This is a genomic window from Pseudomonas boreofloridensis (assembly GCF_030580795.1).
Lineage (GTDB): Bacteria > Pseudomonadota > Gammaproteobacteria > Pseudomonadales > Pseudomonadaceae > Aquipseudomonas > Aquipseudomonas boreofloridensis.
Window position 1 is genome coordinate 55,396 of the sequence record NZ_JAUQOQ010000013.1, and the last position, 89,902, is coordinate 145,297.

Consider the following 89,902-nt stretch of genomic DNA (forward strand, 5'->3'; position numbering starts at 1 on the left):
CGCTTTCACCGTCCCGCTGTGCGGCGCGCGAATGCTGTGCTCCATCTTCATCGCTTCGAGCAACACCAGTGCGGCGCCGGCTTCGACCTGATCGCCCGGGGCCACTAGCACCTGTACAACGCTGCCATTCATGGGCGCGCTCAGGCCGCCGGGGTGAGCGTGGCTGGCGCAGGCCGCGATAGGGTCGAAGCGGGTGACGGCGTGCAGCTCTCCCGCCCATTTCAGATACAGCGTGTCGCCCTGGCGAACGGCGGGGAGACGTTCACTCGGCTGGCCAGCCACCCGCAACTGCTCGCCCTGCAAGCGGTTCTGGCCATGGGCGCGCACGCGGCGCTCCACGCCCTGGCAGCTCAGGTGCAGTTCGATCTCGGCGCCGCCGCCGGACCGCCAGCCGGAGGTCGCCGTCCACGGTGAGTAGGCATCGTCGGCGCGGCTGCGCAGCGGCTCGCTCTGGATGAAGGCATCGGCGGCGCAGTGCCAGAAGGCGTCTGGCAGGGCTACGGGCGCAGGCAAGAGCTGCGCCTGATGCCTGGGGATGAACCCGGTGTCGAGCTCGGCACGGGCGAATGCGGGATGACTGAGCACGCGCCTGAGGAACGCCAGGTTGGTCTTCACGCCGCCGACCAGGGTTTCATCGAGGATTGCCAGCAAGCGCAAGCGCGCCTCTTCACGGTTCTCGCCCCAGGCGATCAGTTTGCCCAGCATCGGGTCGTAGAACGGCGACACGCCGTCGCCCTGGACCACGCCGCTGTCGATGCGCCGGCCCGGCCCCTCGGCGGCCTCGCGGTACAGCGAAAGGGTGCCGGTGGCTGGCAGGAAATCGTGATCGGGGTCTTCGGCATACAGCCGCACCTCGATGGCATGGCCGCGCAGTGGCACCTGCGCCTGCTGCAAGGGCAGCGGCTCGCCACGGGCCACACGAATCTGCCAGGCCACCAGGTCGAGGCCGGTGATCAGTTCGGTGACCGGATGCTCGACCTGCAGACGGGTATTCATCTCCATAAAGAAAAAATCGCCGCGTTCGTCGAGCAGAAATTCCACCGTGCCCGCACCCACATAGCCGATGGCCTGCGCGGCCTTGACCGCCGCTTCGCCCATGGCGCGGCGCAGCTCGGCGGACAAGCCCGGTGCCGGGGCTTCTTCGACCACCTTCTGATGGCGGCGCTGGATCGAGCAATCGCGCTCGTTGAGGTACAGGCAGTGGCCGTGGCGGTCGGCGAACACCTGGATTTCCACATGGCGCGGTTTGAGGACGTATTTCTCCACCAGCATGCGCGCGTCGCCGAACGACGATTGCGCCTCGCGCTGCGCGCTGGCCAAAGCGTCGGCCAGTTCGGCTTCGCGCTCGACCACTTTCATGCCCTTGCCGCCGCCGCCGGCCGCAGCCTTGAGCAGCACCGGATAGCCGATGCGGTGGGCCGCGGCGCGGAAGGTTTCCAGGTCTTGGGCCTCGCCGTGATAGCCCGGCACCAAGGGCACGCCGGCGCGCTCCATCAGCGCTTTGGCGGCCGATTTGCTGCCCATGGCTTCGATGGCCGAGGCGGGCGGGCCGAGGAAGAGCAGCCCGGCGTGTTCGATGGCGCGGGCAAAGCCTGCGTTTTCCGAGAGAAAGCCGTAACCGGGATGGATCGCCTGTGCGCCGCTGGCCTTGGCCGCGTCGATGATCCTGTCGATCAACAGGTAGCTCTCGGCCGGCTTGGCGCCGCCCAGGTCCACCGCCAGATCGGCTTCACGCACATGCCGCGCGTCACGGTCGATGGCGCTGTGGACCGCCACGGTACGGATGCCCATGGCTTTGGCGGTGCGCATCACCCGGCAGGCGATTTCGCCTCGGTTGGCGATCAACAGCGTGTCGAGAATGTTCATGGATGCGATTCCTGCCAGCTCGGTTGACGTTTTTCCAGGAAGGCATTCAAGCCCTCCTGACCTTCGGCACTGACCCGCAGTCCGGCGATGTCCGCTTCGGTGCGGGCGCGCAGATCGGCACTCAGGGCGCCGCTGCCGACGTCACGCAGCAGGCGCTTGCTGACACGCATGGCCTGGGGGCTGTTCTGCAACAGTTGGGCGATCCAGCGATGGCACTGCGCGTCCAGCTCGTCGGCAGCACAGGTGGCGGCGAGCAGGCCGAGTTCGCGCGCGCACGGGCCATCGAAACGTTCGGCGGTCAGGGCGTAACGCCGCGTGGCGCGCTCGCCCAGCGCCTGCACGACGAAGGGGCTGATGACCGCCGGCGCCAGGCCGATACGCACTTCCGACAGGGCGAACAGGCTGTCGTGGGTGCCGATGGCCATGTCGCAGCAACTGACCAGGCCGACCGCGCCGCCGAAGGCCGCGCCTTGCACCACTGCCAGGGTCGGCATCGGCAACTCGGCGAGCCTGTACATCAGCTCGGCCAATTGGTGGGCATCGCGCAGATTGGCGTCATAGTCGAGCCCGGCTGCCTGCTGCATCCACGCAAGGTCCGCGCCCGCGCAAAAGTGCTTGCCGCGCCCGCGCAGCAGCAGGAAGCGCAGCGAGGCGTCGGCTGCGATCAGGTCCAGCGCTTGGATCAGTTCGCCAATCATTTCGGCGTTGAACGCGTTGTGTTTGTCCGGGCGGTTCAGCCACAAGGTGGCGAATCCGCGTGGGTCGTGCTCCAGGTGCAGGGTGGTGAAGTCGGTCATGGTCAGGCCTGTCACGTGACGAAAGGAGGGCGCCCGAGGCGCATCACATACGGAAGACGCCAAAGCGGGTCGGCTCGATCGGCGCATTGAGGCTGGCCGAGAGTGCCAGGGCGAGCACCTCGCGGGTCTGTGCCGGGTCGATCACGCCGTCATCCCAGAGCCGGGCGCTGGAATAGAAGGCATGCGCCTGCTGCTCGTACTGCTCGACGATGGGTTGCTTGAGGCGCTGCTCGTCCTCGGCCGAGTAGTGCTCGCCGCTGCGCTCGGCCTGCTCGCGTTTGACCTGCACCAACACCCCGGCCGCCTGCTGGGCGCCCATCACACCGATCTTGGCGTTGGGCCACATCCACAGGAAACGCGGGTCGTAGGCGCGTCCGCACATGCCGTAGTTCCCGGCGCCGAAGCTGCCGCCGATGATCACCGTGAACTTCGGCACCTGGGCGCAGGCCACCGCGGTGACCAGCTTGGCGCCGTGCTTGGCGATGCCGCCTTCTTCGTATTTCTTGCCGACCATGAAGCCGGTGATGTTCTGCAGGAACAGCAGCGGGATGCCACGCTGGCAGGCCAGTTCGACGAAATGGGCGCCTTTCTGCGCCGCCTCGGCGAAGAGGATGCCGTTATTGGCCAGTATCGCCACCGGGTATCCCGCCAGCCGGGCGAAGCCGCACACCAGGGTGGTGCCGAACAGGGCCTTGAATTCATCGAACTGCGAGTCGTCGACCAGGCGCGCGATCACCTCGCGCACGTCGAAGGGCTGCCTGGGGTCTTTGGGAATCACCCCGTACAGCTCGTCGGCGGCATGGCGCGGTGCGATGGGGGCGTGCACATCGAGCTGGCCGAGCTTGCGCCAGTTCAGGTTGGCGACACAGCGTCGGGCCAGGGCCAGGGCGTGCTCGTCATTTTCGGCATAGTGGTCGGCTACGCCGCTGGTCTTGCAGTGCACGTCGGCACCGCCCAGTTCCTCGGCGCTGACCACTTCCCCCGTGGCGGCTTTGACCAGCGGCGGGCCGGCGAGAAAGATAGTCGCCTGCTGGCGCACCATGATGGTCTCGTCGCTCATGGCCGGCACATAGGCGCCGCCAGCAGTGCACGAGCCCATGACCACGGCGATCTGTGCGATGCCCAGGGCACTGAGGTGGGCCTGATTGAAGAAGATCCGCCCGAAATGCTCGCGGTCGGGGAACACCTCGTCCTGGCGCGGCAGGTTGGCGCCGCCGGAGTCCACCAGGTAGATACACGGCAAACGGTTCTCGCGGGCGATGGCCTGGGCGCGCAGGTGTTTTTTCACGGTCAGTGGGTAGTAGCTGCCGCCTTTCACCGTGGCGTCGTTGGCGACGATCATGCACTCCACGCCTTCGACGCGGCCGATGCCGGTGATCACCCCGGCAGCAGCCACCTCTTCGCCGTAGACCTCATGGGCGGCGAGCGGGCCGATCTCGAGGAACGGTGAGCCGGGATCGAGCAAGCGATTGATCCGCTCCCTGGGCAGCAGCTTGCTACGCGATGTATGCCGCGCCTGGGCTTTCTCGCCACCGCCCTGGTGGATGCGGGCGAGCAGTCGATGCAGCTCGTCCAGTTGATCGAGCATGGCCGCGCGGTTGGCGGCGAAGTCGGGACTGCGAACGTTGATCTGGGACGTCAGGATAGCCATGTGAGCCTCGATAGCGGTGCGCCAGTGATGCTTGAGCGTGCGGCGATTTCAACGGGTCTCGTTGAACAGCTCGCGACCGATCAGCATGCGGCGGATTTCGCTGGTGCCGGCACCGATCTCGTAGAGCTTGGCATCGCGCAGCAGGCGCCCGGTGGGGAACTCGTTGATGTAGCCATTGCCGCCGAGGATCTGGATCGCTTCCAGGGCGATCTGCGTGGCGCGCTCGGCGGTGTAGAGGATCACCCCGGCGGCATCCTTGCGCGTGGTCTCGCCACGGTCGCAGGCCTGGGCGACGGCGTAGAGGTAGGCGCGGCTGGCATTGAGCTGGGTGTACATGTCGGCGATCTTGCCCTGGATGAGCTGGAACTCGCCGATGCTCTGGCCGAACTGCTTGCGGTCGTGGATGTACGGCACCACCACGTCCATCGCGGCCTGCATGATGCCGACCGGCCCACCGGAGAGCACCACGCGTTCGTAGTCCAGACCGCTCATCAGCACGCGCACGCCGCCATTCTCCTGGCCGAGGATGTTTTCCTCGGGCACCTCGACGTCGTCGAAGAACAGTTCGCAGGTGTTGGAACCGCGCATGCCCAACTTGTCGAACTTCTGGCTGCGGGTGAAGCCTTTCCAGTCGCGCTCGACGATGAACGCGGTGATGCCATGGGCGCCCTTGTCCAGGTCGGTCTTGGCGTAGATCACGTAGGTGTTGGCATCCGGCCCGTTGGTGATCCAGGTCTTGGAGCCATTGAGCACATAGCGCTCACCGCGCTTTTCGGCGCGCAGTTTCATGCTGACCACATCGGAACCGGCATTCGGCTCGCTCATGGCCAGGGCGCCGACGTGCTCGCCGCTGACCAGCTTGGGCAGGTAGCGGGCTTTCTGGTCGGCATTGCCGTTGCGCTTGATCTGGTTGACGCACAGGTTGGAGTGGGCGCCGTAGGACAAGGCCACCGAAGCCGAGCCGCGGCTGATTTCTTCCATGGCGATGACGTGCGCCAGGTAGCCCATGCCGGAGCCGCCGTATTGCTCGTCGACGGTGATGCCGAGCAGCCCCATGTCACCGAACTTGCGCCACAGGTCCGCAGGGAACTGGTTTTCAGCATCGATGGCGCTGGCGCGTGGCGCCAGCTCGGCGACGACGAAGCTTTGTACTTGCTCGCGGAGCATGTCGAGGGTTTCGCCCAGGGCGAAGTTCAGGCTGGGGTAGGTCATGGCTCACCTTGATTATTGTTCGGATGAGGGAAGGATAGACATCGCTGGAGTATCACCTTTACGTTAACGTAAACTTGCTGCTGGAAGGTGTCAACACGCCGCTGTGTTTGCGAGCTCTCTGCAATTCAGGGGGGCGTGGTGACAGGCACATCCTGCGTTGACGTTAACGTAATCAGTTGTTAGCGTCGGTCCACCGCTTTTGCGAGCCCGGCCACTGTGCCAGCGGCTCGCGCGCTTTCGTAAAAGGACTCAATGTGGCCGCCAAGACCTACAGCATTTCCGAGCTGGCACGCGAGCTGGACGTGACCACCCGGACCATTCGTTTCTACGAAGAGCAGGGCATGCTGGCGCCGAGTCGGCGTGGCCAGGAGCGTATTTACACCCCTAAGGACCGCGTCACCCTCAAGCTGATCATGCGCGGTAAGCGCATCGGCTTTTCTCTTGCCGAATGCAAGGCGCTGATCGAGCTGTACGACCCGCAAGGCGACAACAGCAACCAGCTCACCAACATGCTGGGCAAGATCACCGAGCGGCGGATGCAACTCGATCAGCAGCTGTTGGACATTCAACAGATGCAGTTGGAGCTGGATATCGCCGAGGAGCGGTGTCGGGCTGCGTTGCAGGGCAAAAGCACGGTGCAGGAAGAAGAAGGTTCGGTGTGAATCAGCGCCTTCAAAGAAAACCCCCTGTCAGGCGTCAGCCCGACAGGGGGTGGTTATGCGATCGGTCAGGACTTTTCTGCAGGTAGATCAAGCACTCCCCCAGCAGAATCAACGATTCCAGCTCTCCTCACTCGTCTGCAAGGCATTGGCAATGGTCTGGACTTTGTCGTCCGCCAGTTCCCCAGGCAGTGGATCGGCGCCGGAGCTCACGAATACCTGGGAATAGGCATTGCGCATTTCGGCATAGGACAGATCGCGCTTGAGCTGGGTCTGCAGGTTGTTCAGCTCGCCCTGGATCAGCTCCAACTCACCAATGTTGTTGGTCTTGAAGCGATTGCGCAGTTGCTCGGCGATCTGCCCGTCGAGGCTGGCCATCTGTTCGCTGGTCTCGAACTGGCGGCTGGCTTCCTCGAAGTTGGCGCGGGCCACGTACAACTGAGCCATGACCGCCACGGAGATCGCCTGGCGGCGTGCATCGGCAACGCGTTCACCCGCCTTGGCAACATCGATCGCCGCTGGCGCGGAGATCACGTTGAACAGGTTCCAGGTGACCTTCAGGCCATAATCGACCCAGCTCTGGTTGGTCAGGAAGGAGTTGCTGTCGTAATGACCTCCGGCCGAGAACTCCAGGCCCGGTAGCATGCGCAGCATCGCCTTGCGGGTTTCGGTGGCGCTGATGCGCGATTGGTAGTCCTGCTCGCGCAGCTCCGGACGGCTGGCCAGGGCCTGCTGCTCCAGCTTGGCGAAGTCGACGTGCAGCTTCGGTACGGTGTAGTTGCTGTCCAGCGCCAGGGTATAGGGCTTGTCCATCGGCTGGTTGATCAGCGCAGCCAGTTCGGTCTTGGCCAGCGTCAGTGCCCGGCGTTGCTCTTCCAGCTGGCGGGTGGCCTCGATCAGGGCACGCTGGTAACTCAGGGCCTGGACCGGGTCACCGATACGCTGGGCGCTCATCAACTGACTGTTGATGCGCGCCTGGCTGATGCGTCCCATCAAGGTGTCGATCTGCGTCAGCAGGCGCTCTGCCGCCACCGCGCGCCAGTAGGCCGAACGCACGTCCTGGGTGATGGTGTGGATGACCTTGCGCTTGCGTTCCTGGAGAATGTAGCGCTGGTCGGACTGCTGCTTTGCGCCCAGGTAGCTGACACCGAAGTCCAGCACGTTCCAGACCATGGTCAGGTCGGCCACCTCGCGGTCGCGGTCCTGGGAGGTCGAAGGCTCGAGGGACTGGGTACCGGTCCGAATGCTCTGGCTGCTGGAGGCGCTCTGGTTGTTGCGCCCGGCATAGCCTGCGGACAACGCCATGCGCGGCAACATGTCGAATTGGGCAAGGTCCAGCTGACGCTGGCCCAGGGCCTCTTCCATCACCTTCAGGCGCGCTTCGAGGTTGTACTTGACCGCACGGGCCATGGCCTGATGCAGTGTCAGGGGCCCGCTGAGCGGTTCCTGGTCCTTGTAGATCTGTGCCAGGTCGGCACGGGCACGTTCTTCGCTGGCACTGCGCTCGATCGGGTCGGTCTTGACGGCACAACCGCCGATGGCCAATGCCAACAGACTGGCGGCAAACAGTTTGTGTTTCTTGTTCATCCTTGGGCCGCCCCCTGGTACGGCTTGATTCTCAAATGTTGTGCTGCTTTTCATGCCCGTTGTCCGATCTCTGCCGGTTTCGCCAGGGCTTTGGCCAACTCGCGCACTTGGCGCTGGTCGGCTTCATTGATTCGTTGCAGTTGTTGGCCGAAGGTCGGTACGCCGAACACCCCGCGCAGCCCCTGGTTGAGGTCGCTCTGTTTCCACTGGTTGCCACTGAACACATTCATCTCGGTGACACCAGGCACCTCGCGAGCGAAGAGGGTGGCCAAGGTGCTGCCGCCGCCGAGACCGAGCAAGCCCTGGCCATCACGGGCACCCAGGCCGGTGTCGCTGCTGCCGAAGACCTGGGCGATGAAGCTCGGCGCACTGCTGGCCTGGCCGAGGAAGATGGTGCCCAGCGGCCGCAGATCGCCGCCCACGCTGCGCACCTCGAACAGCGAGCCCGGGGCCAGCGGCGAGAGGCTCTGGTTGATGACGAGGCCGGGCACCTGCGGCTGGATCACGGAAGGTTGCGGCAGATTCGAAGTGACCGGCGGGTTGATGCGATACTCCGGATCGCCCACGTCCTGGGTCTGCCGGGTTTGGCCGGCGCTGACCAGGGATTGCACCAGCAGGTTGCCAGCGCTGTCCTGAATCCCGCTGTTCGGCGCATTGAGGCTCAAGGACAACGTGCCCTGCCCGCGCAGGTCTGCGACCACGATGCGGTAAGTCTGCGCGTCGATGCGTTGCACCGACTGCACCGCGCCGCTGGCACTGGCAGTGCCCAGCACGCTGAAATCAGTGGCGTCGACCCCACTGACCGCCTCGTCGAAGGTCAGGGTGAAGTTCAGGCTGCGATCGGTCGGCAGGACCGGCCCCTCCACGACGATGCTGCTTGGCCGTGGCGCCCGCGCATCGACCAGGATGCCGCGGGTGCTGCCGACATTGTTCAACCCGGTATTGGCGTCGTTGCCGCGGGCATCGCGCAGGGTGCCGCCGTTGGTGTCGATGCTCGACGCCACTGCAAAGCTGCTGTTACCGGCCATGCCGCTGGTCACGGTCAGGCGGAAGGTCAACGCCGTGCTGCCGGAACCGGACAGGTAGTCGGCGTAGACCACCCGGCCATTGTCCAGGGTGATGGCCAAGCGCGGGTTGCCGTCGCCGCTGTCCACCAGCACCGCTTCGTCGGTGTTGAGGGTGAAGTCGAGCGTCTGGCCGGCGGTGTAGGTGCCGCGGGCCGGTAAGGTGACGCTGGTCACTGTCGGTGCCACGCGGTCGATGAGGTAGGTGCTGCCGTCCAGGCCGCCGCTGATCGGATTGCCCGCGACATCGACGATGCCGGTGTCGCTGGCATTCAGATCGAGGCGCACGTCGCCGGCGCCGGCCAGGTTGTCCACCAGCACCTGGTACGTGCGCCCGTCGATACGGGTGACCGAGGCAATGCGGCCGCTGGCGGTGCCGGTCACGGCCAGGGTGAAGTCGGCGCTGTCCACACCGCTCACCGACTCGTCGAAGGTCACCGTGTAGCGCAGGCTGCTGGCGTTGGTCGGGGTGATGTCGACACGGACGATATCGCTGACCTGCGGCGCCACGGTATCCACCACCACACCGCTGGCGGTGCCTGGGGTGTTGAGTTGCAGGTTCATATCGTTGCCGGCGGCATCGCGCAGGGTCGAACCGTTCAGATCGATGCTGCCCGGCAGGCCAATCCCGGCGGCAGCGTTGTTGCCCGCCTGGATGGTGTACTGGAACACCAGCGCCGAGCTGGACGAACCCGAGACATAGGTGGCGTAACGGGTAACGCCGCCGATGTTCAGGGCCAGGCGCGGCGTGCCGGTGCGGGTATCGACGTTGATGGTCTCGCTGGCATTCACGGTGAAGCTCAGCACGTCGCCGGTGTGGTAGGCGCCGCTTGGCGGCAGGGTGACCTCGGAGACCACTGGCGCGACAGCATCGACGTTGATTTGCGAGGTATCGCCGACGTTGATCAATGCCAGGTTGGCGTCATTGCCGAGCGCATCGCGCAGGGTCGCGCCGTTGAGCTGCAGAGCGGTACCGAGCTGGATACCGTCACTGTCCAGTTGCCCGGTCGCCACGGTCATGCGCAAGACCAGGGCGTTGCTGCCGGCCCCGGACAGGTAGGTCGCGTAAGCCTTCTCGCCGTTGGCCAGGGTCACTTCCAGACGGGGCGAACCGCCGCGGGTGTCCAGTTGTACGGCCTCGTCGAGATGCACGGTGAAATCGAGGTTCTGCCCCGCCACATAGGTGCCGCCGTTGGGCACATCCACGCCGGTCACACTCGGCGCGACGCGATCGATGCTGTAGCTGGCGCCGTTCAGGCCTGCGCTCAGGGCGTTGCCCGCCGCATCGACGATGCCGGTGCCAGTGGCATTGAGGTTGAGCTGTACAGTGCCGGTACCGGCCAGGTTGTCGACCAGCACGGTGTAGGTGCGGCCGTCGACGCGGGTGACGCTGGCGATATTGCCGCCAGCCGAGCCCGCGAGGGCCAGGGTGAACGCGTTGACATCGACCCCGCTCACGTCCTCGCTGAAGGTCACGGTGAAGCTGGCCGAGCTGCTGTTGGTCGGGCTGGTGCCGTCCCGCACGATAGTGCTCGCGGTCGGTACGGTAGTGTCCACCCGCACGGCCGGCAGGATGCCGCTGCCCAGCGTCGGATCGATAGGGTTTCCGGCCAGGTCGGTCAGTGGCTCGCCGCGCAGGTCGAGGCTGTTGACCGCGATACCGTCGCTGTCGTTGTCGCCGGCCTGCACGATGTACTGGAACACCAGCCCGGCGCTGCCGCTGCCCGACACATAGTTGGCGTAGCGGGTCACGCCACCGACATCGAGCACCAGGCGCGGTGGCAGTGCCCCGGTCTGCAATGCTTCGCTGGCGTTGACGGTGAAGCTCAGCACGTCGCCGGCCTTGTAACTGCCCTCCAGCGGCGTGCTGACGCTGACCACCGTCGGCACCACGCCATCAACGTTGACGTTGGCAGTGCTGGCCACGGCGTTCAGGATCACTACCGTATCGTTGCCGGCGCTATCGCGGATCGCCCCCCCGTTGAGCTGTACTGCACTGCCCAGGGTCACGCCATTGCTGTCCAACTGGCCGCTGGCGACGGTCAGGCGGAAAATCAGGGCGCTGCCACCGGAGCCGGAGACGTACTCGGCATACGCCGTACCACCGGTGTCCAAGGTTACAGCGATGCGCGGTACGCCGCCGGTACTGTCGACGACCACGTTCTCGCTGAAATTGACGGTGAAGTCGAGGTTCTGGCCAATGATGTAGGTGCCATCGGTCGGCGCCTGGACGTTCGTCACCACCGGCACCACGCCATCGACCACGATGTTGCTGCGCCCGCCGAGGGAGTCGGCGCCGCCCGCGGTCGGCAGGGTCAGCAGCGCCAGGTCGCTGGTGGTGTTGCTGATCAGTGCACCATTCATCCGCAGTGCGGCGGTGCTCTGGAAGTCCAGGTCGGCACTGGCGTCACCGGCTTGCACGGTGTATTTGAAGACCAGGGTATTGCTGCCCGAACCGCTGACATAGACCGCCTCGCGGTCGAGCAGGCCGGTTTCCAGCAGCAGGGTAGGGCTGCCGTTGCTGAGATCGACGTTGACCAACTGGTCCCAAGCCATGTTGATCAGCACTTCGTCACCGAGCTTCACGCTGCGGTCCAGGCCCTGTGCCCAGACGTGGGTGACCTTTGGGTTCACCGGGATCACGTTGATCGAAATGGTGTCGACATCGGTCTTCGCCCCGCCGCTGCCGGAGTTACCGTTGTCATTGGTCTCGATGGTCAGGCTGGCGGCGCCGAGGAAGGTGCTGCCGGACTTGAAGCTCAACGTCTGCAACGCGGCATTGATGTTGGCCCGGTTGCCCTCGAAGATCATGCTCGCGTCGTTGCTGCCGGTGCCCAGCAGCATGGTGATGCCGCTCAGGCTGCCCAGGCTGAGCGTGCCGTTGGTCGCAGTCAGGGTCACCGTCATCAAGCCATTGCCGGCGTCCACGTCGGTGATGGAGATGGCGTTGCCGTTGGCCGTATTGAAGCCCAGGGCGATGTTCTGCGAGACGGTCTGCGCGCCCGGCACGTTGTTGACCGGAGCATCGTTGACCGCGGTGACGTTGAGGGTGACGGTCTTGGTGTCGGTCTTCTCGCCGCCGCTACCGCTGAAGCCCCTGTCGTTGAGGGTCACGGTCAGGGTCACGCTGGCAGTGGCGTCCTGGGCGGTCTTGAAGGTCAGGCCGTTCGCCGCGACGAAGAAGTTGATATCGACCAGGCTGCCGGACAGGGTCAGCACGCCGGTATCGGCGCCAGTGACGGTGACTCCCAGGCCAGTGGTCGCGCTCAGGGTACCGCTCGGCACCGAAAAGGTCGCGGTGACGGTGTTGATACCCGCATCGACGTCGGTGAAGCTGAAGCCGCTGATCACGCTCGCCACATCCTCGGTCACCGTGATGGATGCCGGCGCGGTAATCACTGGGGCGTCGTTCACCGCAGCGACCTGCAGGGTCACGGTGGTGGTGGCGTCGGACACGCTGGTGGTGTTGACGTTGATGGTCAAGGTCACATCGCCGCTGGTATTGGTCGCCGGGGTGTAGAGCAGGCGGTTGGCGGCGATGAAGTTGTTGATGTTGGCCAGGGTGCCGCTCAGGGTCAGGGCCGTCGCAGTGCCGCCCACGGTCACGCCGCCGGTGCCGATGGCATTGAGGGTGCCGCTACCCACCGAGAAAGTCACGACGCCGAGCGTGGAGTCGACGTCGCTGAAGCTGATCTGACCGAGCGCCGTCGGCGTGTCCTCGGTGATCGGCAGCGAGGCCACGGCACTGATGGTTGGCGAATCGTTGACCGCGGTGATGGTGACGTCACGGGTCACGGCGTTCGACGCGGCGTTGCTGCCATCGGTGACGATGAACTGCACGGTGCGCGTGGTGGTATTCGGGCTGTTCGAGGCATTGTTGTAGGTAATCGCCCGCAGCGCGGCCTCGAACTGGCCCACGGTCGCCTGATTGCCGGCAGAGGTCAGGGTCAGGGTGCCGTTGCCGACGGTCCAGGTGCCGATGATGTTGCCCATGGTCAGGCCGTCGTTGACGAAGCTCAGGGTGTCCTGGGCGCTGTAGTAGGTGAGCATGCGCACCGTGGCGCTGGTCGGGTTCGGACCGTCCGCATCGACCAAGCTCAGGCCCGAGTCCACCGCGACCGGGGTGGAGGCGACGTTGTTGCCCTCGATCCAGGATGCTGCTCCGCCGCTCACGGTAACCACCGGAGCGTCGTTGATCGCCGTGACCACCACACTGGCGGTGTCGGTACCCGTGGAGTAGGCCGAAGTACCGCCGGAAATGCTGGTGTCGCGCTTGGTGCCTTCGAGGCCAGCGGTGCCGCCGGTCTGGTCCCAGGCCTTGTAGATGAGGGTCGCGGTTTCGCCGTGGACGCCATCCGGAACGAAGCGCACCTTGTTGTTCACATTCAGGATCAGCGCCGTGGCAGTCGAGACCCCGCCGACATCGCTCCAACTGCTGCCGTTATCGAGGCTGTATTGCCATTTGCCATAGGTGCCGGTCAGTCCGGTGATGGCTATCCCCTTTACCGCACCAGTATCGACATCGGTAATGCCGCCGATCAGCGAACTGACCGAGTTGCCCGCGTTGTTGATCGAGGTGTCGGTGATCCCGGTCAGGATCGGCAATACGCCGGTCATGACCGGCGCGTCGTTGACCGAGGTCACCGGCTGGTTGGCCAGCGCAGTGGCGGTGGAGAACGCCGTGGTGCCGCCGTTACTGCTGGTGTCCGCGGTGCCGCGGATGCCGTTGACCGAGGCGCTGCCGATAGTCTGGTCCCAGGCACGGAAGGTCAGGCTGGCCGTCTCGCCGTTGGCGCCATCAGGGACGTAGCGAACATAGGTGGTGGAACCCAGCAGCAACGCGCTGGTGCTGGATACGGCACCGAAGTCGGTCCAGTTGACGTTGTCGGTGGAGTACTGCCAGAGGCCGTTGCCGGACTTGGTGATCACCGCGATGCCGCGCAGGGCACCAACATCGGGGTCGACCAGGGTGTAGTTGGTCAGCAGGGTCGAGATCCGCATGCCGCTGCTGGTGGTGTCCTCGTTGATGCTGGGCAGGCTGTACGGCCCGCCGGCGAGGACCGGCGCATCGTTGATACCGACCACGGTCACGGTGCTGGAGATGCCGATGGCTGCGGTAGGCAGGCCGCCATTCGCCGAGCCGCCGTCATCACTCACGGTATTGAGGGTCACCACCCGGTTGGCGGTGTTCGGGCTCTCGCTGTCGTTGCGATAGGCCATGCTGTTGAGAATGGTCTGCGCCGTCGCCACGTCCAGGCCTGCGCCGCTGCTGAGGGTGACGCTGGCGGTGCCGCTGGTCACCGAGACCGTGACCACCGTGCCGTTGTTGCTGGTCACCACGCTGGTGCCGTTGACCAGGGTAATGTCGCTGCCGTCGATCACCAGCTTCTCGGCAGCGCCGTTGTACAGGGTGCTGACGGTGAAGGTCATTTGGCTGACTTTTTGCCCGGACTCGACCGTGTTGATCGTCGCGCCGCTGAACAACTGTACCGCCGAGGTGTTCTCGGTGTAGGTCGGGTTGGTAGCGCTGGCGTTGACCACCGGGGTGTCGTTGACCGGCAGCACACCGAGGGTGACCACGGACACCGCGCTGTTGCCGCCGGCGCCATCATCCATGCTGATCGATACGCTGCGCGCGGTGGTCGACGGCTCGGTGGTGTTGGAGTTGCGGTAGGCCAGGTTATGCACCAGGGCGCCGACCGTGGTCGGGTTGGCATTGCTGGTGAAGGTGATCACCAGCGGGTTGCCGTTGCTGCCGCCGGTGAAGGTACCGATCACCAGGCCGTTGTACATGATCGAAGCGCCGGAAAGGATGATCTTGTTGGCCCCGGCGACTTCGTCGCGGATGAACAGCACGTCCTGGGCAGCGGTACCGCCGGCCGTGATCTGCACGGTCATCTTGCCGCCGCTGAAGTTGACCGAGTCGGCGTCGCTGACTGTCGCGTTGCCACCGGAGTCGAGCAGCACGTAGGCGCTGTCCTCGACGTAGCTGACGGAGTCGCCATTGAGGTTGCCGATCACCGGCGCGGCCACTGCGGCGACGGTGAAGTTCAGCGAGGTGTTGTCGCGGATGCCCTTGTACACCTGGCCGTTGGCATTGGCGAAGGTCTTGTTGTCGATGCGTACGGCATAGGCCACCCCGGCGACCATGTCGGCTGGTGGGTCGATGGTCCAGGTGGTGCCGCTGCCGGTGACGCTGGCGGTGGTCACGTCGATGGTCTGGATGACCTGGTTGTCGCTGGTGCGCACGATGTAGATGTTGCCCGTGCCCTTGGTCACCGACTGGTCGAAGGTCAGGGTGATGTTGGCGTTTGGGCTGACGGTCAGGCTGTCGTCGGCCGGGGTTGAACTGACCAGTTTGGGCAGGCCGCCGCTCTGGTAAAAGATCTTGGTGCTGTTGGCCGTGGCCGAGGTGGATATCAGGTCGAGGTCGCCATCGCCGTCGAAGTCGCCGACACGGAACTGCTGCGCAGAGATGTCGGGCAGGACCACGTTGGCGAACGGCGAGCTGCTCTGGTCCACATCGACGAAGGTACCGTTGTCATTGCGCACGTAGCGGAACAGCGAACCGTTGTTACCGGTCTGGTAAAGGATGTCAGCATCGCCATCGCCATCGAAGTCGGCCACGATCGCCCGGGTCACGGCCACGGTCGGCAGGCCGGCAGAGCTGGTCATGTCGACGAAGGTGCCATGGTTGTTGCGCAAATACTTCATCTGCGCGCCGGCCGCGACGTAAAGGAGGTCGGTATAACCGTCGCCGTCCACGTCTGCCGCCTTGTAGTTATAGGCGTTGAAGTCCGGCAGCGTGATGCCGCCGAAGGGCCAGGCGCTATCGGCACTGGTCAGGGTGGTGAAGGTGGGTGTGCTGCCGCCATTGTTCATCGCCACCGCCCAACTCGAGCCGGTCCCGCTGGTCTGGTAGAGAATATCGAGGGCGCCGTCGCCGTTGTAATCGCCCACCAGGGTCCGAACGCCAAAGGCAGGCCCGGTCACATCCTGGCTGGTGAAACCGCTGCCGTTGTTGAGATAGAGCTTCATCGTCGGGCCGCTCAGCGGCGCAGCCAGCAGGTCGATGCGACCGTCGCCGTTGAAGTCCGCGGCATGGAAGTTGATCCCGCCAGTGGACGCATCACCCAGGGCCAGACCGTTGAACATCGAGTTGCTTTGGTCGTAGGTGGTGAACGTACCGTTCGCGTTGCTCTCGGCGTAGTACCAGAGGCCGTTGGCACCGCTGGCCTGATAGAGAATATCGGCGCGGCCATCACCGTTGAAGTCGCCGACCACGTACTTCATCAGGTTGCCGGAAGCACCCAGTACCGGCGCGCTGGCCACCGTGCCGCCCGAGTAACTTGAAACCATCAGGCTGTCGTAGCCGCTGACGTTCAGCGCAGCGGTCTCGATGGCGCCGCTGCTGCGTTCGAGGGTCCAGTTGCCGCCTAGCGCCGCAGACCCGGTGTCATCCGCCGAGGCAGCAACGTCGGCACCGGTAATCGCGCCCAACTGGTCGATGAAGGCCTGGCCTTTGTCGCCCTGGCCCACATCGCAGCCGTAGATCATCAGGTCGCCGTCGGCCTTGAGCGCGGCACCGATGCTCTCCAGTGCCGCACGATGTTCGGCGAGGTTGTTGCTGGCCAGCCAGACATTGCCCAGTTGGACGGTACCGTCGGCGCCATGAGACAACAGGTGGATGGCATCGAGGTTCTCGCGGCCCTTGAGGTAGTCGGCCATCTGCTGCAGGCCGTCCTTGTCCGGATCGAGGACCACCACTTCGGCGGTGGCCGGCAAGCCTTCGAGCAGTTGCCCGATATTGTTGACCTGACCATCGACGAACACCACTTCATGGCGCTGGGTGCCCTGCTGCTGGCTCGCGGTTTCGCCGGAAGCGGCCGGAGCCTGGCTGGTTTCAGTGCTGGAGGTGCTGTCCTTGGCCGCGTCGGCAGTGGTCTGCGCCGCAGCATCCTGGGCGACCACGCCCACGGACGCATCGAACATGATCCGCGGTTCAAGGGCCATCAGCAGCGGAGCCTGTGCGGGATCAACGGGCTGGGGCTGCTGGGCGGACTTGCGCGAGAACCGTTCGATGAATTTCATGGTGCACCTCTTGGTGGTTACCGCATCGCCCGCTGGGGCCATGCGATCGAAAAAGTGGCGGTACCCAGGGGCACCGCCGGATGTTGCCGTTAATTGCGAGTCGGGAAAATGCCCTGCATCGCAATGATGAAGTTCACTGTGATAAAGGGACTGAGTATCGAAGACGGCATGTTGCCGCCGGCAACTGTCGCAGTACCGGTTACCGACACGCCACCGGTCAGGGCCACCGGCTGTGGCGCCAGGTTGACGCGAGGCAGTGGATTGCCACTGTTGTCGTTACCGCTGTGGAACAACTGGTAGGTGGTGCCAGCGCCATCGTTGGGGATGCCCAGGCAGCCGCCGGGAATGGGCGCGACGCTGGTGGCATCGGCATTCACCACCTGGGCGGTCGAGGTTGCCGCGAGCGTGCTGTTGGTGACCATGTTCAGCACGTGTGTGTGGGCCGGCATATTGCTCGACAACTGGGTCACCGACTCGCTGCCGCCTTTCTCGCCCATTTGGTAGTTCGACAGGCCTGGGCCCTGGCCCTGGCCCACCGGCGCGCGGCTACGCAGATCCGGGAGCGCGAAGGTAGTAGCGCCGTTGCCCCCGAACTGGGTACCCAGCAGAGCGAACAATGCATTGTTCTGACTCACCGGTACCACCTGGCCTGCGCACAGCGACCAGCCGTACGGGGCGAAATCGAACCCTGCCATCCTGATTTCACCGAGATAGGGATCAGCCATCGGACTCTTCCTTATGTTGACTTGCGTGGTTGGTTGAACTGCGAATCAAGGCGCATCGGCAACCGCAACGCGGTCGCGATGGATAACCGCTTCAAGCACATGGCGGCCGTCGGCTTCAGGGCGCATCGGGCTCATCAGCAAGGCCCAGGGCTGCGCACGGCCAGGGCCGTACAGGTTGAACACCGCTTGCGGCAGCACGACCCCGTGAGGCAAGGCCAGCACCAGCGAATAACACTCGTAGTGCTCGTTCATGGCGATACCCTCGCGCACCTCCAGCAGGCTGACCCGCAGGCCATGATCGTGGGCGATCTGCAGCACGAAGCCTTCGGGATCGGCGTCGAGCAGTTCCTGACGGCTGGGTATGGCGTCGTGCACGGGCGCGTTCATGAGACTTTCCTTGTATCGGTGCGGGCGTCGCGGCGCAGTTTCAGATACACGCCGGAATCGCCACAGACATGAAAGCCCAGCCGGCCATACAGCCGCTGTGCCGGATTGAAGTATTCGACGAACAGTTCGACCTTGAGCCCCTGTTCATCCGCCCGGCGCAATTGCGCTTCGATCAGGGTGGAGCCGATACCCCGCCCCTGGAATTCGGGCAGCAGGGTTATATCGATCAGATTGAGAGTGGTCGGCCCCCAGAACATATAGAGACGGCCAATAGCCTGGCCATAAAGTTCTATGATCAATAATTCCCCATCGGAATAATGGGCCTGATAGTAAGTATGCTGAGCATTGAATTGTTGACTGAGAAAAGCCGCGATCTGCTCAGCGGGCCAGCCGGTGTGGGACATCTCCTCGGCACGCGACCCGGCAAACAAACGTTCGATAAAAGCCCTGTCGCCTGGATGCAGGGCACGGAGGGTCACGGCGTCCTTTATCATCAATGCGAACATCCCTGTTGAATACGCCAATTAATAACTTAGCAAACTAACTTTTCATGCTGCGTCGCATGACGCCAACTTGCATGGCGCATTGACATTAGATTACCGCAGCTGTCTTGCAACCGCACGACTAAAATCCACTTTCTCTAACGCCGATCGCTGCCATACGTCGCCACGCTGCGCACAGCAGCGATTCGCGCTTGCCGTCAAGGACGACCAGGCCGCGTATCGGGTGCGAAATGGGTTTTTGCGCACTGTTTCCGAGCGTGAACTGCGCGCCATAGTGCGCCTGCAACGGCTTCGCCCGCTTCTCATCGTCACGACGGATCGCAATTGGGCCGTGATGGTCGGAAATCAGCGCTTCCTGATCGATAGAGGCCGCGCCAGTGGCGTCCAGTGAATCCAGGGTCACCGGTAAGGAATCGCGCAATACGTCATCGGCGACGAAATGCCCGACGGTGCCCGGTGCCACTCGCCACAGATCGGCTTCGGCCACGTATCCGCGCAGGCGCAGGCCCGCGTCGGCGATTTGCGCCAGCGGCAGTTCGGCACTGACCCAGCGCCCGGGCGCCAGGTTGTCCGCCAGGTCGCGGACGGTGCCGGCATGGGGCGCGCGCAACACCAGGCGCTCGCGTTGGGCCGCCAAGCCGCGGTACTCCGCCAGGGCTTCAGCCAGGCGCTGTTCGAGAATGCCGCTGTCGGCGGCGGTTTCGCTGCGTCCGGACTGGCGGCGCAACTGCAACTGGAGAATCTCGATCTCGCGCCGGCCAATGCCTATGCGCGCCTCGAGGTCGGGTGATTCCAGGGTCATCAGCACCTGATTGGTCTCGACCCGTTCACCGTCCTTGACCAGCACCTCGCGAATCCGCGCCGCCGCCGGCGCATGCAAGGCGCTGAAACGGGACGCTTCGAGCATTGCTGGTACTTCCACGCCGCTGCGCCATGGCACTACCAGCAGGGCCACCAGTAGGACCAGGCCGAGGCCGACGAACAGCACTTTGCGTGGCTGGGCCTTGTCCCGGTGCTGCCACCAGTGCTGCCATTCGCGCCAGATCGGCAGGCCGATGAACCAGACCAGCTCGACCATCATCAGGGAAATGCCGAGCACCTTGAAGAACAGGTGATAAACCGCCAGGGCGATGCCGAAGAACAGCACCGCACGCCAGATCCACGAGGCGTAGCTCCAGCACAGCAGGCGCCGGCGCAACTTCGGCGACCAGCGCTCGGGCATCGGTTCGCCGTAGCCGAAGAGTTTTTCGCGCAAGTGCCAGCGGCCCAGGGCAAAGCCGCGCCCCTGCAGATTGTCGACGCCCCACAGGTCGCTGAGCAGGAAGTAGCCATCGAAACGCATCAGCGGATTGACGTTGATCGCCAGGGTGGTAATCCAGGTCGCGCTGGCGAGCATGAAGGCGGCCGTGCGCCCAGCCCCGTCCGGCAGCAACGACCAGGCCAGCAAGGCGATACAGGCCAGGATCAATTCAGCGAGCACACCACCGGCACCGATCAGCACGCGGGTACGGCGGTCCTGCACGCGCCAGGCGTCGCTGACGTCGGTGTAGAGCATCGGCAGCAGGACCATGAACGCCACGCCCATGCTCGGCACCCGACAGCCGGCGCGCTTGGCCATGTAGGCATGGCCGAACTCGTGACACAGCTTGGCAAAGCCCAAGGCGATAGCGAACGCAGCCATGCCGCCCAGGCTAAGCAGATGGGGGAAGGTCGCCAGGAAGTGCTCCCAGTCGCGCATCACCAGGAACAGACCGAGCAGCAGCACGCTCGGTAGGCCGTAGCGCAACAGGTTGCCGCCGTGGCGTTCGAGCCAGGGCCAGGTGCGATTGAGGAAAGCGTCCGGACGCCACAGGGGGATGCGGAAGAACAGGTACTTGTGCAGGACCTGGGTCCAGAGCCCCTGCCGCTGGGCAGCCGCCTTGGCGGTGTAACTGGCGCGCTGCTCTTCATCCACGGCACTGACCAGATCATTGCCACGCAGAAAACGCAGCAACTCCTCCACCGCCGCCCCGGTCAGGGGTGCACCCGGCTCGGCGTTGGCGGCGTTCAGCACCCGCTGCGGATCGCCCAGCGCCCAATGGCGCAGCAAGCGCATGGCAGGCGTGCCGAGCTTGAAAAAGCGCCCGCGCAGGGGATCGGCGAGGGTCCAGCTGGGGGAGCCGTCGAGCTCCGGCGCACCTGCCGAAAGCTGCAGGTCGGGACGCAGCGCCGGCAGCCTCACAGGCCCACCGCCTGGCGCAAGGCCGCCAAGGGCCGGCGCAACAGGTACAGGGCCAGCGGGGCACGGTCACCGAAGACTTTGGCGGTGCCACGCAGGCCGATCCGCGGCGGTGCGTTTTCGAAGCGGGCGTCGAGCCGATAGGCCAATTGCCCGGCCGGGGTGTTCTGCGCCTGGTAGGCCGCGCGCTCAAGCACTGCGTTGTGTCGGTTCAACGGATCGCTGTCGAGAAACAGCGCCACTTCGGCGCCCCTCTCCAGGCCGATGGCATCGGCTACCGGCAGTTCGATGCGCAATTCGGCCTGGGCCGGAGCGGCAATTTCCATCAGGCGCTCGCCCGTGCGCATCGGTTTGCCGACAAAGCGCTGAGCATCGGCGAACACGGCAATGCCATCGCGCTCGGCGCGCACCTCGCTGCGCGCCAGCAGGTTACGGGCGTAATCACGCTCGGCGCGTTTCTGTTCGACCCGGGCCGCCAACAGATCGAGACGGGCACTGGAGTCGGCATCGGAAAAGGCGCGCTGGGTATTGGCCTTGAGCTCGGCCTCGGCGACGCCAAGGGTGCGCTGGGCGACATCGGCCTGAGCCTTGAGGGTGGTGGCGTCGAAACGCACCAGCACCTCACCGGCCTTGACTGACTGGTTGGGCTTGACCAGGACCTCGGCCACCACACCGTCCAGCGGCGCGGCGATCACCTGGCCGTTGCGCGGCGCAACCTCGGCCGGAGCCAGCACCGACTGGCGCACGGGCACCAGCAGTACCAGCAGCAGCGCAGCGGCCAGTGCCCAGCGGGTCCGCGCCGGCCAGCGCAGGCGCCACGGCTTGCCTGGCTGCAGCGCACGCCAGGCGTGGCTGTAGCAGTCGCCGAGTTGCGCCAGCAGGGCCTGCTCGGCATCGTTCCACGGCATGTCGCGGGCCAGCCAGAGGCCACCGAATACTTCGCCCTGGCGGTCCTTCAACGGCAGCCAGAAGGCATGGGGCGCCGACAGCGCCTGCCAGTCATCACGGCAGGCCTGATCCAGGTCCTGCGGGGGCACCACGCCCGGCAGTGCAAAGCGTTGGCTGGCGGCCAATACCTTGGCGGCGCGCTCGATGAACACCACGAATGGCGCATTCGGCTCAACCGCACTGACGCCGGTCAGGGCGCGAACCTTGCCGGTGATCAACAGCGCGCCATGGCGATAGCCGAACAGCGCCTGGCTGTCGTTGACCATGCTGAACGCCAGCTCTTGCACTGAGGGCGCAGATCGAGCCTGGCGCTCCAGCTTCAGGTACTGGGCCAGCAGTTGCTCGAGTGCGCCGGGAACGGGAGCGTTCATTTGCTCTGCGCAAAGTGCGCAGTCCCGCTCATGCCGGACAGCAGGCCAGGGGTATTGGCTGGAACACTGGCGATCAGCAGCAGGGTCTGGCTGCCTTCGTCGATGCGTGCCCCCAGGCGCTTGACCACTGCATCGATCGGCTTGCCGGTTTCATCGGGGACGAAGCTGAAGGTCTGATCCGGCTTGAGCTTGCCCAACCAGCTCGACGGCACCAGCAGATGGATTTCCAGGGAGCGATTGTCGACGATCTCCAGCAGCGGCGCGCCACTGGCCACGCTCTCGTGGGCCTGGACCCGACGCTGCACCACCTGGCCGTCATAAGGCGCCTTGACCTGGCAACGCTGCACCTGCACCTGATAGACCTGAGCCTCGGCCTGAGCCTGGGCTTGGCGCGCTTCGGCCAGGGATACCTCGAACTTGCCGACCGAATTCAGCGCGGCCAGTTGCTGCTTGTTGCGTAGCTCTTCACGGGCAGCGCGCACAGCGGCGCCTGAAGCGTTAGCCTGGGCCTGGTAGGCACTGCAGTCGAAGCGCACCAGCATATCGCCCTTGCGGAACGACTGGCCTTCGCTATAGGGAATCTCGGTGACCCGACCGGACAACTCGCTGGCCAGCACGGCCTGGGAACGGGCGCGCAGCACACCGCGGACTTCGCTGCCGCTGTTGGAGGCGGCGCTCTCGAGCAACGGGTCGCCTTCGGTTGCGGCCTGTGCACCACCTGACATCAAAGCCAACGCCGCCCACCACATTGCCTGCTTCATTGCGGTACATCCCTGTCAAAGGTCTGGATTGGTTCAACTGGAGTATCGGCCACTGTTCACAGAACGTGAATGCCACTTATCACTGTCGGTAGTTAGTGTTCGAGGCGCCGCAGCAAGGGAAAGAAGTTGCGGCCGGATTCTGAGCGATCCGCACAAATCCAATCAAGTGCCTGAGCGTGCAGGTGCACCTCTTCACGCAGCAGAAGCGCCATGCTCACGCGCACTGGGTGTGAGAAATCGCAGCACCGCTCAACTTCAGGGGGCAGTTGCAGGCGTGGGTAAAGGGCGGGGTGAGGGGGGTGGAGGAGGGGGGTGGACTTCAGGTGAGCCCTGTAAGCCTTCTGGAAAGCGCCACCCGAGATGAGCCCGGGCTAGCACTTTACGAATTGACGACCCACCATCGTGTCTAGAGGTCGGCGCACGATGGTGGGTTGTCAATGAGCGATCATTATACGTTGAAGCGGAAGTGCATCACGTCGCCATCTTTGACGATGTAGTCCTTGCCTTCCAGGCGCCATTTACCGGCTTCCTTGGCACCGGCTTCACCCTTGAACTGGATGAAGTCGTCATAGGCAACCACTTCGGCGCGGATGAAGCCTTTCTCGAAGTCGGTGTGGATCACGCCGGCAGCCTGCGGGGCGGTAGCGCCGACGCGCACGGTCCAGGCGCGAACTTCCTGCACGCCAGCGGTGAAGTAGGTCTGCAGGTTGAGCAGCTCGTAGCCCGCGCGGATCACCCGGTTCAGGCCGGGCTCTTCCAGGCCCAAGGCTTCGAGGAACATGTCCTTCTCTTCGCCGTCGTCGAGCTCGGCGATCTCGGCTTCGATCTTGTTGCACACCGGCACCACCACCGCGCCTTCTTCCTCGGCGATGGCCTTGACCACATCCAGATGCGGGTTGTTGTCGAAGCCGTCTTCGGCCACGTTGGCGATGTACATCACCGGCTTGCTGGTCAGCAGGTGGAAGCCACGCACCACGGCCTTTTCATCGGCGCTCATGTGCTTCATCAGGCTGCGCGCGGGCTTGCCTTCGGTGAAGTGCGGGATCAATTGCTCGAGGATGGCTTTCTGCGCCAGGGCTTCCTTGTCGCCGCCCTTGGCGTTGCGCGCGACTTTCTGCAACTGTTTCTCGCAGCTGTCGAGGTCGGCGAAGATCAGTTCCAGGTCGATGATCTCGATGTCGCGCTTGGGGTCGACGCTGTTGGAAACGTGAATCACGTTCTCGTCTTCGAAGCAGCGCACCACGTGAGCGATGGCGTCGGTCTCGCGGATGTTGGCCAGGAACTTGTTGCCCAGGCCTTCACCCTTCGAGGCCCCGGCGACCAGGCCGGCGATGTCGACGAACTCCATGGTGGTCGGCAGGATGCGGTTGGGCTTGACGATCTCGGCCAGCGCCGCCAGGCGGGCGTCGGGCATGGGCACGATGCCGCTGTTCGGCTCGATGGTGCAGAAAGGGAAGTTCTCCGCCGCGATACCGGATTTGGTCAGGGCGTTGAACAGGGTGGACTTGCCGACGTTGGGCAGGCCGACGATGCCGCAATTGAAACCCATGGGAATTCCCCTTTCTAGAGAGTCAGGCCTTCTGGCTGTGCAGCTCGCGCATGGCCTTGGCGAAGTCGCCGGCCAGGACGTCCGGCAGCACGCCGAGGGCAAAATCGATGCTGGTGTCGAGCTTGTCCTGCTCGGCGCGCGGCGCGCGGCCCAGGACGAAGTTGGAAACCAGTTTTGCATCGCCCGGGTGGCCGATGCCAAGCCGCAGGCGGTGGAAGTCGTTCTGGTTGCCGAGCTGCGCGATGATGTCGCGCAGGCCGTTATGCCCGCCGTGGCCACCGCCGCGCTTGAGCTTGGCGACGCCTGGGGGCAGGTCGAGTTCGTCATGCGCCACCAGGATCGCTTCCGGCTTGATGCGGAAGAAATTCGCCAGAGCCGCCACGGACTGGCCGCTGCGATTCATGTAGGTGGTGGGGATGAGCAGGCGAACGTCTTGGCCTTGATGGCTGAACTTAGCCGTCAGGCCGAAATATTTCTTGTCGACGGTCAGCGACACGCGCTGGGCGCTGGCAAGGCGTTCAACGAAAAGAGCCCCTGCGTTATGCCGGGTCTGTTCGTATTCGGGGCCGGGGTTACCCAGGCCGACGATCAACTGGATGGCGGTCACGTCAGGGACTCTTCCTTGGAGTGGCGGGGTTACAGGGCGCGCGGCACTGTAACCCGACCGACACCGGCGCGCGAGTGGATTACTCGGCAGCGCCTTCTTCTTCGGCTTCAGCGGACACGCGTGGTGCGTGAACGTTGGCGATAGCCTTGTCATCACCGTGGGCCAGTGCGACGAATTCAACGCCTTTCGGCGCTTTCAGGTCGGACAGGTGGATGATGGTGCCGATTTCAGCGTTGGCCAGGTCGACTTCGATGAACTCAGGCAGGTCTTTCGCTTCGCAGGAAACTTCGATTTCGTTTTCTACGTGGGAGACTTCACCGCCTTTCTTGACCGGCGCTTCTTCGCCGATGAAGTGAACCGGGACCTTGGCAGTCAGCTTCTGGCCAGCCACGACGCGGACGAAGTCGGCGTGCATGATGAAGCCTTTGGCTGGGTGACGCTGCAGTGCCTTGACCAGGACGTTCTGCTTCTTGCCGTCGACGTTCAGTTCCAGAACGTGGCTGAAGGCAGCCTCGTTTTCGAACAGCTTGGTAATTTCCTTGGTCAGGATGGTCAGGGACTCGGCGTCCTTGTTACCACCGTAGACAACGGCAGGGATGCTCAGCGAGTGACGCAGGCGGCGGCTCGCACCTTTCCCCAGGTCAGTACGCGCTTGGGCGTTCAGGGTGAATTCGTTCATTGTGTTTCTCCAAAATAGCCCCCCGAGGACGTTTGCGACCAGCGTCAACGGGGATGGCAAAAAAGCCCCGCCCCAACAACGGGTGTTGGGGCGGGGCGCTTTTCGTCAGCGTGCGTTCCGCTTAGCGGAACATCGCGCTGATCGATTCTTCGTTGCTGATGCGGCGGACCGCTTCAGCGACGACCGGTGCGATATCCAATTGGCGGATACGGTCACAGGCCTGAGCAGCGGCAGACAGCGGGATGGTGTTGGTCACCACCAGCTCGTCGAGTACCGACTTCTCGATGTTCTCGATCGCACGACCCGACAGTACCGGGTGAGTGCAATAGGCGTAGACCTTGGCAGCGCCGTGGTCTTTCAGGGCCTTGGCCGCGTGGCACAGGGTGCCGGCGGTGTCGACCATGTCGTCTACCAGGATGCAGGTGCGTCCTTCGACGTCGCCGATGATATGCATCACCTCGGAGTGGTTCGCTTTCTCGCGGCGTTTATCGATGATCCCCAGATCGACGCCCAGCGACTTGGCCACGGCGCGCGCACGCACAACGCCACCGATGTCGGGGGAAACGATCATGAGGTTATCGAAACGCTGGTCTTCGATGTCGTCGACCAGTACGGGCGAGCCGTAGATGTTGTCGACGGGGATATCGAAGAACCCCTGGATCTGGTCTGCGTGCAGGTCGACGGTGAGTACACGGTCGATACCCACGACAGTGAGCATGTCAGCGACCACTTTGGCGCTGATGGCTACACGTGCCGAACGCGGACGACGGTCCTGGCGGGCGTATCCGAAGTAGGGAATCACGGCGGTGATTCGCGAAGCTGAGGAGCGGCGGAAGGCGTCGGCCATCACTACCAGTTCCATCAGATTATCGTTGGTCGGGGCGCAGGTCGGCTGAATGATAAACACGTCCTTACCGCGGACGTTCTCATTAATCTCAGTGCTGATTTCGCCGTCGGAGAACTTGCCGACAGAAACATCACCCAGTGGGATATGCAGCTGACGTACGACACGCCGAGCCAGATCGGGGTTGGCATTCCCCGTGAAGACCATCATCTTGGACACGCGCAGTACCTGAAGGCTGAGGGTAACCTGGATGAGTATAAGGAAAATGGCAGGGGCGGCTGGATTCGAACCAACGCATGGCAGGATCAAAACCTGCTGCCTTACCGCTTGGCGACGCCCCTGTATCTGTTGCTGCGAACGCTTATGCGCTCGACTTCTTGATCAGACTCTGCAGCTTGCGATGCAACATCGAAACGTTGCTTCCCTTTGCCACAAACCCTGCTTGGGTCGCTGAAAGAAGGGCCAGAACTCTACCAGCTTCGGCTTTGCTTGGGAAGGCCCCAAACACACAACTTCCAGTGCCGGTCATTCGAGCTTCGGTGAATTTACCCAGTGAATTCAGCGCATTGCGAACTTCAGGATACCGTTGCTCTACCACCGGTTGGCAGTCATTTCGACTGTTTCCCTCGGGAACGGGGCGCATCTTAAGGGGGAGGGAATCACGTGTCAACTCTGGATGCGAAAAAATTTCCGCTGTGCTGACAGACACTTGCGGCACCAACACCACATACCAAGGCTCGGGTGGATCGACCGGCGTGAGCTGCTCGCCCACGCCCTGGGCGAAGGCCGCGTGCCCACGGACGAACACCGGCACATCGGCGCCCAGGGTCAGGCCGAGGGCAGCCAGACGATCGACGCTCCAGTCGAGCTGCCAGAGATGGTGCAGGGCTAGAAGGGTAGTGGCGGCATCGGAACTGCCGCCACCGATGCCGCCGCCCATGGGCAGAACCTTGTCCAGCCAGATATCGGCGCCCAGGCCGCAGCCGGACTGCGCTTGCAGCGCGCGGGCGGCGCGCACAATCAGGTTGCTGTCGTGGGGCACGTGGTCGATGGCGGTGTGCAGGCGGATCTGGCCGTCGTCACGCCGCTCGAAGGTCAATTCGTCGGCGCGGTCGAGGAACTGGAACACGGTTTCCAGTTCGTGGTAACCATCGGCGCGACGCCCGGTGATGTGCAGCCACAGGTTGAGCTTGGCCGGGGCGGGCAGGGTGAGTCGGGACATCGGTTCAGTGCCCCAGCTGACGCGGCTGCCAGTCTTTGATCACCAAGGTCACGTCGATGTTCTCGCCGTGCAGCTTGAGGCGCTCGGGCAGCCAGTAGCCGTTCTGCTCGCTGTAGCTCAGGTACTCCACCTCCCAGCCATCCTGGGTCAGACGCGCCAGGCGGCTGTCGCCATCGAGGGTGAGCTGGCTCTTGCTATCGGGGGCCGGCAGGCCACGTACCCACCACACCAGGTGCGACACCGGCAGGCGCCAGCCGAGTTGTTCTTCGAGCAGGGCCTCGGGGCTGGTGGCCTCGTAGCGGCCCTGGTTGGCCACTTCCAGCACCACGCCGCCGGGTCGCCCGGTCAGGCGCGCGGCACCGCGGCCCAGCGGGCCGGCCAGGCGAATGTCGTAGTAGTCCTGGCGCTGCAGCCAGAACAGCGTGCCGCTGCCAGAGTCGCGCGGGGCGCGGATGCCGACCTTGCCGTTGATCTGCCAGCCGTCGAGGCTGCTCAACTGCTGCTTGTGCTCGCGCCACAGTTGCGGGCTGCCCTTGCCCTGGACGGCTTCACGGGAGCCCATGCCGGCACAGCCGGCCAGCAGGGCGATGAGGGCGAAGGTAAGAAGATGACGCACAGGCATGGTTCAGAGGGTCTCGGATCCGGTCAGGCGCAGGACGGTCTTGCGCAGAATGGGGTTGTCGGGCTGCTCGGCGAAGGCCTTGGCCCACACCTGGCGGGCCTCGCGGCGCTTGCCATTGGCCCACAGCACTTCGCCCAGGTGGGCGGCCACTTCGGGATCGGGCAGGCGCTCGAGGGCCTGGCGCAGCAGGCGCTCGGCCTCGTCCAGGTGGCCCAGGCGATAATTGACCCAGCCCAAGCTGTCGAGCACGGCGGGGTCATCGGGGGTGATCTGGCTGGCCTTCTCGATCAGCGCCTTGGCTTCGCCGTAACGGGTGGTGCGGTCGGCGAGGGTGTAGCCCAGGGCATTGAGGGCCATGGCGTTTTCCGGCTCGCGGGTGATGATGGCGCGCAAGTCCTGCTCCATCTGCACGATGTCGTCGCGCTTTTCCGCCAGCATGGCGCGGGTGTAGAGCAGGTTGAGGTCATCGGGGTAACGCTTGATCGCCTGCTGCAGCACCTGGTCGGCCTGGTCTTCCTGGCCATTGTTGCCCAGGGTCTCGGCTTCGATCAGGTACAACTGGATCGCGTAGTCGGGCTGTGCTTCACGGGCTTCGGCCAGGTGACGCGAGGCCTCGGCGCTGCGGCCGTTGGCGATGAGGATGTCGGCCTGGCGCAGTTGCGCGGGCAGGTAATCCGGGCCAGGACCTACCAGCGCATATTCGCGCAGGGCGGCTGCCGGCAGGTTGCGTTCTTCGCGGATGCGTCCCAGGTTCAGGTGCGCGGCGTCGACGTTGCTGTCGCGCTCGACCATTTCCTGCAGGTAGCCTTCGGCTTCATCCCAGTCTTTGTTCTCCATGCTCACCAGTGCCAGCGAATAACGCAGTTCGTCGTCATCGGGGTACTGCTGCAGCAGGTTCTCGAACTCGGCCTTGGCTTCGCTGATGTGGTTCTGCTCGACCAGCGTGCGCGCGTAGGTGATGCGCAGGCGCTTGTCCTCGGGGTTGTCGCGGATCGCCGTGCGCAGCAGCGGCAGCGCTTCGTCGCCGCGCTCGAGGGTTTGCAGCAGGCGTGCGCGCAGCAGGATCGGCGCGATTTCGCCGTTGCGCGGCGGGTGCTGTTCCAGCAGGTCGAGCGCCTGTTCGGTCTTGTCGTCCTGGTTGAGCAGCAAGGCCTTGCCGAACACCAGTTGACCGTTGTCCGGGTACTTCACCAGCAGACGATCGAAGCTCTTGAGCAGACCGTCGCGGGTCGCCTGGTCGGTTTCGGCGGCCGAGAGCGCGAGGAAATCGAAATGGGTGTCGCCCTGGCCCTGAAGTACCTTCTCCATGTAGGCCATGGAGTCGTCATAGCGTCCGGCGCGGGCCAGTTGGATGGCCGCGGCGCGCTGCGCGTCGAGGTTCTGTGGGTCGTTGCGTGCCCAGATCAGTGCGGTGTCCAGGGCCGGCTCGTCGGCGCCGAGGTACTCGGCGATGCGGTAGGCACGTTCGGAAACACCGGGGTCCTGGGTCTTCTGCGCCTGGTCGACATAGTTGGCCAGGGCGATGTCGAAGCGGTTGCGCTGGCCAGCGAGCTCGGCCACCAACAGGCTGTAGAGGGTGTCGGGCTTGAACGATCCATAGACCACCGGCGGTTTGGCTTCGGGCTTGTCGGCCTCGGCAACGGCCGGCTGTTCCTCGCTCTTGTGCGGGACCAGGCTCTGGCAGCCCTGGAGCAGGGCGAAGGCAAGCAGCAATGCGTAGGATCTGTTCATAGGGGCTTTGGAGGACTAACCGGCGGTCGGAGCATGATGACACAAGCGTGGGGGCAAACCCACCTGCGTAGTGTGTGACCGTGCCGGGCCCGGGACGTTCGGCGACCGGTCTCGTACGCGGCTGTCATCGGGTGCGCTGTCTATAGACGATGGTCATGGTCGCGATAGCGAACGGTGGTTGTCCTGAATCCTGCGAAGTAGGACAATTATCGGCTTCCCGTCCCCACCAGCGATCTTGCATGGCCTTTCTTGCCCTCGGTATCAACCATAAGACTGCCTCGGTCGACGTACGCGAGCGCGTGGCGTTTACGCCCGAGCAGCTGGTCGACGCCCTGCAGCAGCTCTGCCGAATGACCGCCAGCCGCGAGGCGGCGATCCTCTCCACCTGCAACCGCAGCGAACTCTATATAGAACAGGATCAGCTCAGCGCCGACGACGTGTTGCAGTGGCTGGCCCACTACCATCGCTTAAGCCTGGACGAACTGCGCGCCAGCGCCTACATCCACGAGGAGCACGACGCGGTTCGGCACATGATGCGTGTGGCGTCCGGGCTCGACTCGTTGGTGCTGGGCGAGCCGCAGATTCTCGGCCAGATGAAGTCGGCCTATGCCGTGGCGCGTGAGGCCGGCACCATCGGTCCGCTGCTGGGGCGTTTGTTCCAGGCTACCTTCAGCGCCGCCAAACAGGTGCGCACCGACACCGCCATTGGCGAAAACCCGGTGTCGGTGGCCTTCGCGGCGGTCAGCCTGGCCAAGCAGATCTTCGCCGACCTCGGACGCAGCCAGGCGCTGCTGATCGGCGCCGGCGAGACCATCACCCTGGTCGCCCGTCACCTGCACGAGCAGGGGGTCAAGCGCATCGTGGTGGCCAACCGCACCCTGGAGCGCGCCAGCCTGCTGGCCGAACAGTTCGGCGCCCATGCGGTGCTGCTGGCCGACATTCCACAGGAGTTGGCCCACAGCGACATCGTCATCAGTTCCACGGCCAGCCAGTTGCCGATCCTCGGCAAAGGCGCGGTGGAAAGTGCGCTCAAGCAGCGCCGCCACAAGCCGATCTTCATGGTCGACATCGCCGTGCCGCGCGACATCGAGGCGCAGGTGGGCGATCTGGACGACGTCTATCTGTACACCGTCGACGACTTGCACGAAGTGGTCGCGGAAAACCTCAAAAGTCGCCAGGGCGCGGCCCAGGCTGCCGAAGAGCTGGTGAGCGTCGGCGCCGAGGATTTCATGGGGCGCCTGCGCGAGCTGGCGGCGGTGGACGTGCTCAAGGCCTACCGCCAGCAGAGCGAGCGCCTGCGTGACGAAGAACTGTACAAGGCCCAGCGCCTGCTGGCCAACGGCGGCAACCCCGAAGAGGTGCTCGCCCAGTTGGCTCGCGGTCTGACCAACAAGCTTCTGCACGCCCCCAGCGTGCAACTGAAGAAGCTCTCCGCCGAAGGCCGCGTCGATGCGCTGGCCATGGCCCAGGAACTCTTTGCCCTTCACGAAGGCGCCACGGACAAGACCCCGCAATGAAAGCGTCGCTGCTGAAAAAACTGGAGATTCTCCAGGACCGCTTCGAAGAACTCACCGCCCTGCTGGGCGATGCCGAGGTCATTTCCGACCAGACTCGCTTTCGCGCCTATTCCCGTGAGTACGCCGAAGTCGAGCCGGTGTTCGTCGCCTACAGCGCCTGGCGCAAGGTGCAGGACGACCTGGAGGGCGCCCAGGCGCTGCTCAAGGACAGCGACCCTGACCTGCGCGAAATGGCCGTGGAGGAAGTGCGCGAGGCCAAGGAACAACTGCTTGCCCTGGAGGCGCAACTGCAGCGCATGCTGCTGCCCAAAGACCCCAATGACGGGCGCAACGTGTTTCTGGAAATCCGCGCCGGGACCGGCGGTGACGAGGCCGCCATCTTCTCCGGCGACCTGTTCCGCATGTACTCGCGTTACGCCGAAAAGCGCGGCTGGCGCCTGGAAATCCTGTCGGAGAACGAAGGCGAGCACGGCGGTTACAAGGAGATCATCGCCCGCGTCGAGGGCGACAACGTCTACGCCAAGCTCAAGTTCGAGTCCGGCGCGCACCGCGTGCAACGTGTGCCGGAAACCGAGTCGCAGGGCCGTATCCACACCTCGGCATGCACCGTGGCGGTACTCGCCGAGCCCGACGAGCAGGCGGCGATCGAGATCAACCCGGCCGACCTGCGCGTGGATACCTACCGTGCCTCGGGCGCGGGCGGTCAGCACGTCAACAAGACCGACTCGGCCATCCGCATCACCCACCTGCCGACCGGCATCGTGGTCGAGTGCCAGGAAGAGCGATCCCAGCACAAGAACCGTGCCCGTGCCCTGTCCTGGCTGTCGGCCAAGCTCAATGACCTGCAGACCAGCGCCGCGCAGAACGCCATCGCCAGCGAGCGCAAGTTGCTGGTCGGCTCGGGCGATCGTTCCGAGCGTATCCGCACCTACAATTATCCACAGGGCCGGGTGACCGACCACCGCATCAACCTGACGCTGTATTCGCTGGACGATGTGCTCGCCGGCGGCGTCGATGCCGTGATCGAGCCCTTGCTCGCCGAATACCAGGCCGATCAACTGGCCGCCCTGGGGGACTGATGACCATCATCGCCAGCCTGCTGCGCAACGCACAGTTGCCCGACTCCTCCAGCGCGCGTCTGGACGCCGAACTGCTGTTGTCTGCGGCCCTGGGCAAGTCGCGCAGCTACCTGCACACCTGGCCCGAGCGCATCGTCAGCAGCGAGGCGGCCGATACCTACGCTGCCTGGCTGGAGCGTCGCCGCGCCGGCGAGCCGGTGGCCTACATTCTGGGGCACCAGGGTTTCTGGAAACTCGATCTGGAAGTGGCGCCCCACACCCTGATTCCTAGGCCTGACACCGAGCTGCTGGTGGAGGCAGCGCTGGAGTTGCTGCCGGCAAGCGCTGCGCAGGTACTGGACCTGGGCACCGGCACCGGGGCCATCGCCTTGGCCCTGGCCAGCGAATGTCCGGCCTGGCAGGTGACGGCCGTGGACCGTGTCGAGGAGGCCGTGGCCTTGGCCGAGCGTAACCGCCAGCGTCTGCACCTGGCCAACGTGCAGGTGCGCGCCAGCCATTGGTTCGAGGCGCTCGGCGGTGAGCGCTTCGACCTGATCATCAGCAACCCGCCCTACATCGCCAGCGAAGACCCGCACCTGAGTGCCGGTGACGTGCGTTTCGAGCCGAGCAGCGCACTGGTGGCTGGCGCCGATGGCCTGGACGACCTGCGCCTGATCATTGCCCGGGCGCCCCAGCACCTGATGGCCGGTGGCTGGCTGCTGCTCGAACACGGCTACGACCAGGCCAGCGCAGTGCGCGAATTGCTCACGGCCAGCGGCTTCAGCGATGTCGGCAGTCGCCGCGATCTCGGCGGTCATGAGCGCATCAGTCTGGGCCGCCTGCCGTGCTGAGCGACGACGAGCTGCTGCGCTACAGCCGCCAGATCCTGCTGGCGCAGGTGGATATCGACGGTCAGTCGCGGCTCAAGCAGAGCAGGGCGTTGGTGGTCGGACTGGGTGGTCTGGGCTCGCCTGTGGCGCTGTACTTGGCGGCCGCAGGCGTGGGCGAGCTGCATCTGGCCGATTTCGACACGGTCGAGCTGACCAACCTGCAGCGCCAGGTACTGCATGACACCGACAGCCTCGGGCTGAGCAAGGTCGACTCGGCGCTGCGGCGTTTACAGGCGATCAATCCGCAGATCCGCCTGGTCGCCCATCGCCAGGCCCTGGATGAGGATTCCCTCGCGGCGGCAGTGGCCAACGTGGACCTGGTGCTGGACTGCTGCGACAACTTCGCCACCCGCGAGGCGGTCAACGCGGCGTGCGTGGCAGCCGGCAAACCGTTGGTCAGCGGTGCGGCGATTCGCCTGGAAGGGCAGTTATCGGTGTTCGATCCGCGGCAGGCGCACAGCCCCTGTTACCACTGCCTGTATGGCCATGGCAGCGAAGCCGAATTGACCTGCAGCGAAGCCGGGGTGATCGGCCCGCTGGTGGGCCTGGTCGGCAGCCTGCAAGCGCTGGAGGCGCTCAAATTGTTGGCCGGTTTCGGCGAACCGCTGGTGGGACGCCTGTTGCTCATCGATGCCCTGGGTACACGCTTTCGCGAGCTGCGGGTCAAGCGCGACCCAGAGTGCGCCGTGTGCGGCAGCCGCCATGGCTGATCGCTCGGCGCCGGTCGGCGTCATGGATTCGGGGGTGGGCGGTCTGTCGGTGCTGGCCGATATCCACCGCCTGTTGCCGGCCGAGTCGCTGCTCTACGTGGCTGACTGCGGCCATGTGCCCTACGGCGAGAAGTCGCCGGACTACATCCGCGAGCGCTGCCGGCGCATTGCCGCGTTTTTCCAGGCGCGGGGCGCCAAGGCCATGGTGCTGGCCTGCAATACGGCGACGGTGGCGGCGGTAGCCGACCTTCGTCAGCGTTACCCCGAATGGCCATTGGTTGGCATGGAGCCTGCGGTCAAGCCGGCGGCGGCGGCGACCCGCTCTGGCGTGGTCGGCGTGCTGGCGACCACTGGCACCTTGCAGAGCGCCAAATTCGCGGCCTTGCTCGATCGGTTCGCAGGCGATGTGCGCGTCGTCACTCAGCCGTGTCCGGGATTGGTGGAATTGATCGAACGGGGCGACTTGAGCAGCCCGCCACTGCGTGTCTTGCTGGAGGGCTATGTCCAGCCATTGCTGGTGGCCGGCTGCGACACGCTGATCCTGGGCTGCACGCATTACCCTTTCCTGCGCCCGCTGCTGGCGCAGATGGTGCCCGAAGACGTAGCGATCATCGATACCGGCGCAGCCGTGGCCAGGCAGTTGCAGCGTCTGCTGCAGGGCCGGAATCTGCTCGCCGATGGCCCGGCGCGCGACGCCGAATTCTTCAGCAGTGCCGAGCCGCAGCGGCTGCGCGAGGTGTTACCTGCGTTGTGGGCTGCGCCTGTGGCGCAGGTCATGGCGTTCAGCGGCTGAGGCGCAGCCTGCGTTGCGCTCAGTCTTCGCTGGGCAGCGGCCATAGCAAGGTCGGATCCAGCACTTCCAGCACCAGTTCGCGGTGCTCGCCGTCCAGTTTGCTCAGCAATTCCTGCGCCGCGCTGTCGGCCGTCCACTGCTCCGGCAACGCCAGGGCATTGCTTACGGGCGATTTGGTCGACTGCGGTGCGGCTACCATCAGCTTCACGCCCAGGTCGCCCAATGCGTTGCGTTGTTCGCGCACCCAGTGCGGCAGACTGTTATGCCCGGCAGGGCTTTGCGCTGGAGAGTAGCGCTGCAAGGCCGAGTAGCGGCTGAAAATCGCCATCACGCGGGGATTTTCGCCCCGTGCCAGCAAGGGTAGGGCGCTGGCCAACGCCTGTTCGGTGGCGTGCCAGTTGCTTTGCAGGATCTGCTCGAAGATCTCTGCTGCAGGGAGGTTCGGGGCCAGGTAGTCACAGGTACCTGCATTGATGATCAAGACATCCAGCGTGCCCCACTGCGATTGCAGGCGTTGACCGGCCGATTGGGCGTCGGCGAGTTCGTGCAGGTTGCCTGGAAGGTGCAGCAGGCGTGGACCGTAAAGCTCGATCAGGGCTTCGAGTTCGTGAGTGTGCCGGCCACTGACCGCGACTCGATGCCCGTCGGCGAGCAGCTGCTCTGCCATTGCCATTCCGAGCCCACGGGTGGCTCCGGTAATCCAGAAACTGCGAGTACTACTCAATTCTGCGTCCTTAACTGGAGGCGGCGGACAGCCCCTTGAACGCCGCGAGTGCTCTTTGTCGACTTTTCCCTAGGTCAACGATCGGGCTGACGTAGCAACTTGTATCAAATAAATCAGAGGATTTCACTGGCAAATGAATGGTCTTGTTGTCCAGTTGCGTGAGTTCGGGTAACCAGTGGCGAATGAATCGCCCGTCTGGGTCGAACCGCTGCGACTGGGTTACAGGGTTGAAGATCCGGAAATAGGGCACTGAATCGGTTCCAGTCGAAGCGCTCCATTGCCAGCCACCGTTATTGGCAGCAAGGTCGCCGTCGATCAGGTGACGCATGAAATGTTGCTCGCCTTTGCGCCAATCGATCAAGAGGTTCTTGCTCAGGAACATGGCCACCACCATTCGAAGCCGGTTATGCATCCAGCCGGTGTGCAGCAACTGGCGCATGGCCGCATCGATCAGGGGAATGCCGGTGCGACCCTGTTGCCAGGCTTCGAAGTCGTCCGGCGCAGTGCGCCAGGGCAGTGCTTCGGTATGGGCACGAAATGCCTTGTGCCGCGACACCTGTGGATAACCCACCAGGATGTGTTTGTAGAACTCGCGCCACAGCAACTCTTCGATCCAAGTGCGTGCACCCTGACTGCCACTGTCCAGCTCACCCCGATTGCTGGTCAGGGCGGCATGCAGGCATTGCCGAGGCGAGATCACGCCAGCGGCCAGGTAGGCCGACAGTTGACTGGTGCCGGGCGTGGCCGGCAGATCGCGCGCTACGTGGTAATCGTCGATCAGCTCATCGACGAAGCGGCCGAGCCGGGCCTGTGCTTCCTGCTCGCCCGCCGGCCAGTGGTCGCGAATGCTCTGCGCGGGCTTGTCGAAACCGGCTATATGCTGCGGGATCGGGTCGTGGGCGATGGACAGTGGCGCCTGGGCTTTCACGCGGTGGGCCTGAGCGGGCAGGCTGCGGTGCAAGTGCTCGAGACAGGCCTTGCGGAACTGGCCGAACACCTGGAAGTAGTTGCCGGCCTTGGTCAGCAGGGTGCCGGGCTTGAAGAACAGTTGATCGAGGTGCGTTTTCACGGCAATGCCGGCGTGTTCCAGGCATTCGCGCGTCTGCTGATCGCGCTGCGCTTCGTTGAGGCCGTATTCGTCGTTCCAATGGACGGTCTGCACCTTGTGCTTCTGACAGACCGCTAGGACTGTTTGCGGCACCTGTTGCCAGGTGTCCGTGTGGCCGATGAGCAGCGGAATGTTCAAGGCGTCCAGTGCATGGCGCAGGTCACGCAGGTTGCGCAGCCAGAAATCGACCTTGGCCGGTGCGTCGTCGTGCGCTTGCCATTGCTCGGGGCTGGCGATCCACAAGGCAATGGTCGGCCCCTGCTGGGTGGCAGCGCTCAGTGCGGTGTTGTCGTCGATGCGCAGATCGCTGCGCAGCCAGATCAATTGCATGTCAGGGTCTCGCACTGGAGCTTGAGGTCGACTGCTGGAGCAGACGCAAGGCTTGCTGGGGTGTGTCGAACAGTTGCGAGGCGGGAAGGCCCAACGCGCGCAGCCGCTCTTCATGTATGGGAGCGCTGGCACCCCCCAGGAGTTTCACCAGCGTGACAGTGGCCAGTGGCATCAATGACGGAACGTCCAGTCGTGCGCCCAAGTGCAGCACCAACGCCCTGGGTTGCAAGCGATCGATGGCATGCAGTAGCTGTTTGCCGGTCACCGGCTGTTCGAGAATCTCCACCGCCATGCCACTGCTGCTCAGCAGCCAAGCGGTGAGCCACAGGCGCTCGTTGAACGGTTGCTCGGCGGTGGTGGCCAGCAGCACCGGCGGGCCGTCGAGCGAATGATTGTCGTGATAGACCCGCGCTCCCAGCTTGCTGCGCAGCCAGGTGTGGAAGAAGGCCTGTTCCAGCCGTGCGTCGAAGTGATGGCGCCAGCGTTGCTCCAGTTGCTCGAGCAAGGGCAGCAGCAGTTGGTCACACAGGGTCGAGGCCGGGTACAGCGCCATGGCCTGGTTCAACTGTTGGTCCAGCGAGCGCTGGGCGAGGTTGGCGATGGCATCGATGAGCTTCTCGCAACGCGCTTGCCAGTCGCTGTTGAGCACAGGCGTCGCGCTGCCGCTGTTCTCCAGCAGGTCGCGCACCTGGCTGACCGAGGCGCCACGTTCCAGCCATTGCAGGATCTCTTGCACCTTCTGTACATGCGCTTCGCGATACAGGCGATGTCCTTTGGGCGTGCGGTCGGGCACCAGCAGGCCGTAGCGGCGCTCCCAGGCGCGCAGGGTCACTGGGTTGACGCCGGTACGCCGGGCCAGCTCGCCGATGGGCAGGTCGTCTTCAGAGTGCATTGCGCAGCCCCATGTTTTCCGGATGCGGTTGCAGGTAGGCCTGCTGCAGCAGATAGGGATCGGGATGATTGCGCAGGTGATGCTTGAGCAGGGTCAGCGGTACCACGAGCGGGACGATGCCCTCCTGGTACTGGCCGATCAGATGCTGTAGCTCAGCCTTGTCGCTGCCGTCCAGGGCATCGCGCAGGTAGCCGCACAGGTGCTGCAGCACATTGCTGTGGGTGCCGCGGCTGGCACACCGGCGCAGGGCCTGCATCAACCGCGTGAAGTAACGCGGACCGAGCTCGTCGGGATCGTCGTTGCGGGTCATGCTGCCGAGCAGGTGGCCCAGTTGCCGATAGGCCTGGGGATTGTGGGCCATCAACAGGTACTTGTAGCGGGCATGGAAACCCTGCAAGGCCGCGCGGCTCAGGCCCTGCGACAGCAGATTCTGCCAGTCGGCGTAGGCATAGACGCGGCTGATGAAGTTCTCGCGCAGCACCGGGTCGTGCAGGCGGCCTTCTTCCTCCACCGGCAGATCCGGGCGCCGTTCGCAGAACGCTTGGGCATAGGCACCGCGGCCGCCTTGCAGCGATGGGCGGCCGTTGTCTTGATAGACCTTGACCCGTTCCAGGCCGCAGGACGGCGATTTCTGCATGAACACATAACCGCAGATATCGTCGAGCGCCTCGGCCATCTGCTGGCCATAGGCACGCAGCGGCGGCGCCAGGTCGGTGCCGGGATTGCGCGGATTGATCACTTCCGGCGACTGAGGGTCGCCCACCAGGCGAATCGCCTCGCGGGGAATGCCCAGGCCAATGGCTACTTCAGGGCACAACGGCACCCAGTCGAAGTGCTCGTCGAGCGACTGACACAAGTCCGAGGCCTTGTGACCGCCGTTGTAACGCACGTCCTGGCCGGCGAGGCAGGCGCTGATGGCGATGCGGGGTTTACCTGTCGAGTGCTGGGGGTCCATGCTGCCGCTCCCTAAACTTGTACAAGGTTGATTTCCTGTACAGGTCTATTCCAGCACATCGAAAAACTTATGCAAGAAGAATTTCTTGTACAACGCTATTCGAGGTGCTCCAGCAGACGGCGCGCCGCCTCCTGGCCGCTCAGCCAGGCGCCTTCGACCCGCCCGGACAGGCACCAGTCGCCACACGCGTAGAGCCCCTGGTCGGCATCGGCGAGCGCGCCCCACTCATGGCTGCCGGCGGGCCGGGCGTAGAGCCAGCGGTGGGCCAAGGCAAAGGTCGGTGCGGGCACGACGCACCCGACCAGTTCGGCGAACTCACCGTGCAGCGTGTCGATCACCTCGTCCTTGGGCAGGTCGATGTGCTGCCGGCTCCAGTCAGAAGTCGCATGCAGCACCCACGTATCGAGGTGCTCGTCACGGCCGGGCTTGCTGCGGTTGCGCGCCAGCCAGTCGAGGGGACTATCCTGCACGAAGCAGCCTTGCATCGGGGTGTTCAAGGCCGCGTTGAAGCCCAGCGCGACCGCCCAGGTGGGTTCCATCTGCACGCTCGCGGCAACCGCCGCCAGCTTGGGTGTGGCTGCCAGCAGCGGCGTGGCCTGCGGTGCCGGCACGGCGATCACCACGCGGCTATAGGGGCCGTGGCTGCAGCCTTCGGTGTCCTGCAGGTGCCAGAACTGCTTGCCGCGAAACACTTCGGCGATGCGGCAGCCGAAGTGCACGGTGACGTCTTCGAGCAGGCCTCGGGTGATGGCGCTCATGCGCGGTACACCGACCCAGCGGGTCTGCTCGTCGGGGGAGGGGGTGAGTTGGCCGTCGCGGTAGTTGTAGAGCTGCGGCTTCCATTGCGCCGCCCAACCGGCGGCGACCCAGCTCTGCACGTGTTCGACGAAGCGTCGATCACGGGCGGTGAAGTACTGTGCGCCCAGATCGAGGGCGCCCGCCTCGCTGCGCTTGCTGGCCATGCGCCCGCCACTGCCATGGCCCTTGTCGAACACATGCACGGTCTGCCCGGCCTTCTGCAGGGCCTGGGCGGCGGACAGGCCGGCGATGCCGGCCCCGATGATCGCGATAGGTACTGTCATGATGGCCTCTTCGAACCGTGCTGGAAGCAGACTACGCTGTCAGACAAACCTGTACAATGCAGAAGTTTTGTATAAGGTTATTCCACCCGGTGGAACAGGTTGGCCTATGTTTATCCGAGAGCGTCGGGTTGAAAAAGTGCCTTGAAGTTAAAAATAGACCATAGCCACAGCATGCGAGGACACAGCCATGCACATCGTGCTGACAGGGGGTACAGGCTTGATCGGACGGCATCTGTGCCGACGCTGGTTGAGCCAGGGACATCGCTTGACCGTCTGGAGTCGCGATCCCGCTCAGGTGCCTCGGCGCTGCGGTGAAGGCGTGCGCGGCATCGCCCGGCTGGAGGATATTGCGCCGAGCGATCAGGTCGATGCGGTGGTCAACCTGGCCGGTGCACCCATTGCCGACCGACCGTGGACCGCTTCGCGCCGTCACCTGCTGTGGGCCAGCCGTATCACCCTGACCGAGCAACTGCTGGCGTGGCTCGAAACGCGTGAGCAGCGCCCCGAGGTGCTGGTGTCCGGCTCGGCAGTGGGCTGGTATGGCGATGGCGGCGAGCGTGAGTTGACCGAGGCGTCGCCGCCGATCAAGGAGGATTTCGCCAGCCAGTTGTGCATCGCCTGGGAAGAAACCGCCCAACGCGCCCAAGCGCTGGGACTGCGAGTCGTACTGGTGCGAACCGGGCTGGTGCTGGCTGGCGACGGCGGCTTTTTGTCGCGCCTGCGGCTGCCGTTCAAACTCGGCCTGGGCGGGCCGCTGGGCGATGGACGGCAATGGATGCCGTGGGTTCATATCGAGGATCACATCGCCCTGATTGATTTTCTCTTGCAGCGCACCGACGCCAGCGGTCCCTATAATGCCTGCGCGCCGGAGCCGGTGCGCAACCGGGCGTTCGCCAAGGCACTGGGTTGCGCGCTGCATCGACCGGCCGTACTGCCGGTGCCCGCCCTGCTGCTCAAGGCGGGGTTGGGCGAGCTGTCCACCTTGTTGCTGGGTGGACAGCGGGCCCGCCCGGCACGGTTGCTGGAAGAAGGCTTCACGTTCCGCTTCGACGATCTGCAATCGGCGTTGGACGATCTGTCCGAACGCCTCTGACATAGGACGCTGCATGACCGATCACGCCCTGCTGCTGGTCAACCTGGGTTCGCCGGCTTCCACTTCGGTTGCCGACGTGCGCCGTTACCTCAACCAGTTCCTCATGGACCCCTACGTCATCGACCTGCCCTGGCCGGTGCGTCGGCTGCTGGTGTCGCTGATCCTGATCAAGCGCCCGGAACAGTCGGCCCACGCCTACGCGTCGATCTGGTGGGACGAGGGCTCGCCGCTGGTGGTGCTGACCCGCCGTCTGCAAGCGGCCATCACCCCGCACTGGCCCCACGGTCCGGTGGAGGTCGCCATGCGCTACGGCCAGCCGGCGCTGCCCCAGGTCCTGGAGCGGCTCGCGGCGCAAGGTGTACGCAAGGTGACCCTGGCGCCGTTGTACCCACAGTTCGCCGACAGCACCGTGACCACCGTGGTGGAGCAGGCGCGCAAGACCCTGGCCGAGCAGAAACTGGCGATGGAGTTGCGAGTGCTGCAGCCCTTCTACGACGAACCCGACTATATCGACGCGCTGGTGGCCAGTGCTCAGCCTTATCTGCAGCAGGAGTACGACCACCTGCTGCTGAGCTTCCACGGTTTGCCGGAGCGCCATCTGAAGAAGCTCGATCCGACCGGTTCGCATTGCCTGCAGAGCGCCAATTGCTGTGAAACCGCCTGCCCCCAAGTGCGCAAGGTCTGCTATCGCTCGCAGTGCCTGGCCAGTGCGGCGGCCTTTGCCAAGGCGGCAGGCATTCCCGACGGCAAATGGTCGGCCTCGTTCCAGTCGCGCCTGGGGCGAGCCAAATGGATCGAGCCCTACACCGAGACGCGCCTGGACGAGCTGGCGGCGGCCGGGGTGAAGAAGCTGTTGGTGATGTGCCCGGCGTTCGTCGCTGATTGCATCGAGACGTTGGAAGAGATCGGTGATCGCGGCAAGGAGCAGTTCATCGAGGCCGGCGGCGAAGCGTTGGTGCTGGTGCCGTGCCTGAACGATCACCCGCAGTGGGCGCAGGTGCTGGCGGGGATGTGCGAGAAGGCGTGAAAACAGCAGGGGCTGCAGTGCAGCCCCCGTGAGTTCAACGCAGGCTCAAGGCAACTGATCGTCCAGCGTCTTGTTTTTCCAGCCATCGTTGCCCGGCAGAATCAAGTTCAGGGCGATGGCCACTACCGCGCACAGCGCGATGCCCTTCAGGCCCCAATCGTCGGGGCCGTCGCCGCTGCCGATCAATACGCCGCCGATACCGAACACCAGGGTCACCGAAACGATCACCAGGTTGCGCGCTTCGGCCAGGTCGATCTTGTGGCGGATCAGGGTGTTCATGCCCACCGCCGCGATCGAGCCGAACAACAGGCACAGAATGCCGCCCATCACCGGCACCGGGATGCTTTGCAGCAGCGCGCCGAACTTGCCGATGAAGGCCAGGGTGATGGCGAACACCGCCGCCCAGGTCATGATCTTCGGGTTGTAGTTCTTGGTCAGCATCACCGCGCCGGTCACTTCGGCATAGGTGGTGTTGGGCGGGCCGCCGAACAGGCCGGCCGCGGTGGTGGCCAGGCCGTCACCGAGCAGCGTGCGGTGCAAACCGGGCTTTCTCAGGTAGTCGCGCCCGGTCACGCTGCCCACGGCGATCACCCCACCGATATGCTCGATGGCCGGGGCCAGGGCCACTGGCACGATGAACAGGATCGCCTGCCAGTTGAACTCAGGCGCGGTGAAGTTGGGCAGTTCCAACCATGGCGCGGCGGCGATCTTCGCCGTGTCCACCACACCGAAGGCGAAGGACAAGGCGAAGCCGACCAGCACGCCGGCGATGATCGGCACGAGGCGGAAAATGCCTTTGCCGAACACCGCGACGATCAAGGTGGTCAGCAGCGCCGGCATGGAGATCAGCATAGCGGTCTGGTAGGGCATCAACGCGCTGCCGTCGCCGCCCTTGCCCATGGCCATGTTGGCGGCGATCGGCGCCATGGCCAGGCCAATGGAGATGATCACCGGGCCGATGACGACCGGCGGCAGCATGCGGTCGATGAAACCGGTGCCTTTGATCTTCACCATCAGGCCCATGAAGGTGTAGACGAAGCCGGCGGCCATTACCCCGCCCATGGTCGCAGCAAGGCCGAACTGGCCCTTGGCGAGGATGATCGGGGTGATGAACGCGAAGCTGGAGGCCAGGAACACCGGCACCTGGCGCCCCGTGACCAATTGGAACAACAGCGTGCCCAGGCCCGCGGTGAACAGCGCCACGTTGGGGTCCAGGCCGGTGATCAGCGGCATGAGCACCAGCGCACCGAATGCCACGAAGAGCATCTGTGCGCCCGAAACGACCTGACGCCAGAGCGGGTCGTTGTAGCCGTCCTGCATGGTCAGGCGTCCTTCTGCTTGGTGCCGAAGATCTTGTCGCCGGCATCGCCCAGGCCCGGCACGATGTAGCCGTGCTCGTTCAGGCGCTGGTCGATCGAGGCGGTGTAGATCTGCACATCCGGGTGCGCCTTGTTGACCACCTCGATGCCTTCGGGCGCGGCCACCAGCACCATGGCGCGGATTTCCTTGCAGCCGGCTTTCTTCAGCAGGTCGATGGTGGCGACCATCGAGTTGCCGGTGGCCAGCATCGGGTCGATGATCAGCGCCAGGCGCTGGTTGATGTCCGGCGCGAGCTTCTCCAGGTAGGTGTGCGCTTCGAGGGTTTCCTCGTTGCGCGCCACGCCCACGGCGCTGACCTTGGCGCCCGGCACCAGGCTGAGCACGCCGTCGAGCATGCCGATACCGGCGCGCAGGATCGGCACGACGGTGATCTTCTTGCCGGCGATCTTCTCGACCTGGACCTTGCCGCACCAGCCGTCGATCTCGTAGGTTTCCAGGGGCAGGTCCTGGGTGGCTTCATAGGTCAGCAGTGCGCCGACTTCCTGGGCGAGTTCGCGAAAATTCTTGGTGCTGATATCGGCACGGCGCATCAGGCCGAGCTTGTGGCGGATCAGCGGATGGCGGATCTCACGAGTGGGCATAGGGGAGGGCTCCGGAAGGCGGGCAAAAAAACCGCGTAAGATTAATCTATTCAGTCCGTGCTGTCGTGCAGTCATTGTGCACGTTAGTCCATAAAGGCTTGATCTGCGGCGAGCGGGTGCGTACCTTTGCCCGCTTTTCCAAAATGCACCTGCTGGAGAGCGCCATGTCCGCCGATCTAGAGCATATCCGCCAAGTGATGAGCGAGGCCGATTGCCTGTACACCGAAGCCCAGGTCGAAGCGGCCATCGCCCAAGTCGGCGAGCGGATCTGCAAGGACCTGCACGACAAGAACCCGGTGGTGTTCTGCGTGATGAACGGCGGATTGATCTTCGCCGGCAAGCTGCTCACCCACCTGCAGTTCCCGCTGGAAGCCTCCTACCTGCACGCCACCCGCTACCGCAACCAGACCAGCGGCGGTGAGCTGTTCTGGAAGGCCAAGCCGGAAGTGTCGTTCATCGACCGCGACGTGCTGATCGTCGACGACATCCTCGACGAGGGCCACACCCTCAGCGCGATCATCGACTTCTGCAAACATGCCGGCGCGCGTTCGGTGTACACCGCCGTGCTGATCGACAAGGACCATGACCGCAAGGCCAGCCCGGACCTGAAAGCCAATTACGTCGGTCTGCCGTGCGTGGACCGCTACATTTTCGGTTACGGCATGGACTACAAGGGCTACTGGCGCAACGCCAATGGCATCTTCGCCGTGAAGGGGATGTAAGCCATGCGCCAGCCTGCTTTCATCGACAAGACGTTGTTCGACGGGCTGGCCGCCAAAGCCGCCAGCAATCCACGCGGCCGCCAGCACCACAACTTCCATGACATGGAAGAGCCTTGCCATCGCATGGCGGTGGGCCTGCAGACTCACACCTACATTCCGCCGCATCGCCACCTGAGCGCAGACAAGGCCGAGGCGCTGATCGTGCTCAAGGGGCGCCTGGGTCTGCTGATTTTCGATGAGCAAGGGGCGGTGACCGACACGCGCGTGCTGCAGGCCGGTGGCGACTGCCTAGGCGTCGATGTGCCGCCGGGCACCTACCACGGGCTGGTGGTGCTGGAAGAAGACAGTATTCTGTTCGAATGCAAGGCCGGGCCTTATCGTCCGGTCAGCGATGGCGAGATGGCGGCCTGGGCGCCGCGCGAAGGCGAGGACGGCATGCCCGAGTACCTGGCCTGGATGCGCGCTCAGTTCGACTGATCATGCGTGATCCTGCCATGCTAGGGTTCTGTCTCGGTAATACGTTCACGTTTGGCGAGTGACTTGAGTGTTCGGGCAAGGCGCCACCAACATTGAACAGCCTATTTCCGGGACAGGACACTCGAGTGCTCCTGCCCGCCAAGGAGCCTCTCATGCGTGCCGTTTTTCCTCTGCTGCTGGCGTTGAGCCTGCCGCTGTCTGCTGCACCGCTGCACAGCCAGTTCCTGCCGCCTGACGACCTTTCCCTGCGCCAGCAGGCACCCGAGTCCCAGCAATTGCTGCAGGTCACCGATTACTCGGTGGTGGTCGGCGCCCAGCGCCAATCCAATCAACAGCCGATTCCCATCACCTCGTCGCTGACCCTGCGCCTGAAGGGCAAGCCGATGAGCAAGGGCGCGACCATCAGCCAGGTGCTGGTGACCTTCGACGGCGAGGGCGGCAAGAGCCTCAAGCGTCCCGCTTACGACGAGGCCACACGCACCCTGACCCTGAATTATCCCCAGGCCGACTACCGGGTGATCATGGACCTGCTGCGCAACGAGACGGTCTACGTGCAATTCCTCAGCTATGCCAACGGCCACGTCTGGGCCGATCTGCACACCGGCACCGTACGTATGCGTTGAGCGCCGTGGCGCACGCCGGGTACACTGCCCGCCTTTGAAACGCCCGTGATGGCACCGTTGGAGTCGGCAAATGCGTAAAGACAAGAAGCAGGTTATCGGTGACGAGATCAGCGACGACTACATCAAGACGTTCCTGCAGTTCGAGCCGGCCGATGGCCAGACCTCGCCCTCGCACCACAAGCTGATCAAGGCCTATCGCGGCTTGCGCATCGACGATTTCGAGCGTTTCGTGGGGTTCTTCGTGGAGGCCGGGTATGACGTCGACGGCAAGGACGAGCATGGCAAGACCTTCGCCGAGGCCATCGCCGACCAGCGCAATGCGCCGGAGTACATCGAGGTGATCGGCCAGGCGCGGGGATGAGGCCAGAGGAGCGGCGAGCGCCGCTCCTCCATTACGTGCTCCTGCGCCTCAGGCGTAGTGCTTGGCCGGGTTTTCCTGGGCCAGGCCCAGGGCGGCATCGTTGTCCGCGCTGATCTGGCGATACAACGCGGCATCGGTGGCCAGGGTCTTCTCGCGGGCCGGGAAGATGTCCTTGAGCTTGGTCGCCCACGCGCCTTTGGTCTGCTCGGGGAAGCAACGTTCGAGCAGCTCGAGCATGATCGAGACGGTGACCGACGCACCCGGCGAAGCGCCGAGCAGGGCAGCCAGGCTGCCGTCGGCGGCCGAGACCAGCTCGGTGCCGAACTGCAGGATGCCGCCTTTCTTCGGATCCTTCTTGATGATCTGCACGCGCTGACCCGCCACTTCCAGGCGCCAGTCCTCGGCCTTGGCTTGGGGGTAGAAGCGGCGCAACGATTCCAGGCGCTGCTCCATCGACTGCATCACTTCGCTGACCAGGTACTTGGTCAGGTCCATGTTGTCGCGGGCCACGGCCAGCATCGGACCGATGTTGCCCATGCGCACCGACAGCGGCAGGTCCATCAGCGAACCGTGCTTGAGGAACTTGGTGGTGAAGCCGGCGTAAGGCCCGAACAGCAGCGACTTCTTGCCATCGACCACGCGCGTGTCCAGGTGCGGCACCGACATGGGCGGGGCGCCCACCGCTGCCTGGCTGTAGACCTTGGCCTGGTGCTGGCTGACGATCTCCGGATTGTCGCAGCGCAGCCACTGGCCGCTGACCGGGAAGCCGCCGAAGCCCTTGCTTTCCGGAATGCCCGAGGCTTGTAGCAGCGGCAGCGCCGCGCCGCCGGCGCCGAGGAAGACGAAGCGGGCGTCCACGTCGCGGCTGCTGCCACTGTTGACGTCCTTGACCGTCACTGTCCAGCCATCGCCTTTGCGGCGCAGGCCGGTGACCTTCTTGCTGTACTTGACCTGGGCGTCGGGGCTATCGCCCAGGCGCTTGAGCAACTGGTTGGTCAGTGCGCCAAAGTTGACATCGGTGCCCTTGAGCACGCGGGTGGCGGCGATGTGCTGGTCGGCCGGGCGGCCCGGCATCATCAGCGGCATCCACTGGTTCATCACGGCCTTGTCTTCGGTGTACTCCATCTCGGCGAAGGCGTGATGTTGCTTGAGCATGTCGAAGCGCTTTTTCAGGAACGCGACGCCTTTGTCACCTTCGACGTAGCTCAGGTGCGGTACCGGGTTGATGAAGGCGCGGGGATCGCCCAAGCCGCCCTGGCGGCTGAGGTAGGCCCAAAACTGGCGCGAAACCTCGAACTGGGTATTGATGTGCACCGCCTTCTTGATGTCGATGCTGCCATCGGCGGCCTGCGGCGTGTAGTTCAGTTCGCACAGCCCGGCGTGGCCGGTGCCCGCGTTGTTCCAGGGGTTGGAGCTTTCTGCGGCCCCGGAGTCCATCGCCTCGACGACTTCCAGCGTGATCGCAGGGTCCAGCTCCTTGAGCAGTACGGCCAGGGTGGCACTCATGATGCCCGCGCCTACCAGTACTACATCAACCGATTCGTTCTGCGCCATTTAACGCGTCTCCACAATCTACAGCACCTAATTGACAGCATAGGACCCCTGGGTTGGCCAGGATCGCCATGTCCGACTCTTCGCAGTTGTTGCAACTCCAGCGGACACCGCCAATCGGTCTTTGGGTGTTCGGTCATTGAACGCCATTTGCCACCACTGCGGCAATTCGACTTATGGTCAGGTGGTCCGTCGTGGGTTATGGACCGGCCTCAGACTCCCATCCAGGATGAGCGCCTGGGCCGTCTGCTCAGGGCTGTAGAAAACGTCTTTGTCGCACCTGCACATGCCAGACTGTTCATTTGCTCGCCACACTCTCGTGAAGTTGTGAAAAACCGTTTTTTCACGCTCTTTTGGAGTCGTGAACCTCAAAAGTGGACTGCGCGAGGGCAACCCGCAGGTTCATGTGCAGCAGACGGCCAGAGACAGCAGGCACGACAGCCGATGCAAGACCTGAGTGGAAGGCTCTCTGTGGGCGAAGCGGTGAAGGTGCCGGGGTCAAGCGGCGAATGCGGGGCCCGATCAGGAGACGTCCTTATAATCGGGGGGAGATTATAACGAGGTCGCGGGCAGAAAGGTCGTACTTCTTGGGTTTTTATTGCCGCGTTTGTCAGGCCGCGAGCAGGCGTTGCTGCCAGCGGCGCCGTGCCGGCGGGCAAACCCGGGCGCTGGCCGGCAGCGCCTGGCCCAGCCAGCCCAGGTGGGCTTCGCTGACCTGGACCCAGCCACTGCCGGCCGGGGCCTGGGCGCAGTGCTTGAAGGCCAGGCACGTGCCGTTTTCGTCGAGGCGGGCATAGGTGGTGTGACGCGGGCGTTGCAGGAGCAGGGTCCAGAGCGAGGCCATGGCGGAAAATCCTGTCTGATTCGGACGTGCGGCAAGCTTACCCGCAGCACCATTAAACCCTCGTGACAGCGGCGTGTTCCCGGCATGACAATCGCGTGCCCAGACGGCGCCAAGGCTTCATCTCGCGAAGCTTGCCGCGGGTAGCGTGCCTCTCGTTATACTGTCGGCCTTTGCCGCTTTTTTCTGGAGAAATGCGCATGCTGCAACGTCTGTTGTTCGGTTTGATGGCGGTCGCTACCCTGAGCCTGGTCGGCTGTGCCCACAGCCCGCAGCAGTTGAGCCCGCAACCCAAGCTCACCACGCAGCTCAACGCGGTCGGCCGCGGCCAGCCGGTGGTGGTCAAGGTGGTCGATGGCCGTGCTTCGCAGTCGCTGGGCACCCGCGGCGGCATGTACCCCGAGACCAGCACCATCAGCGTCAGTGGCAACGATGTGGTGCCCAAGCTGCAGGCCCAGGCCGAGGCTGCCGTGCGTCTGCTGGGCTTCACCCCGACCCGCGGCGGTGGCAACGCGCCGCAGTTGACCGTGACCCTGGCCGAACTCAAGTACCAGTCGCCCAAGGACAAGATGTACGTCACCGAAGCGACCATCGGCGCCACGTTCCGCGCCGACGTGTCCAACGCCAACCGTCGCTACAGCGGTCGCTACGGCGCCTCGCTGGACCAGCGTTTCGGCATGGCACCGAACCAGGAAACCAACACCAAGCTGGTCAGCGATGTGCTCAGCGACGCCCTGACCCGTCTGTTCAAGGATCCGTCGATCGGTCAGATGCTGGCTGAGTAATCCTTTCGATGCCATGAAAAAGCCCGCTGCCTGGGACAAGGCAGCGGGCTTTTTTGTGGGTGATGCACCGTGGATCAGGCGGCCTCGATGGCAAAATCCAGCACGCTGAAGCCGGTGCCCAGGTCCACTTCCGGCAGGTCATGGTGCGCATGGCCGCCGAGGGCGCAGTACACCAGCCAGCCACGGTCGTGGACGTTGATCGCGAAGCCGTCGATCAATGCCTGCTGCTCGTCGCTGGGCGCGACGAGGTAGAGACGGTCCTGGTTTTCGGCGTGCAGCATGTCAAGCTCCGGTATCGAGAAGGCCGACAGGGTGGCCTCTTCGGATGACGAGCGTATGACAGGCGAAATTTAGTGGGCGATGTCTTGGCGCTGACCAATGGCGCTCCGGCCGCACAGTGTGCCAGGAGCGCCACAAGAGCCTGCACTCAGGCCACTTCTGCCTGGCGCTTGACCTGATACTGATTGCGCACCGGCGTGGCGTACTGCTGCACCAGGTAAGGCCGATGCTCGACCGGGCAGGCCTCCAGGCGGCGCTGCCATTCTTCCTGCGCCTGCGCCAGCTCATCGGCCGGAAACAGCTTGTCGGCGGTGGGTACCGCCAGCGCCGTGTCCTGTTGATCCCACATGGCATAGGCCAGGTAGTGCACCGGGAATAGGCGATAGCCGGCGAGAATCTGTCGGTCGATGGCCTGGGCCAGTTGCTTGGTGTCTTCGTGGTACTCGGTCACCGGCGGCGCGAAATTGATGTGCACCCGGCCTTTGTAGCCGGTGATGCCAAGGGCGATGCTGTTGTCGTCCTCGCCTGGCACCTTGCTGTAGCTGCCGGTGCTGGCGCGGATGTACAGCTCGCGGGCCTTGGCCTGGTCGCAGGGATCGTATTCATAGCTGATCGACACCGGAATCAGGTTCAGGCTCTGGATCACCGCGCCGAAGGCTTCGTCCTTGCGGCTCATGTGGAACATCTTGAGGATCGCCGAATCGGTGCGATCGTCACCGTCCTTGGCGCGGCCTTCGGCCTGGGCGATCCAGATCGAGGTGCCGTCGTCGCGGATCGAGTGGTTGATGTAGGCCGAGAGCAGTTGGTAAGCCGCCAGCTTCTCGCGGCGACCGTTGATGGAGCGGTGCACGATGAAGCTCTTGTTCAGGCGCATCATGTCGCTGACGAAAGGCTTCTGCAGCAGGTTGTCGCCGATGGCGATGCGCGGGGTGGGCAGGCCGGCGTGATAGACCGCGTAGTTGACGAACGCCGGGTCCATGACGATGTCGCGGTGATTGGCCAGGAACAGGTAGGCGCTGCCGGCCTTGAGCTGCTCGACGCCGGTATAGGTGACCCCGTCGGTGGCGCGGTCGATGGTGCGGTCGACGTAGTACTCGACCTTGTCCTGCAGCGTCGCGACGCTGCTCACGCCGGCGAATTCCTTGCGCAGGCGGCGCGCGATCAGCGGCTTGAGCAGCCAGCCGAAGGCGCCAGCCAGGCGCGGGAAGCGAAAGTGGGTGAGGATATCGAGGAATGCCGGGTCGCTGAGCAGGCGTGCCAGAACGGCAGGGACTTCAGCGTCGTCGTAGGGTCGGATGGCATCGAATGCGCCCATCATGCTCTCTTGTTGGAAACGGCTAGAGTAATAAAGTAGGGGCGGGGCCGAGAAAACGGCTCGGACACACACGGACCCCGTAAACAGACCGGCAATTATACGCATAAGTCACCGCGCAGGCCCCCGATGCTCGAAATCGACTTCTATGACTGTCCCTACTGCGGCGAACGCGTCGAAACCACCGTCGACATTTCTGCCGGCGATCAACACTACACCGAGGACTGCCAGGTCTGTTGCCGGCCGATCGTGTGCATTTTGCAGGTGCACGATGACGAATGGTTGCTCGAAGTGCGCCGTGAGGACGATGCCTGATGCGCAGAATCTACGAGCCGGAAAGCCTGATCGAGGCGCAGATGCTGGTGGGCATGCTGGCCAGCGAGGGCATCGCCGTGCACCTGATTGGCGCCGATCTGGTCGGCGCGATGGGTGACCTGCCGCTGCAGGGGCTGTTGGCCCTGGCGGTGGACGACGAGCAGGCGGGGTACGCACGGCAGTTGATCGATGCGTACAATGCCGCTCAGCCCCTTGCCGGTGACGAGCCCGACGCCTGTCCCGGCACCTTGATCTGCTAGGTTTGCCTGTCTTATGTGTGGACGCTACGCCCTGTTTCGCTGGTCCCAGGCCTTCGCCGCCCTGCCGGGGTTTCCCGTCGACCAGCAGGCGCAATGGAACATCTCGCCCGGTGCCTCGGTGTTGATCCAGCGCCAGATCGACGACCAGTTGCAGCTGGCCAGGGCGCGCTGGGGGCTGACGCCGCCGTGGCTCACCGACCTGTCGCGCACCCCCGCCCATGCCCGCGCCGAAACCCTGGCCGAACAGCCGATGTTTCGCGAGGCCTTTCGCCTGCGCCGTTGCTTGATGCCAGCCAACGGTTTCTACGAATGGCGCGGCACGGCGCGCAAGCGGCCGTACTGGGTGACGCCCGGGGAGGGCGCCTCGCTGTTCTACGCGGCGGTGTGGGAGGCGTATCCGGTGCAGGAGCAGGTCTGGCTCAGTTGTGCCGTGGTCACCCAGGCGGCCATGAACCAGCGTCGGCCGTTGATTCTCGACGAGGCAGGCCAGGCCGCCTGGCTGGATCCGCAGACGCCGCAGGCGCGCCTGCATGAACTGCTGGCCAGCCCGCCGGCGAGCTTGCGCGAGCGGGCGCTGGCGCTTCTGGTCAACGACCCGCAGCTCGATGGACCGCAGTGCTTGACGCCGGCCTGAGCCCAGCGCGCTTGGCCGGTCACACCCTGAACTGATTGATCAGGCGCCGCTGCTGTTCGGCCAGTTGGGTCAACTCGGCGCTGGCCTGGCTCGACTCGTCGGCGCCGCCGGCCACCTCGCTGGCCACCTGGCCGATGTTGGTGACGTTGCGGTTGATGTCCTCGGCCACCGCGCTCTGCTGCTCGGCAGCACTGGCGATCTGCGTGTTCATGTCGTTGATCACCGACACCGCCTGGGTGATGCTCTCCAGCGCCAGCGCCGCGCGATTGGCCTGCTGCACGCTGTCGTCGGTCTTGCCCTGGCTGTCTTCCATGACCTTGACCACGTCGCGGGTGCCCTGCTGCAGTTGCTGGATCATCTGCTGAATTTCCTGGGTCGCCTGTTGGGTCTTCTGCGCCAGGTTGCGCACCTCGTCGGCGACCACCGCGAAGCCTCGACCCTGCTCGCCGGCACGGGCGGCCTCGATGGCGGCGTTGAGCGCCAGCAGGTTGGTCTGCTCGGCGATGGCGCGGATGGTCACCAGGATGGTGTTGATGTTCTCGCTGTCGCGGGCCAGGGTCTGCACCACGGTCACCGCGCGGCCGATTTCGCTGGCCAGGCTGCTGATGGACTGCGAGGCGTCATGCACGATCTGCATGCCCTGGTTGGCGGCCTGGTCGGCGTTGCTGGCGGCCTGGGCAGCTTGGGTGGCGTTGCGCGCCACGTCCTGGGCGGTGGCGGTCATTTCCTGCACGGCAGTGGCCACCTGGTCGATTTCGGCCATCTGCTTGTGCACGCCCTGGTTGGTGCGAATGGCGATGTCGGCGGTGTGCTCCGAGGAGTCGCTGACCTTCTGCACCGAACTCACCACTTGGCTGATCATCGCCTGGAGCTTGGCCAGGAAGGTGTTGAAGCCGCTGGCGATGGCGCCCAGTTCGTCGGCGCGGTCGCTGTGCAGGCGGCGGGTGAGGTCGCCTTCGCCCTGGGCGATATCGTCGAGCATGGCCACCATCTGCTTCAGCGGACGAGCGATGCCGTGGGCCAGCAGCCCGATCACCAGCAGGCCGAGCACGGCGATGCCCAGGCCGACCGCAGTCATGCCGAGGATATCGGTGCGGCGCTGCTCGCCGAGGTCTTTCTGCAATTGCGTGACATCGGCCATCACCGTGCTCAGCGGCAGTTGCAGCAGCAGCACCCAGCGCGCATCGGTGTTGGCCACTTTGAACGGCAGGTACAGCTCGATACGGTCCTTGTCCCGGTCGAGTTGATAGTGCAGCGCATCGCCATTGCTGCTGGCCAGTGCGGCCGACTCGGCCGAATCCAGCACGTCACTGGCTTTTTCGCCGAATTTGGACGGGTCTTTGGTGTAGGCCACCAGGCGACCGTTGCTCGACACCAGAGCCAGTTCGCCGGCGCCATCATAGAGTTGGCGGTCGGCGGCGTTGAGCAAGTCCTGGATGAAGTCCACCGACAGGTCGGCCCCGGCGATGCCCTGGAATTGGCCGTTGAGCATGATCGGTTCGACGAACGAGGCGAGCATCACTGTCTTGTCGCCCACCTTGTAAGGCGCGGGATCGATCACGCAGGCCTTCTTGGTTTCCTTGGGGCACAGGTAGTACTCGCTGGCGCGCACGCCGGTGGCCAGGATGGTCTGATCGTTGACGTCGACCAGGCGATCCTGGCCGAGGCTGCCGTCGGCGTTGCGGAACCACCAGGGCAGGAATCGCTCGCCGTTGACGTCGGCGTGGTCCAGGGCATTGGGTTCCCAGCCCAGGTAGGCGCCGAGCACGCTGGGGTTGTCCTCGACGGTGCGCTTGAGCAGGTTGCTCAGGTAGGCGCGGTCGATCTGCATCAGCGGTTTGCCATCGGCATCCTGTGCGCCGAGCAGGCCGTTGAGCGTGGCCAGGCTGCGGCTGATCAGCAGCGGCGCTTCCAGGCCGCGCTGGATTTCGCTGACCTGGGTGCGCGCCAGCGCCGACAGGCGCTGTTCGATGACCGCCTCGAACTGCTGCTGGGTGCGCTGCTGTACCAGGGCCTGGGTGCGCGCTCCGGCGTACACGGCGTAGAGCACCAGGGCGGCGACGATGCTCAACACGATGGCACCGGCCAGCGCCGCCACGGAAAACTGGATCGACTTGAACTTCATGATCGAAAAGCTCCACGCCAGGAGGTCGTTGTCCTGGGTTATCGGCGTGGGCTGGGCAAAGCATGAGGACGGTTGTCAGAAATCTTCGACGCACCTCTGGCAGGGGCGCACGACTGGGCCTAGGATACGCGGCATGTAAAAAGAGGGAGTCTTTTCATGCGTAAGTCATTCGTGGTCAGCCTGTTGAGTGCCAGCATCCTGCTGGGCGGCTGCCAGGCGGTCAACACCACCAGCGGCGGTGCGGTGGGCGTGGAGCGCAAGCAGTACATGTTCAGCATGCTGTCCACCGACGAGGTGAACCAGATGTACGCCCAGTCGTACCAGCAGACCCTCGGCGAAGCCTCGAGCAAAGGCGTGCTGGACAAGACCAGCAATGACGCACGGCGCGTGCAGTTGATCGCCGACCGCCTGATCGCCCAGGCGCCCAAGTTCCGCCCGGATGCTGCGCAGTGGAAGTGGGAAGTCAACGTGATCAAGAGCGATGAGCTCAACGCCAACTGCGGCCCTGGCGGCAAGATCATCGTCTACACCGGCCTGATCGATCAGCTCAAGCTCACCGATGCCGAGCTGGCGGCGGTGATGGGCCATGAAATCGCCCACGCCCTGCGCGAGCACGGTCGTGAAGCCATGTCCAAGGCCTACGGCATCAACATGGCGCGCCAGGGCGCCGGTGCCATCTTCGGCCTGGGCCAGGACAGCATGGCGCTGGCCGACACCGTGGTGAACTACGCCATGACCTTGCCCAACAGCCGCGCCAACGAGAACGAAGCCGACCTGATCGGTCTCGAGCTGTCGGCCCGCGCCGGTTATGACCCGAACGCGGCGATCACCTTGTGGAACAAGATGAGCAAGGCCTCCGAAGGCGCCCCGCCCGAGTTCATGAGCACTCACCCCGCCTCGAGCAGCCGCATCGCCTCCCTGCAAGCAGCCATTCCCAAAGTCATGCCCTTGTATCAACAGGCGGCTAAGTAGCAGCTACGAGCTACGAGCTACGAGCTGCAAGCTGCAAGCTGCAAGCTGCAAGCTGCAAGCGGCAAGTCAAGCCGCGCCGCACCTTCTTGCAGCTTGCAGCTTGAAACTTGCGGCTGCTTCACCCCCCTGCCGCTTGCCGCTGCCCTACACCCAACCGCTGGTTTTCATGGCCGAGTAGACGGCGACGGCGGCGAGTACGAAGAAGGCGGCGGCGGCCAGGCGGCGGATCAGGGTCAGGGGCAGTTTGTCGGCGGCGAAGTTGCCGGCCAGTACCACCGGCACGTTGGCGATCAGCATGCCCAGCGTGGTGCCCACGATCACCAGGATCAGGTGCGGGTACTGCGCGGCCAGCATCACCGTGGCGACCTGGGTCTTGTCGCCGATCTCGGCCAGGAAGAACGCGATCAACGTGGTCAGGAACGGCCCGAAGCGCCGCGCGTTGCTGCTCTCGTCGTCGTCCATCTTGTCCGGCACCAGGGTCCACAGGGCCGTGGCGGTGAAGCTTGCGGCGAGGATCCAGTGCAGCACGCTTTCGGTGAAGAAACCGCTGACCCAGGCGCCAACCGCACCGGCGGCCGCATGGTTGGCCAGGGTCGCGGCGACGATACCGGCGATGATCGGCCAGGGCTTGCGGAAACGGGCGGCGAGAATGAGCGCGAGCAGTTGCGTCTTGTCGCCAATTTCGGCGAGCGCAACGATGGCGGTGGGGACGAGCAGGGATTCGAGCATCAGGCTTCCTACGGGGGCGGGTCGACACGGCTATGACACGTACAGCCTTCCCGCCCCGGGTAAGGTGTGCGTGTCATAGGTCTTGTCAAACCCTGGGCTCATCTGTGTGAGCCGTGAGGTCGCACGCGCCATGGCCTGTGGGCCAAGTGTGTTGACGCGTGCCGGGCAAGCTGAGGACGCTTGCGGGAGACTACTCCCCTAGGACGGAGCGGATTCTGCCTAGCCGATTCGGTTTCGGCAAGCGCTTTTTTTCTAGCCGCGAATGGCCCGATAAATTCGGAATCCGTCCCCTTCGGCGCGCGTTTCGCAGTTGCCCAAAGCCTGTTGGATGAGCGGTTGATAGCGCAGAAAACTGTTGGCGACTATCCGCATTTCTCCGCCTTTTACCAGCTTTTTAGCCGATTTTAGCAGCAGGTTTTCCGAGGCCTGATAGTCGGTGTGAACCCCGGTGTGGAACGGCGGATTGCTGACGATCGCGCTCAGTTCATCGGGGGCAGCGTCGATGCCGTCGCCGCTGATGACCTCGCCCTGCAGGCCGTTCGCGGCCAAGGTCAGGCGACTGGCCGCGACGGCGAAGGCATCGACGTCGAGCAGGGTCACCTGGCTTTGCGGGTAGCGGCGCTTGAGGGTGGCGCCCAGCACACCGGCACCGCAGCCGAAGTCCAGCACATGGCCCACCGGCAGGTGCTCCAGGTGCTGCAGCAGCAGGGCGGTGCCGCGATCCAGGCGCCCATGGCTGAACACGCCGGGCAGGCTGATCACCTGCAGCGGGCCATCGTCCAGCGCCAGCTCGAAGCGCTGGGCCAGGCTGTCCAGCGGCGTAGCCTCGGGGGCGTGGTCCACCGTCACCTGCCACAGTTGGCAGTGGCGGGCGCTGTCGAGCTTGCGCGGCTTGCCGAACGCCTGCAACAGCTTGGCCGCACCCTCGATGCCACCGCGCTTTTCCCCCACCAGGTACAGGCTGCGTCCGGCCAGGCGCGCGGCCAGTGCGTTGAGCAGATAGGCGGCCAGCTCGCGCGACTTGGGCAGGCACAGCACGGCGGCGTCGAAGGCCGCTTCGGGAACGTCCACGCCGAAGTGGCTGCGGCCGGCGAAGCGCTGTTGCAGCCACCCGTGGTCCCCCGCATGCCAGGTCCAGGCCTGGGCCTGCGGCAGTTGCCCCAGCAGGCCATCGGCGGCGGCTCCGGCGATCAGCAGCGGGCCTTGGAACAGGTCCGCCTGGCGGAGCAACACTTCACTGCGCGGGTCCATGTCGGACGTCTCCTGAAAAAAGCGCGAAGTGTATCACTTGGCAAGCGCCGCGCCGCGAGCGGACCGCGGCGCGCGCCCAGGTGTTCAGCCTCGCCGCAGCGATTGGCGCAACAACCGGAGCCGTGCATGGCCGCGGGTACCGGCCCCGTCAACCCACCACCCGTCGTGGCTGTCCCGCGAAGAACGCCTGGGCGTTCTCGGCCAATTGCTCGACGATGCGCTGGCGTGATTCCACCGCGCCCCAGGCGCTGTGCGGGGTGACGATCAAGCGCGGGATGTCCGCTGCCAGCAGCGGATTACCGTGCACCGGCGGTTCCACGCTGAGCACATCGGTCGCCGCGCCGCCCAGATGCCCGTTGCGCAGCGCGTCGGCCAGCGCCTGCTCGTCGATCAACCCGCCACGTGCGGTATTGACTACCAGCGCCCCCGGCTTGAGCAATGCCAATTCGCGGGCGCCGAGCATATGGCGGGTCTGCTCGTTCAGCGGGCAATGCAGGGTCAGGGCGTCGACCTGCGGCAGCAGTTCGTCCAGTGCCAGGCGCTCGGCGCGCGCCGGGCGTCCGGGAATCTGCCCGCTGAGCACGCGCATGCCGAACGCTTCGGCCAGCTTGGCCACGGCGCCACCCAGCTCGCCATGGCCGAGCAGGCCGAGGGTCTTGCCCTGCAATTCGACGATGGGGAAATCCAGTAGGCAGAACTGGCTGGCCTTGGCCCAGGTGCCGTCCTGCACCGCCCGGTGGTAATCGCACAAGCGAGTCGCCAGGGCCAGCAACAGCGCCAGGGTGTGCTGGGCCACCGACGGCGTGCCGTAGCCCTGGCAGTTGCACACGGTGATGCCCTGGGCGCGTGCCGCCGCGAGGTCGACGTTGTTGGTGCCGGTGGCGGCCACGAGAATCAACTTCAGCTGTGGATTGGCAGCCATCACCTCGGCGTCGAGCAGCACCTTGTTGCTGATCGCCACGCTGGCGCCGCCCAGGCGTTCGTTCACCTGATCGGCCGACGTCGAGCCGTGCAAGGTCAGCTCATCGAAGCATTCGCGCAGGACGGCGAGGTCCAGGTCGCCCAGGTCGAGCGAGTCGTGGTCGAGAAAAACGGCGTGTCGGCTGGCGGTCATTGCGACTCCTGTGCAAGACGAGACAAGACCGCGCTGGCGCGGCCTCGTGTGACAAAAATATGACGGAAAAGCCCGCCTAATGATCTATGTCAAATTGCTATTAACCATTCGTTGACTCTCCCCCTAGGGGCAGAGTTTAGCCTTCGCGGCCTCACTGGGAACCCCCGGCACTTACCGGCGGCTACCGCATGCATTCAAGGCGAAGGAGCGGCACGATGAACAATCCACTGGAACTGGAACAGGTGATCATGAGCGTCCGGGAAATCCTGGCGCAACTGCTTGTGTTGGAGCTGGACGAGATCGACGCTGACAGCAGCATCGTCGAAGACCTCGGCGCCGATTCGCTGGACATCGTCGACCTGAGCTTCCAACTGGGTCGCCGCTACGGTTGCGCCCTGCCCAAGACCAGCGTGCTGGATCACACCGTCGCCGTGTGCGGCGACGCCAGCGAGTACCTGCACCAGGGCCGTCTCACCGAGGCCGGTGTGGAACTGCTCGAAGGCAGCCTGAGCGCCTATGCCCCCGGCCAGCTCAAGGCCGGGCTGACCCCCGCCGACATCTTCGCCCGCACCACCGTGCGCAACTGGGCGCAGCAGTGCCGGGGCCTGTTCGATCACCTGCCTGCCACCTGCCCACAGTGCGCGGCCAATCAAGCACGCTTGAACGAGCGCGAGCAGGTGGTGTGTGCGGCGTGCAGCGCGCGCCTGACGCCGCTGGACGGCGACAGTGTCTCGCGCCTGCTGGTCGAGCGTTTCGTGGCGGCGCGTGCACCGGCACAAGCCTAGGAGCCAGGAATGTCGGGACAGGACGTAGTGGTGACTGGCATGGCGCTGGTCGCCCCCATGGCGATGGATGCCGAAAGCTTGTTCGCGCGCTTGGCCGACGGTCAGTCGAGCCTGCGCCGGCACCCGCGCTTCGAGCAGTTGGGCTTTGCCAATCCGGCGGCGGGCTATCTGGACGACGGCCAATGGCAGCGCATCGACGCGGCCGTGCCGGCGGCCCGCCACTTGCCTGCGCAGTCGCGGTTGGTGGAGTACCTGGCCGACCAGGTGCTGGAGGATGCCGGACTGACGCGCCAGGCCTTCGCCCGTACGGCCAGCGGCCTGTTCCTGGGCTGCAACAAGTTCTGCGCCTCCGGCAGCGAGCTGCAGGCGTTGAGTCGCTGCATGGACGAGCAGGCCTGCGTCGATCTCGACGCGCTGCTCGATGACGCCGACGCGCATGAACCGGCCTTCGCCCGCCGTGTCGATCAGCAGACCGCCCACCTGGCCGCCTTGCTGCAGGTACGTGAACGCGTCGCGACCCTGGCCGATGCCTGCGCCGCTGGCAACACCGCCATCGGCAGTGCCTATCGGGCCATCGCTCGCGGCGAGATCGACCTGGCCCTGTGCGGCGCCAGCGAGCTGATGGCCACGCAGATCTCCTGCTACAGCTTCAACGGTCTCGGCGCGCTGTGCCCACGCGGCGACTGGCCCGCAGCGACCCAGAGCCGGCCCTTCATGACGGACCGCTGCGGCTTCGTGATGAGCGAGGGCGCCGCGCTGCTGGTGCTGGAGTCCGCCGACCATGCACGGCGTCGCCAGGCGCGGGTGCGCGGCCGGGTGCTGGGCTACGCCAACGCCTGCGAAGCGCAGAAGATCACCTCCAGCAGCCGCGACGGCAGCCGCTATGCCCAGTGCATGCAGGCGGCCATCGACGACGCCGGCGTGCCGCTGGCCAGCATCGGGCATGTCAACGTCCACGGCACCTCGACCCCGAGCAACGACAGCTGCGAGGCCCTGGCCCTGGAGCGGGTGTTCGGTGCGGCCCTGGGGCAGGTGAGCATCACCGCCAGCAAGTCCGCGCTCGGCCATTCGCTGGCCGCCAGCGGCGCCCTGGAGGCGGTGCTGACGCTCATGTCGATGGAGCGCGGGATCGTCTTGCCCACGCTCAACTACCAGGCCGAAGGCTCCGAGTTTCCCCATCTGGACGTGGTCACCCACGTCCGTCACCAGGCGATCGATCACGCCTTGTCCACCTCCTTCGGGTTCGGTGGCATCAACAGTTCCCTGGTCCTCGGGAGGGCCTGACCATGCACCCTTGCAAGAACCGCCCCGTCTACCTGCGGGCCGCGGCGCTGATCAGTGCGGCCGGTGAACACTGCGCCGACCTGCTCGGTCCGGCGCCCGTGGCGCAACCGTTGGCGTTCGACCCGAACCGGCTTGGCCATGTGCTGGCGCCGATCACCCTGGCCAGCAAGGTTTTCGACCGCCGCATCAGCCGTGGCCTGGAGCCCCAGGGGCTGCGCATCCTGCACTGCGCCGACGCCTTGGCCGAGGCGCTCGAGGCGCTGCAGGTGCCTGCCGCGCGGCGGGTACTGACCGCCGCGATCCCGGAAGTCGACGGTCCCAGCACCAGTTGGGACGCCGTCGAGGCGATCATCGACCAGCCTCAGCGCCTGCTCGAACAGTTCATGGCCCACACCCCGCCGATGCACGCGCTGACCCTGCTCAACAGCAGCGTCATGGCCTACCTGGCCCAGGGCCTGGGCATTCGCGGCGCGATGGGCGGCTTCTGCTCCCAGGCCAATGCCGGCATCGATGCCTTGGCCGAGGCGTGCAGCCAACTCAGCGAAGGCCAGGGCGACGCCGCGCTGGTGGTCGGCAGCAGTCCCAACATCACCCCAGCGCTGTACCTGCGCGAAACCGACCTGACGCCGCGTGTCCACGGCGAGGGCGCGGCGGCCCTGCTGCTCGATTGCCAGGGCGACGCCGACAGCCTGCGCATCGCCGGTATCGGTCGGGGCTACAGCCACGATCCGGCGCGTGCCCTGCAGGTGGGGCAACGGGTCATCGACCAGGCCCTGCGCGCCGAGCGACTGACCTTGGGCGACATCGGCCGCGTGGTGGTCGATCCGCACGACAGCCTGATCCGCCAATGGCTCGGTGCCGACGTGCGCCTGGTCGATGGCATCGCCGGTCTGGTCGGCGACCTGGGCGCGGCGCAACCGCTCGGCGAGGCGGCGCTGGCGCTGTACCGCCAACGCAGCGGCGGTACGGCGGATCACACCCTGCTGCTCGAACGCAGCCGGGCAGGACACTGGGGCGCGGTGCTGCTGGTCGCCCCGCACAAGGAGGTGGCATGAACGGTAAACGGGTGGTCATCACCGGCATGGGCGCGGTGACCGGATTCGGCTTCGACTGGCAATCGCTGTGGCAGCGCATGCTCGACGGCGAGCACTGCATCCGCGCCTGGCAGCCTGAAGGCGTCGAGCCAGGCAGCTTCCCGGTGCGCTATGCCGCACCGGTGGATCTGGATGCGCTGCCCCTCGAGCTGGCGGCTCACCCGGCCTGGTCGATGGCCTTGGAGCGGCGCAGTCGCCTGGGCTGGCTGGCGGCCAGTCAAGCGGTGCGCGACAGTGGTCTGGGGGCGGGCGACTGGCGCGACGCGGCGTTGTTCTGCGCCTCCGGGGCCCCGCAGCACGACTTGGCCGACATGCTGTTGTGCGACGGGCGCGCGGCCGGTGAGGGCGCGCACTGGCGCCACCTGATGGCGCGCCAAGCCCAGGTGAACCCGTGCGGCTCGCTGCGCCAGGGCAACGATCGCCTGGCCCGCGTGATCGCTGACGACCTCGGCCTCGAAGGCCCGGTGGTCAACATCAGCAGCGCCTGCGCCGGGGCGTCCCAGGCCATCGGCAACGCCTTTCGCCTGATCCGCCGCGGCGAGGCCGAGATGGCACTGGCCGGTGGCGCCGACTCGGTGCTGAGCCTGGACACCCTCGGCGCACTGTACTTGCTGGGCGCCGCCAGCAGCGAGCAGCGCTGGGGCGAACGGCTGTGCAGGCCCTTCGAGCGTCACCGCAGCGGTCTGGTGGCGGGCGAGGGCGGTGGCTTCCTGGTGCTGGAAAGCCTGGAGCGGGCCTTGGCCCGTGGCGCCACGCCCTATGCCGAAATCCTCGGCTACGGCAGCAGCCTGGACGGCTACAAGGTCACCGCGCCCGATCCCGAGGGGCGCGGCGCGGTCCTGGCGATGCAGGCGGCACTCGACGATGCCGGCCTGGCCCCTGGGCGCATCGACCTGATCAATGCTCACGGCACCTCCACGCCGCTGAACGACGCCACCGAGTCCGAGGCGATCAAGCAGGTGTTCGCCGTCGATGAGCACTACCGCCGCCTGGCAGTGACCGCCAACAAGTCGCAATTCGGCCACCTGATCGCTGCCGCCGGCGCCCCCGAGCTGATCGCCACGGCGCTGTCGTGTCGTGACGACCGGGTGCCGCCCACGCTCAATCTCGACGCCGCCGACGAGCGTTGCGACCTGGACTACACCCCGCACCGCGCGGTGTCGCGACAGGTCGACGTGGCGCTGAGCAATTCCTTCGGTTTCGGTGGCCTGAACACCTCGCTGGTGGTGGGCAAGTACCGGGAGGCGGGTCGATGAGCGGGGGCATCGCAGTGACCGGTGCCGGTGCAGTGCTGGCCAGCGGCACGGGGGTATCGGCCTTTTGGGCCGCTGCCCGTGAGGCGCGCGCCTGTGTTGGCCCGCTGCGCTCGGCGCTGCTGCGCAGCGAGCGGGTGACGGCATTCGCCCAGGTGCCGGAGGCTGACGATGGGCGCGCGCGCACGGCCATTGCGCGCAACTTGCAACGCTACTGCACGCCAGCGCTGTTTTGGGGCGCGGCCGCGTTGCGCGAGGCCCTGGCCGAGAGCGAACTGGCGCCCGGCGACGATGGCCTGCGCTATGGCCTGTACGCCTGTCAGGGCGGCTATACCCATCCGTCGATGGCGTCCTACGGCGCAGTGCTACAGGCCTGTCGCCGCGACGGCGTGGCCGACCTGCGCGAGTTGACCCGGCAGGTGATGCAAGAGCGCGCGGTCGATCCGTTCGTGGTGATCAAGAGCCTGAGCAGCGTCCTGCTTGGGGTGCTGAGCCTGGACATGAAGCTGTACTGCGAGGGCAACGCCTTCATGCAGGGCGTGGCCGGTAACCAGGCTGCGTTGCAGGAGGCCTGCGCCGCGCTGCACGCCGGTCGCATCGACGTCGCCCTGCTGGTCGGCGCGGGCAGCGATTGCGATCCGCTGGCCCTGGCCGACCTGGTGCGCGAAGGCACGATCAGTGCCGAGGGCGCGGCGCAGGTGCTGCCATACGACCGCCACAGCCGTGGCGGAATCGCCGGCGAAGGGGCCGTGGCCCTGGTGCTGCGCCGTCACCAGGACATCGCCGGGCCTTGCGTGCAGGTGCAGCCGCTGGGCAGTCATGCCGAGCTGGCGCGGCTGAACCTGCCAGATCGTCCGCTGGCGCTGGCCGTCAGCAGTGGCAGCGGGCGTCCGGCGCTCGACCGCGCGCTGTTGCAGCGCCTGCTGGACTGCGGCGCCGAGCATGTCACCAGCGCCCTGCCGGTCACCGGCCTGCTGGCGGCCGCGCCCTTGTTCGCTGACGTGCTGTTGGCGCGCCAGGCCTTGCTCGAAGGCGAAGTGCCGCCGATTGCCGGGCTGCATGCAGCGGTGCTCGACACCCCTGCACTGGTGCGTGACCAGGTGCGTATCGCCGCCCTCGACGCGGCGCTGGTGGTCGGCCGCGACGCCAATGGATTCAGCAGTGCCTGCCTGTTGCAACGCAGCGACGCCGGACTGCCGTGAGCCACGAATTGCCATTCTCAAGAAGGATCTTCCCCATGCACTACCGTGATTTCGTCCGGCCCAAGTACGTCGAGCTGCTCCAGGCGCTGGGCCTGGACCGTGCCTTCGAGCGCGCCGCCGGCAGCCAGTTGTTCTACACCGACACGCAGGGCCGGGAGGTGGCGGTCAGCGACTTTCTCGGCGGCTACGGGGCGGCGCTGTTCGGCCACAACGACCCACAGTTCGTCGAGCAGTTGTGCGACCTGCTGCGCGGCGGTGTGCCATTCAACGCCCAGTTGTCGGTGCGCAGTGCGGCCGGTGAACTGGGCCGTGAACTGAGCGAGGCGTTCAACCGTGAATTGGGCACCGACGAGCGCTACCTCTCGACCTTCTCCAACAGCGGCGCGGAGTCGGTGGAAATCGCCGTCAAGCACGCTGAGTTCAGTCGGCAGAAGCGCATGCAGGCGCAGTTCGATGCGCTCGATTTCGCCCTGAGCCAGGTGCTCGACCAAGCGGGCGCCTACCGCGAGCTGGAGCGCGACAGCCTGGCGCTGCCCGCCGGGCTGCTGCCTGACACCCTGCTCAAGGTCACCGTGCGCCAGGTGGTCGAGGCGGTGCGTCAGTACAACCTCGCGCAGTTGCACGTGGAGCCGGTGTTCGTCGCCGTGCGTGGCAGCTTCCACGGCAAGCTGGTCAACACCGTGCAACTGACCTATGGCAAGCAGTACCGCCAGCCGTTCGCGCGCTTCGGCCTGCAGGTGGAGTTCGCCGATCCGCAGCACCCCGAGCAGTTGCCCACCCTGGCCGAGCGGCATGCCCGGCACTGGTTGGGCGTGCACTGGGACGGCCACGCCCTGCACCTGCAACGGCACGCCTTCAGCGCCCTGACCGCCGTGTTGCTGGAGCCGATCCAGGGCGAGGGTGGCATTCGCGAGCACGCCGAGGCGTTCTATCGCGGCCTGCGCAAGCTGTGCAACGAGCAGCAGTGCCCGTTGATCCTCGACGAAGTGCAATCGGGTTTCGGCCGCACCGGCACCTTGCTCGGCTGCACGCACTTCAACCTGCAGGGCGACTACTACTGCCTGTCCAAGGCCCTCGGTGGCGGCCTGATGAAGATCGCCGCCACGGTGATCCGCGCCAGCCACTACGAAAGCGAATTCAGCTACATCCACAGTTCCACCTTCGCCGAGGACGACGCCTCCTGCGAGATCGCCCGCAGCGCCCTGAAGCGCCTGTTCGTCGACGACCAGGCAGTGCTGCGCCAGGTACGCGACAAGGGGCAGTACCTCAAGCGTGGCTTGCAGGAGTTGCAGGCCGCCTACCCGCAGGTGATCGCCGATGTGCGCGGGCGCGGGTTGCTGCTGGGCATCGAGCTGCACCCGGTGGCGCAGCATGCCTCGCTGGTGCAGGCCTCGGCCCAGTACAACGATGCGCTGGGCTACCTGATCGCCGGCTACCTGCTGCAATTCGAAGGCGTGCGCGTGGCGCCTTCGGGCAGCAACTCCAACGTGCTGCGCCTGGAGCCGCCGGTGTGTGTCACCCAGGCCGAAATGGACGCCTTGCTGCTGGCCATGGGCAAGGTCTGCGACCTGCTGCAGCGCGGCGATGCTCTGCCGCTGGCGGCCGGTGTGTGCGCCGACAGCATCGATCAGGTGGCGCCGCGCGACACCGCCTTCCGCGTCCAGGCGCTGGGCCTGCGCAATGACCCGCATGTGCCGGTAGTGGCCAAGGTGGCGTTCATCAACCATTTGATCGACGCCGATGCCCTGAGCGAGGCCGACCCGTCGCTGGCGCTGCTCAGCCCCGCGCAGAAGCGCGACTTCATTCGCCGCACGCGCCCGGAACGCCGCGTGGTGCCACTGGGTCCGGTGCTGATTCGCTCGCGTCTGGGCATGGCGGTGGAGTTCACCCTCTACCCGCTGTGCATGGACTCCAACGACATGGCGGCCTACATCGCCAGCGGCGAGCTGGACGTGATTCGCGACGAGGTGGGTAACCGCATCCTCGACGCCCGTGCCGATGGTCATCAGGTGGCCGGGCTGGGCATGTACACCTCGATCGTCACCAACAACTGCCAGGCGCTGCAGATCGCCGACATGGCGCTGACCTCCGGCAATGCCCTGACCATCGGTATGGGCCTGGAAGCCATCGAGCAGGCCTGCCAGCAACAGGGCATCGATCTGGCCGGGCAGACTGCCGCCGTGATCGGTGCGGCCGGCAACATCGCCTCGACCTACGCTTCGCTGCTGTCCGAATCGGTCGATCGGCTGATCCTCATCGGCAGCGGCCGCGACGGCTCGCTGCGGCGCCTGGAGAAGACCGCACAGCTGATCTATGCCGACGCCGCGCGCTCGATCCTCAAGGGCCGCACCGACCAGGACCGCCTGGCCCGGCGCCTGCAGGCCCTGGATGGCTTCGGCGCGCTGCTCGACAGCCACGTCGGGCGCAACGACCTGGGCAAGGTCATCCAGCAGTGGGTCGACGCGCGCCTGGGCGCCGAGGCCTGGATCCAGGTCAGCAACGACCTGACCTGCCTGCGCGAGGCGCGCATCGTGCTGTGCGCGGCCAATGCCCCGCAGGCGTTCCTGGACGCCAGCCACTTCGCCGAGCGCAGCGTGATCTGCGACATCGCCGTGCCGCTCAATGTCGATCAGAACCTGACCCGCGAACGCCCGGACGTGCTGTACATGCACGGCGGCATCGTGCAGACCCCGCTCGGCGATGGCCTGGACGAAAACGTGCGCGCCTACCTCAAGGCCGGGCAGTTGTATGCCTGCATGGCCGAGTCGGTGTTGATGGGGCTGTGCGGCATGCGCCAGCACTATTCCTATGGCGACATCAGCCGCGAGCAGGTGCAACAGATCCGTGCCCTGGCGCGCCTGCACGGCTTCGGCCTGGCGCAGTTCAAGACCGACAATTCCCTGTAAGGAGCCACAGATGGAACACAAGACTGCCGTGGTCACCGGTGGCAGCCGGGGCATTGGCAAGGCGCTGGTGCTGGCCTTGGCCGAGGCCGGCTATCGGGTCGCACTGAGCTACGTGCGCGGCCGCGAGGCTGCCGAAGCGGTGTGCGCCCAGGCCCGCGAACGCGGCGCCGAGGCCCTGGCGCTGCACTGCGACGTGCGCGACGCGCAGAGCGTCGCCGGATTCTTCGCCGAGGCCCAGGCCTGGCTCGGGCACATCGACCTGCTGGTCAACAATGCCGGCATCACCCGCGATGGCCTGCTTGCCACGCAAGCCCTGGAAGACATCCACGAGGTGATCCAGACCAACCTGGTCGGCACCCTGCTGTGCTGTCAGCAGGTCATTCCCGAGATGATGCGTCAGCGGCGTGGCTGCATCGTCAACATCAGTTCGGTGGCGGCGCAGAAGCCTGGCCGTGGCCAGGCCAACTACGCTGCGGCCAAGGGCGGGGTCGAGGCCCTGACCCGCGCCCTGGCGGTGGAACTGGCGCCGCGCAACATCCGCGTCAACGCCGTGGCGCCCGGCCTGGTCGAGACCGAGATGAGCGCGGCGCTGATGCAGGCCCACGCCGAGCAGATCCATGCCCGGCTGCTGGTCAAGCGCTGTGCACGGCCCGAAGAGATTGCCGCCGCGGTGCTGTTCCTGGCCGAGCAGGGCAGTTACCTGACCGGTGAAGTGCTGGCGGTCAACGGCGGGATGAAGATGCCATGAGCGCACCGCGTACGCTGCTGATCACCGGTGCCGCCAAGGGCATCGGCCTGGCCGTGGCCGAGGCCTTCGACGCCCCCGGCAACCACCTGGTGCTGGTCGACCTCGATCCGGCCGGCTTGCACCAGGCCCTGGCCTCGCGCAACTGGCAGGCCGAGGTCGAGACCCAGGCCTGCGACATCGCTAGCCTGCCCCAGGTGCAGGGGCTGTTCGACGACCTGTCCCGGCGCCTGGCGCAGGTGGACGTGCTGGTCAACAGCGCCGGCATCTGCACCGAAAACGAGCCCGAGGACCTGGACAACTGGCGGCGGGTGATCGACGTCAACCTGCACGGCACCTTCCAGGTCACTTCGTTGTGCCTGCCGTTGCTGGCCGATGGCGGTCGCATCGTCAACATGGCCTCGATCCTCGGTCGCGCCGGCAAGGTGCGCAATACCGCGTACTGCGCCTCCAAGCACGGCATCATCGGCCTGACCAAAGCCCTGGCGCTGGACCTGGCGCCACGGCGCATCACCGTCAACGCGATCCTGCCGGCCTGGATCGACACGCCGATGCTGCGCGGCGAGCTGGCGGTGCAGGCGCGCATCGCCGGGATCAGCGAGCGCGAGATCCTGCGCAACGCCCGCAAGAAGCTGCCGCTGCGACGCTTCATCGCGGCCAGCGAAGTGGCGGGCATGGTCCAGTACCTGGCCAGCGAGCAGGCGGCGGGCCTCACCGCCCAGAGCCTGATGCTCGACGGCGGCGTCGGGTTGGGGATGTAGGCATGCACAGCACTGCACGCGCGCTGTTGGCGTTGGCGGCCCTGGCGCCCGCCTGTCCGGCCCTGGCCGATCCGTTGCCGCAGCATGCCCAGGCCGAAGTCGGCGTGGCCAGCGCCGTGCGCCTGCATGGCGACGACCAGGTCACCCAGCAGCAGGTGTACTTCAAGGCCGCGCTGGACGACAGCTGGGACGGCGGTTACTACAAGGCCAGTGGCCGGGTGCGCTACGACCTGCGCTATGAGCATGACAATCCCTACAGTCGCGAAGCGGCCGACGACTACCGCTTCACCGCCGACTGGCGCCAGCTCTACCTGGGCTACTACGTCGGCGAGGGCGAGCTGACCCTGGGCTGGCAGCAGGTGGTGTGGGGCCGCGCCGACGAATTGCGCGTGCTCGATCAGGTCAACCCGGTGGACTACCGCGAAGGCCTGACCGCGCTGCTGGAAGACAGTCGCATCGCCGTGCCGATGGTGCGCTTTACCCAGCCGCTGGGCGAGTGGGAGCTGGAGGCCCTGTGGCTGCCGACCTTCGTCAAGAACAAGCCGCCGGCCGCCGGCAGCGAGTTCGACGCACCGTTGTTCGCGCGTCCCGATCCTGCGGTGTTCGACGTGGTGTCCAAACCCGGCTACGACCACGACCAGGGTTTTGGCTACGGCTTTTCCGCCAACGGTCGGGTAGGTCGCTTCGACCTGACCGCCGTGCTGCTCAACGCCCGTCAGCAGGACCCGGTGTATGCCGTGCGCGGCCTCAGCGACGACGGCCGGCTGGCCGTGCAGCGCCAGTTCCCGCGCTACACCCTGTACGGCGCGGGCTTGGCCTACGACGCCGGGCACAGCGTGGTGGTCCGCAGCGAACTGGCCTGGTTCGATGACTGGCGCGTGAGCAACCCGGAGCGTGCCTATGGCAGCGACCGCAGCCCCATGGTCAAGGCCTTGCTCGGGGTCGATTACCTGTGGCGCAACTGGCTGATCTCCGCGCAGTGGCAGGAGCAGCAACTGACCGACTGGCGGCCGGGCATGCTGCAGGACAAGCGCGAGCACCTGTTCACCCTGTCCGGGGAGGGCAACCACTTCCAGGACCGGCTCAAGACCCGGCTGGTGCTGGCGATGTCGCCGCCGGCCGGCGACGACCTGCTGCTGCAGGGCATCTTCACCTACAAACCGGTCGACTGGCTGAAGCTCGGCCTGGAGATCGACGTGTTCACCGGTCGCCGCGACCGCGCGTTCGGCGAGTACGACGAACGCGACCAACTGCGCCTGTCGGCCGGCTACCTGTTCTGACCCTTCTCGACAACACTCAAAAGGACTTCCCCATGCTGCCTTCGATCAAAGGCTTCACCCTGGCCGCTGCGCTGCTGGCCAGCACCGGTGCCCTGGCCGCGCCCAGCGCCGACGACATCCTGCGCCAGGCCCGCGACCGGGACGACGGCAAGAGCTTCATGTCCCAGGTATCGCTGATCCTGGTGGACAAGCAGGGCAATACGCGCGTGCGCGAGTTCGCCTACCTGCAAAAGGATTATGCCGACAGCGACAAATTCACCATGCACTTCGAAAGCCCGAGCGATGTACGCGATGTCGCCTTCCACATCGAAAACCCGCGCGAGGCGCTGGGCCTGGAAGACAGCCAGTGGATGTACCTGCCGGTCAGCCGCCAGACCCGCCGGATCTCCACCACCGACAAGCGCGGCTCGTTCATGGGCAGCGATTTCTCCTACGCCGATCTCGACAAGATCCGCGTCGACGATTACCGCCAGACGCTGGTCGGCGAGGAGGTCATCGAAGGCCGCGAGTGCTATGTGATCGAACGCCGTCCGGCGTCCGAGCAGGTGCTGGCCAAGACCGGCTACGACCGCCTGCAGGTGTGGATCGACAAGCAGAACCACCTGGTGATGCGCCAGGACTACTTCGATGTGCGCGGGGTGATGACCAAGCAACTGTACACGCGCAAAGTCGAGACCATCGACGGGGTGGACAGCATCCTGCTCAGCGAGGTGCAGCACCTGGTCAATGGCACCCGCTCGCAACTGCGCTTCAACAAGCTGCAGTACAACGTCGAGCTCGACGACCGGCTGTTCACCCAGACCTCGATCCGCCGCGGCTTGAAAGCCGGCGACACGCCTGACTTCCGGGTGTCGGCACGATGAGCCTGGGCAGCCGTCTGATGGAGCGTTACCTCGACCTGGTCGAGCGCAACGCCCGCGCCATCGTCTTCGTGCTGGTGGCCATCACCGCTGGCTTCGCCTATTACCTCGGCGCGGTGATCGCCGATACCAACCCCTATCTGCTCAAGGAAGATCACCCGGCGCGCAAGACCATTCTCGATCTGCAAAAGGAGTTCAGTGGCACCTACGACTCGGTGATGATCGCCTTCACCGACCCGGACGGGGTGTTCAACCGCGAAACCCTCAATGCCGTGTTCGCCATTTCCCGCTCGATGCGCCAACTGATGCTGGCCAACGATCAGGACCGCGACACCCTGCGCGAGGTGCTCGGTCGCCATCCCGGTGACACGCAGGCCCAGGCGCTGGCGCACAAGGTGCTGACCGAGGGCTTCGCCCAGCGCGACCAGGGCGACCTGATGCGCCTGCGCGACCATGCCCAGGCCAATGCCTGGGACAGCCACGACCAGCAGTTTTTGCGTTTTCTCGCCGAGCGGGTCAACCCGGTGAAGGAGATGGCGTCGATCGCCGACACCGAGAACATCAGCCTGGCCAGCGACGGCCAGCTGTGGATCCACAAGACCCTCAATGCCAGCGACATGGACCCGCGTGCCGTCGAGGCGCTGGTGATGGACAACGAACTGCTGGTCGGCGGCCTGGTGTCGCCGGACAAGCGCGTCGCCCTGGTGGTCACCGAGCTGGGCACCAAGCAGGACGATGCCCAGGCGCAGTTGCGCGCTTATCACCTGGTGCGGCAGATGCTCGCCGACTACCAGCAGGCCCATCCGCAACTGCGCGGCGAGGTGTTCATCGCCGGCATGCCGATCTTCATCGCGGCGCAGCAGGAAATCATCGATCACGACATGGCGGTGCTGTTCCCGGCGGTGTTCGTGCTGGTGACGCTGCTGTTGATCTTCTTCTTCCGCCGGCCGCTGGGGGTGTTGCTGCCGCTGTTCAACATCCTGTTCTGCACCATCTGGACGGTGGGGCTGATGGCCCTGTTCAAGGTGCCGTTCGACCTGCTGACCAGTGTGCTGCCGGTGTTTCTGTTCACCATTTCTTGCGCTGACGCGATCCACGTCATGGCCGAGTACTACGAGCAGCTCAAGGCCGGCAAACCCTACCGCGAAGCCGGGCGGCAGACCATGCGCCTGATGATGGTGCCGGTGGTGTTGACCACCGCGACCACCATCGCCACCTTCGTCATTTCCACCACCAACAACATCGTCAGCATCGGCAACTTTGGCCTGTTCATGTCCATTGGCCTGACGGCAGCGCTGATCATCTCGTTGCTGCTGATTCCGGCGTGGATCTTCGTCTGGGGCAAGAATCACGTGCCGTGCGAGGCCGCCGTGGAGAAGCCGTCGCCGCTGTCCACCGCGCTGGTGCGCTGCTGCGCCTGGCTGATTCCACGACGCCGGCCCGCCTTGTTGATCACCCTGCCGCTGGTGGCGGTGATGGCGGTACTGACCTTCAAGGTGGACATCGAAGATTCGGGCATCGCCTACTTCGAACCGGACAGCGCGGTGCGCACCGCCGACGCGTTCATCAACCGCGCCCGGGTGGCCGGCACCGCACCGGGCTGGATCGCCTTCGACAGCAAGGCCCCGCGCGGCATGCTCGACACCGAGGTGGTGCAGTTCCTCGACCGCCTCGACCAGTTCCTGCGCGAGCAGCCGCACGTCAGCTACACCTACTCGCTGGCCACCTACATCAAGCGCATGAACCTGGTGCTCAACGACATGGACCCGACGTTCCTGCGGGTGCCGCAGGTGCGCGAGGAGGTCAAGGGCTTCGACGAACAGGGCCGCCCGGAGCGCTTCGAGGTGGACGGCAATGCGCTGATCGAGCAGCACGTGATGCTGTTCGAGAACGGCGGCGGCTCGGACCTGCGCAACGTGCTCAATGCCGACTACTCCAAGGCGGTGACGCTCTACACCATGACCAGCTCGGTGGCCGGCGACTACCAGGCGCTGCTCGACCGCCTCGATGCCTGGGTCAGCCAGAACAAGCCGGCGCATCTGCAGGTGACCCATGCCGGCACCGCCTACATCTGGACCGGCGTACTCAAGGAAATCACCCAGGGCCAGATGCTCAGCTTCACCCTGGCGCTGCTGGTGGTGACGCTGATGATGATGGGCTGGCTGCGCTCGGTGCGCCTGGGCCTGCTCGGCATGCTGACCTTGCTGACCACCTCGGTGATCGTCTACGGCGCCATGTACTTGCTGGACATCGAGCTGAACATCGGCACCACGCTGGTGACCTTCCTGGTGGTCGGGGTGGTGGACTATGCCGTGCACCTGTTGTCGCGCATGAAGTTTCTCATCGAAGAGGGCGCGACGGTGGACGAGGCGCTGCTCGGCGCGATGGAAGGCATCGGTCGCTCGACGCTGGTCAACGTGGCGATCTTCTCCGGTGGCTTCATGGCGCTGTTCTTCTCCGACTACAAGCCGATCATCGACCTCGGCACGCTGGTGGCGTTGGCACTGTCGTCCAGTGGCATCAGCACGCTGCTGCTGGTGACGCTGATCTCGCCGTGGTTCTTCGCCACGATCAAGCCACGGGTCGAACAGCCTTCAGCGCTCGGCGGCGAGTCGGGTGCTCGCGCAGAACTGGCGTAACAGTCGATACAGGTACGTTCAGCCGGGCACGGCGAGCGGGTTCGCCGTGCGGGCCTGCTCGAAATGGCACTGCTCGCGGGCTTCCTGCACGCTGCCCTCGAAGGCCTCGAGGCCGTCGTGCAGGCTTTGCAGGTGCTCGATCTGCGCGCGCAGTTCCTGCTTCTTTTCGGCGATGGCGCGCTGGGCCAGGTCCCAGGGAATGTCCTGGCCCCTGTAGTTCTGGAAGATCGCCTGCATTTCCTTGAGCTTGAACCCCAGTTGCTGGGCGCACTTGATGAAGCTCACCAACTCCACGCTCTGCTGGCTGTAGACCCGGTACTTGCCTTCGCGCTGGGCCTCGGGGAGCAGGCCGATCTTTTCGTAGTGGCGGATGCACTTGACCGTGGTGCCCGACAATTGGGCGACTTTTCCGATGTACATGGGGTGTTCCTTCCTTGGTAAAAGCGCGCAACCGCGTGCGGCCACCGGCAATTCGGGCGGCCACGCGAGGTAGGGGGGTTAGGGCGCGCTATCTTACACAAGGATTGGAAACTGTGAAGTTGATCACAGTGCCCGGTCGTCGCTTCGTCGCTTCAGCCGGCGGCGGTGCGGCGCACGCGATCCAACCAGTTCTGGCGCTGAATGTCGGTCGAACCGAGGATCGGGCCGAAGGTCAGGGTGCGGGTGGGCTTGATGCCGCAGAACGCCAGGGTGGTCTTGCGCATCTGGTGCAGGCCGGGCATGCGGTAGACCCACCGGTAGTACCAGGGCGGCGTGTCCATGGTCACCAGCAGGTGCGCGGTGCGGCCCTTGAGCAATTGCTCCGGGAAGGCCGAGTCCTTGCGGTACTTGAAGGCAAAGCCGGGCAGGAACACACGGTCGAAGAAGCCCTTGAGCAGCGCTGGAATGCCGCCCCACCAGATGGGATAGACGAAGACCAGGTGCTCGGCCCAGAGGATCTGCTCCTGGGCCTGACGCAGGTCCGGCTCCAGCGGCTGGATCTGCCGGTAGCCTTCGTGCAGCACCGGGTCGAACGCCAGGGCCGGCAGGTCGAGGATTCGCACCTCGTGACCGGCTTCGCTGGCGGCCTGGACATAGGTCTGGCCCAGGGCGGCGCAGAAGCTGTCGGAGGAGGGGTGGCCCAAAACCACCAGGATACGCTTGCTCATTTCGACTCCACGTCATTAAGGAGTCATCGAGGCTAAGGTATGCCCTTGGAGGTAGAGTCAAGCGGTTGATGCGTCAAAGTGTGTTACCCACGAACCTGCCGCGCGCAGGGTGCGAATCATTCCTTCGGCTGATTTGACCGGCGCCCGGCCGCTCTACAGTAGCGCCTTGACACTTCGGCACGCATTTTCAGAAAAGGGACAATCATGCTGCAGACCCGAATTCTCGAACCCACCGAGGGCGCCTACGCCTATCCGTTGTTGATCAAGCGCTTGCTGCTGTCGGGCGGGCGCTACGAGAAAACCCGCGAGATCGTCTACCGCGACCAGGTGCGCCTGAGCTACCGCGAGCTGGGCGAGCGCATCGCGCGGCTGGCCAACGTGCTCACCGAGGCTGGGGTCAAGGCCGGCGACACCGTGGCGGTGATGGACTGGGACAGCCATCGCTACCTCGAATGCATGTTCGCCATCCCGATGATCGGCGCGGTGGTGCATACCATCAATGTGCGCCTGTCGCCGGAGCAGATCCTCTACACCATGAACCATGCCGAAGACCGCTTCGTGCTGGTCAACAGCGATTTCGTCGCGCTCTACCAGGGCATCGCCGGGCAATTGACCACGGTCGACAAGACCCTGCTGATCACCGACGGCCCCGAGCGCAGCGCCGAGCTGCCGAACCTGGTCGGCGAATACGAGCAGCTGCTCGCCGGCGCCAGCCCTCGCTACGACTTCCCCGACTTCGACGAAAACTCGGTGGCCACCACCTTCTACACCACCGGCACCACGGGCAACCCCAAGGGCGTGTACTTCACCCACCGCCAACTGGTGCTGCACACCCTGGCCGAAGCGGCGGTGCTCGGCGGCGACGACAGCGTGCGCCTGCTCAGCAGCAGCGATGTGTACATGCCGATCACGCCGATGTTCCACGTGCACGCCTGGGGCATTCCCTACGTGGCCACGCTGATGGGCATCAAGCAGGTGTATCCCGGACGCTATGAGCCGGACATGCTGATTCGGCTGTGGCGCGAGGAACAGGTCACGTTCTCCCACTGCGTGCCGACCATCCTGCAGATGCTGCTCAACTGCCCCACGGCCAAGGGCCAGGACTTCGGAGGCTGGAAAATCATCATCGGCGGCAGCGCGCTCAACCGCGCCCTGTACCAGGCCGCGCAGGCCCGTAGCATTCAGCTCACGGCGGCCTATGGCATGTCCGAGACCTGCCCGCTGATTTCCTGTGCGCACCTGAACGACGAACTGCTGGCCGGCAGCGAGGACGAGCGCGTCAGCTACCGCATCAAGGCGGGGGTGCCGGTGCCGATGGTGGAGGCGGCGATCATCGACGAACACGGCCGCTTCCTGCCCAACGACGGCGAGTCCCAGGGCGAGCTGGTGCTGCGCGCGCCGTGGCTGACCCAGGGCTATTACCACGAGGCGGACAAGAGCGCCGAGCTGTGGCGCGGCGGTTGGCTGCACACCGGCGACGTGGCCACCCTCGACAGCATGGGCTTCATCGACATCCGCGACCGTATCAAGGACGTGATCAAGACCGGCGGCGAATGGCTCTCGTCCCTGGACCTGGAAGACCTGATCAGCCGTCACGAGGCGGTGCGCGAGGTGGCGGTGGTCGGCGTGCCCGACCCGCAGTGGGGCGAGCGGCCGTTCGCGCTGCTGGTGGTGCACCCGGATCGACAACTGGACGCCAAGGCGCTCAAGGAACACCTCAAGCCGTTCGTCGAGCTGGGGCACATCAACAAGTGGGCCATCCCTAGCCAGATCGCCGTTGTTACTGAAATTCCCAAGACCAGCGTCGGCAAACTGGACAAGAAGCGCATCCGCGTGGAGATCGGTCAGTGGCAGGCCAGCAACAGCGCCTTCCTGTCGACCTTGTAACGATCGAGCCAGACAGTCCGGTCGGCGAGCTAGAGCCATCGCGGCTTGTCAAACGCGGAATTTCAGCCATGCTTCAGCACGGCCAGCGAACACGGTGGCAAATTGCAATTGCCGCCGGCGACACGACGCAAATCACACTTTAGAGGGATCAAGCGTTGTCGGGCGCTGGCTATAGTCGGTTCAGGGGATTGTCAGGAATGGGGAGGGGCACGCCCTGCGCGCCGCCTGCCGGTGCATCTGCCGTTCAGGTGCCGGGGTCGTTTCTGCAAGCACTCGTTGCCATAACAAAAATGTACATGGAGTAGCGTCGATGACATCTGCAAACCCGCTCTGGCGTCGGGCCAAGCTGCCCTTGGCCGTCAGTCTCGCTTCCACGCTGGCCAGTCCTGCTTTCGCTGTGAGTTTCAACATCGGGGAAATCGAAGGTCAGTTCGATTCGTCGCTCTCCGTTGGGGCCAGTTGGTCCACGGCCAACCCCAACCGCAACCTGATCGGCGTCAACAATGGCGGCAAGGGGCTGTCGCAGACCTCCGACGACGGTCACTTGAACTTCAAGAAGGGCGAGACGTTCTCCAAGATCTTCAAGGGCATCCACGACCTCGAGCTCAAGTACGGCGACACCGGCGTGTTCGTGCGCGGCAAGTACTGGTACGACTTCGAGCTCAAGGACGAAAACCGCGAGTTCAAGAACATCAGCGATTCAGGGCGCAAGTCCGGGGCGAAGTCCTCGGGTGCGCAACTGCTCGACGCGTTTGTCTATCACAACTACTCCATCGGCGACATGCCCGGCTCCGTGCGCCTGGGCAAGCAAGTGGTGAGCTGGGGCGAGAGCACCTTCATCGGCGGTGGCATCAACTCGATCAACCCGATCGACGTCGCTGCCTTCCGCCGCCCTGGCGCCGAGATCAAGGAAGGCCTGATCCCGGTCAACATGTTCTACGTGTCCCAGAGCCTGACCGACAACCTGTCGGCCGAAGCCTTCTACCAGCTCGAATGGGACCAGACCGTCACCGATAACTGCGGCACCTTCTTCTCCCAGCCGGACATCATCTCCGACGGCTGCAACGACAACCTGCGCGTGCTCAACAGCAGCCGCACGGTGCCGGCCGCCGCCCAGCAGTTCCTCGCCACGCGGGGCGTGAACATCAACCAGGAAGGGGTGATGGTGCGCCGTGGCGGTGACCGCGACGCGCGCGACAGCGGCCAGTTCGGCGTGGCCATGCGCTACATGTTCGAGCCGTTGGACACCGAGTTCGGCGCCTACTTCATGAACTACCACAGCCGCGCGCCCATATTCAGCGCCACCGGTGCACCGCCGGGCGTGTTCGCCGCCATCCCGTCGCTGCCGGCCAGCCTGCGTCCGCTGGCGCCGTTGATCGTCGCCGGCAACTCGAAGTACTTCGTCGAGTACCCCGAGGACATTCGCCTGTACGGCCTGAGCTTCTCCACCACCTTGCCCACCGGCACGGCCTGGAGCGGCGAGATCAGCTACCGGCCCAACGCCCCGGTGCAGTTGAACACCACCGACATCCTGTTCGCCGGCGTACGCCCGCTGGGCGGCGCGCTGGCCAACGCCTCGCTGCTCAACGGCACGCCTGGCCAGGACCTGCACGGCTACCAGCGCAAGGAGATCACCCAGTTCCAGACCACCCTGACGCACTTCTTCGATCAGGTGATGGGCGCCAGCCGCATGACCGTGGTCGGCGAGTTGGGCGTGACCCATGTGGGCGGCCTGGAGAGTGCCTACGACACCCGCTACGGTCGCGACCCGGTGTTCGGCCCAGGGCCGCTGCCGGCCACCGGCGGCGCCAATACCTGCCAGGCGCTCAACGCCAGCACCATCGCCGGCGCCGGTGCTGGGGCCTCCACCGCCAACCTGAACCGCAAGTGCGAGAACGACGGCTACACCACCAGCACGTCCTGGGGCTACCGCGCCCGGGTGATCTGGGACTACAACGACGTGTTCGCCGGGGTCAACCTCAAGCCCAACGTGGCCTGGTCCCATGACGTGTCCGGCTACTCGCCGGGTCCGGGCGGCAACTTCGAGGAAGGGCGCAAGGCGATCAGCCTGGGCGTGGACGCCGAGTACCAGAACACCTACACGGCGAGCCTGTCCTACACCAACTTCTTCGACGGCAAGTACAGCACCGTGGATGACCGCGACTTCGTCGCCCTCAGCTTCGGCGTGAACTTCTAAGCACTCAGATTCAGGATGACGACGATGACGATGACCACAAGTCTGCTCAAGGCCGGTGTGCTGGGTGTGTCCCTGCTGGCGGGCAGTGTCATGGCGGCGGTGTCCGCCGACGAAGCGGCCAAGCTCGGGTCCACGCTCACCCCCATGGGCGCCGAGAAGGCCGGCAACGCCGATGGCTCCATCGGCCCTTGGGAGCCGCTGGGCAAGAATGCCGGCAGCGTCGATGGGCGCGGCTTCCTGGCCGACCCGTACGCCAGCGAGAAGCCGCTGTTCACCATCACCGCGGCCAATGCCGAGCAGTACAAGGACAAGCTCGCCCCTGGCCAGTTGGCGATGCTCAAGCGCTACCCGGATACCTACAAACTGCCGGTGTACAAGACCCATCGCGGTGCCACCGTGCCGGATTCGGTGTTCGCCGACATCAAGGCCAACGCCATCAACGCCACCCTGGTGGAGGGTGGCAACGGCCTGAACAACTTCCGCGGCGCGGTGCCGTTCCCGATTCCCAAGAGCGGTGTCGAGGTGGTGTGGAACCACATCACCCGTTATCGCGGTGGCAGCGTGGCACGCCTGGTGACCCAGGCCACGCCGCAGCAGAACGGCTCCTACAGCCTGGTGTACTTCAGCGACCAGTTCGTGTTCCGCGACAAGATGAAGGACTACGACCCGAACAACCCGGGCAACGTGCTGTTCTATTTCAAGCAGGAAGTGACCGCGCCCGCGCGTCTGGCCGGGACCGTGCTGCTGGTGCATGAGACCCTCGACCAGGTCAAGGAGCCGCGCAAGGCGTGGATCTACAACGCCGGCCAGCGTCGCGTGCGCATGGCGCCGCAGGTGTCCTACGACGGACCGGGTACCGCCGCCGACGGCCTGCGTACCTCCGATAACCTGGACATGTACAACGGCGCGCCTGACCGCTACGACTGGAAGCTCGAAGGCAAGAAAGAGATGTACATCGCCTCCAACGCGTTCAAGCTCGACGATCCCAAGCTCAAGTACGCGGACATCATCAAGGCCGGTCATATCAACCAGGACCTGGCGCGTTACGAGCTGCGTCGGGTGTGGCACGTGGTCGCGACCTTGAAGCCGGGTCAGAAGCACATCTACGCCAAGCGCGACTTCTACATCGACGAGGACACCTGGCAGGCCGCGGTGATCGACCAGTACGACGGTCGTGGGCAACTGTGGCGCGTATCGGAAGCCTTCGCCCAGCCGTACTACAACAACCAGGTACCGTGGTACACCCTCGAAGCCATCTACGACCTGCAGTCGGGGCGCTACCTGGCCCTGGGCATGAAGAACGAAGAGAAGAAGTCCTATGACTTCACCTTCACTGCCAACAAGGCCGATTTCCAGCCCGCCGCCCTGCGCCAGAGCGGGGTGCGCTGAAGTCTTCGGGAGGGGCGGCCAAGCGCCCCTCCTGTCACGGTCCGCACCTTGCCCACACTGATCCTGGTCAACCCCGCTAAGCTTGAATCTTCCAGAATTGGCCCTATGTATGGGTCATCTCCGGCAGGTTCTTCTTAACGGGTGCTGTTTATCGCTCCGCCTGCCCTTTTTAAGGAAGGTATCCCCCATGCGAATAGACCGACTGACCAGCAAGCTGCAACTGGCGTTATCCGACTCCCAATCCCTGGCCGTGGGCATGGACCACCCGGCCATCGAACCTGTGCACCTGCTGCAGGCCCTGATCGAGCAGCAGGGCGGCTCGATCAAGCCGCTGCTGATGCAGGTTGGCTTTGACGTCAACAGCCTGCGCAAGGCGTTGACCAAAGAGCTCGACCAACTGCCCAAGATCCAGAATCCCACCGGCGACGTGAACATGTCCCAGGACCTGGCGCGCCTGCTCAACCAGGCCGACCGCCTGGCCCAGCAGAAGGGCGACCAGTTCATTTCCAGCGAGCTGGTGTTGCTCGCCGCCATGGACGAGAACAGCAAGGTCGGCAAGTTGCTGCTCGGCCAGGGCGTGAGCAAGAAGGCCCTGGAAAACGCCATCAACAACCTGCGCGGCGGCGCGGCGGTCAACGACGCCAACGTCGAGGAATCGCGCCAGGCGCTGGACAAATACACCGTCGACCTGACCAAGCGCGCCGAGGAAGGCAAGCTCGACCCGGTGATCGGCCGTGACGACGAAATCCGCCGCACCGTGCAGGTGTTGCAGCGCCGTACCAAGAACAACCCGGTGCTGATCGGCGAACCCGGCGTGGGCAAGACCGCCATCGCCGAAGGCCTGGCCCAGCGCATCATCAACGGCGAAGTGCCCGATGGGCTCAAGGGCAAGCGTCTGCTGGCCCTGGACATGGGCGCGCTGATCGCCGGCGCCAAGTACCGCGGCGAGTTCGAGGAGCGCCTCAAGGGGCTGCTCAACGAGCTGTCCAAGCAGGACGGCCAGGTCATCCTGTTCATCGACGAACTGCACACCATGGTCGGCGCTGGCAAGGGCGAGGGCGCCATGGACGCAGGCAACATGCTCAAGCCGGCGCTGGCGCGCGGCGAGCTGCACTGCGTGGGCGCGACCACCCTCAACGAGTATCGCCAGTTCATCGAGAAGGACGCGGCGCTGGAGCGACGCTTCCAGAAGGTGCTGGTCGAGGAGCCGAGCGAGGAAGACACCATTGCCATCCTGCGTGGCCTCAAGGAGCGCTACGAGGTGCATCACAAGGTGGCGATCACCGACGGCGCGATCATCGCGGCGGCCAAGCTCAGCCACCGCTACATCACTGATCGTCAACTGCCCGACAAAGCCATCGACCTGATCGACGAAGCCGCCAGCCGCATTCGCATGGAGATCGACTCCAAACCCGAAGTGCTCGACCGTCTCGACCGTCGCCTGATCCAGCTCAAGGTGGAATCCCAGGCGCTGAAGAAGGAAGAGGACGACGCGGCGAAGAAGCGTCTGGAGAAGCTCACCGAGGAAATCGCCCGTCTGGAGCGCGAGTACTCCGACCTGGAAGAGATCTGGGCGTCGGAGAAGGCCGAGGTGCAGGGTTCGGCGCAGATCCAGCAGAAGATCGAACAGGCCCGCCAGGAACTCGAAGCGGCCCGGCGCAAGGGCGACCTGAGCCGCATGGCCGAACTGCAGTATGGGGTGATCCCGGACCTGGAGCGCAGCCTGCAGATGGTCGACCAGCATGGCAAGACCGATAACCAACTGCTGCGCAACAAGGTCACCGAGGAGGAAATCGCCGAGGTGGTCTCCAAGTGGACCGGCATTCCGGTGTCGAAAATGCTCGAAGGCGAGCGCGACAAGCTGCTGAAGATGGAAAGCCTGCTGCACGAGCGGGTGATCGGCCAGAACGAGGCGGTGACCGCCGTGGCCAATGCGGTGCGCCGCTCGCGCGCCGGGTTGTCCGACCCCAACCGGCCCAGCGGTTCGTTCCTGTTCCTCGGCCCCACCGGTGTGGGCAAGACCGAGCTGTGCAAGGCGCTGGCCGAGTTCCTGTTCGACACCGAAGAGGCCATGGTGCGCATCGACATGTCCGAGTTCATGGAGAAGCATTCGGTCGCGCGGCTGATCGGTGCTCCGCCGGGCTACGTGGGTTATGAAGAGGGCGGGTACCTGACCGAGGCCGTGCGGCGCAAACCCTACTCGGTGGTGCTGCTCGACGAAGTGGAGAAGGCCCACCCGGACGTGTTCAACGTGTTGCTGCAGGTGCTGGAAGATGGCCGTCTGACCGACAGCCACGGCCGTACCGTGGATTTTCGCAACACGGTGATCGTGATGACCTCGAACCTGGGCTCGGCGCAGATCCAGGAACTGGTCGGCGACCGCGAGGCCCAGCGTGCAGCCGTGATGGATGCCGTGGGCGCGCACTTCCGGCCGGAGTTCATCAACCGTATCGACGAAGTGGTGGTGTTCGAGCCGCTGGGCCGCGAGCAGATCGCCGGTATCACCGAGATCCAGCTTGGCCGTCTGCGCGGTCGTCTGGCCGAACGCGAGCTGGCCTTGAACCTCAGCCCCGAGGCCTTGGACAAGTTGATCGCGGTGGGTTACGACCCGGTGTATGGCGCGCGCCCGCTGAAACGCGCGATCCAGCGCTGGATCGAGAACCCGCTGGCGCAATTGATCCTCGCGGGCCAGTTTGTGCCAGGTGCGGCGATCACGGCGCAGGTGGAGGGCGACGAGATCGTCTTCGCCTGAGTCTTCACGTGGCAGAGAAGCCCCGCATCCGCGGGGCTTTTTCTTGTCACCGTGCAGGGGCGAGGTGCGCAAATCCCTGATTTTTCTCGCTCCGTGCTAACTCGCTGAAAATTTTGAAAAAAATGCTTGCACAATGAAAACGGTACGCCTAATATTCGCACCGCTGTCAGGCACTACCCAGATCAACGGCGGTACAGGTGATCTGAAAACAACTTACAAATCAGTAAGTTGGGTGAAAAAAAGTGGTTGACAAGCAAAACGAAGAATGTAGAATAGCCGGCCTCAGCAGCGACAACGCTAAAGAGATCGAAGCTAACACAAGCTTCGCAGTTGTAAGGTTGTACGAAGTGCAGTTCCGCGATAGCTCAGTCGGTAGAGCAAATGACTGTTAATCATTGGGTCCCTGGTTCGAGTCCAGGTCGCGGAGCCAATTTCGGGGTGTAGCGCAGTCCGGTAGCGCGCCTGCTTTGGGAGCAGGATGTCAGGAGTTCGAATCCCCTCACCCCGACCATTTTCCGGGTCGTTAGCTCAGTTGGTAGAGCAGTTGGCTTTTAACCAATTGGTCGTAGGTTCGAATCCTACACGACCCACCATATTCACAGCGGTTCCTGAGGTAGTGGGAGCTGAATGAAGCGAGAAAAAGTTCTGCTTCAGTGTGATGAGGACAAGAAACAGCCCGCCTATATGGCGGGCTTTTTCGTTTTTGCCATTGCTTGCCTGATGGCGCTTGCAGAGGCTATGTCGGGCGTCCCTGCCCGGCGATGTGCTCGACCTGCCTCCAGCAGGGCGCGCCACCGCGCCCTACCTTGATCAGTACAACTGGTAGTGATCCATCACGTCATCCACAAAATAGATGACCAGCCGAGAGCCTTGGGCTTGGCTGGAGGGCTTGTTCATCCCGGTGACGCTACCCACGTCGCTCATCACGCCCTGCGCCTTGGAAACCTGCGCAGAAGCGTTGTACATCTTCAGGCTGTTTTCGGTGGACACATACTTGTGGGCCAGGGCCATGTACTTGTCCAGACCCTCGTCGCTCTTGTTGTACGTCCAGTTCGAACCATTGCTGCGGCTGGAGGCGTCCAGTGATTCCTCTGCGGGCGTGCCGAACAGTTGTTGCACCTGGGACTTGGTGGTCTTGCCGGGGATCAACGTCTGCTTCAGGTAGGCCACGTTGTACTTCTGTGAACCCGAGTCGAGTGGGTTGACGAACTGGCCTGAGCTGCTGCAGCCGGCGAGAGCACCGGTCATCAGGCATACAGCCAATCCGATGTGCATGAATTGTTTATGTGTGCGAGCCATAGCGTCACCTGTAAAAGGTCGCGGCTGTTCCAGTGGAAGTTGACGGCTATCGAATCGAGACACACAGGTGCCCACAACGCGACGCCGAAGTGTGAACTAGAGCAGCCTTTTCAATGAGTGAAAGTGCCGGCAGAGGGTATGCCTGCTGCTCTTTCTCGGCTATAGCACACCTGTACTAACGGCGCGCAGAAGTGGAGTGTTTATACTGGCGACTGGTTGCTATTCATTGCCAGGTAACTGTACTAACCGCTGCTGAGTCAGCTCACCAACTTAAAAATTTCAACGCTCCAGGGTCCAACTACCGGTAACTGGAAAGTTGCTGAATTGAGCCGCCGCTGCCGCCCGAGTGGGCACGCCCAGTGTCTTGAGCAGCGTGGAGACATGAATGCGCACGGTGAACGGCGAAATACCCAGTTCCTTGGCGATCTCTTTGTTGGTCTTGCCGGCGGCGATCAGGCCAAGCACCTGTTTTTGCCGGGCGGTGAGGTTGGAAAGACTGGGGTCCAGGATCGGGTTTTCCGGGTTGTAGCGGACCACCACTTCGCCCTCGCGAATGGCCATGATGGCCTCGGCGATACCGGCAGGGTCGACATTCTTGCCGATGAAGCCATCGGCGCCTTGGCCGATGACCTGGGAAATGACGTCCAGGTCATCGACCATGGACACCACGATGATGGAGGTGCGCTTGAATTCCTGGCGCAGTTGGCCGATGACCGACAGTGACGTGAGGCCCGGAAACCGCAGGTCGAGCACTAACGAATCGATTTCGCCGCCGTGGCGGGCCAGGGTCAGTACTTCATCCAGGTTGCCGGCCTGTTCGATCTGCGCGCCAGGCAGGAGCCGTTCCAACGTCCGCAGCATGCCCTCGCGAAACAGCGGGTGGTCATCCGCCACTATGATTCTGCACGACATGTTTCAGACCCATCCGACGCCCGAGTGGGCGCATAGTAACGCAAACCTTGACCCAGGGTTCAAATTCAACCGCGCCCAGACGCGCGCAGAGGTGCAGATAACATGACCGAGAAAAACAGCGAACTCGACCAGGCCACGCTGCGCCTGACGGTCAGTACCTGCGCATCGCTGTACATCTTCATCGTGGCCTGCCTGCCATCGAGCAACTTCGCCACTTATGCGCCGATCCTCTGGTACATGGCGTTCTTCATCAGCGTGGCAGTGCCTCTGCGCATGCTGATCAAACGGCGGCCGGGGCATTTCTTCTGGCGGCGGATATTCGCCATGTTCCATGACTATGCCGGCATCTCCTTCGCCTTGTGCGTCGGCGGCGAGGGCGCACTGCCGGTCTACGCGGCACTGCTCTGGGTGACGTTGGGCAACGGCATGCGCTTCGGCTCGCAGTACCTGGCCTGGGCGACCATGATCGCGCTGTCGATGCTGGTCGTGGTGTTCTGGATCAACCCCTTCTGGCACTCGCAGCCCTACATGTTCCTGATGCTGATGGTGACCACCATCGTGGTGCCGGCCTACGCGCACATTCTGCTCAAACGCACGCGCATCGCCTCCGAAGAAGCCATCGCCGCCAACCAGGAAAAGTCGCGCTTCCTGGCCCAGGCCAGTCACGACCTGCGCCAGCCGATCCACTCCATCGGCCTGTTCACCGCCTGCCTGCGCGACGCCCACCTGGGGCGCGAGGAACTGCGCCTGGTGGACAACATCGACCGCTCGCTGCACACCGTTTCGCAGCTGTTCCGCTCGATCCTGGATATCTACACCCTCGACAATGGCCAGCTCGAACCGCAATCGGGGCCGGTCAACCTCAACGCGCTGCTGCAGGATGTGATCAAGCAGAACCAGGAGGCGGCGCGCTGGGCGGGGGTGGAGCTGCGCCTGCGGCCCTGCCAGCACTGGGTGAACGTCAATCCGGGGCTGCTGAGTACCATGGTGCAGAACCTGATCTCCAACGCCCTCAAGTACGCCGCCGGTCAGCCGGTACTGGTGGGGGTGCGTCGCCACGGCAAGGGCCTGTCCATCGTCATCTACGACAAAGGCCGTGGGATCGCCGCCGAACACTTGCCCGAGGTGTTCAAGGAGTTCTACCGGGTGCGTCATGCGCGCGACAAGGACGTGGAAGGCTTGGGCCTGGGCTTGTCCATCGTCAGGCGTATCGGCGAGTTGATCGACCTGCAGGTTCGCTTGGATTCGCGGGTTGACCATGGCACCTGCGCAACCATTCATGGCTTGCAGGCCATCGCCCCCGGCCAGGAGATCGTACGCCAGGCCCCGGTGCAGAGCCGCCTGCAAGGTCTGCGCGTGTGTCTGGTGGAAGACGACGCGAGTGTCCTGATGGCCACCTCGGCGCTGCTGGAGAAATGGGGCTGCGAGGTGGAGGGCCATAGCGATGGCCTGAACGTGATCACCGAGTGCGACATCATCATTGCCGACTATGATCTGGGTACCCAGATTTCCGGCGCCGAGTGCATTGCTGCCATTCGTGAGCGCCGCGGCTGGGACGTGCCGGCGATGATCATGACCGGGCATGAGATGGCGCGTATCCGCGCCTTGGTGGCTGACCAGGACATCTCGGTGCTGGCCAAGCCGGTGCGCCCGCCGGAGCTGCGGGCAGTGTTGCTGGAGCAGGTGAAGGCCATGGAAGAAACCGCCTGGCGGTCTGAGTCTCGACAAGGAGGTTTGAGTTGAATAGCACTGGTGCAGGTTTGCGCGGGATGAACATGGCCGAGGTGAAAAGCGAGGTCGATCAGGCCACGTTGAGGCTGATCGTCAGCAGTATCGCGCTCGTCTACATGCTGGCAATGGCGGTATTCAACGCGGACCGCGCGATGACCTACCTGCCGATCATTGCCTACATCAGCACCTTCATTGTCGTCTCGGTGTTCCTGCGCCTGGCGATCAAGCGCTGGCCCGGGCATTTCTTCTGGCGCCGGCTACTGTCCATGTTCCACGACTACGCCGGCATCGCCTTCGCCCTGGCATTGGGCGGAGAGGCGGCGTTGCCGATCTACGTCGCGCTGTTGTGGGTCACCCTGGGCAACGGGATGCGCTTTGGTTCGCGCTATCTGGCCTGGGCCACCGGGATCGCGCTGGCCACGTTGGTCCTGGTGTTCTGGTTCGACCCTTACTGGCATTCGCAGCCTTATATGTTCCTGACGTTGATGGTGACCACCATCGTGGTGCCAGCCTACGCCGATGTCCTGCTCAAGCGCACGCGCCAGGCGTCCCAGGAGGCCATGGTTGCCAACCAGGAAAAATCCCGCTTCCTGGCCCAGGCCAGCCACGACCTGCGTCAGCCGATCCACTCCATCGGGTTGTTCACCGCTTGCCTGCGCGACGCCAACCTGCCACGCGAAGAGTTGCGGCTGGTGGATAACATCGACCGCTCACTGCACACGGTTTCGCAGTTGTTCCGCTCGATCCTGGACATCTATACCTTGGACAACGGCCAACTCGAGCCTCAGTCCGAGCCTGTGAACCTCGACGCGCTGTTGCAGGATGTGGTCAAGCAGAACCAGGAGGCGGCGCGCTGGGCGGGGGTCGAGTTGCGCCTGCGGCCTTGCCGGTACTGGGTCGAGGTCAATCCGGGACTGCTGACGACCCTGGTGCAGAACCTGGTGTCAAACGCGCTGAAGTATGCCGCCGGTCAGCCGGTGCTCATCGGTGTTCGGCGGCGCGGCAGTGAACTGGTCATCGTCATCTATGACAAAGGCCGAGGTATCGCCGCCGAGCATCTGCCTGAGGTGTTCAAGGAGTTCTACCGGGTGCGCCACGAGCGTGACAAAGACGTCGAGGGATTGGGCCTCGGGCTGTCCATCGTCCAGCGCATCAGTCGCTTGATCGGCCTGCAAGTACACTTGCACTCGCGTGTCGAGCGCGGTACCTGTGCCAGCGTCCGAGGTTTGAAAGCCATTGCGCCGCGTATCGATGTCGCCCGTCCGGCGCCGGTGCAGAGCCGCCTTCAAGGCCTGCGCGTGTGCCTGGTGGAGGACGACGCCAGTGTCTTGATGGCGACTTCGGCCTTGCTCGAGAAATGGGGCTGCGAGGTGGAAGGCCACAGCGACGGCCTGAACGTGATCACCGAGTGCGACATCATCATCGCCGACTATGACCTGGGCACGAAGATTTCCGGCGCCGAGTGCATCGCCGCCATCCGTGAGCGACGGGGCTGGGAGGTGCCGGCGATGATCATGACTGGCCATGAGATGGCGCGCATCCGCGCCCTGGTGCAGGACCAGAACATCTCGGTGCTGGCCAAGCCGGTGCGGCCACCGGAGTTGCGCGCGGTGCTGCTCGAACAGGTGAAGGTGATGGCTGCCGAGCGCTGCGCCGTGTAGGCGCTGGGACTTCTACAGTGGCTGTCCGGCGTAAAGACCGGCGAAGCGGGCTGCGGCCACGGCGCGATTGGGCACGTTCAGCGCGCGTATCAACGACGATACGTGCACGCGCACGGTGTAGGGCGAGATGTCCAGGGCGGCGGCAATTTCCTTGTTGGTCTTGCCCTGGGCGACCAGATGCCAGACTTCACGTTGCCGGGCGGTCAGCCGGCACACCGGGTCATCGCTGTCGAAGGCGGCCGCTTCAATCGCCTGGCAACTGACCACCACCTTGCCTTTGCGGATTTCCCCGAGTGTTTTGCGCACTTGTTCGGCGCAGCAACTTTTGCCGATGAATCCATTCACTCCGGTTTGCAGAACCAGTTCGACAAGTTCAGGATCTTCCAAAGCCGACATCACAATAATGATCAGCGAACTTTCCGTGGTCTCGCGCAACTTCGCGAGTTCGGCGATGGATGCCAGGCCGGGCAGGCGTAGTTCGATCATCAACATGTCGGCCGAAGGCAGATTGCCGAGCAGTAACCGAACCTGTTCGAAGTTTCCGGCCTGGCTGATGTGTGCATCCGGTAGCAAGCATTTCAGTAGCCCAATCATCCCCTCGCGGTATAGCGGATGTTCATCTGCCACAATTATTTGGCAAGTCATTTGAGGACGTGGAATCCGTTCAGCACAAATATGAAGAGGCATGATCATGTCGAACTCATACCGCATTAGAAATAGCGCACGTGGGCTAGTACAGGTGTGCTAGACGGAGGTTTCCAGCAGGCTCTTCACGGGGTTGCCGGCTGCGGCCGTGCAGTGATCGCCAGCGGTTTGCTCTCGACGATCAACAGTCCGGCGCCGAACGCGTAAGCGCACAGGTGCACCCAGATGTCTCGATCTTCCCGATGGATGACGAACACGTGCGCAGGGTCGTTCCAGACATCGCCCAGGCCGCTGTTGTACTTCTCGGCGAAATGGCGCGGCCAGTTTTGCAGTGCGTCAGTGGTTTCTCGCGTCAGGGTGCCGTCGAAAATCTTCTGGCCGCCCAGTGCCTTCACCACGGCTTCGACATTGCGTGCCAGTTCGAGGTCGGAGAAGGTCTTGCCTTCGCTATTGGTGATGTTCGCCGACCAGACGCGACCTTCCACCGGTTCCAGCCGATCGCCGGTCCAGAACGGAATCTGATCGAACTCGGACACCTCCGGTGTGCTGCCGGTGGTGTAGCCGTCAGGCAGGGCGATGTAGGGGAAAGCCCCCAGGGACACGGTCGAGACTGGCAACTGCGAGACATCGAACGCCTGGGTTTTGGCGGTCGCCTGGGCGTCAGTGCTGGCGTGGGCTGGACCACCGGCGATCAGGCCCAGGCCGATGACCAGCGCCAGGGCTGTCGAGCATGCTGTTTTCATGAAGATTCTCTTGAAGGCGCGGGGGGGGGGGGGGGGGGGGGGGGGGGGCGGGGGGGGGGGGGGGGGGGGGGGGGGGGGGGGGGGGGGGGGGGGGGGGGGGGGGGGGGGGGGGGGGGGGGGGGGGGGGGGGGGGGGGGGGGGGGG

73 protein-coding genes, 4 tRNA genes, 3 pseudogenes and 1 riboswitch (1 of these 81 cut by a window edge) are annotated in these 89,902 nt (G+C 64.7%); of the genes and pseudogenes, 37 read left to right on the top strand and 43 right to left on the bottom strand.

Translation table 11 applies throughout. The annotated features are described in order from the left end of the window. The 4 genes in view from Q6A47_RS16185 to Q6A47_RS16200 are tightly spaced (at most 48 nt apart) and all read right to left on the bottom strand, a layout consistent with a single transcriptional unit that may run on beyond the window. Window positions 1–1,866 carry the 5' portion of an acetyl/propionyl/methylcrotonyl-CoA carboxylase subunit alpha gene (locus Q6A47_RS16185; protein WP_304484789.1) on the bottom strand. It extends 69 nt beyond the left edge of the window, so the window shows 1,866 of its 1,935 coding nt (coding positions 1–1,866); it begins with the start codon at window positions 1,864–1,866; its stop codon lies beyond the left edge, outside the window. Further along, window positions 1,863–2,663 carry a gamma-carboxygeranoyl-CoA hydratase gene (locus tag Q6A47_RS16190; RefSeq protein ID WP_304484790.1) on the bottom strand — a complete coding sequence of 267 codons (801 nt, stop codon included), beginning with the start codon at window positions 2,661–2,663 and terminating at the stop codon, window positions 1,863–1,865. Before Q6A47_RS16190 ends, Q6A47_RS16185 begins: the two co-directional genes overlap by 4 nt. A 43-nt stretch (window positions 2,664–2,706) precedes the next feature. After that, window positions 2,707–4,314 (bottom strand): carboxyl transferase domain-containing protein, encoded by a 1,608-nt coding sequence (locus tag Q6A47_RS16195; RefSeq protein ID WP_304484791.1) that lies wholly within the window; start codon window positions 4,312–4,314, stop codon window positions 2,707–2,709. Window positions 4,315–4,362: 48 nt separating this feature from the next. After that, window positions 4,363–5,526 (bottom strand): isovaleryl-CoA dehydrogenase, encoded by a 1,164-nt coding sequence (locus Q6A47_RS16200; protein ID WP_039580237.1) that lies wholly within the window; start codon window positions 5,524–5,526, stop codon window positions 4,363–4,365. Between the two features lie 254 nt (window positions 5,527–5,780). Between Q6A47_RS16200 and Q6A47_RS16205 the strand changes: the two genes are divergently transcribed. Then, window positions 5,781–6,188 carry a MerR family transcriptional regulator gene (locus tag Q6A47_RS16205; protein WP_304484792.1) on the top strand — a complete coding sequence of 136 codons (408 nt, stop codon included), beginning with the start codon at window positions 5,781–5,783 and terminating at the stop codon, window positions 6,186–6,188. Window positions 6,189–6,296: 108 nt separating this feature from the next. Here the strand turns inward: Q6A47_RS16205 and Q6A47_RS16210 are convergent, their stop codons facing one another. The 17 genes and pseudogenes from Q6A47_RS16210 to Q6A47_RS16285 form a co-directional block, all read right to left on the bottom strand. Continuing rightward, window positions 6,297–7,772: a TolC family protein gene (locus Q6A47_RS16210; protein WP_304484793.1), complete on the bottom strand. Its 1,476-nt coding sequence runs from the start codon at window positions 7,770–7,772 to the stop codon at window positions 6,297–6,299. Between the two features lie 50 nt (window positions 7,773–7,822). Further along, window positions 7,823–16,927, bottom strand: a complete 9,105-nt coding sequence (locus tag Q6A47_RS16215) for a DUF4347 domain-containing protein (RefSeq protein ID WP_304484794.1) — start codon at window positions 16,925–16,927, stop codon at window positions 7,823–7,825. Between the two features lie 89 nt (window positions 16,928–17,016). Then, a complete protein-coding gene (locus tag Q6A47_RS16220) occupies window positions 17,017–17,652 on the bottom strand; it encodes a phage tail protein (RefSeq protein WP_304484795.1) in 636 nt (211 codons plus the stop codon). Between the two features lie 45 nt (window positions 17,653–17,697). Continuing rightward, window positions 17,698–18,039: a DUF6916 family protein gene (locus Q6A47_RS16225; protein WP_029614338.1), complete on the bottom strand. Its 342-nt coding sequence runs from the start codon at window positions 18,037–18,039 to the stop codon at window positions 17,698–17,700. Continuing rightward, on the bottom strand, window positions 18,036–18,533 hold the full coding sequence (locus Q6A47_RS16230; protein WP_304484796.1) for a GNAT family N-acetyltransferase: 498 nt from the start codon (window positions 18,531–18,533) through the stop codon (window positions 18,036–18,038). Before Q6A47_RS16230 ends, Q6A47_RS16225 begins: the two co-directional genes overlap by 4 nt. Window positions 18,534–18,663: 130 nt before the next feature. Continuing rightward, a complete protein-coding gene (locus Q6A47_RS16235) occupies window positions 18,664–20,763 on the bottom strand; it encodes a site-2 protease family protein (RefSeq protein ID WP_304484797.1) in 2,100 nt (699 codons plus the stop codon). Next, a pseudogene (locus Q6A47_RS16240) lies at window positions 20,760–21,764 on the bottom strand (efflux RND transporter periplasmic adaptor subunit); the annotation flags it as partial. The gene Q6A47_RS16235 and the pseudogene Q6A47_RS16240, both read right to left, overlap by 4 nt. Window positions 21,765–21,841: 77 nt before the next feature. Then, window positions 21,842–22,079, bottom strand: a pseudogene (locus tag Q6A47_RS23045) (HlyD family secretion protein); the annotation flags it as partial. Next, window positions 22,076–22,840 (bottom strand): efflux RND transporter periplasmic adaptor subunit, encoded by a 765-nt coding sequence (locus tag Q6A47_RS16245; protein ID WP_039580217.1) that lies wholly within the window; start codon window positions 22,838–22,840, stop codon window positions 22,076–22,078. The pseudogene Q6A47_RS23045 and the gene Q6A47_RS16245, both read right to left, overlap by 4 nt. Before the next feature lie 448 nt (window positions 22,841–23,288). Beyond that, the gene (gene ychF, locus Q6A47_RS16250; protein WP_029614336.1) at window positions 23,289–24,389 is read right to left on the bottom strand and encodes a redox-regulated ATPase YchF; all 1,101 of its coding nucleotides are present in this window, start codon (window positions 24,387–24,389) and stop codon (window positions 23,289–23,291) included. 22 nt (window positions 24,390–24,411) lie between these two features. After that, window positions 24,412–24,996 (bottom strand): aminoacyl-tRNA hydrolase, encoded by a 585-nt coding sequence (gene pth, locus Q6A47_RS16255; RefSeq protein WP_029614335.1) that lies wholly within the window; start codon window positions 24,994–24,996, stop codon window positions 24,412–24,414. A gap of 79 nt (window positions 24,997–25,075) precedes the next feature. Further along, entirely contained in the window at window positions 25,076–25,675 is a 600-nt protein-coding gene (locus Q6A47_RS16260) for a 50S ribosomal protein L25/general stress protein Ctc (RefSeq protein WP_029614334.1), read from the bottom strand. A 121-nt stretch (window positions 25,676–25,796) separates the two neighbouring features. Further along, on the bottom strand, window positions 25,797–26,738 hold the full coding sequence (locus tag Q6A47_RS16265) for a ribose-phosphate pyrophosphokinase (protein WP_029614333.1): 942 nt from the start codon (window positions 26,736–26,738) through the stop codon (window positions 25,797–25,799). Window positions 26,739–26,785: 47 nt separating this feature from the next. Beyond that, window positions 26,786–26,860, bottom strand: a tRNA-Gln gene (locus Q6A47_RS16270). Window positions 26,861–26,880: 20 nt separating this feature from the next. Further along, window positions 26,881–27,741 (bottom strand): 4-(cytidine 5'-diphospho)-2-C-methyl-D-erythritol kinase, encoded by an 861-nt coding sequence (gene ispE, locus Q6A47_RS16275; protein WP_304484799.1) that lies wholly within the window; start codon window positions 27,739–27,741, stop codon window positions 26,881–26,883. A 4-nt stretch (window positions 27,742–27,745) separates the two neighbouring features. After that, a complete protein-coding gene (gene lolB / locus Q6A47_RS16280) occupies window positions 27,746–28,363 on the bottom strand; it encodes a lipoprotein insertase outer membrane protein LolB (protein WP_039580210.1) in 618 nt (205 codons plus the stop codon). Window positions 28,364–28,366: 3 nt separating this feature from the next. Continuing rightward, window positions 28,367–30,094, bottom strand: a complete 1,728-nt coding sequence (locus tag Q6A47_RS16285) for a tetratricopeptide repeat protein (RefSeq protein WP_039580207.1) — start codon at window positions 30,092–30,094, stop codon at window positions 28,367–28,369. 239 nt (window positions 30,095–30,333) lie between these two features. On the opposite strand from Q6A47_RS16285, the gene hemA reads away from it, so the two are divergent. Genes hemA through murI form a run of 5 tightly spaced genes read left to right on the top strand, consistent with a single transcriptional unit; the run spans window position 30,334 to window position 35,062 of the window. Beyond that, window positions 30,334–31,611 carry a glutamyl-tRNA reductase gene (gene hemA / locus Q6A47_RS16290; protein WP_304484800.1) on the top strand — a complete coding sequence of 426 codons (1,278 nt, stop codon included), beginning with the start codon at window positions 30,334–30,336 and terminating at the stop codon, window positions 31,609–31,611. Then, the gene (gene prfA / locus Q6A47_RS16295; RefSeq protein WP_039580202.1) at window positions 31,608–32,690 is read left to right on the top strand and encodes a peptide chain release factor 1; all 1,083 of its coding nucleotides are present in this window, start codon (window positions 31,608–31,610) and stop codon (window positions 32,688–32,690) included. Before hemA ends, prfA begins: the two co-directional genes overlap by 4 nt. Next, window positions 32,690–33,520 carry a peptide chain release factor N(5)-glutamine methyltransferase gene (prmC, locus tag Q6A47_RS16300; protein WP_304484801.1) on the top strand — a complete coding sequence of 277 codons (831 nt, stop codon included), beginning with the start codon at window positions 32,690–32,692 and terminating at the stop codon, window positions 33,518–33,520. The genes prfA and prmC overlap by 1 nt, the downstream gene beginning before the upstream one ends. After that, window positions 33,514–34,269, top strand: coding sequence for a molybdopterin-synthase adenylyltransferase MoeB (locus Q6A47_RS16305; protein WP_304484802.1), 756 nt, complete (start codon window positions 33,514–33,516; stop codon window positions 34,267–34,269). The genes prmC and Q6A47_RS16305 overlap by 7 nt, the downstream gene beginning before the upstream one ends. Further along, complete coding sequence (murI, locus tag Q6A47_RS16310) at window positions 34,262–35,062, top strand: glutamate racemase (protein ID WP_029615097.1); 801 nt, start codon at window positions 34,262–34,264, stop codon at window positions 35,060–35,062. Before Q6A47_RS16305 ends, murI begins: the two co-directional genes overlap by 8 nt. Window positions 35,063–35,081: 19 nt before the next feature. Here the strand turns inward: murI and Q6A47_RS16315 are convergent, their stop codons facing one another. The 5 genes from Q6A47_RS16315 to Q6A47_RS16335 all read right to left on the bottom strand — a co-directional run bounded on the left by Q6A47_RS16315 (window position 35,082) and on the right by Q6A47_RS16335 (window position 40,153). After that, window positions 35,082–35,786: an SDR family oxidoreductase gene (locus Q6A47_RS16315; RefSeq protein WP_304484803.1), complete on the bottom strand. Its 705-nt coding sequence runs from the start codon at window positions 35,784–35,786 to the stop codon at window positions 35,082–35,084. Between the two features lie 10 nt (window positions 35,787–35,796). Further along, window positions 35,797–37,224, bottom strand: coding sequence for a deoxyribodipyrimidine photo-lyase (gene phrB / locus Q6A47_RS16320; RefSeq protein ID WP_304484804.1), 1,428 nt, complete (start codon window positions 37,222–37,224; stop codon window positions 35,797–35,799). Window position 37,225: 1 nt separating this feature from the next. Continuing rightward, complete coding sequence (locus Q6A47_RS16325; protein WP_304484805.1) at window positions 37,226–38,116, bottom strand: MerR family transcriptional regulator; 891 nt, start codon at window positions 38,114–38,116, stop codon at window positions 37,226–37,228. Continuing rightward, window positions 38,106–39,071 (bottom strand): YbgA family protein, encoded by a 966-nt coding sequence (locus Q6A47_RS16330; RefSeq protein ID WP_304484806.1) that lies wholly within the window; start codon window positions 39,069–39,071, stop codon window positions 38,106–38,108. Before Q6A47_RS16330 ends, Q6A47_RS16325 begins: the two co-directional genes overlap by 11 nt. Before the next feature lie 95 nt (window positions 39,072–39,166). Then, entirely contained in the window at window positions 39,167–40,153 is a 987-nt protein-coding gene (locus Q6A47_RS16335; RefSeq protein WP_304484807.1) for an NAD(P)/FAD-dependent oxidoreductase, read from the bottom strand. Window positions 40,154–40,340: 187 nt separating this feature from the next. On the opposite strand from Q6A47_RS16335, the gene Q6A47_RS16340 reads away from it, so the two are divergent. Beyond that, window positions 40,341–41,246, top strand: coding sequence for a TIGR01777 family oxidoreductase (locus Q6A47_RS16340; protein ID WP_304484808.1), 906 nt, complete (start codon window positions 40,341–40,343; stop codon window positions 41,244–41,246). Window positions 41,247–41,259: 13 nt separating this feature from the next. Then, entirely contained in the window at window positions 41,260–42,273 is a 1,014-nt protein-coding gene (gene hemH / locus Q6A47_RS16345) for a ferrochelatase (protein WP_029615103.1), read from the top strand. 45 nt (window positions 42,274–42,318) lie between these two features. Here the strand turns inward: hemH and Q6A47_RS16350 are convergent, their stop codons facing one another. Continuing rightward, the gene (locus Q6A47_RS16350; RefSeq protein WP_304484809.1) at window positions 42,319–43,593 is read right to left on the bottom strand and encodes a uracil-xanthine permease family protein; all 1,275 of its coding nucleotides are present in this window, start codon (window positions 43,591–43,593) and stop codon (window positions 42,319–42,321) included. A 2-nt stretch (window positions 43,594–43,595) separates the two neighbouring features. After that, complete coding sequence (gene upp / locus Q6A47_RS16355; RefSeq protein WP_029615105.1) at window positions 43,596–44,234, bottom strand: uracil phosphoribosyltransferase; 639 nt, start codon at window positions 44,232–44,234, stop codon at window positions 43,596–43,598. Window positions 44,235–44,398: 164 nt separating this feature from the next. Between upp and Q6A47_RS16360 the strand changes: the two genes are divergently transcribed. The 4 genes from Q6A47_RS16360 to Q6A47_RS16375 all read left to right on the top strand — a co-directional run bounded on the left by Q6A47_RS16360 (window position 44,399) and on the right by Q6A47_RS16375 (window position 46,417). After that, on the top strand, window positions 44,399–44,956 hold the full coding sequence (locus tag Q6A47_RS16360) for a hypoxanthine-guanine phosphoribosyltransferase (RefSeq protein ID WP_304484810.1): 558 nt from the start codon (window positions 44,399–44,401) through the stop codon (window positions 44,954–44,956). A 3-nt stretch (window positions 44,957–44,959) separates the two neighbouring features. Then, the gene (locus Q6A47_RS16365) at window positions 44,960–45,433 is read left to right on the top strand and encodes a WbuC family cupin fold metalloprotein (RefSeq protein WP_039580179.1); all 474 of its coding nucleotides are present in this window, start codon (window positions 44,960–44,962) and stop codon (window positions 45,431–45,433) included. A gap of 152 nt (window positions 45,434–45,585) precedes the next feature. Then, window positions 45,586–46,056: a hypothetical protein gene (locus Q6A47_RS16370; protein ID WP_304484811.1), complete on the top strand. Its 471-nt coding sequence runs from the start codon at window positions 45,586–45,588 to the stop codon at window positions 46,054–46,056. Window positions 46,057–46,126: 70 nt separating this feature from the next. Beyond that, window positions 46,127–46,417: a PA4642 family protein gene (locus Q6A47_RS16375; RefSeq protein WP_039580176.1), complete on the top strand. Its 291-nt coding sequence runs from the start codon at window positions 46,127–46,129 to the stop codon at window positions 46,415–46,417. 48 nt (window positions 46,418–46,465) lie between these two features. Here the strand turns inward: Q6A47_RS16375 and mqo are convergent, their stop codons facing one another. Together mqo and Q6A47_RS16385 are read right to left on the bottom strand one after the other, a co-directional pair. Then, window positions 46,466–47,971: a malate dehydrogenase (quinone) gene (gene mqo, locus Q6A47_RS16380; RefSeq protein WP_039580175.1), complete on the bottom strand. Its 1,506-nt coding sequence runs from the start codon at window positions 47,969–47,971 to the stop codon at window positions 46,466–46,468. A gap of 607 nt (window positions 47,972–48,578) precedes the next feature. Beyond that, a complete protein-coding gene (locus Q6A47_RS16385) occupies window positions 48,579–48,812 on the bottom strand; it encodes a hypothetical protein (RefSeq protein ID WP_029615111.1) in 234 nt (77 codons plus the stop codon). Window positions 48,813–49,009: 197 nt separating this feature from the next. Here Q6A47_RS16385 and Q6A47_RS16390 point away from each other — a divergent pair, with 197 nt between their 5' ends. Beyond that, window positions 49,010–49,594, top strand: a complete 585-nt coding sequence (locus tag Q6A47_RS16390) for a YajG family lipoprotein (RefSeq protein WP_304484812.1) — start codon at window positions 49,010–49,012, stop codon at window positions 49,592–49,594. A 74-nt stretch (window positions 49,595–49,668) separates the two neighbouring features. Here Q6A47_RS16390 and Q6A47_RS16395 read toward each other — a convergent pair whose 3' ends face one another. Together Q6A47_RS16395 and Q6A47_RS16400 are read right to left on the bottom strand one after the other, a co-directional pair. Then, a complete protein-coding gene (locus Q6A47_RS16395) occupies window positions 49,669–49,875 on the bottom strand; it encodes a hypothetical protein (protein ID WP_029615113.1) in 207 nt (68 codons plus the stop codon). Window positions 49,876–50,021: 146 nt separating this feature from the next. After that, window positions 50,022–51,188, bottom strand: a complete 1,167-nt coding sequence (locus Q6A47_RS16400; RefSeq protein WP_304484813.1) for a 1-acyl-sn-glycerol-3-phosphate acyltransferase — start codon at window positions 51,186–51,188, stop codon at window positions 50,022–50,024. 126 nt (window positions 51,189–51,314) lie between these two features. Here Q6A47_RS16400 and Q6A47_RS16405 point away from each other — a divergent pair, with 126 nt between their 5' ends. Genes Q6A47_RS16405 through Q6A47_RS16415 form a run of 3 tightly spaced genes read left to right on the top strand, consistent with a single transcriptional unit; the run spans window position 51,315 to window position 52,394 of the window. Then, window positions 51,315–51,500: a CPXCG motif-containing cysteine-rich protein gene (locus Q6A47_RS16405; protein ID WP_029615114.1), complete on the top strand. Its 186-nt coding sequence runs from the start codon at window positions 51,315–51,317 to the stop codon at window positions 51,498–51,500. Further along, entirely contained in the window at window positions 51,500–51,760 is a 261-nt protein-coding gene (locus Q6A47_RS16410) for a putative signal transducing protein (RefSeq protein ID WP_029615115.1), read from the top strand. Before Q6A47_RS16405 ends, Q6A47_RS16410 begins: the two co-directional genes overlap by 1 nt. 13 nt (window positions 51,761–51,773) lie before the next feature. Next, the gene (locus Q6A47_RS16415; protein ID WP_304484814.1) at window positions 51,774–52,394 is read left to right on the top strand and encodes an SOS response-associated peptidase; all 621 of its coding nucleotides are present in this window, start codon (window positions 51,774–51,776) and stop codon (window positions 52,392–52,394) included. A 19-nt stretch (window positions 52,395–52,413) separates the two neighbouring features. Here Q6A47_RS16415 and Q6A47_RS23050 read toward each other — a convergent pair whose 3' ends face one another. Together Q6A47_RS23050 and Q6A47_RS23055 are read right to left on the bottom strand one after the other, a co-directional pair. Then, window positions 52,414–53,256: a methyl-accepting chemotaxis protein gene (locus tag Q6A47_RS23050; RefSeq protein ID WP_369811530.1), complete on the bottom strand. Its 843-nt coding sequence runs from the start codon at window positions 53,254–53,256 to the stop codon at window positions 52,414–52,416. 12 nt (window positions 53,257–53,268) lie between these two features. Then, window positions 53,269–54,519, bottom strand: a pseudogene (locus tag Q6A47_RS23055) (methyl-accepting chemotaxis protein); the annotation flags it as partial. A gap of 156 nt (window positions 54,520–54,675) precedes the next feature. On the opposite strand from Q6A47_RS23055, the gene Q6A47_RS16425 reads away from it, so the two are divergent. After that, window positions 54,676–55,491 carry a M48 family metallopeptidase gene (locus tag Q6A47_RS16425; RefSeq protein ID WP_039580166.1) on the top strand — a complete coding sequence of 272 codons (816 nt, stop codon included), beginning with the start codon at window positions 54,676–54,678 and terminating at the stop codon, window positions 55,489–55,491. Between the two features lie 144 nt (window positions 55,492–55,635). Here Q6A47_RS16425 and Q6A47_RS16430 read toward each other — a convergent pair whose 3' ends face one another. From Q6A47_RS16430 to Q6A47_RS16440, 3 genes are all read right to left on the bottom strand, one after another. Next, window positions 55,636–56,220, bottom strand: coding sequence for a TMEM165/GDT1 family protein (locus Q6A47_RS16430; RefSeq protein ID WP_029614231.1), 585 nt, complete (start codon window positions 56,218–56,220; stop codon window positions 55,636–55,638). A gap of 96 nt (window positions 56,221–56,316) precedes the next feature. After that, a riboswitch (yybP-ykoY riboswitch) is annotated at window positions 56,317–56,432 on the bottom strand. A 40-nt stretch (window positions 56,433–56,472) separates the two neighbouring features. Then, window positions 56,473–57,471 (bottom strand): methyltransferase, encoded by a 999-nt coding sequence (locus Q6A47_RS16435; RefSeq protein WP_304484816.1) that lies wholly within the window; start codon window positions 57,469–57,471, stop codon window positions 56,473–56,475. 148 nt (window positions 57,472–57,619) lie between these two features. Continuing rightward, a complete protein-coding gene (locus tag Q6A47_RS16440) occupies window positions 57,620–58,585 on the bottom strand; it encodes a 2-hydroxyacid dehydrogenase (protein WP_304484817.1) in 966 nt (321 codons plus the stop codon). A 215-nt stretch (window positions 58,586–58,800) separates the two neighbouring features. On the opposite strand from Q6A47_RS16440, the gene Q6A47_RS16445 reads away from it, so the two are divergent. From Q6A47_RS16445 to Q6A47_RS16495, 11 genes are read left to right on the top strand one after another with little or no spacing between them, the layout of a single operon-like run. Beyond that, window positions 58,801–59,370 (top strand): acyl carrier protein, encoded by a 570-nt coding sequence (locus Q6A47_RS16445; RefSeq protein WP_304484818.1) that lies wholly within the window; start codon window positions 58,801–58,803, stop codon window positions 59,368–59,370. 9 nt (window positions 59,371–59,379) lie between these two features. Beyond that, window positions 59,380–60,654, top strand: coding sequence for a beta-ketoacyl-[acyl-carrier-protein] synthase family protein (locus Q6A47_RS16450; protein ID WP_304484819.1), 1,275 nt, complete (start codon window positions 59,380–59,382; stop codon window positions 60,652–60,654). 2 nt (window positions 60,655–60,656) lie between these two features. Beyond that, window positions 60,657–61,709: a beta-ketoacyl synthase gene (locus Q6A47_RS16455; RefSeq protein ID WP_304484820.1), complete on the top strand. Its 1,053-nt coding sequence runs from the start codon at window positions 60,657–60,659 to the stop codon at window positions 61,707–61,709. Then, the gene (locus Q6A47_RS16460) at window positions 61,706–63,004 is read left to right on the top strand and encodes a beta-ketoacyl-[acyl-carrier-protein] synthase family protein (protein WP_304484821.1); all 1,299 of its coding nucleotides are present in this window, start codon (window positions 61,706–61,708) and stop codon (window positions 63,002–63,004) included. Before Q6A47_RS16455 ends, Q6A47_RS16460 begins: the two co-directional genes overlap by 4 nt. Then, a complete protein-coding gene (locus Q6A47_RS16465) occupies window positions 63,001–64,203 on the top strand; it encodes a beta-ketoacyl synthase N-terminal-like domain-containing protein (protein WP_304484822.1) in 1,203 nt (400 codons plus the stop codon). The genes Q6A47_RS16460 and Q6A47_RS16465 overlap by 4 nt, the downstream gene beginning before the upstream one ends. A gap of 35 nt (window positions 64,204–64,238) precedes the next feature. Then, window positions 64,239–67,109: an aminotransferase class III-fold pyridoxal phosphate-dependent enzyme gene (locus Q6A47_RS16470; protein ID WP_304484823.1), complete on the top strand. Its 2,871-nt coding sequence runs from the start codon at window positions 64,239–64,241 to the stop codon at window positions 67,107–67,109. Window positions 67,110–67,119: 10 nt separating this feature from the next. Next, the gene (locus tag Q6A47_RS16475) at window positions 67,120–67,857 is read left to right on the top strand and encodes a 3-oxoacyl-ACP reductase family protein (protein WP_304484824.1); all 738 of its coding nucleotides are present in this window, start codon (window positions 67,120–67,122) and stop codon (window positions 67,855–67,857) included. Next, entirely contained in the window at window positions 67,854–68,615 is a 762-nt protein-coding gene (locus Q6A47_RS16480; protein WP_295481154.1) for an SDR family NAD(P)-dependent oxidoreductase, read from the top strand. Before Q6A47_RS16475 ends, Q6A47_RS16480 begins: the two co-directional genes overlap by 4 nt. A 2-nt stretch (window positions 68,616–68,617) precedes the next feature. Next, window positions 68,618–69,895, top strand: a complete 1,278-nt coding sequence (locus Q6A47_RS16485; RefSeq protein WP_295481153.1) for a DUF1302 domain-containing protein — start codon at window positions 68,618–68,620, stop codon at window positions 69,893–69,895. A gap of 32 nt (window positions 69,896–69,927) precedes the next feature. Further along, on the top strand, window positions 69,928–70,758 hold the full coding sequence (locus Q6A47_RS16490) for an outer membrane lipoprotein-sorting protein (protein WP_304484825.1): 831 nt from the start codon (window positions 69,928–69,930) through the stop codon (window positions 70,756–70,758). A gap of 17 nt (window positions 70,759–70,775) precedes the next feature. Further along, window positions 70,776–73,394 (top strand): efflux RND transporter permease subunit, encoded by a 2,619-nt coding sequence (locus tag Q6A47_RS16495; RefSeq protein WP_369811531.1) that lies wholly within the window; start codon window positions 70,776–70,778, stop codon window positions 73,392–73,394. Between the two features lie 18 nt (window positions 73,395–73,412). Here the strand turns inward: Q6A47_RS16495 and Q6A47_RS16500 are convergent, their stop codons facing one another. Further along, complete coding sequence (locus tag Q6A47_RS16500) at window positions 73,413–73,814, bottom strand: MerR family transcriptional regulator (RefSeq protein WP_029614239.1); 402 nt, start codon at window positions 73,812–73,814, stop codon at window positions 73,413–73,415. Window positions 73,815–73,966: 152 nt separating this feature from the next. Then, entirely contained in the window at window positions 73,967–74,542 is a 576-nt protein-coding gene (locus tag Q6A47_RS16505) for an NAD(P)H-dependent oxidoreductase (protein ID WP_295481150.1), read from the bottom strand. A gap of 204 nt (window positions 74,543–74,746) precedes the next feature. Here Q6A47_RS16505 and Q6A47_RS16510 point away from each other — a divergent pair, with 204 nt between their 5' ends. The 7 genes from Q6A47_RS16510 (at window position 74,747) to Q6A47_RS16540 (ending at window position 83,360) form a co-directional block, all read left to right on the top strand. Beyond that, window positions 74,747–76,429, top strand: coding sequence for a fatty acid--CoA ligase (locus Q6A47_RS16510; RefSeq protein WP_304484827.1), 1,683 nt, complete (start codon window positions 74,747–74,749; stop codon window positions 76,427–76,429). 310 nt (window positions 76,430–76,739) lie between these two features. Beyond that, a complete protein-coding gene (locus Q6A47_RS16515; protein WP_039580155.1) occupies window positions 76,740–78,626 on the top strand; it encodes a DUF1302 domain-containing protein in 1,887 nt (628 codons plus the stop codon). Between the two features lie 24 nt (window positions 78,627–78,650). Beyond that, window positions 78,651–80,015 (top strand): DUF1329 domain-containing protein, encoded by a 1,365-nt coding sequence (locus Q6A47_RS16520; RefSeq protein WP_304484828.1) that lies wholly within the window; start codon window positions 78,651–78,653, stop codon window positions 80,013–80,015. A 187-nt stretch (window positions 80,016–80,202) separates the two neighbouring features. Then, window positions 80,203–82,767, top strand: a complete 2,565-nt coding sequence (clpB, locus tag Q6A47_RS16525; protein WP_116889136.1) for an ATP-dependent chaperone ClpB — start codon at window positions 80,203–80,205, stop codon at window positions 82,765–82,767. 354 nt (window positions 82,768–83,121) lie between these two features. After that, window positions 83,122–83,197, top strand: a tRNA-Asn gene (locus Q6A47_RS16530). 4 nt (window positions 83,198–83,201) lie between these two features. Further along, window positions 83,202–83,278, top strand: a tRNA-Pro gene (locus Q6A47_RS16535). A gap of 6 nt (window positions 83,279–83,284) precedes the next feature. After that, window positions 83,285–83,360 (top strand) — tRNA-Lys (locus tag Q6A47_RS16540). A 217-nt stretch (window positions 83,361–83,577) separates the two neighbouring features. On the opposite strand, the gene Q6A47_RS16545 is transcribed toward Q6A47_RS16540, so the two are convergent. Continuing rightward, window positions 83,578–84,015, bottom strand: coding sequence for a hypothetical protein (locus tag Q6A47_RS16545; protein ID WP_304484829.1), 438 nt, complete (start codon window positions 84,013–84,015; stop codon window positions 83,578–83,580). 330 nt (window positions 84,016–84,345) lie between these two features. Next, a complete protein-coding gene (locus Q6A47_RS16550) occupies window positions 84,346–84,978 on the bottom strand; it encodes a response regulator (RefSeq protein WP_029614242.1) in 633 nt (210 codons plus the stop codon). 102 nt (window positions 84,979–85,080) lie between these two features. Between Q6A47_RS16550 and Q6A47_RS16555 the strand changes: the two genes are divergently transcribed. Both Q6A47_RS16555 and Q6A47_RS16560 read left to right on the top strand, forming a co-directional pair. Next, window positions 85,081–86,721, top strand: a complete 1,641-nt coding sequence (locus Q6A47_RS16555) for an ATP-binding response regulator (RefSeq protein ID WP_304484830.1) — start codon at window positions 85,081–85,083, stop codon at window positions 86,719–86,721. 32 nt (window positions 86,722–86,753) lie between these two features. Then, window positions 86,754–88,370, top strand: a complete 1,617-nt coding sequence (locus Q6A47_RS16560; protein ID WP_304484836.1) for an ATP-binding response regulator — start codon at window positions 86,754–86,756, stop codon at window positions 88,368–88,370. 12 nt (window positions 88,371–88,382) lie between these two features. Here the strand turns inward: Q6A47_RS16560 and Q6A47_RS16565 are convergent, their stop codons facing one another. After that, window positions 88,383–89,063 carry a LuxR C-terminal-related transcriptional regulator gene (locus tag Q6A47_RS16565; protein ID WP_369811529.1) on the bottom strand — a complete coding sequence of 227 codons (681 nt, stop codon included), beginning with the start codon at window positions 89,061–89,063 and terminating at the stop codon, window positions 88,383–88,385. 77 nt (window positions 89,064–89,140) lie between these two features. Further along, window positions 89,141–89,758, bottom strand: a complete 618-nt coding sequence (locus tag Q6A47_RS16570) for a hypothetical protein (protein ID WP_304484831.1) — start codon at window positions 89,756–89,758, stop codon at window positions 89,141–89,143. Window positions 89,759–89,902: the final 144 nt, after the last annotated feature.

Coding starts and splice junctions, on each gene's coding strand:
- Q6A47_RS16350 (WP_304484809.1), bottom strand. CDS start 43,593: ATGCAGGACGGCTACAACGACCCGCTCTGGCGTCAGGTCGTTTCGGGC.
- Q6A47_RS16195 (WP_304484791.1), bottom strand. CDS start 4,314: ATGGCTATCCTGACGTCCCAGATCAACGTTCGCAGTCCCGACTTCGCC.
- Q6A47_RS16385 (WP_029615111.1), bottom strand. CDS start 48,812: ATGGCCTCGCTCTGGACCCTGCTCCTGCAACGCCCGCGTCACACCACC.
- prfA (WP_039580202.1), top strand. CDS start 31,608: ATGAAAGCGTCGCTGCTGAAAAAACTGGAGATTCTCCAGGACCGCTTC.
- Q6A47_RS16260 (WP_029614334.1), bottom strand. CDS start 25,675: ATGAACGAATTCACCCTGAACGCCCAAGCGCGTACTGACCTGGGGAAA.
- Q6A47_RS16200 (WP_039580237.1), bottom strand. CDS start 5,526: ATGACCTACCCCAGCCTGAACTTCGCCCTGGGCGAAACCCTCGACATG.
- Q6A47_RS16450 (WP_304484819.1), top strand. CDS start 59,380: ATGTCGGGACAGGACGTAGTGGTGACTGGCATGGCGCTGGTCGCCCCC.
- Q6A47_RS16560 (WP_304484836.1), top strand. CDS start 86,754: ATGGCCGAGGTGAAAAGCGAGGTCGATCAGGCCACGTTGAGGCTGATC.
- Q6A47_RS16435 (WP_304484816.1), bottom strand. CDS start 57,471: ATGGACCCGCGCAGTGAAGTGTTGCTCCGCCAGGCGGACCTGTTCCAA.
- Q6A47_RS16570 (WP_304484831.1), bottom strand. CDS start 89,758: ATGAAAACAGCATGCTCGACAGCCCTGGCGCTGGTCATCGGCCTGGGC.
- Q6A47_RS16395 (WP_029615113.1), bottom strand. CDS start 49,875: ATGCTGCACGCCGAAAACCAGGACCGTCTCTACCTCGTCGCGCCCAGC.
- Q6A47_RS16545 (WP_304484829.1), bottom strand. CDS start 84,015: ATGACCGGTGCTCTCGCCGGCTGCAGCAGCTCAGGCCAGTTCGTCAAC.
- Q6A47_RS16475 (WP_304484824.1), top strand. CDS start 67,120: ATGGAACACAAGACTGCCGTGGTCACCGGTGGCAGCCGGGGCATTGGC.
- Q6A47_RS16480 (WP_295481154.1), top strand. CDS start 67,854: ATGAGCGCACCGCGTACGCTGCTGATCACCGGTGCCGCCAAGGGCATC.
- Q6A47_RS16370 (WP_304484811.1), top strand. CDS start 45,586: ATGCGTGCCGTTTTTCCTCTGCTGCTGGCGTTGAGCCTGCCGCTGTCT.
- Q6A47_RS16515 (WP_039580155.1), top strand. CDS start 76,740: ATGACATCTGCAAACCCGCTCTGGCGTCGGGCCAAGCTGCCCTTGGCC.
- Q6A47_RS16470 (WP_304484823.1), top strand. CDS start 64,239: ATGCACTACCGTGATTTCGTCCGGCCCAAGTACGTCGAGCTGCTCCAG.
- Q6A47_RS23050 (WP_369811530.1), bottom strand. CDS start 53,256: ATGATCAGCCAAGTGGTGAGTTCGGTGCAGAAGGTCAGCGACTCCTCG.
- upp (WP_029615105.1), bottom strand. CDS start 44,234: ATGCCCACTCGTGAGATCCGCCATCCGCTGATCCGCCACAAGCTCGGC.
- Q6A47_RS16510 (WP_304484827.1), top strand. CDS start 74,747: ATGCTGCAGACCCGAATTCTCGAACCCACCGAGGGCGCCTACGCCTAT.
- Q6A47_RS16400 (WP_304484813.1), bottom strand. CDS start 51,188: ATGGGCGCATTCGATGCCATCCGACCCTACGACGACGCTGAAGTCCCT.
- Q6A47_RS16210 (WP_304484793.1), bottom strand. CDS start 7,772: ATGAACAAGAAACACAAACTGTTTGCCGCCAGTCTGTTGGCATTGGCC.
- hemA (WP_304484800.1), top strand. CDS start 30,334: ATGGCCTTTCTTGCCCTCGGTATCAACCATAAGACTGCCTCGGTCGAC.
- Q6A47_RS16440 (WP_304484817.1), bottom strand. CDS start 58,585: ATGACCGCCAGCCGACACGCCGTTTTTCTCGACCACGACTCGCTCGAC.
- Q6A47_RS16460 (WP_304484821.1), top strand. CDS start 61,706: ATGAACGGTAAACGGGTGGTCATCACCGGCATGGGCGCGGTGACCGGA.
- lolB (WP_039580210.1), bottom strand. CDS start 28,363: ATGCCTGTGCGTCATCTTCTTACCTTCGCCCTCATCGCCCTGCTGGCC.
- Q6A47_RS16410 (WP_029615115.1), top strand. CDS start 51,500: ATGCGCAGAATCTACGAGCCGGAAAGCCTGATCGAGGCGCAGATGCTG.
- Q6A47_RS16390 (WP_304484812.1), top strand. CDS start 49,010: ATGCTGCAACGTCTGTTGTTCGGTTTGATGGCGGTCGCTACCCTGAGC.
- Q6A47_RS16325 (WP_304484805.1), bottom strand. CDS start 38,116: ATGCACTCTGAAGACGACCTGCCCATCGGCGAGCTGGCCCGGCGTACC.
- Q6A47_RS16490 (WP_304484825.1), top strand. CDS start 69,928: ATGCTGCCTTCGATCAAAGGCTTCACCCTGGCCGCTGCGCTGCTGGCC.
- Q6A47_RS16445 (WP_304484818.1), top strand. CDS start 58,801: ATGAACAATCCACTGGAACTGGAACAGGTGATCATGAGCGTCCGGGAA.
- Q6A47_RS16245 (WP_039580217.1), bottom strand. CDS start 22,840: ATGAAGCAGGCAATGTGGTGGGCGGCGTTGGCTTTGATGTCAGGTGGT.
- prmC (WP_304484801.1), top strand. CDS start 32,690: ATGACCATCATCGCCAGCCTGCTGCGCAACGCACAGTTGCCCGACTCC.
- Q6A47_RS16340 (WP_304484808.1), top strand. CDS start 40,341: ATGCACATCGTGCTGACAGGGGGTACAGGCTTGATCGGACGGCATCTG.
- Q6A47_RS16285 (WP_039580207.1), bottom strand. CDS start 30,094: ATGAACAGATCCTACGCATTGCTGCTTGCCTTCGCCCTGCTCCAGGGC.
- Q6A47_RS16485 (WP_295481153.1), top strand. CDS start 68,618: ATGCACAGCACTGCACGCGCGCTGTTGGCGTTGGCGGCCCTGGCGCCC.
- clpB (WP_116889136.1), top strand. CDS start 80,203: ATGCGAATAGACCGACTGACCAGCAAGCTGCAACTGGCGTTATCCGAC.
- Q6A47_RS16455 (WP_304484820.1), top strand. CDS start 60,657: ATGCACCCTTGCAAGAACCGCCCCGTCTACCTGCGGGCCGCGGCGCTG.
- hemH (WP_029615103.1), top strand. CDS start 41,260: ATGACCGATCACGCCCTGCTGCTGGTCAACCTGGGTTCGCCGGCTTCC.
- Q6A47_RS16565 (WP_369811529.1), bottom strand. CDS start 89,063: ATGATCATGCCTCTTCATATTTGTGCTGAACGGATTCCACGTCCTCAA.
- Q6A47_RS16430 (WP_029614231.1), bottom strand. CDS start 56,220: ATGCTCGAATCCCTGCTCGTCCCCACCGCCATCGTTGCGCTCGCCGAA.
- ispE (WP_304484799.1), bottom strand. CDS start 27,741: ATGTCCCGACTCACCCTGCCCGCCCCGGCCAAGCTCAACCTGTGGCTG.
- Q6A47_RS16335 (WP_304484807.1), bottom strand. CDS start 40,153: ATGACAGTACCTATCGCGATCATCGGGGCCGGCATCGCCGGCCTGTCC.
- phrB (WP_304484804.1), bottom strand. CDS start 37,224: ATGCAATTGATCTGGCTGCGCAGCGATCTGCGCATCGACGACAACACC.
- Q6A47_RS16375 (WP_039580176.1), top strand. CDS start 46,127: ATGCGTAAAGACAAGAAGCAGGTTATCGGTGACGAGATCAGCGACGAC.
- Q6A47_RS16555 (WP_304484830.1), top strand. CDS start 85,081: ATGACCGAGAAAAACAGCGAACTCGACCAGGCCACGCTGCGCCTGACG.
- Q6A47_RS16425 (WP_039580166.1), top strand. CDS start 54,676: ATGCGTAAGTCATTCGTGGTCAGCCTGTTGAGTGCCAGCATCCTGCTG.
- Q6A47_RS16190 (WP_304484790.1), bottom strand. CDS start 2,663: ATGACCGACTTCACCACCCTGCACCTGGAGCACGACCCACGCGGATTC.
- Q6A47_RS16500 (WP_029614239.1), bottom strand. CDS start 73,814: ATGTACATCGGAAAAGTCGCCCAATTGTCGGGCACCACGGTCAAGTGC.
- Q6A47_RS16550 (WP_029614242.1), bottom strand. CDS start 84,978: ATGTCGTGCAGAATCATAGTGGCGGATGACCACCCGCTGTTTCGCGAG.
- Q6A47_RS16365 (WP_039580179.1), top strand. CDS start 44,960: ATGCGCCAGCCTGCTTTCATCGACAAGACGTTGTTCGACGGGCTGGCC.
- Q6A47_RS16220 (WP_304484795.1), bottom strand. CDS start 17,652: ATGGCTGATCCCTATCTCGGTGAAATCAGGATGGCAGGGTTCGATTTC.
- Q6A47_RS16225 (WP_029614338.1), bottom strand. CDS start 18,039: ATGAACGCGCCCGTGCACGACGCCATACCCAGCCGTCAGGAACTGCTC.
- murI (WP_029615097.1), top strand. CDS start 34,262: ATGGCTGATCGCTCGGCGCCGGTCGGCGTCATGGATTCGGGGGTGGGC.
- Q6A47_RS16495 (WP_369811531.1), top strand. CDS start 70,776: ATGGAGCGTTACCTCGACCTGGTCGAGCGCAACGCCCGCGCCATCGTC.
- Q6A47_RS16360 (WP_304484810.1), top strand. CDS start 44,399: ATGTCCGCCGATCTAGAGCATATCCGCCAAGTGATGAGCGAGGCCGAT.
- Q6A47_RS16230 (WP_304484796.1), bottom strand. CDS start 18,533: ATGATAAAGGACGCCGTGACCCTCCGTGCCCTGCATCCAGGCGACAGG.
- mqo (WP_039580175.1), bottom strand. CDS start 47,971: ATGGCGCAGAACGAATCGGTTGATGTAGTACTGGTAGGCGCGGGCATC.
- Q6A47_RS16405 (WP_029615114.1), top strand. CDS start 51,315: ATGCTCGAAATCGACTTCTATGACTGTCCCTACTGCGGCGAACGCGTC.
- Q6A47_RS16520 (WP_304484828.1), top strand. CDS start 78,651: ATGACGATGACCACAAGTCTGCTCAAGGCCGGTGTGCTGGGTGTGTCC.
- Q6A47_RS16215 (WP_304484794.1), bottom strand. CDS start 16,927: ATGAAATTCATCGAACGGTTCTCGCGCAAGTCCGCCCAGCAGCCCCAG.
- ychF (WP_029614336.1), bottom strand. CDS start 24,389: ATGGGTTTCAATTGCGGCATCGTCGGCCTGCCCAACGTCGGCAAGTCC.
- Q6A47_RS16415 (WP_304484814.1), top strand. CDS start 51,774: ATGTGTGGACGCTACGCCCTGTTTCGCTGGTCCCAGGCCTTCGCCGCC.
- Q6A47_RS16465 (WP_304484822.1), top strand. CDS start 63,001: ATGAGCGGGGGCATCGCAGTGACCGGTGCCGGTGCAGTGCTGGCCAGC.
- Q6A47_RS16505 (WP_295481150.1), bottom strand. CDS start 74,542: ATGAGCAAGCGTATCCTGGTGGTTTTGGGCCACCCCTCCTCCGACAGC.
- Q6A47_RS16330 (WP_304484806.1), bottom strand. CDS start 39,071: ATGGACCCCCAGCACTCGACAGGTAAACCCCGCATCGCCATCAGCGCC.